Genomic DNA, 112,410 nt, shown 5'->3' with positions numbered 1-112,410 from the left:
CCATTGGAAACCCTGCAATGCCAACAGCAGGAAAGCGGCGAGGCATTCCTGCAACGCCTGCGCCAGGCATTGACCCAACTTGGCAGCGCCGACCTGCCGACAGGCTGCGAGCTGCCTTTCGCAGGCGGCTTGATGGGCTACCTGGGCTATGACTTCGGCCGTCGTCTGGAAACCCTGCCGGGCCAGTCGGTGGACGACCTGCAACTGGCAGACGCCCAAATAGGGCTGTATGCCTGGGCACTGATCAGCGACCATCAGGCCGCTACCAGCCAGTTGATGTTTCATCCCGCCCTGGCCAGCACCGAGCGCCAGCGGCTGATCGAGCTATTCAGCCAACCGGGCGATAACCGTGTTGACACCTTCCGGCTGCACAGCCCGTTTGCCGCCAACCTCAGCGCCGACCAGTACCGCGCAGCGTTTACCCGCCTGCAGCACTACATTCAGGCAGGCGACTGCTATCAGGTCAACCTGACCCAACGCTTCCAGGCCACCTGCTCGGGTGATCCGTGGGCGGCCTATACCGCTCTACGCGAAGCCTGCCCGACGCCCTTCTCGGGCTATATACCGTTAGCCGAAGGTGCTGCGCTGCTGAGCGTATCGCCGGAGCGCTTCGTTCAGGTGCACCAAGGCCAGGTTGAAACCCGCCCCATCAAAGGCACCCGGCCACGCAGCCTGGACGCTGACGAAGACCAGCGGCTGGCCGATGAGTTGCTGGCCAGCCCGAAGGATCGTGCAGAAAACCTGATGATCGTCGACCTGCTGCGCAACGACATGGGCCGCAACTGCCGGACCGGCTCGGTGCGGGTGCCGGAGCTGTTCAGCATCGAAAGCTACCCCAACGTGCACCACCTGGTCAGCAGCATCACCGGCGAACTGGCCGCCGACCGTGACGCCCTGGATTTGCTCGGCGGCAGCTTTCCCGGCGGCTCCATCACCGGCGCCCCCAAGATCCGGGCCATGCAGATCATCGATGAACTGGAACCACAGCGCCGCGCCCTGTACTGCGGCTCGCTGCTGTATCTGGACGTGCGCGGCGAAATGGACAGCTCGATTGCCATCCGCAGCCTGCTGGTCAAGGATGGCAAGGTGTCCTGCTGGGCCGGCGGCGGCATCGTTGCCGACTCGCAATGCGAGGCGGAATATCAGGAATGCTTTACCAAAGTCGGTGTGCTACTGCGTACCCTGGAGAGCCTGTAGGAGCCGGTTCAGCGGCGAAAGCTTGCGCCGCTGAAGAAGCCCGGCGGTGCCCGCCCTACAGGCTCAACTCACGATTCGACGCCTTGATGAACTCTTTCTTCAAGTCCTCAAAGCTATGCACCGCCGGGAACTGCGGGAATTCGCGAATCACGTTGTCCGGCGCATGGAACAGAATTCCGGCGTCGGCTTCCCCTAACATGGTGGTGTCGTTGTACGAATCGCCGGCCGCGATCACTCGGTAGTACAGGCTCTTGAAGGCCAGTACCGACTGGCGCTTGGGGTCTTTCTGGCGCAATTGATAGCTGATCACCCGATCCGTCTCGTCAGTGATCAGGCGGTGGCACAGCAGGGTCGGGAAGCCCAGTTGACGCATCAGCGGCTGCGAGAACTCGTAGAAGGTATCCGAGAGGATGACCACCTGAAAGCGCTCGCGCAGCCAGTCGACGAACTCCACGGCGCCGTCGAGCGGCTTGAGGGTGCCGATCACTGCCTGAATATCGGACAGCTTCAGGCCATGCTCGTCAAGAATGCGCAGGCGCTGCTTCATCAGCACGTCGTAGTCGGGAATGTCCCGAGTGGTTGCCCGCAGGGCTTCGATACCGGTTTTTTCGGCAAAGGCGATCCAGATTTCCGGAACCAGCACACCTTCCAGGTCGAGACAGGCAATTTCCACAGAACACTCCTTGAATGGATCTTGAGAGAAGCGGCACTTTAGAGGCTAATGTCGCCACAGCGCAAGCTGACGTCGCATCTGGAAAAAACCTCGCCACTGTCAGGCTCCACGCGGGGGCAACGCGCTCACACTCAGACAGTTTTTGTTACCATGGCCGCCACCACGAGCGCTTAAGCGCCACCTCAGTACTAGGAACACACCTGATGAGCCAACCATTCGACGTTGCCGAACTGGCCGCGGCGTACGCCAACAAATCCCCCCAGGACATCCTTAAACTGGCCTTTACTCACTTCGGCGATGAACTGTGGATCTCGTTCAGCGGTGCCGAAGACGTGGTGCTGGTGGATATGGCCTGGAAGATCAACAAGAACGTCAAGGTCTTCAGCCTCGACACCGGCCGTCTGCATCCGGAAACCTACCGTTTCATCGACAAGGTGCGCGAGACCTACGCCATCGACATCGATATCATTTCGCCGGATCACAGCAAGCTTGAGCCTTTCGTACGCGAAAAGGGCCTGTTCAGCTTTTACAAGGATGGCCACGGTGAATGCTGCGGTGTGCGCAAGATCGAACCGCTGCGCCGCAAGCTGAGCACAGTGAAAGCCTGGGCCACCGGCCAGCGCCGCGATCAGAGCCCGGGCACCCGCAGCCAGGTTGCCGCCCTGGAAATCGACGGTGCGTTCTCGACCCCAGAGCGCCCACTGTACAAGTTCAACCCGCTGGCACAGATGAGCAGTGAAGAAGTGTGGGGCTATATCCGCATGCTGGAACTGCCCTACAACAGCCTGCACGAACGCGGCTTCATCAGCATCGGCTGCGAACCCTGCACCCGCCCGGTGCTGCCGAACCAGCACGAGCGCGAAGGCCGCTGGTGGTGGGAAGAGTCGACCCAGAAAGAATGCGGGCTGCACGCTGGCAATTTGATCAGCAAGGCTTGAGCAAGCTGCCGTAGGAGCGACCTTGGTCGCGAAGATTGGCCAGACGCCGCAAATGCGGAGGCTGTATCGGCTCTTTCGCGACCGAGGTCGCTCCTACAGTTGTTCACTTTGATATTTGTCAGTGAACAGGCAATTCCACGCCGGCGAACAGCTCTTCAAGCTCTTGCTTGTTATGGCAATGAATGGCCTTGGCCATCATTTCACGGGTCAGGTGCGGGGCGAATTTTTCGATAAAGTCGCACATGAAGCCGCGCAGGAAGGTACCGCGACGGAAGGCGATCTTGGTCACGCTCGATTCGAACAGATGGCTGGCATCCAGCGCCACCAGATCCTTGTCCAGCTCCTCATCGACCGCCATGTGCGCGACGATCCCCACCCCCAGGTTCAGCCGCACATAGGTTTTGATGACGTCGGCGTCAGCCGCAGTGAACACAACCTTGGGCACCAGGCCACGATTGCTGAATGCTTCGTCGAGCTTTGAACGGCCAGTGAAGCCGAACACGTAGGTTACGATCGGGTACTCGGCAAGCAATTCCAGGGTCAGTTTCGGCGCCTTGGTCAGCGGATGCCCCTGCGGCACTACCACACAACGGTTCCAGCGATAGCACGGCATCATGATCAGATCACCGAACTGCTCCAGCGCTTCGGTGGCAATCGCAAAGTCCACCGTACCATCAGAAGCCATCTCGGCGATCTGTGTCGGTGAACCCTGGTGCATGTGCAAGGCCACATCCGGATACTGCTTGATGAAACTGCCAATGATCGGCGGCAGGGCATAGCGCGCCTGGGTATGGGTCGTGGCAATCGACAGGGTGCCTTTCTTCTCGTTGGAGAATTCCTGGGCAATCTGTTTGATGCTCTCGACCTTGCGCAGAATTTCGCCTGCGGTCGTGATGATCCGCTCGCCAGCCGGGGTGACCCGGGTCAGGTGCTTGCCGCTGCGGGCAAAGACTTCCACGCCCAGTTCGTCTTCGAGCAGGCGAATCTGTTTACTGATCCCCGGCTGGGAGGTGTACAGGCTCTGGGCCGTCGCCGAAACGTTGAGGTCGTGGTGCGCCACTTCCCAGATATAGCGCAGTTGTTGAAGCTTCATAGGTATCCCTCAAGCAGATGGGCATCAGCGACGGTATATAACTGTATTAATGGTCTGAGTTAGAAAGCTAGAACTTTTTATCACCTTTACGCGGTAATGGCACGCGCGATTTCACTTCAGACCATCAATTTTTTCATCACTGCCCGCTCTGCATCATGGGCACCATGTAAACCGGTACAACCGAATACTGCAAAACCCGGGCAACGGTACGCCCGATCGGCGCGCCCTCCCCGACCATTCGGCTATGACTGCCGATGACCAGCAGGTCTACAGCCAGTTCACGTGCCTGTTCGAGAATCACATTGGAAGGATCGCCCTGCACGACTCGCACCGTGCGGATGAAGGACAGGTCCTGATGCCCTTCGCCCAGCTCTTCACGAAACCCGTCGAGCATCCGTTGCTCTATGCCTTCCATGAATGTACTCACGCCTTTGCCGTGCAACTGCCGGAGTGCTTCATCACCCAGATAGCTCTGTAGCACCGACTCGGCGAACAGCCCCAGCGGCTCGACAACATGGATGACGTGCAGCCGCGCATTGAAGGTTCGAGCCAGTGCCAACGCATGTTGCGTCACGTAAGGCGCGTACAGACCGAGATCTGTGGCATACAGCATCGAACGAATCATACGGCCTCCCGGACTGCCAGAAATGGCGGAGATTGATTGAGCTTAGCAGCGCCCTACCAATGCGGCGGCGAACCTGGCACCGGTCCGCCATGCCCGTATCAGCTTATGCCAGGGCGGCTGGCACATCCGCCCGTTGACGACGATCGATGAATGTCAGCGCCTGATACAGCATGCGCACCTGTGGCATGTCACATCCGGCGGCACGGGCTGCGTTCAGCGGTGCTTTGTAAATGGCCTGTAGCTCCAGCGGGCGCCGCTCACGGTAATCGAGGTACATGCTCGGCCAGTAGTCGGGCATTTTTTCGGTAAAGCTGAACAGGGTCTGGGCATACTGCTCCGGCAGCACATGGCCACAGGCAGCAGCGCCCTGAATCACTTCATTCATCAGGCTCACAATCAGCTCGCGAACAGCCGGGTCATTCATCAGTGCCCCGGTACCCGCCTGCAGCACCACCGACAACCCGTTATAAGGCACATTCCAGACCAGCTTCTGCCAGCGCGCCTGCTGCAGATCTGCCATGGCCTGGCTGTCCACCCCGGCAGCGCGCAGTAATGCTGCGCCCTCCTCGACCACCGCCTGACGCTGCGCCGACTCGCTTGCCGGACCACTGTGATAGCCCAGGTTGACCGCACCACCGGACTGATGCACGACGACACCGGGCGCCTGGCGGTACACCGCGATGAAACACAGCCCGCCAAGAATATGCAGGGTCTCGGGCAGCAAGGCACGTAATTGGTCTTCGACACCGAGACCGTTCTGCAACAGCACAATCCGCGCGCCAGGCGCGGCGGCCTGGGCGATCAACGGAGCCAGGTCAGCGTTAGAGGTCGATTTGGCGCCGACCAGCAACCAGTCGCAGGGCGGCATGTCGGCAACGCTGCGGTGGGCATTGACCGGTGCAAGCAGCAAGGGGCCGTGTACCTGGCTGTCGACCCGCAACCCCTGCCGGCACACGGCAGCGAATTCGCTACGCAGTAAAAAATGCACGTCGAAGCCGGCGCGCGCCAGCATCAAGCCATAAAAACCGCCGATCGCACCGGTACCGATGATGCCGATGCGCGGGCGTTGAGTCGTTAAGGTCATTGGCACAGATCCTTGTTGTCAGGCTCAGGGCAGCTCGTCAGGCTGCTGGGCGAAGGCCTTCTCAAGCGCCTGAGTGAGCATTACCCGGTTCAGGGAGGAGCGTATCGCACCATAAAACTGGCCGTCACACACCACAAACAAGGCCGGCAAATGAAACACTTCATAACGCGCCACCGCACCGCCGTTACGTTCAGCGTCGATCCAGCACAACCGTTCAAGCGGCAAGCTCATGTGTGGCAGTTGCTCGTAAGCCCACCGGCAACTGGCACAGCCTTGTCCGGTGAACAGCAACAGTGAGCGGCCTGGCAAATCCAATAGCTGACGGTCAATATCAAGGTCAGTGAGCTGCAATTGCTCCACGCGGTACGCTCCAGAACGACAAGGCATGAGTTTATCGAGATTTGCGTCACTGTTCATATGCCGCTCATGGGCGGCGCAGATTGGCCAGCGCACGGTAACGCCAGCTTGTAGAAACACGCGCTAACGCGATAAGGTTCGGCACCCGCAACGCTCAATATGCTGGGACCGCCCGCCGGCGGCCAGCCACCGTGACCAGATGAGTAAACCGATGGCCGATTTACCGATTGACGACCTTAACGTCGCTTCCAACGAGACACTGATCACCCCGGATCAGCTCAAGCGCGAGATCCCCCTGACTGCTGCGGCGCTCAAGACCGTAAGCGAAGGCCGTGAGGTGATCCGCAACATTCTCGATGGCAAGGATCACCGCCTGTTCATCGTGATCGGCCCCTGCTCGATCCACGATCTGAAGGCAGCCAAAGAATACGCCGAGCGCCTCAAGGCGCTGTCCGCTGAAGTGTCGGACACGCTCTATCTGGTCATGCGCGTGTATTTCGAAAAGCCGCGCACCACCGTGGGCTGGAAAGGCCTGATCAACGACCCGTACCTGGACGACTCGTTCAAGATCCAGGACGGCCTGCACATTGGTCGGCAACTGCTGCTGGATCTGGCCGAGATGGGCCTGCCTACCGCCACCGAGGCGCTGGATCCGATCTCGCCGCAGTACCTGCAGGACCTGATCAGCTGGTCGGCTATCGGCGCCCGCACCACCGAATCGCAGACCCACCGGGAAATGGCCTCGGGCCTGTCTTCGGCGGTAGGTTTCAAGAACGGCACCGATGGCGGCCTGACCGTAGCAATCAATGCCCTGCAGTCGGTTTCCAAGCCGCACCGTTTCCTGGGCATCAACCAGGAAGGCGGCGTGTCAATCGTCACAACCAAAGGCAATGCCTATGGCCACGTGGTGTTGCGTGGCGGCAACGGCAAGCCCAACTACGATTCGGTCAGCGTCGCCTTGTGCGAGCAAGACCTCAACAAGGCCAAGATCCGCCCGAACATCATGGTCGATTGCAGCCACGCCAACTCCAACAAGGACCCGGGCCTGCAGCCACTGGTCATGGAGAACGTGGCCAACCAGATTCTCGAAGGCAACCAGTCGATTATCGGTTTGATGGTTGAAAGCCACCTTAACTGGGGTTGCCAGTCGATTCCGAAAGACCTGGCAGAGCTGCAATACGGCGTATCAATCACCGACGCCTGCATTGACTGGTCGGCGACTGAAAAGACCCTGCGCAGCATGCACGCCAAGCTCAAGGACGTATTGCGGGCGCGTAACCGGGGCTGAGGCCCAGCCCCAGGCCACAAGCACAATGCAACAGGCGGGGCAAGCCCCGCCGTTTTCAATTCTGGGTGACCGATCAGCCAATCACATCCTGGGCGCCGCTACGGCGCTGATGGCGCTCCATGTAACGCTCGACATACGAGCACGATGGAATCACGGTATAGCCGCCCTGGTCAGCAAAGGCCAGCGCATGCTCAGTCAGCGCTGCCGCAACACCGCGACCGCGCAGGGCATCAGGCACGAAGGTGCGATAGAAATCCAGGGTCTGCTTGCCCAGGTCCATGTAGGTCAAATAGGCGCGATGGCCGTCGATCTCGACTGCAAACTGATGTTTGGCCTGATCATGTTCAATGGACAACGCCTCGCTCATCATTACTCCTAGCGGGTCTTGGAATTGGACCCCTACCTTACCGATGTTTTTCCGGCGAAGGAACCTCTATGCCGCCCTGTGTTGTACAGGTAACGACCGACACATCGCCTATCAACCTGAACAGCACTACCAAATAGTAGGCGTGATTGTCCAATCTACTCAAGCAAACCGTCCGTTAAAAATCAGGCCCCGCAATCTGCTGTTTGATAATGGAACCTGACACTCTCGCAAGTTGTCCATTGAGACGCCTTGATGACCGCTAAAGTCACTGTGACATCACGCCACAGGCTGCCCAGGCTTTTGCAAAGACCCTGAACAGCAATCAACAACAGCTCGTCCGTCAGGCCGAAGTGGATAGTTTTCATACAATCCACTTGAGAAGTATGACGAAAGACTTTCAGCGACAAGAATTTTGTGGGTATCTTGCGCTTCGTCCGTTTACTTACTACAAACAATGAGTACTATGTACGCCAGTCATTTTCTCACTTTCGAGAGATGACGAATTTGAAATAAGTCCTTGAAGGGGAACACGATGAACAACGTTCTGAAATTCTCTGCTCTGGCTCTGGCCGCCGTTCTGGCCACCGGTTGCAGCAGCGTCTCCAAAGAAACCGAAGCTCGTCTGACTGCTACTGAAGATGCAGCCGCACGTGCACAAGCTCGTGCTGACGAAGCCTACCGTAAGGCTGACGAAGCTCTGGCTGCTGCTCAGAAAGCTCAGCAAACTGCCGACGAAGCCAACGAGCGTGCTCTGCGCATGCTTGACAAGGCTAGCCGCAAGTAATAGTCCCTTCGGGATTGTGAAAAGGCCGACCCGCTCGCGGGTCGGCCTTTTTTATTGCCTGGGGAACCGGCGGCGCAGGAGCGGCTTCAGCCGCGAACGGTTCAATTTAGCGCAATAGGCTTCCCTGCCCAGCGCTTTCATCAATTACTGAAACACCGCCTGCACATTGTCCTGCACAGGCACCGCCGGGGTATTGGCGGCCGGCACGGCGATTTCGGTCGGGATGCCGTCTTCCGCCGCTACGACGTCACGCACCAGATCCCAGTTGGTGCGCATGTTATTGGCCAGGTCCTCGTGCTTGAGCAAGCTATTGATCACCGCAGTGTGCTTGTCGACGACCGAAGGGTTGCCTTGCTCATCGAGCGGGGTGTGGGCTTCAAGGTAGACCTTGCCGCCGCTGACACCGAATTTGTAAGGTTCGTTGATGATGCGCACCGAGGTGCCAACCGGGGCCATGTCAGCCAGGGTCAGGACGTCGTTGTTGTACATCCGAAAGCAGCCGTGGCTGGTGCGCATGCCGATGCCGAACTTTTTGTTCGAGCCGTGGATCAGGTAGCCAGACATACCCAGGCCGAACTTGAACGGTCCTAGCGGGTTGTCAGGGCCGGCAGGCACTACGGCGGGCAGGATATCGCCATCGGCCGCATGTTCGGCGCGGATCGACGCTGGCGGTGTCCAGGTCGGGTTCGGCGTTTTGGCAACGATGCGGGTATTGCCGATTGGCGACCCCCAGCCCTCGCGACCGATGCCCAAGGCGTAGGTGTAGACCACGTTCTTGCCCTTGGGGTAGTAATACAGGCGGTATTCGGCCAGGTTGATCACGATGCCTTCACGCGGGCCGGGTGGCAGGATGAAGCGGGTTGGCAGCGTGACCCTGGTACCGGCGCCAGGCAGCCAGGCATCGACGCCGGGGTTGGCGGCGATCATTTCCAGGTAGCCCAGGCCATAGCGGGTGCCCAGATCGGCGAAGGTGTCTTCGTACCTCGCATCGATGACCTGCACCTGGCCGACGATATCCTCGCCTGGCGGCGGCAAGGGCAGTTCGGTGGCCTGGGCAGAACAGGCGACCCACAGGGCGGCAAGCGACAGACAGCGGGCAACGACAGGAATGCGCGACAACATCCGGTGAAATCCTTCGGCTAAACACGGTAGAAATCGCAGTGTACACCCGGCTTGACGCGACCGGGAGCCTGCTGGCTCGCGCCGCTTACAGTTCCGGCCAGATCGGGTGCATGCCACGCCGCTGCGCGTCAAGGATGGCCTTGCACAGCGGGCACAGGCGCTCTTGCTGAAGTATTTGTGTCTCAACCTGTAACAGGCGCGGCTGAGCCGGCAGCAACGTACCGCACAGCGTTCGGTCGGCGGTGCCTCCCAGCACCAGTTGCCGGGCGATCAAATGGACCCTGGCTTCCTGGCAGGCGAACAGATCGAGCTGTTCGTCAGGTTCGATCATCTGATAAGCAAAAAGGGACCAGGCAGGGCGCGGCATGGAGGGCTCCAGTGAGGGGGGCGCAACATTAGCCGAAAGCGCCCCGCTGGAAAAGCCTCAAAGCAAGGGTTTCAGGGTCGGCCAGACGTTTTCCAGCAACGTGTTCTGGGCCGCGGCGGCAGGGTGGATGCCATCAGCCTGCATCAGCGCAGGCACCCCGCCTACCCCTTCAAGGAAAAACGGCACGAACGGCAACTGTTTCTCCCTGGCCAGATCAACATAGGCGGCTTCGAATGCCTGGGTATAGCGCGGCCCGTAGTTAGGCGGGATCCGCATGCCCAGCAACAGCACCTTGGCACCGGCCTGTTGTGACTGATCTACCATGCTGGTCAAGTTTTGTTGCAATTGCGCGGGCAGTTGTCCACGCAGGCCATCGTTACCGCCCAACTCAAGCACCACCAGTTGCGGTTTATGCTCTGCAAGCAGCGCAGGCAGCCGCGCGAGCCCGCCGGCGCTGGTGTCGCCACTGATCGACGCATTGACCACCTTGCTGTCGAAACCCTGCTCCTGCATGCGTTTTTGCAACAGACTCACCCAGCCCACACGGGTATCCAGGCCGAAAGCCGCGCTGATACTATCCCCAACGATCAACACTGTGCCCGCCGCTGCGCCCTGTGACAGCAGCAACAACGACCCCAGAGCAGCATTCAATAACCACGCACGCATCGGATTCTCCATGAGTGAAAGTATTCTCAGTGCCCAAAACCTCAGCAAAGTGGTCCCCAGCACCGAAGGTGACCTGACTATCCTGCACGAACTCTCCCTTGAACTGAACAAGGGTGACACCCTGGCCATTGTCGGCGCTTCGGGTTCAGGCAAATCCACCCTGCTCGGCCTGCTGGCCGGCCTTGACCTGCCAAGCGCCGGCAGCGTGGTTCTTTCGGGCCGCAATCTGAGCCAGCTGGACGAAGACGAACGCGCCAGGGTTCGCGCCGAGCACGTCGGTTTTGTCTTCCAGTCGTTTCAATTGCTCGACAGCCTCAATGCCCTGGAAAACGTCATGCTGCCGATGGAGCTCGAAGGCCGCAAGGACGCCCGCGAACAGGCCCGGACCCTGCTGGAGCGGGTCGGCCTTGGCAAGCGCCTGACCCATACCCCACGCCAACTGTCCGGCGGTGAGCAGCAACGGGTCGCCATTGCCCGGGCCTTTGCTGCCGACCCGGACGTGCTGTTTGCCGACGAGCCGACCGGCAACCTCGACAGCCACACCGGTGAACGGATCAGCGACCTGTTGTTCGAACTGAACAAGGAACGCAACACCACCCTGGTGCTGGTCACCCACGACGAGCGCCTGGCACACCGTTGCCGCCGCCTGATCCGTCTTGAAGCCGGGCGCCAGGTCGCCCCTCTGGAGCCTTGATGGCACGTATGCCCCTGACGCGTCTGTTCAGCCTTGCACTGCGCCAGTTACAGCGCGATGCCCGCGCCGGTGAACTGCGCGTACTGTTCTTTGCCCTGATGGTGGCGGTGGCCGCCAGTACCGCCATCGGTTACTTCGGCGCCCGGCTCAATGCTGCCATGCTGCTGCGCGCCACCGAGTTTCTTGGCGCCGACCTGATTCTGGAAGGCTCCAGCCCTGCCACTGACGAGCAGCGCGCTGCCGGCTTGCAGGCGGGACTCAAGCACGGCCAGATCGTGATTTTCTCCAGCGTGATCGCCACCGACGACGGCATTCAGCTGTCGAGCATCAAGGCCGTCGACGACGCCTACCCGTTGCGCGGCGAGCTGAAAAGCGCACCTGACCTCTACCAGGCCGACCAAGCCAGTAAAGGCCCAGCTCCCGGCGAGGCCTGGGCCGAAGCGCGGTTGCTGCCGGCAGTCAACATGAAAGTCGGCGATACCATTGATGTCGGGGCCAAGCCATTGAAGCTGACCCGCATCCTGACCTATGAACCGGACCGCGCCGGCAACTTCTACAGCCTCACCCCCCGCGTGATGATCAACCTGCAAGACCTGCAGGCCACCGGCGTGGTCCAGCCCGGCAGCCGGGTGACATACCGCGAGATGTGGACCGGCTCGCCCCAGTCGCTGGCCGCCTACCGCCAGGCCATCGAGCCGGGCCTGCAACCGCACCAGGAAATCAAGGACGCCCGCGACGGCAGCCAACAGATCGGCGGAGCCTTGGGCAAGGCTGAGCGCTATCTGAATATGGCCAGCCTGGTGGCGGTGTTGCTTGCCGGGGTCGCCGTGGCGATGTCGGCAGCGCGCTTTGCGGCCCGGCGTTTCGATGCCAGCGCCCTGTTGCGCTGCCTGGGCCTGTCACGCCGCGAAGCACTGCTGCTGTTTGGTATGCAACTGGCGGTCATCGGCCTGGCGGCCAGTGCCAGCGGCGCATTGATCGGCTGGCTGGCACAGCTGGGCCTGTTCAGCCTGCTGCATAACCTGCTGCCGGCCACCGTGCCACCCGGCGGAGTGATTCCGGCCCTGGCAGGGATCGGCACAGGCCTGGTGGCCCTTGCCGGCTTCGCCCTGCCGCCGCTGGCGGCACTGGGCCGGGTCCCGCCGCTGCGGGTCCTGCGCCGCGACATGCTGCCGGTACCGGCCAGTTCCTGGCTGGTCTATGGCGCGGCCATCGTCGCGCTGGGGCTGATCATGTGGCGCCTGAGCCTCGACCTGGTGCTGACCTTCGCATTGCTGGGTGGCGGTATTCTCGCTGCCGTGGTGTTCGGTGCTCTGCTGCTGATCGGCCTCAACAGCCTGCGCCGGCTGTTGGCCGGGGCGCCACTGCCCTGGCGCCTGGGCCTAGGCCAGCTGTTGCGCCACCCGCTGGCGGCCGCCGGACAGTCGCTGGCCTTCGGGTTGATTCTGTTGGCGATGGGTTTGATCGCCTTGTTGCGCGGTGAACTGCTCGACACCTGGCAGAATCAGTTGCCTGAAGATGCTCCGAACTACTTCGTCCTCAATGTCCTGCCTGCCGACAAGGATCGCTTCAGTCAGACCCTCACCGGCCTGTCGAGCCACGCAGCGCCCCTGTACCCAGTGGTGCCGGGACGCTTGATGACGATCAACAGCGAGCCGGTCGGCCAGTTCGTCACCAAAGACTCGCGGGGCGAAAACGCCACCCGCCGCGACCTGAACCTGACCTGGGCCGCTGCCATGCCCGAGGGCAACAGCATCACGGCCGGCCGCTGGTGGGACAGCAACGCCCCGGCACCGGCCACCGATGCCGTGCCCGGTGTCTCGGTGGAAGCCAAGCTGGCAGACAGCCTGAACATCAAGCTTGGCGACCGTCTGGGTTTCAACGTCGGCGGCCTGACCCGCGAAACCGTGGTCACCAGTCTGCGCGATGTCAACTGGGACACCTTCCAGCCGAACTTCTTCATCATCTTCCAGCCCGGCACCCTCACCGACCTGCCGACCACCTACATGACCAGTTTCTATGTGCCGGCGGGTCATGACCGGCAGATCGTCGAGCTGTCGCGCGCCTTCCCGTCAATCAGCATCCTCGGCGTCGAGGCACTGCTGGCACAGGTGCGCAGCATTCTCGATCAGGTGACCCTGGCCGTGCAGTTCGTCTTGCTGTTCGTGTTGGCGGCGGGCGTGGCGGTGCTGTTCTCCGGCTTGCAGGCGACCCTGGACGAACGCATTCGCCAAGGTGCATTGCTGCGCGCACTGGGCGCCGGCCGGGCCCTGCTGATCAAGTCACGACGCATCGAGTTCGGTCTGCTGGGCGCCGCCAGCGGCCTGCTGGCCGCGCTGGGCTGTGAACTGGTGAGCTTTGCCTTGTACCGCTTTGCCTTCGACCTGCAATGGGCACCGCACCCGTGGCTGCTGGTACTGCCGTTGATCGGTGCCGTGCTGGTCGGGGGCGCCGGGGTCTACGGCACGCGCCGGGCACTCAACGCCAGCCCGCTGAGCGTGTTGCGCGAGGGTTGAGTCACCGCGCCGGCCGGTCTGTAACGACCGGCCGGCACCACGCGGGTGTCAGATATTCGCCTTGGCGATCCACTCGGACGGCTTGTCTCTGCTCCCAATCGCATCGTGCACCACCCCATCGACCATGAAAGTCGGCGATACGTGAATGCTGTTCTGGCGGGAGTATTTGCAGTGCCATTTGATGGCATGTTCCAGTTGCGGCTGAGCGAACGCCTCGGCCAGCTTCACACCGCTATAGCCTTCGAGCCGGGCAATGATCTGATTAGGCGTGGCGTCCATGTTCGGGCCGCTGGCATGGTGATCGAACTCGAACTCCTCACGGTGCGCAGCAATTGCCGCCATCACCCTTCTGGCCGTGTCCTTGCCGCCAGGCAAGGTCGAGGCGGCCAGGATGCAACGCACCAGCACCCCGGAAAACATATGCCAGGGCTGCGAATGCAGGCGGATTTTAAGGGTTACCCGGTCCTCACCCGCTTCGGCGAGAAAGTCATCGAGCTTGTTCAGGGCCCTTATCGAAAACGGGCACGTCGGCTCCAGAAACACTTCGAACGTACGCGGACCGTGGCCCCAGATCAGGGGATCGGCATTCCAGACAGCAGTTTCCATGATTTCTCCATGATGGATCGGCTTGATCAGTATCGACCGCAGGCGGCCGACGGGTGTTCAGAACTGCACGCCACGGCTCAGGCCACCATCGACCAGCAAGGTGGTGCCGGTAATGAAACTGGCGGCAGGACTGGCGAGAAACACGGCAGCCCGTGCCACCTCCTCCGGCCGGCCCATGCGCCCAAACGGGTTGGCCGCCAGGCATTGGGCGAAGGTCTCTGGCTGCTCGCGCTCAATGGTGCCCCAGACACCGTCCGAAAAATACACATTGCCCGGCGAAACGGTGTTGACCCGGATGCCCTCCCCGGCATGCCGCGCCGACAAGGTCTTGCCGTAATGCGTCAACGCCGCCTTGAGCACCCCGTAAGGCTCAGCGAACTGATCGACTTCGCGTCCTGAAACGCTGGAAATCAGCACCACCGCGCCCGCCCGAGACGTCCTCAACCAGGGCAGCGCGGCGCTGACCAGGCTGACCGTACCCAGCAGGTCGGTGTCGAATGCCTTGCGCCACACCTCAGCCTCGCTGCCAGCCGCCAATGCGCTGACGTTGGGCACCACGATATCGATACCCCCCAGCCGTTGGGCGCTGCTGGCGACCCAGTCGGCCACCTGCGCGGGCCTGGTGATATCCAGCGCGAAGCCACAACAATCCCGCCCAAGCGCAGCTTCGGCGGCCCGCACCTCGTCTTTGTTCCTGGCACAGAACGAAACCTGTGCGCCTTCAGCCAGAAAGCTTTCCACGATCGCCCGGCCGATACCACGGGTGCCGCCGCTGACCAATACCCGCTTGCCTGTGAGTTGAAGATCCATAATCTGCTCCAGCAAAATGAAAACGCAGGTACTCTATCGAGCCTCACGCACTGCTCGTGAGGTTGCTCAAGCAAAACAGGGAAATTCCGGCAATGCCGAAAAATACGCCAGAGGACAGCAGGCCGAACCCGCGAAATCGCGCTATCCAGTCGCTGGAGCGCGGCATGAGCCTGCTCGAACAGCTCAAGATCAAGCCTCAGGGTGCGCGTCTGCAGGAGCTGTGCGCCGCCACCGGGCTGTCCTGCAGCACCGGCCACGGGCTACTCGACACACTGGTCGAGCTGGGCTACGTGAACCGCTGCGGCACGCACTACAGTCTGGGCCTGCGTATGGGGGCACTGGCCGAGTCCGGCACCGCGCCTGCCAGCCGCCTGCGCGAACTGTTCAATCCTGCGCTGCGTGCCTTTAACGAACTGTGCGAAGAAAATTGTGTTTTGGCCGTACCTGGCGGCACCCGCAACTACCTGGCGCTGGCGGCCCTGGACCGTCACGGCAGGCCACTGGAGTGGAGCGCCGATGCACGCCGCGACAGGCTGACCACCTCCGCAGTGGGCAAGGTATTTCTCGCCAACGACCCGGCGTTGCTGCGCAGAATAAGACGCAAGCAGGCACTGGGCCCGGTACTGGAGCAGGAACTGGCGCAGATTGGCAAAAGCGGGTTTGCGCTGGACCTGCAAAACTCCGAACAGGGCCTGCATTGCATGGCAATCCCGCTGCGCCTGAACGGCAGACTGGTCGGCGCGCTGGGCACCGGCGCACCGGCCGGACGCTTGCAATCGGCGGTGATGAGCCGCCTGGCCCGGCGGGCGATGCGCGATCTGCTGCATTTGGCCAGCGCCTGAACGGCCAGTTCAGGCGCGAACTCAGACTCAGACGTTGAAGCGCCCCAGCAAGCGACCCTGCTCGCCCACCTGCTCAACCATCAGCGCACATTGACGCACCTGCTCCTCGGCACCGGCAGCCACTTCGTGGCTGATGTCGCGGATATTGGTGGTGTTGCGATTGATCTCCTCAGTGGTCGCGCTCTGCTCTTCGGCTGCGGTGGCGATCTGGGTGTTCATGTCGTTGATGTGCACGATGGCCTGGCGAATACGCGCCAGCATCTCGTTGGCTGCGCCTGCTTCCTCGGCGGTCTTGCTGGCGCTGTCGCGGCTTTTTTGCATACGCGACTCGGCCTGACGCACGCCGGCCTGCAACTGATCGATCATCTGGCGGATTTCCTGGGTCGACTGCTGAGTGCGCGAAGCCAGGGTGCGCACCTCATCGGCCACCACGGCAAACCCGCGCCCTGACTCACCGGCCCGCGCCGCCTCGATGGCAGCGTTCAACGCCAGCAGGTTGGTCTGCTCGGCAATGCTGGTGATCACCCCCAGAATCGACTCAATGTTATCGCTGAACTGCGCCAGCTCCAGAACCGCCTGCCCTGCGTCTTCCATTTCACCTGCCAGCCGCTTGATCGCCTCTGTCGAGCGCAACACCACCCGCTCGCCGCTTTCGGCCTCCTGGTTGGCCGCCAGCGCCGCCTGGGCCGCCACCTGGGCATTGCGCGCGACGTCCTCGGCAGTCGACGACATTTCCTGCATGGCAGTGGCCAGTTGATCGAGTTCCTGCAACTGACGCTGCAGCCGCTCATCGGCCTGGGTGGCCTCGTGGGAGGTGGCCGCAGTGCTGGTCCGTACCTGGCTGGAGGTGCCGAGAATCTGGCTGATCAGGCTCTGCAGGCTTTGCAGGAAATCGTTGAACTCTCTGGACACGGTCGCCACTTCATCTGTGCCGTTGGCCGGCAGTCGGCGGGTCAGGTCACCCTCGCCGCTATTGACCTCCTTGATCGAACGTTGCAGCAGATCCAGCGGTTTGAGCAGATGGCTCATGAACGTGCCGAGCACCAGCAGGCTGAGGACCACGCCCAGCACGGTGGCGATGATGGCGCGCCACGTCAGGCTGTCGGCCTCGGCCATGACGATCTTCTCGTCAAGCACCACACCAATGTACCAGTCGGCGCCGCGCAGATTGCTCAACGGCGTGAAAGACACCAGCAGATCCTTGTCGCCGGCATGAATATCCTGCAAGCCGCCGGTCAGCGTTGGCTGCTGGCCGGCAAACAGTTCGCTGTAGTTCTTGCCGTTCATCTCGGCCTTGGGGTGAGAAATGATCGTACCGTTTTTGCTCAACAGGAAGGCGTAGCCGGCCTTGTTGAAGTCCAGGGTATTGACCGCATCGACTACCACTTTCAGGCGCAGGTCACCGCCCAGCACGCCCATGAACTGCCCGCCATTGCGGATCGGGGTGACCGCAGAAATCAGGTTCTCGCCGGTGATGCCATCGACATAGGGCTCTGTGAGCACCGTCTTGTCAGCGGCCTTGCCCTGGGCATACCAGGGCCGCACACGACCGTCCCAGTCCGGCTTGGGCTGCCAGGAATCGAGGTTCTTGAGGGTTTTGCCGTCGGCGTCCAGCGAGCCGAAGATCATGATGAACTCATCTTTGAGCACTTGGCTGTTAATGCTCAGGTTGATCTGCTCAAGGCTGTAACTGGCGGCGATATTCTGCGCCATCAGGTCCATCAGCCTGAGTTTGGCATTGAGCCAGTTCTCGATCTGCCGGGCCAGCGCACTGCTGGACTCGCCGATGCTTGCAGAGGTTTGCTTATACAGGGTGTCGCGCACCTGAGTGATCTGCGACAACGATAACAGGCTGGTCGTAAGAAACAGCACGGCAGCCGCGGCCAGGCTGGCCTTTCGCACGATTTTCACAGGCACGCTCCAGAATAATTTGTAAGAATATTTTTACAGGTACTGCAATAGCTAAATGACGGCACATCAAGCCAATACGCCATTTGTATCGTTGTTTCTCATGGTTTCTGAAGCCTTTTCGGCCAAAAGAGTAGTAAATAATTTACACCTTCTTTCCATGTACCTTCCCGTCCCCCGACACGGCCCGTTATATTCAGCGCCTGTCCCTGGCTGGGCGCCGTCCAGCCCTTGATCAACCTGCCAACGGAGGCGGCTTGGCGACCAACATCATCACCCGCGAAGGCCACGACAAGCTCAAGGCCGAACTCGATCACCTGTGGCGGGTTTATCGCCCGGAAATCACCCAGAAAGTCTCCTGGGCGGCGTCACTGGGCGACCGCAGCGAAAACGCCGACTACCAGTACAACAAGAAATTGTTGCGCGAAATCGATCGCCGCGTGCGCTATCTGCGCAAACGTCTGGAAGATGTAAAAGTCGTGGATTACTCGCCGCAGCAGGAGGGCAAAGTGTTCTTCGGCGCCTGGGTCGAAGTCGAAAACGATGACGGGCAGACCATGAAGTTTCGCATTGTCGGCCACGACGAGATCTACGGCCGCAGCGACTACATCTCCATCGACTCGCCCATGGCACGGGCGCTGCTCAAGAAAGAGCAAGACGACGAGGTGGTGGTGCAGATCCCCGATGGCCAGGCGACCTGGTACATCAACAGCATTGCTTATCGGCTGGCGGATCAAGGCAACTGATCCGCCCGCGCAACCTTCAGCCCAGGGTAATAAGCCCCTGGCGGGCAATCCGGGTCAGGTCGCGGATCACCGCCGGCGCACTATCGGCATCCGGGGCATGGATCACCGCCAGATCGAACTGGTCATTGGCGTAGCCGGACAACGGCTGGCGGGTATCGACGAACTGCAACAGAAAGGCACTGGCCTTGCCGCCTTTACGCGGCCAGCCGTCCAGGTAACGCAGCAGGGTCGGTTGATGCACACCACCGAGCAGGATCCGCGGGTTCTTGCGGCCGATATAGGCGGTGACGGGGGAAATACGCAGGGGGCGGCGCTGGGTCTGGCTCATGCTCTGGGTCTCTGCCTCACTGATTCCGCTGGGCAGCGGTGGGAGGCAACACCGAACCAACGTTTTAGCGGTATTTCGGCTTGAGCCGGGCGCCCCGCAAGTAGTTGTTAAATCGGCGCAGGTGGCCATCTTAGGGCCAGTAGTGAGGGCAACGCAAGCACAGTAACGCCCAAGACCGTGCAATGCACGGTCCTGGCAGCGTCGATCAATTCAGTGGCTTCAGACTCGCGCGGCAATCGCCCGGTCAACCGACAGCTTGCCTGCCCCTTCGATCAGCACAGCCACCGCGCCGCCCAGCAGCGCCAGGGCAAATTCGTAGCCGTTGTTGGCCATGAACAGGCCGTTGGCCAAATGCACACTGATGATCGCCACACCCAGCAGGAAGATCAGCACCGCGGCGGCCGGACGGGCCAGCAGACCGATGACGAAGGCCACACCGCCGAAGAATTCGGCACTGCCAGACAACAGCGCCATCAGGTAGCCAGGTGTCAGGCCAATGCTTTCCATCCACTGGCCGGTGCCTTCCAGACCGTAGCCACCGAAGGCGCCAAACAGCTTCTGGCTGCCGTGGGCGATGAAGATAATACCGACGATGACGCGGATGACCGTGATGCCCAAGCCAGCACGGGTAGACAGAACAGTGTTGATCAGGTTTTTCATTTCGGTGATTCCAATTGAGTGATAAGCGGGAATGGCGCCATCATAATCGAATCAATAAATATGAAAATCGCAAAAAACTTGGCATTAAAATCGAATTATTCGATCAATTGCGCGTGACGTACTTTCTTGCCCCCGGCCCACGCTCCAGTGCGTCGCGTTGCCGGTCAAATGCCAGGTAGTACTTGTTGACGCTATTGACGAACGTCACCACGCCTGCACCCTTCTGTTCCATGGCGATGCGTTCGGTCTGGAAGAACCACTGGTTAGGGTTCAGGCCGCGTTTGCGCGCTTCCTGGCGCATGCTCTGGACCCGCTCCGGCCCCAGGTTGTAGGCGGCAAGCACAAACGCCATGCGCTCGCGCTCGTTGATTTGCGGGCTGGCAAAGAATTTGCGCTGAATCAGCGCCATATAGCGCGCCGCCGCCTGCACGTTGCCATCGGCAGTGTGGATGTTATTGACCCCGACCCGCCGTGCAGCCGACGGGGTGATCTGCAACAGCCCGGTAGCGCCGCCGCTGCCTTTGGCCGTGGTATCGAGCTTGGACTCCTTGAACGCCAGCGCGGCCAGGTCCAGCCAGTCAATGCCGTGAGCATCGCCATGGCGTTGCAGGATCGGCCGCAGTTCGTGCAGGCGTTGCAGGTTGCTGCGCGCCAATGGGTTATTGACCCGGTACATTTTTTTGAAGGCTTTTTCGAACACCAGATCCTGGTTGGCCGGCGCTTTGTAGGTGGCCAGAAAACCATTGATGCTGGCCTGCAACAGCGGCGCGTCTTCACGGACGAACCAGCCGATATTGCCGTGGCTTTCAAGCTTGAGGTTGCGCTCGACGCGCAGCTTGGGCATGACCCGCGCCCAGCGCTCGGCAATCGGCTGTTCGACCAGGGTCAGCGGATAAATCCCGGCCTGGACCATCTCCAGCACATCCTCTACCGACAGGCTGGGGTCGACCCACTCGATGTGCACCGGGGCCAGCTTGCGCTGCGCCAGGCGCAGGTTGAGGTCATGCACCGCCGCATCGGCCACACTGCCGGCCGGCAGGCTCAGGGTACGCCCGGATAACTGCTCGATGTGCTTGAAACTGCGCTGGCCACGGCCAGTGACCACCACCAGCGCTACGTCGGCAACGATCGGCCGGCTGGCGCTCACGCCTTTGCCAGCAGTTTCAAGCAGCTCACCCGGCGCAATAAGGTCACCTTCGCCGCGCAGCAACGCGGCCAGCAACTGACTCTTGGCCTTGGGAATGATTTTGAACGTGACCTTGCCGCCACGCTGACCATTGAGGTGCTTTTCAAAGGCTTGCAAACGTTCGTACTCGACGCCGACTTCCTGCCCCTTGATATCTCCAGAGCTGTTGCGGCTCTGGTTGACCAGTACGCGCAACACCTTGCTGCTGCGAATGGCCGGCAGGTCGCGAACCTGGGCCCGTTTTTGCACCGCCTGGGGACCGTTGTGGGCGACCTTGCGCGGCTCAGCCGATAACGGCGCAGTAAGCGCCAGGCAAACGATGGACAATAGCGCGGCTCGGATCATTCGCTCTCCGTGGGGCATTCTGGATCAGCCAAAAAGCCAGGTAAGACAGACAGAAAAAGGTCCCTTATGACCCGTACGGTGACGGTAAGGTCCCTTCAGGTGTTGCCAAAAGCGTTGAACCGCGAGGTCCAAGGTATTGAATGCACAGCATTTTCGGGCACTGCGACAGGCTCTGTTATGCTCAGCGGCATCAGGCCAGAGGTGGAACCATGCAATTGATCGACATCGGCGTCAACTTGACTAACGCCAGCTTCACGTCCGACCGACAGGCGGTATTGCAACGCGCGTTCGACGCCGGCGTCACCCAACTGGTGCTCACCGGCACCGATCTGGCGTGCAGCGAACAGAGCCTTCAGCTCTGCCACGAACTGGATGAAAGCGGCCAGCAACTGTTCTGCACCGCCGGTTTTCACCCCCATCATGCCAGCGACTGGGGCCATGAAAGCGAGCGGCAACTGAGCGCCCTGCTGGGCGAGCCACGGGTGCGCGCCGTCGGTGAATGCGGCTTGGACTTCAACCGCGACTTTTCACCCAGGCCGCAGCAAGAGCGCGTGCTGCATGCACAACTGGCTCTGGCTGCGCAGTTGCAACGCCCGGTTTTTCTCCACGAGCGCGACGCCAGTGAACGGTTGCTGGCTATTTTGCGCGACTACCGCGATCACCTGCCGGCCGCCGTGGTGCATTGCTTCACCGGTGACAAGCAGGCGTTGTATCGCTACCTGGACATGGACCTGCACATCGGCATCACCGGCTGGATCTGCGACGAGCGTCGTGGCACCCACCTGCACCCGTTGATGCGTGACATTGCTCGCGGCCGCTTGATGCTCGAAAGCGACGCACCATGGTTGCTGCCGCGTACATTGCGGCCCAAGCCGAAAAATGGCCGCAACGAGCCGGCCTTTCTGCCCGAAGTGCTGCGCGAAGTGGCACTGCACCGTGGCGAAAGCACCGACGACCTGGCCAGGCATACCAGCGAGTGCGCACGCAGCTTCTTTGGTCTGCCAGTGCTAGCGGGAGATGAAACCTCGGATTTTGTTGACACAAATCAACGGCCCTGGGGATGAATAAGGCAAGGTGATATCACCTTGCTGAATACCTTCCACTACGACCATAAAGAAGACCACTCATGGGCTCATGGCTTAGCAACCTCTCTTTGAAGTACAAGTTCTGGGCCGTCAACACGGTGGCCTTCTTCACCACCTTGATGCTGGTGCTGTACGCCTTGCAACTGGAGCAACAGAGCCGCCAGCTCAGCGCCCAGCAGGCCGCGCAAAGTCAGGCCCGGTTGCTGACAGCGTGGCCGGCCGGGCAGCCGCTGCCGACCGGCATCGATGTGGTGGCGTACCCGGCCGGCCAGACGCCTTCGGTGAATGGTCAGGCGCTGCCAGCCCTGGCGTCAGGGCGTGGCTGGGTCGAGCTTGATCTGCCGCTCAACGAACGCACCTTGTATGGTGCCCAATTGGTCGAGCGCAATGACAGCCAGCGCCTGGCCGTGCTCGCTTATGCACCGCACTTCAAGGCCGTGCTGCTTGAGCGCTTTGGCCAGTACGCCATCGCGGTATTTCTGTTGATGACCCTGATGCTCTGCGCTTCGCAATTGCTGATCCGTTTCCTGCTCAGCCAGCTCAACGCCCTCAAGGATGTGATGCTGCATGTCGAGCGCAGCGGAGACCTCTCGGTACGCGCCCCCAGTGGCGGTGAAGATGAGGTCGGGCAGATGGCCAAGGCCTTCAATGCCATGCAGGCAGGCTATCAGCGCGTCGTCAATACCGTGTCGCAGACCGCCGCACGGCTGGACGCCGGTGCCGCCAATCTGGCCAGCGGGATGAGCGAAGTGCGCCACGGCATGCTCGGCCAGCAGAGTGAAACCGATCAGGTCGCCACCGCGATCAACGAGATGTCAGCCACTGTCCACCATATCGCCCAGCACGCCAGCACCACCCGCGACCAGTCGCAGACTGCTGACACCTTGGCCGGCAGCGGCAAGCAGGTGGTGGATCGGGTCCAGGTGTCGATTGCCGGCCTGTCCAGCGGCGTGCAGCAGACCGCCGAGATGATTCAACGCCTGGCCGAAGACAGCCAGAAGATCAGCGGCGTGGTCAATGTGATCCACAGCATTGCCGAACAGACCAACCTGCTGGCCCTCAACGCGGCCATCGAAGCGGCACGGGCCGGCGAGATGGGTCGTGGTTTTGCGGTAGTCGCCGACGAAGTGCGCAACCTGGCAAAGCGCGTGCAGACCTCCACCGACGAGATCACCAATATGATCGAAGCCCTGCAATCTGGCACCCGCGACGCGGTGGACTTCATGCAGGACAGTTCGTTCAAGGCCGACGAATGCGTGCAGCAGGCCCAGGAAGCCGGTCAGGCGCTGGCCGCCATCGCCGATGCCGTAGCGCAGATGCGCGAGAGCAACACCCAGATTGCCGTGGCGGCGCAGCAGCAAAGCCAGGTGGCCGAGGAGATGAACCGTGCGGTGGTGAGCATTCGCGACGTGACCGAACGCACCGTGACCCAGACCGTCGATTCGGCCTCCACCAGCAGCGATCTGGCGACCCTGGCCGGTGAACTGAACAGGTCGATTGGGCAGTTGAAGTTGTAAGCGCAGCGGGTCGCCCCTGGCAGCCCGCTATGAGGCCGATAGTCAGCCTCGATTCGCCGCCTGCCGTTGGTCAGCCTAGACTTCAGACACTGGACCGCAGTTGCCGCTGCGGTGATGTTTCTGAACAGGAGCGCCACATGGCCAAGCGACTTCCCAACCTGCACAGCTGGCAATGGCGTGGCTATGCGGCCACGCACCGCCATCCGACCAACCTGACTCTGCACCTGCTTGCCGTACCACTGTTCATACTCGCGGCGCTGTTGCTGCTGGACGGGGTGTTGTCCTGGAGCCTGACCTCCATCGCCATCGGCGTGATTGGCCTGGTGGCGGCGCTGGGCCTGCAACGGCATGGGCACCGGCTGGAAAAACAGGCGCCAGAACCTTTCGCCAATCGCAGTGATGCGGTCAGTCGGCTGGTGATGGAGCAATTCGTGACCTTTCCGCGCTTTGTGTTCAGTGGCGCCTGGTGGCGCGCCTGGAAGGACCGGCATCGGCATTGATCGGCCCCTTGCAAAGTCCCCTTCCCGACCAGGACGGATTGCCGCCCTGTCACCCCCACCCGACCCTGACCTGAAATACAGTGGGAACGAGCTCGCTCGTGAAGAGGCCAGACCAGACACACCCGGCACCATCGCCTTCGCAGCTAAAGCTGCTCCTACGGGGGTTAGCCAAACACGGTCACGGTCTGGCGGCTGATGGCGATCAGCTCGCCGTCCGGCGCGCGTAGCGTGGCGGCCACATGGCCGTAGCCGGCCGCCGCCTGTTCAACCTGTGCATGGTAACGGCACCAGTCCAGTGTGGTGATTTGCGGTTGCGGGTGGATGAACTCGATGGTCCAGGTCAGTGAGCTGTGCGGCGCCGGTTTGCTCAGCCAGCCGAGCAGGCCGGGCGGCCATGCATCGACCAGTGCCAGAATATGGGCTTCGGTCAGCGGCTGTGGCTGAGCATCGCGCAGCCGTACGTAACCACCAATGGCCGGTGCCGGGGTGCCGCTGTACGGCAACCCGCCCAACCCCCACTGGATGTCCAGGTGCTGGAAGAAATCCGGCATGACGCCTTTGATAAATGGCAGCGCGGTGCAACGTTCGAGCGGCGGCACGTCGGTGCTCATCGGGGCCGGCGCGAAGCTTACTATCGAGTCGCGTGCAGCGCCGAAGCTGCCCTGAATCAGGGTCGTGACTGCGCCGTTTTGCACGGTGCGGCCCAGCACCTGGGTGACTGCTGAGCCTTGACGCAGGATGTCTGTTTCAAATGCGACCGGCACGTCAGGGGCCACCGGGGCGACAAAGGTGATTGCCAGCGAGCGCAGTTGTCGGCTGGCCTCGACCTGGGTGCGCATGGCCTGGTACTGCAGCGCTGCCACCAGGCCGCCAAAGCTGGCCCGGCCTTGCGCCCAGTGCCCGGGGATGGTCAGCGAACGAGGGTTATCGGCTACGGCGGCGAGCAATTGGGCAAAGGTCATGGAGGCTCCGTTCAGGTTCAGGATTTACAGATCGCCGCAGGCCCCGTGCCGACAGGTCTGGGCTGGCACCGAGATGTGTGTACTTAACAGAACAGGGTTGGATCTGGCGCAAGGCAGCCCGGTCAGCTTACTCAGTTCTGCAGGCCCGGGAAAAAGGCATTTGCGCCATAGAGCCGGTCGATATGCCTTATTCCGGGAAGCATGCCTGGGTCAGTCGCTGCAGCGCCGATTCGCCTTTGCTTTCGGCGCGGCTTATGCCGGTCTGCCATAGCGCTACACAGGGCGTCAGGTCCGCGTGCTGGTCGGCCAGCGCCAGCCATTGCAGGTGATCGTGCCAGTCGCCCAGCGCGCCTTGGGCGTCTTTGAGGCGTTTGCTCATGCCCTTGGGCTGGTGACTGAGGTCGGGATAGACCTCGGCGGCGTAGCGCACCCGTTTGATCAACAGGCGCAGGTGGTGGCGATCGTGTTCAGGGTCGGCAATGGCGTCGCGCAGTTTGCGCCACTGTTTATCCATGACTTTCTCGATGCTGCGGCGCAGACCGCGCACCAGCCCGGCGCGCTGCTGCTCTCGCAGTTGCTCCGGGAATTTGCCCAGCCGCTCGAACAACCGCTTGAGTTGCGGACTGCCCGCCACCCGTGGGCAGGCATCGTCCAGAAACGCTTCGCGGGGTCGGGCCAGGGCATGCCAACCGTTGTCGTGCAGTTGCGCGCACAGCACTTGCTGATCACGCAGTGGCGTGGTCAGGCGGCCGACTTCCCGGGCCGCATCTTCCAGCTCGTCGACCCCGCGAATCCCGCGCAATGGCCGCAGCAGGCTGCGTAGGCGCCTCACTGTGGTACGCAGGTCGTGCAGCGCCTCGCTGTCGGTGGATACCGCCAGGCGCGCCTGACAGGCATACAGCCGCACTTCCAGCGCCAGTACTTCGGCAATCAGATGGCTTACCATCGATGTCATGGTTGCTCCCCAGAGTCACGGATGTCGGTTCTTCGCGCTCGCCAGACGCCAGGGCAACTGACGACGCAGATTCTTCAAGGCGCGGCGCAAGCCATGCAACGAGGTCGAAGGTGCAGCATAGCGCTGGGCGATAAACTGCACGATGAAATCCTCGATGGCCAACGCCTGCTGCGGAAACCGCAGCGCGGCACGCTCACCGAATGCCTGAGCCCCCTCGTCCGGCAAGCGTCGCAGCCCATGGCGCGCCAATAACCGTTCGAACGCATTGAACAGACGAAGTTGCGCATCGCTTTCGCGCTGCCAGGGCTTGAGTACCCACAACACCCCCAGCGCCAATGCCAGCAGCAAGGCAACCACGAACGCCGGCACCTGCCAACCCGAGAACCAGCGATCGAGCACTTGCAACTGCTGCTGGCCCTGATAGCCCAACACCCAGCGCTGCCAGCCGTAGTTGAGGTTGTCCCAGCCCAGACGCAAATCGTTGAGCCACGGTACATGACGGTAGCGCAGCGCCGACATCGGTGCGTCAGCCAGAAACGCTTCATCGGCGGCCAGGGCCTGCTCCAGCCCTTGCTCGATACGCTGTGGCGCCACCGCAGCAGTCGGGTCGACAGAGCGCCAGCCGATTTCTGGCTGCCAATATTCGACCCAGGCGTGGGCATCGTACTGGCGCACGGTCAGGTACTCCCCAGCGGGGTTGAATTCGCCGCCCTGATAGCCGGCCACTACCCGGGCCGGAATGCCCGCCGCGCGCAGCACGAAAACCATCGCGCCCGCGTAGTGCGCGCAAAAGCCTTGACGGCTGGCAAACAGAAAGTCGTCGACACTGTCGGGCCCCAGCACCGGTGGCTTGAGCGTGTAATGAAAGGCCTGCTCACTGAACTCCCGCAGCACCGCCTCGGCCAGCCTGTCCGGCTGCCGGTAGCGACGCTGCAAGTCAGCCGCCCATTGCCGGGCCTGCGGGTTGCCCTTGGCAGGCAACTGCAGGGCCTGTAGCTGCAGGTAGGCATTGGGCCGCACGTCACGCAATGCCTGCGGCCAGGCCTGGGCGGCGTACATCAACGACTGGCTGACCGGGCGGCGCCGCTGCAGGCGAAAGTCGCTCATCAGGCGCACATCGCCCTGATCGCTCTGGCTGACGTCCAGGCTCGGTAACCAGGGCTTGCCGCTCGGCTCCATCACGATGCTGTAACCCAGCGGCTCGCCCTGCTTTTGCCACTGCGCCAGTTGCACGCCTTGGGTCGGTGCCGACTGCGACCAGCGCCGGCCATCGAACTGATCGAGGGTCAGGCTGCGCCAGTACAGGCGGTTACGCGCCGGCAGCTCGCCGTCGAAGCTGGCGCGAAACACCAGTGCTGGCGAGCGACTCAGCTCAGCCATGTCCCCCGGCGCCATATTGTCTGAAAGCCCTGTCATGCCTTTGTTGCCCGGCTGTGGCAGCGACCAGATCGGCTCCAGCCGTGGAAAGAACAGGAACAGCACCAGCATCAGCGGTACGGCCTGGAGCATCAGCTTGCCGGCCAGACGCAACGTCGCGCCCGGATTGCTCTGCGGGTCACTCTGGTTCAGGCCAATCAGCGCCGCCAGCAAGGCGCCGACCGGCAACAGGGTGAACAGCCCCCAGAACAGGTTGCTCTCAAACAGGTAGCCCACCACCACACAGAAGAACCCAAGCAGAATCAGTACCAGCGCATCGCGCCGGGTGTGCATTTCCAGCATTTTCAACACAAAGGCGGCAATCAGCAGCGCCGCACCGGCTTCCAGCCCTATCAGGGTGCCTCGGGCCAGATAAACGCCGCCCGCCGTGCCAATCAACAGCGCAACCTTGACCCAGGCACTGGGTATCCGCGCACGCATGCGAAATACCTGGATGCGCCACAACGTGCACACCAGCCATAGGCCAATCAATGGCGGCGGCACATGCATGACAAAAGGCACGATGATCAGCGCCTGGGCCAATAACAGCCAGGTCAGGGCGATGCGGCTGATGGGCAGGGAAAGCTCGGCTTTGCTCATCCGCGCACTCCGTACAGTGCCAGGGCGCGCAAGCAGGTCTCACGATGACGATCGCCGCTGTCGATGGCCACTTCAAAACCGGGCAGGCGCATGGCGAACGGCTGCTGCCGCTGTGACAATTCCAGCACCCAATAACACAGCCGCGACAGCCGCTGCTCGATATCACCATCAAGCACGGTGAAATCCAGGCACAGGTCATGGCCGCTGAGGTCATTGAAATCCTTGACCAACAACCCCTGCCCCCGCGACCAGGCTTTCCAGTGCAGACGCCGCAGGTTATCGCCGGGCTGGTAGCTGCGCAGACCTTGATAATCGTCCACCCCCTGGCCGCGGGTAAGTTGACCATCGTCTTCGGCATGCGGCTGCACCCCGGCCTGTAATGGCATGCGCCCGGCGACCGGCTGCGGGTAGATCAGCACCGTCTGCTCCAGGTCGAGCCAGGTCCAGGCACGCAACAAACCCAATGGAAACACGCTCTCGACCCGCAACCGCGGCGCGCGCAGCCAACCACGGGCCTGGGCCGGCAGGCTTAACTCCAGCTCGCTGTTGCCGGCGGCGGGCACATTGCTTCTCAATAGGCTCAGCGCATCCCACCCCACGCCAACGCACTGGTGGGCCGGACCGGAGCTGTCCAGGCGCAGGCGCAGTAACACGGTCTCACCGACAAATACCGCGCGGGCGGCGCCAGCGCTGATGATCAGGCCACTGAGGTTGCGATAGGTATGGACGATGCCCAGCAGCCCCACCGACAACAGCAGGAACGTCAGGCCATAGGCCAGGCTGTTCTGATAATTGATGCCCACCAGCAGCATCAACAGCAATAGCCCGGCAAACGCCGCGCCATTACGGGTCGGCAGGATAAAAATGCGCCGGTGATCGAGCACGATGCGCGTCGCCGCCGGAATGCGCCGCACCAACCAGCGTTGCCAGACAGGCTTGAAGCGTTCGATCACAGCGCTGGCACCTCACGCAGCAACCACTGCACCAACGCATTACCGCCATGCCCGGTCGGGTCACTGCGCTCACGCAGCCGATGGCCGACCACCGCAGGCAATACTGCCTGGACATCTTCCGGAATCACATAATCGCGGCCCGCGATCAGCGCCCAGGCCCGCGCTGCCGCCAGCAAGGCCAGGCTGGCACGGGGCGACAGGCCAAAAGCGAACTGTGGCTGGCTGCGCGTGGCATCGACCAGCCGCAGGACGTAATCGACCAACGCATCACTGACCCGTATCTGGCGCGCCTGAGCCTGCAACAAACCCAGCTCGGCATGATCAAGCAGTGGCTGGATCTGCGGCAACAACAGACGCCGCGACTGCCCCAGCAGCAAGGCTTTTTCGGCTGTACGGGCCGGATAGCCCATCGAAATACGCATCAGGAACCGGTCCAGTTGCGACTCCGGCAAGGCGAAGGTGCCGCCGGAACTGAACGGGTTCTGGGTCGCGATGACAAAAAACGGGTCAGGCAGCAGCCGCGTGGCGCCTTCGATAGACACCTGCCCCTCTTCCATGGCTTCAAGCAGCGCGCTCTGGCTTTTCGGGGTGGCGCGGTTGATTTCATCGGCCAGCACCAATTCGGTGAAGATCGGCCCCGGATGAAAGGTGAACTGCCCGGTTTCACGGTCGAACACCGAGGTGCCAAGGATGTCGCCCGGCAGCAGGTCGGAGGTGAACTGAATACGTTGATAGCTCAGACCAAGCACCCTGGCCAGGGTATGGCTCAGGGTGGTCTTGCCCATTCCGGGAAGGTCTTCGATCAGCAGATGGCCGCCTGCCAACAAACAGGTAACAGCCATTCGAACCTGGGCTTCCTTGCCCAGCACGACCTCATTGATCGCGCTCAGACAGGCATCGAGTTTTCTCCCCATCACACAACCTCTCTTGACAGCTGATGGCCATTGCTGTGCCACAAGTAAGACACACTACGAGTAGCGTAGGTCTTTTCAGCATAGAGATGGTTTGATTCAAATGCTTTCTGTTAATTGGTGACTCAGCGACCTGCACGCGACTCACGAATATAGAACCGGGCTTTCTCGGCCTTTTCAGTGCAGCCTTCGAAGGCTTCGAACTGTTGCTGGGTCTTGGCACCGGTCAACAATGACAGCGCCTTGGAGTAACTGACAGTGCCGGCAAAACCTTCGGCCTTGGCCAGATCCAGCTCTTTCCAGGCGGCGTCGAGCTGGTTGCCACAACTGGCCCGATAGCTGGTCTTGCCTGCACAGCCAGCCAGCGCCACGATAATCAAGGGCAGACAGATCCAGGCTTTCATGGGATGTTTCCTCAAACGTATTAGGGGGTAGCTGTTGGACGATGCCGTGCAGTGAAAGTGCCATGACCATCTCTCGAAAGCGTAACCGTTTTTGTAGTCATTTGAGACCACAGAGGGTGTTGTCATGAGCAAAAGAATCGCGCTGGTACTGGGCTCCGGTGGCGCACGGGGTTATGCCCACATTGGGGTCATCGAAGAACTGGAACGCCGCGGCTATGAGATCGCCTGCATTGCCGGCTGCTCCATGGGCGCGGTGGTCGGCGGCATCTACGCGGCCGGCAAGCTGGGTCATTATCGCGACTGGATCGAAAGCCTCGATTACCTCGACGTGCTGCGGCTGGTGGATGTGAGCTTTCGGCTGGGCGCAATTCGCGGCGAGAAAGTCTTCGGACAGATTCGCGAGATCGTCGGTGACATCAACATCGAAGACCTGGCGATCCCCTATACCGCCGTCGCCACCGACCTGACCAACCAGCAGGAAATCTGGTTTCAGGAAGGCTGCCTGCATCAGGCGATGCGCGCCTCGGCGGCGATCCCCAGCCTGTTTACCCCGGTCATGCAGGGCTCGCGCATGCTGGTCGACGGCGGCCTGCTCAACCCGCTGCCCATCGTGCCGGTGGTATCGAGCCATTGTGACCTGATTGTGGCGGTCAACCTCAACGCCACCCACCAGCAGCCTTACAGCCTGCCGGTCATCGAGCGCCCGCCAGCGGTGAAAAAACGCTTCGACCTGCTGCTCGGTTCAATCGGTTCGCGCCTGCCGTTTCGGCGTCGCCTCGAAGGCAACGAGCAGCCGCTGGCTGGCGAGGATCAACCCCAGCCATTCAACCCATGGCTGAATGAACCCAGTGCCGACCCGCAGGGCCAGCAGGCCGCAGCGGCCCCGGAAAAACCCGGCGCGCCGAAGTCCGCGACCGGCGCAATTGTCATCGACAACGTCGGCCCGGCGTCGCTGCTCGACCTGATCAACCAGAGCTTCGAGGTGATGCAGACCTCACTGGCGCAGTACAAGATCGCCGGTTACCCGCCGGATATCCTGATCAACGTGCCCAAGCGGGTGTGCCGCTTTTTCGAGTTCTACAAGGCCCCGGAACTGATCGCGCTGGGCCGGCAAATCGCCCGCGACACGCTGGATCGCTATGAGGGTGAGGGGCGCTGAAATAGTGATTTCAGGCCTTGCCTGCACCTTCGAGAAAGAACTTCAGCAATACCCCCGGCATCGCCGCACGGGCCACCCGGCCACGCCGCTCGGATTCGACCAGGCCGAAGATCATTGAACAGAACAGCTCGGCCAGCACCGGCGCACTGATGTCGATACGAAACACCCCGGCATGCTGGCCACGCAAAAAGAACGCATCCAGCGCATCGGAGTACGGCATCCAGCGGCGCATCTCGGCATCTTCCTGCATGCAGTCGGGGCGCCATTCGGCCATCATGAAGATCAGCATTTCCCGGTGGGTCAGATGCCCCTCGATCAGACGTTGCAAGGCCGTCAGGGGCGGTGCGTTTTGCAGGTCGGCATCGACAGTGGTCTGCAACATCAGCCTGGAACTGTGCTCGTGTAGCATTTCGACAAGATTTGCCCGAGTGCCGCAGAAGCGATTGAGGGTCGCCTTGCTGACCCCGGCGGCCTGAGCAATGTCTTTGAACGTGCCACTCTGATGATCGACCACGGCAACCGCCAGGGCCTTTAAAAACTTGGTGTCTGAAGCAGGTAGATCCATGAGACGGGACTTCACTCGGCAAGAACAGCGTGGGCGCCATTGTGCAGAAATGGCTCACAATCACAATGAATATTGCAAAATTGCTCACACAAGCATCACATGAGTCAATATTGACTCATATAGCACAAAGCTAGATCATTGCCAGCTTATTGATATTGACTCATATAGCACAAAGCTAGATCATTGCCAGCTTATTGAAAAGGACTATGGGCACTGCCCCGGGTGAGTAATGAGCAAAATGCACAGAGGGCGGATCGCTACGGCGGTGGCGCTGGTGGCCGTCTTGGGCCTGAGCGGATGTGATCAACAGCCAGCGGAACAGGCGCCGGGTGCAGGCGGGCCGCGCGAGGTCGAGGCCCTGACAGTCAAGGCAGAACCGTTCACGGTCATCAGTGAACTGCCCGGCCGGGTCGAACCAGTGCGGGTCGCTCAGGTGCGGGCCCGGGTCGCCGGTATTGTGCTGAGCCGCAACTTCACCGAAGGCAGTGACGTCAAGGCCGGTCAGGTGCTGTTCCAGATCGACCCGGCGCCATTCAAGGCCGCGCTGTCCAAAGCCCAGGGCGACCTGGCGCGTAGCGAAGCGACCCTGTATGACGCCCAGGCCACCCTTAAGCGTTACGAGCCGCTGGTGAAGATCGAAGCGGTCAGCCAGCAAGCCTTTGATACCGCCAAAGCCGCCATGCAGAATGCCCAGGCGGCGCGCCGGGCAGCCCAGGCCGATGTCGAGACCGCGCAGTTGAACCTTGGCTATGCGACGGTCAAGGCACCGATTTCCGGACGGGTCGGGCGTGCCGCCGTGACCGAAGGCGCGCTGGTCGGCCAGAACGAAGTCACACTGCTGGCCACTATCCAGCAACTGGACCCGGTGCATGTCGACTTTACCCAACCGGTCGCCGATGCCCTGCGCATGCGTGCAGCCATGCAGGACGGCCGGCTGCCCAAAGGCGGTGAAGAGGCCTTGACCCTGAGGGTCGAGGGCACTGACTACCAGAGCCGCGGCACCTTGCTGTTCACCGATGTGGATGTCGAGCGCAATACCGGCCAGGTGGCCTTGCGAGCGCGCTTCAACAACCCGGACGGCCTGCTGCTGCCAGGCATGTTCGTGCGGGTTCAGGCCCCGCAAAGCGTCGAGCCGCAGGCCATTCTGGTGCCGCAGCGAGCCGTGCAACGCAGCGCCGACGGCAATGCTCGGGTGATGGTGATTGGTACTGACGGCACTGCCCAGGCGCGCCCGGTACAGACCGGCGCGATGCAGGATTCACGCTGGCAGATCACCGCCGGCCTGCAGGCCGGTGAGCAGGTCATTGTCGGCGCCATGAACGGCCTCAACCCCGGTGACAAAGTGAGCGTCAAGGCACCCGATCACGTGCAAGCACAGGCCCAGCCTGCCGCCCGCTAAGCCTGACTACGAGGAACCGTCATGTCAGAGTTTTTCATCAAGCGGCCCAACTTCGCCTGGGTCGTCGCCATATTCATCCTGCTGGCGGGGTTGATCGCCCTGCCCTCGCTGCCCGTGGCCCAATACCCCAACGTGGCACCGCCGCAGATCACCATTACCGCGACCTACCCTGGCGCCTCTGCCAAGGTGCTGGTCGACTCGGTGACCAGCGTGGTCGAGGAAGAGCTCAACGGCGCCAAGGGCCTGCTGTACTACAACTCGACCAGCAACGCCAACGGCATTGCCGAGATCAACGTGAGCTTCCAGCCCGGTGTCGACCCGGACCTGGCTCAGGTCGAAGTTCAGAACCGCATCAAAAAGGCCGAAGCGCGTCTGCCCCAGGCGGTATTGACCCAGGGCCTGCAGGTCGAACAGGCCAGCGCCGGCTTTTTGCTGATCTACGCCTTGAACTACAAGGGTGATACCGCAGGCCGCAGCACCGTGGCGCTGGCCGACTACGCCGCGCGCAACGTCAATAACGAGCTGCGCCGGGTTCCCGGTGTCGGCAAGCTGCAGTTTTTTGCCTCTGAAGCGGCCATGCGGGTATGGATCGACCCGCAGAAGCTGGTCGGCTATGGGCTGTCGATCAGTGACGTGACCGCCGCGATCAGTGCCCAGAACGTCCAGGTGCCGGCTGGCAGCTTCGGCTCCAGCCCCGGTGCGCAAGGCCAGGAACTGACCGGCGTACTGGCCGTGAAAGGCACCCTGGACAACCCGGACGAGTTTGCCCGGATCGTGCTGCGCGCCAACCCGGACGGCTCCAACGTCACCCTTGGCGAGGTCGCGCGCCTGGCCGTTGGCAGCCAGGATTACAACTTCGACGCGCGCATGAACGGCAAGCTTGCAGTGGCCGGCGCGGTGCAACTGTCGCCGGGCGCCAACGCTATCGCCACCGCCGAAGCGGTCAAGCAGCGCCTGCAAGAACTGTCGGCCAGCTTCCCGGAAGACGTGGAATTCTCGATTCCCTACGACACCTCCAAGTTCGTCGATGTAGCCATCCAGAAAGTGATCTACACCCTGGTCGAGGCCATGGTCCTGGTGTTTCTGGTGATGTTCCTGTTTCTGCAGAATATCCGCTACACCCTGATCCCCAGCATCGTGGTGCCGGTGTGTCTGGCCGGCACCCTGGCAATCATGTACCTGCTGGGCTTCTCGGTGAACATGATGACCATGTTCGGCATGGTCCTGGCCATCGGCATTCTGGTCGATGACGCCATCGTGGTGGTCGAGAACGTCGAGCGGATCATGGCCGAAGAAGGCCTGTCGCCGGCCGCAGCTACGGTCAAGGCCATGGGCCAGGTGTCTGGCGCGATTGTCGGCATCACCCTGGTGCTGTCGGCGGTGTTCCTGCCGCTGGCGTTCATGGGCGGTTCGGTGGGCGTGATTTACCAGCAGTTCTCGCTGTCGCTGGCGGTGTCGATCCTGTTCTCGGGCTTCCTGGCCCTGACCTTCACCCCGGCGCTGTGCGCTACCCTGCTCAAGCCCATTGCCAAGGGCCATCATGAAAAAACCGGTTTCTTCGGTGGCTTCAACCGCCGCTTCGGGCGCCTGACCGAGCGCTATACGGCGCTCAATTCGAGCCTGCTGCAACGCGCCGGGCGCTACATGCTGATCTATGTCGGCATCGTCGCCCTGCTGGGTTTCTTCTACCTGCGCCTGCCGGAGTCCTTCGTTCCTATCGAAGACCAGGGCTACACCATCGTCGATGTCCAGTTACCGCCCGGCGCAACACGGGCACGTACCGACGCGACCGCCCAGCAACTGGAACAGTGGCTGATGAATCGCGAAGCCACCGATGCGGTGACCATGATTCTTGGTTTCAGCTTCTCTGGTATGGGCGAGAACGCCGCGCTGGCCTTCCCGACCCTCAAGGACTGGTCAGTGCGGGGCGACGGCCAGTCAGCCGCCGATGAAGCCGCTGCCTTCAACCAGGCGTTTGCCAGCATCAACGACGGCGCGGTCATGGCGGTCACGCCGCCGCCCATCGAAGGCCTGGGCACCTCCGGCGGTTTCTCGTTGCGCCTGCAGGACCGTGGCGGTCTTGGCCGTGAAGCACTGATCCAGGCACGCAACCAGTTGCTTGGTCAGGCCAACGGTAACCCGCTGATTCTCTACGCGATGATGGAAGGTCTGGCAGAGGCGCCACAGTTGCGTCTGGATATCGACCGGGAAAAAGCCCGCACGCTGGGGGTGAGCTTCGAGTCGATCAGCAATGCACTGTCCACCGCCTTCGGCTCGGCCACGGTTGGCGATTTCGCCAATGCCGGACGCCAGCAACGGGTGGTGGTGCAGGCCGAATCCGCCTCGCGGATGACCCCGGAGAGCGTACTCAAACTGTTCGTGCCCAACAGCAGCGGTACACCGGTGCCGATGGGCGCGTTCATCACCACACGCTGGGAAGAAGGCCCGGTGCAGATCGCCCGCTACAACGGTTACCCGTCGTTCTCGATTGCCGGTGACGCTGCGCCCGGCGTCAGCACCGGTGCCGCGATGGCGGAGCTGGAGCGGATCATGGCGCAGTTGCCCGAGGGCATCGGCTATGAATGGACGGGCCTTTCGTACCAGGAGAAGATCGCCAGCGGCCAGGCGACGACGCTGTTCGTACTGGCGCTGCTGGTGGTCTTTCTGCTGATGGTGGCGCTGTATGAAAGCTGGGCGATTCCGCTGGTGGTCATGCTTATCGTACCGGTCGGTGCCTTGGGTGCGGTGCTGGCGGTGACTGCGGTCGGGCTGCCTAACGACGTGTACTTCAAGGTTGGCCTGATCACCATCATCGGTCTGGCGGCGAAGAACGCCATCCTGATCGTGGAATTTGCCAAGGAAGAGTGGGAAAAAGGCAAGCCGCTGCGTGAAGCAGCGCTGGAAGCGGCACGCCTGCGCTTCCGACCGATCGTGATGACCTCGCTGGCGTTCATTCTCGGCGTGGTGCCGCTGACGCTGGCGACCGGTGCCGGGGCCGCCAGCCAGCGGGCGCTGGGTACCGGAGTGATCGGCGGGATGCTCAGCGCGACCTTGCTGGGAGTGATTCTGGTGCCGATCTTCTTTGTCTGGGTGCTGTCAGTGCTGCGGCGCAAACCGCATGCGCATGAAGAGCGTCAGGAAGCGTAGCAGCAGCTTTAACCGCAATACTTCCCCGGTGGGAGCGACCTTGGTCTGGGCGGTATTCCGACGAAGAGGCCAGCACATTCACTGCATCTGCTGTGAATGTGCCGCCGTCTTCGTTGTGGTTCGGCCCCACGACAACCGGAGCGCCGGCCTGCCACTCTCATCAAACAAAATGCAAATCATTGATTTTTAATAGATATCCCGTAGGAGCGGCTTCAGCCGCGAAGCCTTCGCGGGTGAAGCCGCTCCTACAAGGGCCGCGATATCAGCGAGGCTGACTGCCCATGGCATTGACCGGCGGCACCCGGCCGCGCCATGGGCGGGCGCGTTCGAGTTGGGCGGCCAGGGACAACAGCAATGACTCTTCGCCAAACCGGCCCATGAAATGCGCCCCCAGCGGTAACCCGCTCGGGCTCCAGTACAACGGCACCGACATCGCTGGCTGGCCGCTGGCGTTGCACAGGGCGGTGTACGGCGAGTAGCTGTGGAAATGCTCGATCAGTTGCTGCAGCGACCAGCGGTCGCTCTCGACCTGTAGCTCACCGAGACGTGGCGGCAGGCGGGCCAGGGTCGGGGTAAGGATCACATCGTAGTTCTGCATGAACCCCGCCATACGCCGGCCAAACGCATGAATCCACTCTACCGCGCCGGCATATTGGGCACCGGTTACTTCGCCTTTATCACGCAGGATGATCCGGGTACGGGCTTCGACTTCGTCGAGGCTGACCGGCGCGCCGCGCATTTGCCCCAATACATCGAGGTAGTTGCGGGTGCTGGCGCCGATGATGGTGAATACCTGATCGAGAAACGCCTCAAGGTCCACCGGCAGGCTTTCCTGCACCACCCGATGCCCCAGCGACTCGCAGAGCGTTGCTGCATCGCGCAGCGCTGCCTGACTGTCAGCAGACACCGGCCACGGACCGACCTGTTCGACCAGTGCGATGCGCAGCGGCGCCGGCTCGTCGAGCACCGCCAGCCGATAGGGCCGCGCCGCCAGCGGTGCGGCATAGGGTGCGCCCAGGTCAGTGCCAGCGGTAGCATCAAGCAAGGCGGCGCTGTCGCGCACGCTCAGGGTGATCGCGTGACCGGTGCCCATGCCCGCCCAGCCCTCGCCCACGATCGGCCCGGACGGCAGCAAGCCACGACTGGGCTTGAAGCCGAACACCCCGCAGCACGACGCCGGCACCCGCAGTGAGCCGCCGCCATCATTGCCGTGGGCAAAAGGCACCACCCGCGCCGCGACCAAGGCCGCCGCCCCGCCGCTTGAGCCGCCGCTGCTGTGCTCCAGGCTCCATGGGTTACCGGTGGCGCCGAAGCGCTGAGATTCGGTGGTGTACGAGGTGCCGAACTCCGGTGAGGTGCTGGTGCCCATCAACAGGCACCCGCTGCGCCGCAGGCGGCTGACCAGTTCGCCGTCGAAATCCGGCCGCGCCAGGCCCAGGGCATGGGAGCCATTGCTCATCAATGCACCGGCCAGCGGCGAAAACAGGTCCTTGACCAGCGTCGGCACGCCCGCGAATGGCCCCAGCCGACTGGCCGGTTGTCGGGCGGCTGCGCGGGCATCGTCGTACAGCCGCTCGACCACCGCGTTAAGCTGCGGCTCGACCCGCTCCAGGCGCACGATGGCCGCCTCCAGCAGTTCAGCGGGGTGTAGCTCGGCATTGCGCACCCGGGTGGCCAGGCCGGTGCCGTCTTCCTGGTCGAACAGATTGTGGATGTCTTGCATGTCGGTCATTCCTGATGATTCAAAGAAGAAGCCGCTGGCGCAATGCCCTGGCGACGCTGTACAGCAATCAGGGCGCAGAGCAGTGCCACGCCGAACCCGGCCAGCGCCAGGCAGAAGATCGCCTGAGGGATGCCGCCGGCCTGAGCGGCCACCGCCAGCACCACGATGGGGCTGATGAACTGGCCCAGATACAGGCACGCGGTAAAGCCACCCAGGCCACGCCCCCGAGTGCGCGCGGTCAGCGCATTCATCACCGGGGCCATGACGTTAGGCACCAGCAGCCCGGCCCCAAGGCCGTGAATGAACACCGCCAACAGCACAGCGTTGTAGCTTTGTGCGCGCATCAGCAGCCACAGCCCCAGGCCCATCAGGCACAGCAAGGCCGCATTGCAACCCGGCACCCCGAGGCGACGGCGCAGCAACGGCCAGCCCAGCGAGCCGAACAGGGTCGAGAGCAGCCCCAGACCTGCCGACAGCCCGATCAGGGTGCTCGACGTCACGCCCATGGCCACCAGCAAGCCGGGCGTCTGGATCGGCACCACGAAGGTCAGGATCATGCCGCCGAGCACCAGCGCATAGCCGATCAACACGCCCGCCAGAGACACCCGGGCGCCCTCTTCGCCCGCCACCTGAGCGACTTGCCGGTTCGGCTCCCAGAGCCAGCGGGCCATCAATGGCAGCAGCAGTAACGGCAACAGATACAGCGCGAACGGCCAGCGCCACGAGTGTTCGCCCAGCGCCCCACCGGCGACGAAAAACAGCGCGCCAACCAGGCCGATGGTCACTACCTGGCGGTTGACGTAGCGCAGCCGTTCTTCGCCATGCCAATAGTCGGCGATCAAGGCGGCGCAGCAGGTCATCACCGCCGCCTCGGCGCAGCCGAACAACATGCGCACCGCAACAATCGCCCGCAAGTCATCGAGCAGCAGCGGCAAGGCGCCCAGCAGCGCATAGAGCAAGGTACCGAGCACGAGCAGGTTCTTGCGCCCCAGTCGGTCGGCCAGCCAGCCGGCCAGGGGCGCAAACAGCGCGATGGCCAGCGCCGGACCGGTCACCGCCAGCGGCACCAGCACCTCGGCATGGGCGGTGGTCGGGCCGAATTCGGCGCCGATACGCGGCAGCACCGGCGCGATCATCACCGAACCCATAATGGTCAGGCTCGAACCCAACATCAGTAACACGCCCTCACGGCGCCCACGGGCAACCCGGAGGCTGCCCTCATGTGCAGTAGTCATGCTGAAGTCCTCAGAAACTGTGGGCGATGCGCAAGGCGACGGTGTAGCCCTCGGCCCGGTTGCGGGCGTCGAACTCTTTGTAGGCATGCAGCCAGACTGGCGGCAGGCCCGGCTTGAAGTAACTCAGCGCCGGCCCTACCGCCATGACCCGGGCACGGTTGCCGGTGGTCAGGTTCGGTGCGTCGTCGTCACTGAACTGGCGGTAGTAGTAGCCGCCGATGCCCGCTGTCCATGGCCCGAAGTGCTGGCCCACGGCAAACTCGTGGCGGTACTCGACGCCGTTTTTGTAGTCAGTGGCGTTGTTGCGGGTGTTGACGTCGACCTCGAAGCTGGACGACACCTCAAAGCCGCTGTCACTGATCCAGGTGCCATTAACGATCGGCGAGAAGGTCCAGTGATTGAGGCCGGGAGAAATCAGGCGGTTTTTATCGTAGTCGCCGGTCGGTGCCTGAATCTGGAATTGCGCGTTGACGAACAGGTTCGGCGACAGGTTCCACTGCAGGATCAGCGGGGTTATTTGCACGTCAGCCAAGCGAAACGGATCGGCCTCGAACTCCAGCCGCCCGACCGGTGTGTCGATGCCGAGTTCGGCGTCCATTTTGAAGAACGGCACCACCGTACTGAAGCCGTAATTGGCACCGAACAGTTGGTAGTCGGTCATGCGAATGTAGGCCAGCCCCAACGACAGCACACTCAGGGAAAAGTCATTGTTGACGTCGTTGCCGCGGCCGTCTTTCTGCACCCTGGCCGAATAAAAGGAAGTGCGCAGGCCCAGCGTACCGTTGGGGGTGACCGGCGGTGTCATCCCGGCACCGAAGTCATAAACCCCGACAGCGGTGGTGGGTGCACCGTTCTCGGTCGCCAGGGCGGTCCCGCACAGCCCTGCCAGCGTGGCCAGTAACAAAACCCGCGCGTTGTTGTTTTTATGGTTCATGGGATGCCCCTTGTTTAGTGTCAGGGACATCCTCGACGGTAGCGGCCAAAGGCCGTTATCCGTTTTCAGCACAACCGCTGCGGCGCAGGGTTTGTGACGGCAACTCGCCGAACATCTGCCGGTATTCACCCGAAAAACGGCTCAGATGCCAGAAGCCCCAGCGCGCCGCCACGTCCTGCACCGAGGTCGCGGCACTGCCACGCAACAGCTCACGACGCACCGCATTGAGGCGCACCGCACGCAAGTAAGCCAGCGGGTTGAGGCCCAGAGCCTCCTGGAAGCAGTACTGCAATTTGCGCCGGCTGGCACCGATGTTGTTGCACAGGTCCAGCAGGGTGAAGGGTTGGTCGAGGTGGGTCAGTGCGTACTCCCTGGCACGGTCGACCATGCGCTTGCGGGCCGTGGCGTTCAGGTGCTCGCCATCCGGGGCCACCTGATCGAGCAATTGCAGCATGATCGCGTCGCGCAGCGCATGGCGAATCGACTCATAGTTGAGGGTCTGCGCGTCAGTGCTGAACAAGTCATCGAGCACCCCGCGCAGTTCAAGGTGTAACCCGGTCTCCTCCAGCCGGTAACAGGTGGGAAAAGAGGTAATCTGCAATTCACGGTTCTGGCGCTGCAGTATGTCTTGCAATGCGTCGCGCTCCACGGCGATGCACAGCAGGTCCAGCGGGCCTGGGGTGCGCACTTGCGGCAGGTCATCGGCTTGCGCCACCAACAGGCTGGGGCGACTGATGGTGTGCCCGGCGCAATACACATCGTCATGTTCGGCCAGCGGCAGGCTGAACGTCAGCGCCCCCTGCCAGGCCTGGCCGCTCTTGATCATGGCCTGATTAGAGCGGTCGCGCACCAACTGCATCCAGCCGCAGCGCAGCTCGGTGAGCTCGCCCGCGAAGCGTCCCGGGGTCAATTGGTCGTAGCTGAGCTGCCAACTGGACAGGTTATGCGCATGCTCGTCGATATCGGTGGCCTGGCAACGGCGCAGGCCGGAAAAATCCAGTGCGGGCGTATCGCCCGCTACAGTGAAATGGTTCATCGCCTGTCACTCCCGACGCAGTCGTCGGCACTGAGGCAAGTTCCGTTCCGGGCGCCTGGGTGCGGGCAATATTGTGCCGAAACTGGATAGTGCTGACGTCGCCGGTCACGGTCCGGGCAGGCCCGAGCGGCTTTTTTTCACCGGCTTTATAGAAAGGACTTGCGCGGACAATCTTATGGTATACCATCATACCAAATACAACGACCCACCTATGGGAGTCCTCCATGAGCTTCGAAATTCGCAAGATCGTCACCTACACCGAAGAAACCCTGATTGAAGGTGGCAAAGCCACTGACAAGCCGGTGACCATGGTCGGCCTGGCCGCCGTGATCAAGAACCCGTGGGCGGGTCGTGGTTTCGTGGAAGACCTCAAGCCTGAAATCCGTGCCTGGTGTTCCGACCTGGGTGCGCTGATGGTTGAGCGCCTGACCGCCGCCATCGGTGGTGCCGACAAGATCGAAGCTTACGGCAAGGCCGCTGTGGTCGGCGCTGATGGCGAAATCGAGCACGCTTCTGCGGTAATCCACACCCTGCGCTTTGGCAACCACTACCGCGAAGCGGTCAAGGCCAAGAGCTACCTGAGCTTCACCAACAAGCGTGGCGGCCCGGGCACTTCGATCCAGGTGCCAATGATGCACAAGGATGACGAAGGTCTGCGTTCGCACTACATCACTCTGGAATTCCAGATCGAAGATGCGCCACGTGCCGACGAAATCGTCGTGGTACTGGGCGCAGCCAACGGCGGCCGCCTGCACCCGCGCATCGGCAACCGCTACATCGACCTGGAAGAACTGGCTGCCGAGAAAGCGGCTCAGTAATTTCATTCCGGATCTGTGCGAAAGGATGGCGCGTGCAGGCCAGGATGGCCGCGCAGTGCCCCTTTCGCTACAGAGTCTGATACGCCTGTGTAGGAGCAATCCATGATTCGGCTCACCGCTGAACGCACCCCGGCCGGCACCAGTTATCTGGCGACCGGCCAAGGCCACCCCGTGGTGTTGATTCACGGGGTGGGACTCAACAAAGAAATGTGGGGCGGGCAGATCGTCGGTCTGTCGACCGGCTACCAGGTCATTGCCTATGACATGCTCGGCCATGGTGCCAGCCCGCGTCCGGACCCGGACACCGGCCTGCCAGGCTATGCCGAACAACTGCTGGAACTGCTCGACCATCTGGGCCTGGAACACGCCACGGTGATCGGATTCTCAATGGGCGGTCTGGTGGCACGTGCCTTCGCACTGCATCATCCGCAGCGTCTGGCCGGCCTGGTGGTGCTCAACAGCGTGTTCAACCGCTCTCCCGAACAGAGTGCCAGCGTTATTGCCCGTACCACTCAGGTCGCCGAACACGGCCCGGATGCCAATGCCAGCGAAGCACTGGCGCGCTGGTTCAGCCGTGAATACCAGGCGGCCAACCCGGCGCAGATCGCCGCGATTCGCCAAGACCTGGCCAATAACGACCTGCAGGGTTACCTGACCACTTATAAACTGTTCGCCACCCAGGACATGTACCGCGCCGAAGACCTGGGCAGCATCAATGTGCCGACCCTGATCGCCACCGGCGAGCTGGACCCAGGCTCGACCCCGGACATGGCTCGCCAACTGGCGATGCGCATCAAGGGCGCCGAAGTGGCCATCCTGCCTGAACAGCGCCACATGATGCCGGTCGAGTCGCCACGCCTGGTCAACCAGGTGCTGCTCGACTTCCTCGACAAATCCGCGGCCTTACACAACCCGATCAAAGGGGATGTTGCATGACCCTCACTCGTTTTCAGATGTGCATCGACGGCCAATGGGTCGATGCCCTCTCCGGCAAGACCTTCGACAGCCTCAACCCGGCGCTGGCCGAGCCTTGGGCGCAGTTGCCCGATGCCGATGAAGCCGACGTCGAACGTGCCGTCCAGTCGGCGCAGACCGCCTTCGAAAGCCCGGCCTGGCGCGGTTTGACTGCCACCGCACGGGGCAAGCTGCTGCGTCGGCTGGGCGATCTGATTGCCGAGAACAAAGAACACCTGGCCCAGCTGGAAAGCCGTGACAACGGCAAGCTGATCCGCGAAACCCGCGGCCAGGTCGGCTACCTGCCCGAGTTTTTTCACTACACCGCAGGGCTTGCCGACAAGCTCGAAGGCGGCACCCTGCCGCTGGACAAGCCTGACCTGTTTGCCTACACCGTGCACGAGCCGATGGGTGTTGTGGCCGGGATCATCCCGTGGAACAGCCCGCTGTACCTGACCGCGATCAAACTGGCCCCTGCCCTGGCGGCCGGCAACACCATCGTGCTCAAACCTTCCGAGCACGCCTCGGCGACCATTCTGGAGCTGGCGCGCCTGGCCTTGGAAGCCGGTTTCCCGCCGGGCGTGGTCAACGTGGTCACCGGCTACGGCCCAAGCACCGGCGCCGCGCTGACCCGCCACCCGCTGATTCGCAAGATCGCCTTCACCGGCGGCGCCGCCACCGCGCGCCATGTGGTGCGCAGCAGCGCCGAGAACTTCGCCAAGCTGTCGCTGGAACTGGGCGGCAAGTCGCCGAACATCATCTTCGCCGACGCCGATCTGGACAGCGCCATCAATGGCGTGGTCGCCGGCATCTACGCCGCCTCGGGGCAAAGCTGTGTGGCCGGCTCGCGGCTGCTGGTGCAGGACGAGATCTTTGATGAATTCGTCGAGCGTCTGGTCGAACGCGCCAAGCGCATCCGGATCGGCAACCCGCAAGACGAAACCACCGAGATGGGCCCGATGGCCACCGCCCAGCAACTGGCAGTCGTTGAAGGCCTGGTGGCCGACGCCGTCGCTGAGGGCGCACGCCTGCGCCTGGGTGGCAAACGCCCGGCAAACGCCGAGGCCGGCTGGTTCTATGAGCCGACCCTGTTCGAGTGCGACAGCAACTCGATGAAGATCATGCAGGAAGAAGTGTTTGGCCCGGTGGCCTCGGTGATTCGCTTCAAGGACGAGGCCGAGGCGCTGGCGATCGCCAACGACTCGCAGTTCGGCCTGGCGGCTGGCATCTGGACCCGTGATCTTGGCCGCGCACACCGGCTGGCTCGCGACGTGCGTTCCGGTATCATCTGGGTCAATACCTACCGTGCAGTATCGGCCATGGCGCCGATCGGCGGTTTCAAGAACAGCGGCTACGGTCGCGAGAGCGGCATCGACTCGGTGCTGGCCTATACCGAACTGAAAACGGTATGGATCAATCTCTCGCAAGCACCGATGCCCGATCCTTTCGTGATGCGTTAACCGAGGCTGCAGCAAATGATCGAACCCGGTATCTACAAAGAAGTCATGGGCTCCTTTCCGTCAGGGGTGACCATCGTCACCACCCTGGACGCCGAAGGCAACCTGGTAGGCATCACGGCCAGTGCGTTCAGCGCGCTGTCCATCGATCCGGCGCTGGTGCTGTTCTGCCCCAACTACGCCTCGGACACCTACCCGGTGCTGCGTGACAGCAAGCGCTTCGCCATTCACCTGCTCGGTGCCGACCAGCAAGCCGAAGCCTACGCCTTTGCCGGCAAAGGCAAGGACAAGGCCAAAGGCATCGAGTACACCCTGAGCGAGCTGGGCAACCCGTTGCTGGCCAAGGCTACAGCGATCATCGAGTGTGAACTGTGGCGAGAGTACGACGGCGGCGACCACGCCATCATCGTCGGCGCGGTGAAGAACCTGATCCTGCCGCCAGAGCCGGTGACCCCGATGATCTATCATCGCGGCAAGCTCGGCGCCCTGCCCGCGTTCGGCTAAGACTGATCGTCATGGGTGGCCTTGTTGGTTCGGGGCAACTGCGTGATAAACTCGGCAAAAGCCCGGGCCCCCTTGGGGTGCGCGGGCTTTTGCGTTAGTCCAGTCATTTACTGGCTTCGGCAGACTATCAGCGTTCGTGTAAGAGGGTGTTTACAAAATCGACGAGCGAAGGCAAGACAAGGCGAATTGGCCGAACAAGCGCAATGTACATTGAGTACATGAGCATTTTGAGGTCGATTTCAACGCCGTATTGCCGAGCGCAGCCATTTTGGAGCTACCCTCTGATGAACCGATCCTTGCCAGCAGCCAGCCATACTCCGAGCCGAACCGATGAAACGCCTGCCACTCGATGACACCTTCAAGGTCAACCGCAATCCCGTCACCCTGCGGGAAATCGTGTTGGACAAACTGCGCAGCGCGATCATGAATTTCCAGCTGTTGCCGGGCGACCGCCTGGTCGAGCGCGACCTGTGCGACCGCCTCGGGGTCAGCCGTACCTCGGTGCGCGAAGCCCTGCGTCACCTGGAGTCCGAAGGCCTGGTGGAATTCGCCGACGCCAAAGGCCCACGGGTGGCGATCATCACCCTCGAAGACGCCTGCGACATCTACGAGCTGCGCTGCGTACTCGAAGGCCTGATCGTGCAGCTGTTCACCCTGCGCGCCAAACCCCGTGACATCCGCGCCCTTGAGGCGGCCCTGGAAGAAAACCGCCAGGCCCTCAAGGACGGCGAGCTACAACAGGTGATTGATTCGGTCCAAGGCTTCTACGACGTGCTGCTCGAAGGCTCGGGCAACCACGTGGCCGCCACCCAGTTGCGCCAGTTGCAGGCCCGTATCAGCTACCTGCGCGCCACCTCCGTGTCGCAAGAAAACCGCCGCGGCGCCAGCAACCAGGAAATGGAACGGATGGTCGAGGCAATCAAAAGCGGCGACCCACAGGCCGCCCACCAGGCCTCGGTCGACCACGTACGCAACGCCGCACGCGTAGCCTTGGACTACCTGCAATCGAAACAGAACGACGGCACCGAAGCACGCGACATCGTGCAGCCCGTCGCACTCAAAGACCCTCGCATAGGCCGCTGACCATGCCGCTGCCGCGTTACTGCCCGCAATGCGGCAGCACAGACCTCACCCACCGCACGCCAGCCGGCGACACCCACCAACGGCTGATGTGCGGCGCCTGCCAGTACATCCACTACATCAACCCGAAGATCATTGCCGGCTGCATCATCGAGCAGGACGGCAAATACCTGCTGTGCCAACGCGCCATCCCCCCGCGCCCCGGCACCTGGACCCTGCCGGCCGGCTTCATGGAAGGTGGCGAAACCACCGAACAGGCCGCCCTGCGTGAAGTCTGGGAAGAATCAGGCGTACGCGCCGAAATCATCTCGCCCTACTCAATCTTCAGCGTGCCGAAGATCAGCGAGGTGTACATCATCTTCCGCGCCATCGCCCTGGAAGTGACCGACCAATATGGGCCGGAGACCATGGACTACCGGTTTTTTGCCCCCGAAGAGATTCCTTGGGAGAGTATTTACTACCCGGCGATACGGCAGATTCTGGAGCGGTATATCGAGGAGCGGCAGGCGGGGGTGTATGGGATTTATATTGGCAATGATGACAGTGGGAAGGTGCATTTTATTCGGTGAGTTGAGCCGGCGTGGTGGTGGCGAGTAAAGACTGGTAGGGATGGGCTTGCCAGACCACAACGAAGGCGGCGACATATTCGCAGCAGATGCTGAGACTTTACTCTTCCTTGTAGACACAAGCTCTGCTGGCGAATGCAGCGCATCCATAAAAAATGTACCGCAGCAGTCGCCAGCAAAGCTGAACTGGCGCCGGGACCCGTTGCCGATCGCCCCGAGCTTCGCCGCGTTCGGCAAGCTGCTGGCAGCATTGGCACAGGCAAATCACGACAACGTGCACTCTCAGCAACAGCAATAAAGGCCAAGAGGTCGCGACTTAGCGCCTCTGCTCCACTGCCATACGTACGGCCAAGCCCATCAGTACCGTGCCCATTATCCAGCGCTGCGCGGTTTGCCAGACGGGCCTGTTCACGAAGAAGTGCGCGATGGAGCCGGCCGTGATAGCAATCAGCGCATTGACGCTGACGCTGATTACGATCTGGGTAAAGCCAAGCACCAATGATTGCGTCAGCACGCTGCCATGGTCTGCAGGGCTAATAAACTGGGGCAGCAATGATAAATACATCACTGCAATTTTCGGGTTCAGGAGGTTGGTGACAAAGCCCATCATGAACAGTCTGCGAGGGCTGTCTTTGGGCAGATCCTGCACCTGGAACGCAGAGCGACCGCCAGGCTTGATGGCCTGCCAGGCAAGATAAAGCAGATACAGCGCGCCGCCGATTCTCAGGGCGTCATAGGCATAGGGAACCGCCATTAACAAGGCGGTGATACCCAGTGCGGCGCAGAGCATATAGAAGACGAAACCCAACGCCACGCCGCCCAGCGAGATTAACCCGGCCTTGCGCCCTTGGCAAATCGACCGCGAGATGAGGTAGATCATGTTTGGTCCGGGCGTCAAAACCATGCCCAGCGAGATCAAGCCATAGGCCAATAAATTGGATAACTCGGGCATGGTATTACTCCTGAAAACTCGACTCGATTGACTTAGCAGACATGCCACAAGAGTTTGAGATGTGCATGGCTGGCGGCACGATAATAGGGCGCTGGATCTGAGGCCGTTAGATACAGATCGACCGAAAAAACGTCATACACAAAAAACCTGCTGGGGAATGTCTGAGTGGGTCTCCAGCAGAGCTTGCCTCCCACAAGAATTGTGCTGATTCTTGATTAATCGGCATTACTGTTTAAGGACGCCATTGATCCATGCTTTCGCTTCCCGAAACCCTCCAGGCGTTCCTGACCGACCCCGTCATCGTCGGTGACGCATACTTACCCACGCACTACCCTGCCCCAGATCGCCTCGATGATTTCCAGATAGGCTTTCGCACCCACGGCCTTACCGGCGAAAGCCTGGCCAGCGAAGCCAACGGCGCCTGGCATCCCGCCTGGTATGTCATCGCTTTGACCGGGCTGGACGACCCCATTTTCATTTCCACAGCCGAGGCGCAAAGCGGTTATCCGGTGTATTACGCACCTCACGGTGCCGGGCGCTGGGACGCGACGCAGATTGCCCCGAGCCTCGCCGCTTTCGCTCGGCTGCTGGCCGCATTGGCGCAGGTGAATGAAGACAACGCTGAGTTTGAGCGTTTGATCGTCGAGGCGACGGGCTCGTCGAATAGATTCTGGCGGGAGATTCTCGATGCGCGCCGGGATGGTGGGGATCTGGAAGAGTCATCGCTTGATGGCGCTGACTTCGATCCGGCTGACTATCAAAGCGGCGAGTTGATCGTGAGTGATCTGGGTCCGCACAAGCTCAAGGTTGTTCAGGTGATCAGCAAGAGCCGAAAAATGTCGTTGAAAGAAACATTAGCATTGGCTGAGGCGCCGCCATTTACAGCGGCAAGCGGTGCAAAGCTGCAACTTCGCCGCTTGAGTGAGCAGCTTGAAGTGCTGGGGGCGACGGTCAAATTCCGATCTGAGTGAACGGGACAGGCTGACCGGGAAAAGCGTGAAGGGCCGGTACATTCACAGCATCTGCCGCGAATGCACTGACCTCTTCGCGACCAAGGTCGCTCCTACAATGATGTGAGGCGTCTGGCCGAGCAGCGTTTCAGCTAGCCACAACGCCCCGCCTTTCAAACCCCCTCAACAATCACAATCTCAGCCTTCGCCACACCCTCACGATGCCCCGCCGCTTCCTGATACTCGGGCGAGTTGTAGCAGGCAATGGCCTGTTCGTAAGAATCGAATTCGATTACTACACTGCGTTGCGGGGTGTCACGGCCTTCGATGGCTTCAGAGCGGCCGCCGCGTGCCAGGAATTTGCCACCAAATAATTTGAACGCAGCAGGCGCGCGCTGGGTATATTCGGTGTACTGCTGTGGGTCGGTCACATCGACGTGGGCAATCCAGTAGGCTTTCATCTTGATCTCGCTGTTTTCAATGGATGGTTTGCAATGGAAAGCAATCTGCGAAACTCTTCGTATTATGGTATACCACTATGGAGCACCGTAACCATAACACCGAGATCCTGATAATGCCGTTCGATCGTATAGAAGACATCATTGACGACTACCGCCAGGGCAAGATGGTCTTGCTGGTCGATGACGAAGACCGGGAAAACGAAGGCGATCTGCTGCTCGCCGCCGACCGTTGCACGCCGCAAGCCATCAGCTTCATGGCTTGCGAAGCACGCGGCCTGATCTGCCTGACCCTGACCGATGAACACTGCGAGCGCCTGGGACTGGAACAAATGGTGCCCAGCAATGGCAGCGTGTTCGCCACCGCCTTTACCGTATCGATTGAAGCCGCGACCGGAGTCACTACCGGCATCAGCGCCGCCGACCGCGCACGCACGGTGCAGGCCGCGGTGGCCGCCGACGCCAAGGCCGAAGACCTGGTGCAACCGGGCCATATTTTCCCGTTGCGCGCCCGTGAAGGCGGCGTACTGACCCGCGCCGGGCACACTGAAGCCGGTTGCGACCTGGCGCGCCTGGCCGGTTTCAGCCCGGCCTCGGTGATTGTTGAAGTCATGAACGACGACGGCACCATGGCCCGCCGCCCGGACCTGGAAAAATTTGCCGCCAAACACGGTATCCGCATCGGCACCATCGCTGATCTGATCCACTACCGGCTGAGCAACGAGCACACGGTCGAACGCATCGGTGAACGCGAGCTGCCCACTGTGCATGGCACCTTTCGCCTGTTTACCTATGAAGACCGCATCGAAGGTGGGGTGCACATGGCCATGGTCATGGGCGATATCAAACGTGAGCAGCCGACTCTGGTACGGGTGCATGTCGTCGACCCGCTGCGCGACCTGGTCGGCGCCGAGTACACCGGCCCGGCCAACTGGACGCTGTGGGCCGCGCTGCAACGGGTTGCGCAAGAAGGCCATGGCGTGGTGGTGGTGCTGGCCAACCACGAGTCCTCGCAAGCGCTGCTCGAACGCGTACCGCAGTTGACCAAGCCGCCCCGCCAGTACACCCGCTCGCAATCGCGCATCTATTCCGAAGTCGGCACCGGGGCCCAGATCCTGCAGGACCTGGGTGTCGGCAAGCTGCGTCACCTCGGCCCGCCGCTCAAATATGCAGGTCTGACCGGTTACGACCTCGAGGTGGTCGAAAGCATCCCGTTCACTGGACCCATCGAGTGAAACACTCGGCCACTACCCTTACAGAATAAAAGCGACGAGGAGGTGAATCAGGGCAGGCAAAACGCTTGCAGAAAGTTTGGAATACCATAATATGATATCCCGTAGACCGAAGATTTTCGTCAGGTGCGCCCGCAAGGGATAGCCAAAAAAACAGCCTCCTGGCCCGGTCGCCAGTTTCAAAGGGTCCGCTTGGATCCACTGCTCCGATATAAGCGGGCACAAAACACAGGCCCGCTCAAAACACAACAAATGAGGGCGTGAAAATGGTGTTGAACAAACGTGCAACTGCAGTCCTGGCTGCTGGCGTGTTGGCATTCTCGAGTGCTGCAGCCATGGCCGCTGAAAGCGTGAACTTTGTCAGTTGGGGGGGCTCGACTCAGGATGCGCAGAAGCAGTCCTGGGCCGTACCTTTCACCAAGTCGAGCGGGATCACCGTCGTGCAGGACGGCCCCACCGACTACGGCAAGCTCAAGGCCATGGTGGAAAGCGGCAACGTCCAGTGGGACGTGGTCGACGTAGAGGCTGACTTTGCCCTGCGTGCCGCCAGTGAAGGCCTGCTGGAGCCGCTGGATTTCAACACGATCAAGCGCGACCGGATTGATCCGCGATTCGTTTCCGACCATGGTGCTGGCTCATTCTTCTTCTCCTTCGTGCTGGGTTACAACGAAGGCAAGGTCGGCGGCAAGAATCCGGAAAACTGGTCGGCGATGTTCGACACCAAAACCTACCCTGGCAAACGCGCCCTGTACAAATGGCCGAGCCCCGGCGTGCTGGAACTGGCCTTGCTCGCTGATGGCGTAGAAAAGGACAAGCTCTATCCGCTGGACCTGGACCGCGCCTTCAAAAAACTCGACACCATCAAGAAAGACATCGTCTGGTGGGGCGGCGGTGCCCAGTCCCAGCAACTGCTGGCCTCGGGTGAAGCGTCCATGGGCCAGATGTGGAACGGCCGGGTTTATGCGCTGCAGCAAGACGGCGCACCGGTGGGCGTGAGCTGGAAACAGAACCTGGTCATGGCTGACTTCCTGGTTGTGCCAAAAGGCGCGAAAAACAAGGAAGCGGCGATGAAGTTCATTGCCGAAGCCACCAGCGCCAAAGGCCAGGCCGACTTCTCCAACCTCAGCGCCTACGCGCCGGTCAACCTCGACAGCCAGGCCCGCCTGGACTCGACCCTGGCCAAGAACCTGCCGACTGCCTACCCGGATGAGCAGATCACCCTGGACTTCGCCTACTGGGCCAAGAACGGTGGTGATATCGCCAAGCGGTGGAACGAATGGCTGGTCAAGTAAAGATGCCGGCCGGGACTCTCGGCCAACCCTCTGTGTCCGGTGGTGCGTCCAGCACCGCCGGCGCGGTTCACGCCCCGCTAGCGAACACGAGAGCGAGCATGACAATCAAGCCTTCACTGTCACAACGCTGGCGTGGCAGCCGCAACCTGCTGCCCGCCCTGCTCTTTCTGGGGCTGTTCTTCTTCGCACCGCTGATCGGCCTGTTGCTGCGCGGTGTTTTGGAACCCACCCCGGGGCTGGGCAATTATCAGGAACTGTTTGCCAACTCGGCCTATGCCAGGGTGTTGTTCAACACCTTCTCGGTCGCCGGGCTGGTCACCCTGTTCAGCCTGCTGCTGGGCTTCCCGCTGGCCTGGGCGATTACCCTGGTGCCACGCGGCTGGGGCCGCTGGATGCTGAACATCGTGCTGCTGTCGATGTGGACCAGCCTGCTGGCCCGCACCTACTCCTGGCTGGTGCTGCTGCAAGCCTCCGGGGTGGTCAACAAATTCCTGATGGCCATGGGCATCATCGATCAGCCGCTGGAAATGGTGCATAACCTGACCGGCGTGGTGATCGGCATGACCTACATCATGATCCCGTTCATCGTCCTGCCCTTGCAGGCGACCATGCAGGCGATCGACCCGATGGTGTTGCAGGCCGGCTCCATCTGCGGTGCCAGCCCGTGGACCAACTTCTTCCGGGTGTTCCTGCCGCTGTGCCGTCCGGGGCTGTTCTCCGGTGGCCTGATGGTGTTCGTGATGTCTTTGGGGTACTACGTCACCCCGGCGCTGCTCGGCGGTGCCCAGAACATGATGCTGCCCGAATTCATCGTTCAGCAGGTGCAATCGTTCCTCAACTGGGGCCTGGCCAGTGCGGCCGCCGCATTGCTGATCGTGATCACCCTGACGCTGTTCTACTTCTACCTGAAGCTCCAGCCGGAATCCCCGGTCGGCGCCAGTAACGCGAGGTAAGCGACCATGCTTCTGTCACCCAATGCCATGGGCCCGCGGCTGAAGACCGGTCTGTACATCGTCACTGCACTGATCGCCCTGTTCCTGCTGCTGCCGATCCTGTTCATCGTGCTGCTGTCGTTCGGTTCCTCGCAGTGGCTGGTGTTCCCGCCACCGGGCTGGACGCTGAAGTGGTATCAGCAGTTTTTCTCTAACCCTGACTGGATGGACGCGGCCCTGGCCAGTTTCAAGGTCGCCATCCTGACCACCATCTGCGCGGTCGCGCTGGGCTTGCCAACAGCCTTCGCGCTGGTCCGGGGCCGGTTTCCGGGCCGCGACTTTCTGTATGGACTGTTCACCCTGCCGATGATCGTGCCGCTGGTGATCATCGCCGTGGCGGTCTATGCGCTGTTTCTGAAACTGGGCTACACCGGCACGCTGTTCGCCTTCGTGGTCAGCCACGTGATCGTCGCCCTGCCGTTCACCATCATCTCGATCATCAACTCGTTGAAGCTGTTCGACCAGTCGATTGAAGATGCGGCGGTGATCTGTGGCGCCTCGCGCCTGCAGGCGATCTACAAGGTGACCTTTCCCGGCATTCGCCCCGGGATGATTGCCGGTGCACTGTTTGCCTTCCTGGTCTCGTGGGACGAGGTGGTGCTCAGTGTGATGATGGCCAGCCCCACCCTGCAAACCTTGCCCGTGAAAATGTGGACCACCCTGCGTCAGGACCTGACCCCCGTGATCGCCGTCGCCTCGACGCTGCTGATCGGCCTGTCGGTGCTGGTCATGTTCATCGCCGCGACCCTGCGTCGCCGTAACGAAGCCCGGAGTACCTCATGAGCGCCGTGATCAAAGATTCCGCCCACAGCGGCCAGCCGCTGGTCCGCCTGAGCAACCTGAACAAACACTACGGCGACTTCGCTGCGGTGGACAACATCAATCTGGACATCCAGGACGGCGAGTTCCTGACCTTCCTGGGTTCCAGCGGCTCGGGCAAGAGCACCACCCTGTCGATGCTGGCCGGTTTCGAGACCGTCAGCAGCGGCGAGATCCTGGTCAATGGCAAGTCGCTGGTCAACGTACCGCCGCATAAACGCGGGATCGGCATGGTGTTCCAGCGCTACTCGCTGTTCCCGCACCTGAACGTGCGCGACAACATCGCCTTCCCGCTCAACATCCGCAAGATGGATGCCGCCGAGCGTGACAAGAAAGTCGATGCCATGCTCAAACTGGTGCAGCTGGAAAAGTTCGCCCACCGCCGCCCCGCGCAACTCTCTGGCGGCCAGCAACAACGGGTAGCGATTGCCAGGGCACTGGTGTACGAGCCACGCATCCTGCTGATGGACGAACCGCTTGGGGCACTGGACAAAAAACTGCGTGAGGACTTGCAGGACGAGCTGCGTCAGCTGCATCGCCGGCTGGGCATCACCATCGTCTACGTGACCCACGACCAGGAAGAGGCCATGCGCCTGAGCCAGCGCATTGCAATCTTCAGCCACGGCAAGATCGTCGGTCTGGGCAGCGGTTACGACCTGTACCAGAACCCGCCCAATGCCTTTGTCGCCTCGTTCCTGGGCAACTCCAACTTCCTGCGCGCCAAGGCACAAGGCAACGCGGTGGCAACCTTCGAAGGCCAGCCACTGTCGATCCGCCTGACCGCGGGCCTGAAGACCGATCAGGACATCCTGCTGATGGTCCGCCCGGAAAAAGCCCAGGCACTGAGCGTCGACCAGGCCCAGACCCAGCCGCTGGCCGAAGGCTGGAACGAAGTCACTGCCAAGGTGACCGAAGTGCTGTTCCTGGGCGAGAGCCAGACCTGCGCAGTCGTCACCCAAGGCGGCACAGCGATGACCGTCAAAGCGCTCTCGGCCACCGGCATGCCGCTCAAAGCCGGTGACCCGGTAAAAGTCCGCTGGGCCACTGCCGATGCCTGCATCTACACCGAATGGGCCGAAGAGGACCTGAACAAGGCCGCTGGCGCGCATTGACTCAACGCTCAACGCAAGAACGACAATGCCCTCGCAAGAGGGCATTGTCGTTTGTGCTGCGCCGCTCAGGCGTGAATCAGCGCTGCGGTTGTTGACGCCCTTCGGCGACCCAAGTGTTGAGCAGGCTGTAGGCCACTGCCAGCAGGGTCGGGCCGATGAACAGGCCGATAAAGCCGAATGCCAGCAGGCCGCCGAACACACCCAGCAGCACGATCACTAGCGGCAGGTTGCCGCCGCGGCTGATCAGGTACGGCTTGAGCACGTTATCCACCCCGCTGATGACGAAGGTGCCCCACAGGCCAAGAAACACCGCCATGCCATAGCTCTCTTGAAAAATCAGCCAGGCGGTGGCCGGGATCCATACCAGTGGCGGCCCCATGGGAATCAGACTGAACACGAAGGTCAGAATGCCCAACACCAGCGCCCCCGGAATACCGGCGATCAGAAATCCGATCAGGGCCAGAATGCCCTGCGCAGCGGCCGTACCGATCACCCCGTTGACCACTCGTTGCACCGTACCGGCAACCAGATCCAGGTAAAACTGTGCACGCTCGCCGATCAAGCGCTCCAGCAGGCGCAGCACAAAGGCGGCCAGCCGCGGGCCATCGCGATAGAAAAACCAGGCAAAGACAATGCTCAGGGTCAGTTCCAGAATGCCGCCGCCGATTTGCGCGCTGCGGGCCAGCAGCCAGTTACCGACCTGACCGAAATAAGGCTTGATGTTGGCCAGCAACGCCGCGCCCTGTTCATCGATGGTGTTCCAGAAGCCCACCAGCCGCTCGCCCACCAGCGGAATGCCGGCCAGCCACTCGGGCGGGTCTGGCAAGCCATCAACCTGCACGTCACGGATGAAGTTGGTGGCATCGCGCACATGATCGGCCAGGTTGAAGCCAAGCCACACCAGCGGCGCGGCGACCAGTACCAGCCAGCACAGACACATCAGGCTCGCCGCCAGGGTTTCATTGCCGCGACAGGCCCGGGTCAACAGGCGCATCAACGGCCAGCTGGCGAACGCCAGCACCGCGCCCCAGACCAGCGCCGACCAGAACGGCGCCATCACCCAGAAACAGGCACCCAACAGTGCCAGGAGCAGAATCTGCACCAGCAGACGATCGTTATTGAGCATGACGTTGTCCAGCAGAGAGAAGAATTACCGGTCGAGCATAGTGGCCGGGCATGACAATCGGCAGCCAATCATCACGCCCGCTACACCTTAACGAATCACGTTGACCAGCAGGCCGGGCTGCTCGGCAGCGCTGATTTCCAGACGCGCAGCACGCACGCCCTTGGCAATCAGCGCATCACGCCAGGCCTGGGCCTGACTGCCTGCAACTGTGACACGCAAGCTGCTGTCGAGGTTCAGGCCACGGGCCAGAACCGTGACCCAGTTGTCTTGCGGCTCGCCCTTGAGCCGCGCCAGCTCCAGGCTGCCGCTGGTCTTGAGTTGGCGCAATAACGTGGAAGGACTCGGCAGCAGGTCGCCCAGCGGCGCCTGGGCAGCCAGTTGCTCGACATGCAGGTAGGCGCGGCGGTTGCCACGGGTAATGGCGTACAACGCCACCAGAGTGTCTTGCTCAGGTTCGGCCAGGCGCAACAGCAGATAGGCCTGACGGTCGTCGGCCCCGTACAGCCGGGCGTTGCCGAACACCTGATTGGCCCACAGGCTGCTCTCGCCGCAATCACGGGCCTGACACCAGAACAGCAATTCGGCGTGGCGCGCCTGCAACGCTTCGCGGGCAGCGGTAAAGGCGGCATCGGAGCTATGGCCTGCGGGCAGCTCATAAGTGACCGCCTGCAACGGGCCACGGGCCGTGACCGGATTATCGTAGCGCAACTGGCCGCTGATCTTGCGAACGGCGCCGAGCGGATAAGTACGCTCCTGTTCGGCAGGCGCCCGATAATCGACAATTTCGGTGTCGACCGGACGCGGCACGATATCCAGATCGCGGCTGCCGGCGATGTCTGCGGCCATTGCCGTCGCCGGCAAGGCCAGCCACAGGCACAGCCAGGGCGCGCCGAATGAACGTAAGCGGCGGTTCATAGGCACAGCGCCAGACGGGAAAGACAAAGACTGGAATTAAAGACTGCGGGGTGATCCATCATGATTGACTCCTGTTTCAACCTGCCCAGCCTCGGTAGTTGACCGGCGCAAGTCAAGAAATGGAGAACAGCCGATTGAAACAGTCTGCGACAGCATGTGTCCCGGTGACATCATCAAGGTGCAGATGATGACCGCCTGGCAGGCTGTGAATGCTAATCGGCAAGTCCTCCAGCAAGGCCCGATGAGCACTGAGCAAGCCGTCCTCAGCCAGCACCAGCAGGCTCGGACAACGGATGCGCCGGGCAAAAGCCAGCGCCTGTTCAGGTGTGAAACGCACTGCGGTGGGCAGCGTCAGACGGCTGTCACTGCGCCAGGTGTAACCGCCCGGTACCGCCATCAAGCCACGTTGGGCGAGCAATTGGGCCGCTTCGCGGCTGACCGGCAAACGGCCACTCATGCGTGCCTGAATGGCCCGCTCCGGATCGCTGTACACCGGTTTTTTCTTGTCGCCCAAAGCCAGTCGCGCAAGCAGCGCTTCGCCCAGCCGCTCAGGGGCCTGCCCGTCTTCGTCGGTCAATGGCAACAGGCCGTCGATCAACGCCAGGCGCTCGACACGCTCGGGCAAGGCGCCGGCCAGCAATACCGAAATGATCGCCCCCAACGAATGCCCCAACAGCGAGAAGCGCTGCCAGCCCAGTTGCCCGGCGACCAGTAAGACGTCTTGCACGTAGTCTGCCAGGTGATACCCGACCCCGGCCGGCCGGTGATCAGAGTGGCCATGCCCGGCCAGGTCCAGGGCGACGATGCGCAGCCCCGGCAAGGCCGGCGCCAGCCGCGCAAAGCTGTTGGCGTTGTCCAGCCAGCCATGCACGGCAATCACCGGCTGGCCATCTTCTGGACCGAACAGGTGCGCGGCCAGCTCGATATGGCCGAGGTTGATGCGTATTTCTTCGACGAGCGGGTTCATGGCTGGCCTGCGTGGTTATTCCAGCGGGTAAACAGGGTTTTTAGCATGTGCGCCGTCTGATCAGGGTGTTCAAGGGGAAACATGTGCCCACCGGGCATCGACAGGTATTCACCGTGGCGCAGCCGGCGGACCTGCAGGCCATGGCGCGGCATGACCACCCTGCTCTGTTGGCCGCGGACCATCGCCAGCGGCACTTCAAGCTGGCGCGTAGGCCGCGGGCTGGTGTGCGGGATGCTGCGGTAGATACTGATCTCGGTGGCCGGATCAAAACGCAGGGTCAACTTTTCGCCGTCGGCGCGCAAACCATGGCGCAGGTAAGCTTCGAAACATTCGGGGTCGAAACGGCGGAACAGACTTTTGCTGGCAAAGTAGGCGCGTGCGGCCTCCAGACTGTCAAAGTCCTCGCGTCGCCCCAGGGTGCGACCAGCAGGCGTGATCCGGTCGATGAACCCCAGCCGCTTGGCGGCGCGGATCATCCATCGATCGGCCAGGCCCAGCACTGGCGAATCGAGCATCACCACGCCACGGTACAGCTCGGGGCTGCGTAACGCGGCATGAAAGTGCAACAGGCCGCCCAGTGAATGGCCAACACCCCAGACCGGTCCCGGCTGCTCGCGCAGATGATGCAGCAGCTCATCAACCAGGTTCAGCCAGTTTTCATTGACCGGAAAACGCGGATCATGGGCATGCTGTTCAAGATGGGCTACGGCGAACTCTGGCGCCAGGGCGGCGAACAGCTTGCCATAGGTGGCCGAGGGAAAGCCGTTGGCGTGGGCGAAGAACACCTGTTGCGACATGTCAGCACACTCGTGGCCGGGTCAATGGCGATGATTTTGCGCAGCGCTGCAGTGGCCGGGCAATGATCGTAAGTGACATCACCAAGGGTACTTTGGCCACTGTTCAAACAAGCTGAATCATTGCCCTGTACGGCAGACACACACATTTCAGCGTGCCGGCGGCTCCTGGCCATGAGGCACCACGGCAACGGTCAGGCGCGAAATACAGCACAGCTTGCCTTCATCGTTACTCAGACGAATGTCCCAGACGTGGGTGGTGCGGCCAATGTGTACCGGACGCACCACGCCGGTCACCCGGCCGCTGCGCACACCCCGCACGTGGTTGGCATTGACCTCAAGGCCGACGCAGAAGAACTTCGCCGTGTCGATCACCAGATAACTGGCCATCGACCCAAGGGTTTCTGCCAGCACCACTGAAGCACCGCCGTGCAACAGGCCGAACGGCTGATGAGTGCGCTGATCCACCACCATGCTGGCGGTCAGCGTGTCATCAGTGAAGGCTTCAAAGCGGATATCCAGCGACGTGGCGATGGTGTTGGCACCGGCGGCATTGATCCGGTCGATCTGGGGCGTTTCACGCCATAGGCTCATGGTTGCTCCTTGCTTGGTAAGGGATCTGACGCACTCAGACGTGGTGGACGTTGCGCAACTGCAGAGCACCGGCCAGGACGAACTCACCATCCAGTTGCGCCAGGCTGGCCGTGTTCATCGGCTCGGCGTCCTGCACGCTGCCGTGCACCAGCAAACCGATCAGGCTACCCACCAGCGGCTGATGACTAACCAGCAGCACCTCGTCCAGCTCCAGCGCGGCGATCTGACGCAAGGCTTCATCAGGACGAACATCGGGGGTCAGCCAATCGACGGTAACACGCGGGATGTCCGCCGTGAGGACACCTTGCAGCACATCGGCGGTCTGTTGGGCACGCACATACGGGCTGACCAGAATACGCTGCAGCCCCCGCCCCTCAAGATGGCGGGCACTGCTGCGCACCTGCTGGCGGCCTTCGGCAGTCAGCTCGCGCTCGGCATCGCTACGGGCCTGATGCTGAGCCTGGCCGTGGCGCAAGACCCACAGCTTCATAGTTTCGGTTCCTCATCGCGAACCGGATGAGCAGCGGCCGGAACCTTGTGCGGGGCCTCGCCTTCAGGCGCACGCGGGGTTGGCCAGTCAGCGAACGGCCAGGGCTTCTGGTCGCTGTGGAAGGTGCCAAACCGGCCGATCTGGGCAAGGAACTGACTCAGGCTGTCGCCGAAATCCATCAGGCTGGCGCTCGGTGCACCGTAGAACAGCCGGTAGCCCAATTGCAGCAACACCACACCGGCCAGCACGATCTCGGCCAGTTGCCAGACCACCAGATACACCAGCATCCACAGCACACGCAGTGCGATGGATTCACGTTTGAAATTGGATTCGCTCAAGACCTTCTCCCTGATCAGTATGGATTTCAATTGAAACCGGTTGTGGAAATGAAGTCGACATCGGTCTTTGGCTCGCCGCGCATCAACACTTCGATCACCTGCGCCAGGGTCCGCCCCTCGAACAGGATGGCATGCAGGCCGGCCACCAGCGGCATGTAGACCTTTACTTCCTGAGACTTGGCCTTGAGCACCTTGAGGGTATTGACCCCTTCGGCCACTTCGCCCAGGCGGCTGACCGCCTCGTCAAGGCTCAGGCCTTGACCCAAGGCAAAACCGACCTGGTAGTTACGGCTCTTGGGCGAGGAACAGGTGACGATCAGGTCGCCCACCCCGGCCAGGCCCAGAAAGGTCATCGGGTTGGCACCCTGGCTGACCGCAAAGCGGGTCATCTCGGCCAGCGCGCGGGTGATCAGCATACTCTTGGTGTTTTCACCCATGCCCAGCGCCACGGCCATGCCGGAAACAATGGCATAAACGTTTTTCAGCGCCCCGCCCAACTCTACGCCAAACCGGTCGTTGCTGGCATAGACGCGGAACGTCGGCCCGTGCAGGGCAGCCTGGACCTCCTGACACAAGGCTTCGTCTTCGCTGGCCACCACCGTGGCGGTCAGCGCGTGCTCAGCGATTTCCCGGGCCAGGTTAGGGCCAGACAACACGCCAATGCGGGCTTTGGGCACGATTTCTTCGAGAATCTGGCTCATCAGCTTGAATGTCTGAGCTTCGATGCCCTTGGTCAGGCTGACCAGCATCTTGCCAGTCAGGCGCTCGACATGTTCGGCCAGTACCGAACGCAGGGCGCTGGAAGGCAAGGCGACAAAGATCAGCTCGCTGCCTTCCAGGGTTGCGGTCAGGTCGGTGACCGGCTCGACACCCGGCAACACCTTGATGCCTTTGAGGTAGCGCGGGTTCTCACGGTGCAGGCGGATCGCCTCGGCCTGCTCGGGATCACGCATCCACTGACGGACCTGATGACCGTTCTGCGCCAACAGATTTGCGATGGCGGTGCCGAAGCTGCCGCCACCAAGAACCGCTACAGGTTGCAGTGTGCTCATAAACCAATCCATCCAGGGCCATTGATCTGGCGATGGGGCATTATACGGAGCGTTACCGTGGCGGCCAGCGCCAAACAAGGCAAAGCATCGGCCGCTACTGCCCCGGTTGAGACATCAGCACAGCACAAGTTCCATGAAAAGCCTGTGAATCTTGGTTACCATGCGCGCAACGCACGGAGATCGCGGCAACAGGCCAGTATGTTGTCGGCAAGGCATGGGGTAAATGGACGCGTCACAAGAGTTTGCAACGCCTCAAGGGCGTCGGTCATGAAATTGCATCAGTGGGATATCAACACCCGTACCCAGGTCATCAGCCTGGGGCCGGCCCTGTTGTTGACGGTGCTGCTGACTGCGTTCTTCACCTTCGTGCGCTTGCAGGACTTGCGCGAAGAGCTCAATCACACCGGCCAGTTGATCGCCAATCAGCTGGCGCCCGCCGCCGAACGTGGCGTATTGAATGACGACGAAGAATCGCTCAAGGCACTGACCCGTGCCACCTTGTCGATGCCCAGCGTGCAGTACGTCGAGATTCAGGACAGCAGCAACAATCCGCTGACCCACGTCCAGCAAGCCGAAGACCCGACGGGCAACAAGCGTCAGCTGGAGATTTTTCAGGCCCCGATTCATTTCACCGCGCCCAGTGCCGCCATTGACGCCAAGCCGGTGTTTACCGCTGGCAACGAGGGGTATCTGGGCCGGGTGCTGGTAGGGATGTCCCGCGACACCTTCAACCAACGCCAGCAGGAGATTTTGTTCAAGGCCGGTTTGCTGGCGTTCGCCGCGCTGCTGTTCACGTTCTTGCTGGCCCGCGGCCTGGCGCTGAGCCTGTCGCGCCCGATCAGCGAAATGGGCGAAGTCGTCAAGGCCATCCAGAAGGGCGACTATCACACGCCACTGCCGGTCACCGACGACGCTGAACTCGGGGCCTTGGCCCGGCACATCAACAACCTGGCCGCCAACCTGGAACAAGCCAGCCTGGAGCAACAACACTCCATGGCGCAGCTGATTCATACTCGCGAGCAGGCCGAGCAAGCCAACAAGGCCAAGTCGGACTTCCTGGCGATGATGAGCCACGAGTTGCGCACCCCCATGAACGGTGTCCTGGGCATGCTGCAATTGATGGAGACCACGACGATGACCGCCGAGCAGGCCGAATATACGACACTGGCCGCCGAGTCCACCGAGCACCTGCTCAAGGTCATCAACGACATTCTCGACTTCTCGCGTATCGAGCGCGACGCCCTGCAAATCGAAGGTATCGCCTTCAACATCGCCGAGCTGATCCAATCCTCGACCCAAGCCTTCAACCCCACCGCACAGCAACAGGGGCTGGTCCTTGATCTGCAACTGCAAGCGGGCATCGAACAGCTGGAGGTGCTCGGTGATCCGACCCGCATCCGCCAGATTCTGGTCAACCTGATTGGCAATGCGCTGAAATTCACCGAGATCGGCGGGGTGCGCGTAGAAGCTGGCTGGCGGGCTCTGGACGGTGACCAAGTGCGGATAATCTGTACGGTGCACGACAGCGGTATAGGTATTCGCGCCGACCGGCTTGAGTCGATGTTCAATGCCTTTCAGCAGGCCGACAGTTCCATCTCCCGTCGTTATGGCGGTACCGGCCTGGGGTTGTCGATCGCCCGGACCCTGGCCGAGCGCATGGGTGGCAGCCTGCATGCCCATAGCGAAGAAGGCGCAGGTTCCGTGTTTACCCTGGAATTGAACCTGCCGCGCACCACCGGCAGTCAGGCGCAGCACTCCCCCACCGTGGTCAACACCGCAGAACTGAACGGCGAACGCTGCGTATTGCTGGTTGAAGACAACCCGGTCAATCGCACGGTAGTCGAGGCGATGCTGCACAGCCTGGGCTTCAGTGTCGACGTCGCGGTGGATGGCGCCGAGGCGGTGTACAAAGCCCAGGCCGCTCATCACGCCGTGATTCTCATGGACTGCCGGCTGCCGATCATGGACGGTTACGAAGCCACCCGTCGGATTCGTCAGATCGAGGGTCTTGAACAGGTGCCAATCATCGCCCTGACCGCTAACGCATTGCACGGTGATCGCGATGCGTGCCTGCAGGCCGGGATGAATGACTACTTGTCGAAACCGTTCAAACAGGCTGATTTGCACCAGGTTTTACTGCGTTGGCAAGCCTTTCAACCACTTGCGACTGGCGATAAATGATAAATTGCGGCAGTCTTGGCAGCTTGTTCGGCAATGGATATCGGTCGGACGAAGATTTTCAGTGTACAGGTGTACATTCATCGCACCGGCACTGTGACTTTCATTACAACGCAACAGTCTATGACTAGGCTGCCGGACAATGTCCTGGCGAAAACGTCCGTCAGGACTGGCGCGTGGGCCCGATCGGCCAGCGTCGCAAGTGAACATTTTGAGGAGCTCGCATGACCAAACAACACGCCTTTACCCGGGAAGACCTGCTGCGCTGCAGTCGTGGCGAGCTGTTTGGCCCAGGTAACGCGCAACTGCCCGCCCCCAACATGCTGATGGTCGATCGTATTACCCACATCAGTGAAGAAGGCGGCAAGTACGGCAAGGGTGAGTTGGTCGCCGAGCTGGATATCACCCCCGACCTGTGGTTCTTTGCCTGCCATTTCGAAGGTGACCCGGTGATGCCTGGCTGCCTGGGTCTTGACGCCATGTGGCAGTTGGTTGGCTTCTATCTGGGCTGGCAGGGCAATCCTGGCCGTGGTCGTGCCCTGGGTTCTGGCGAAGTGAAGTTCTTCGGCCAGGTTCTGCCGACTGCCAAGAAGGTCACCTACAACATCCACATCAAGCGCACCATGCGCGGCAAGCTGGTTCTGGCAATCGCCGACGGCACCGTGAGCGTTGATGGTCGCGAAATCTACAGCGCCGAAGGTTTGCGTGTCGGCCTGTTCACCTCTACTGACAACTTCTAAGGGTACCCGCATGCGCCGCGTCGTTATCACTGGTCTGGGCATCGTTTCGTGCTTGGGCAATGACAAAGACACCGTCTCCGCCAACCTGCGTGCTAACCGCCCTGGCATCCGATTCAACCCGGAATATGCCGAAATGGGTCTGCGTAGCCAGGTTTCCGGCTCCATCGACCTCAACCTCGAAGAACTGATCGACCGCAAGGTGTTCCGCTTCGTGGGCCACGCTGCTGCCTACGCCTACCTGGCCATGGCCGACGCCATCAAGGACTCGGGCCTGACCGAAGAGCAGGTTTCCAACCCGCGCACCGGTCTGATCGCAGGTTCCGGCGGTGCTTCGACCCTGAACCAGATGGAAGCACTGGATATCCTGCGCGAGAAAGGCGTCAAGCGTGTAGGTCCGTACCGCGTGACCCGCACCATGAGCAGCACCGTTTCGGCGTGCCTGGCCACACCGTTCAAGATCAAGGGCCTGAACTACTCGATCGCCTCGGCCTGCGCCACCAGCGCCCACTGCATCGGGACTGCCATGGAGCAGATCCAGATGGGCAAGCAGGACATCGTGTTCGCCGGCGGCGGTGAAGAAGAGCACTGGAGCCAGTCGTTCCTGTTCGACGCCATGGGCGCATTGTCCAGCAAGCGTAACGACACCCCGGAAAAAGCCTCGCGCGCCTACGACAACGACCGTGATGGCTTCGTCATCGCTGGCGGTGGCGGCATGGTCGTGGTCGAAGAGCTGGAGCACGCTCTGGCCCGTGGCGCCAAAATTTACGCCGAAATCGTTGGCTACGGCGCCACTTCCGATGGTTACGACATGGTTGCCCCGAGCGGCGAAGGCGCGATCCGCTGCATGCAGCAGGCGCTGTCGACCGTCGACACCCCGATCGACTATCTCAACACCCACGGCACCTCGACTCCGGTCGGCGACGTTGCCGAGATCAAGGGTGTGCGTGAAGTGTTCGGCGACAAGGCTCCGGCCATCAGTTCGACCAAGAGCCTGTCGGGCCACTCGCTGGGCGCCGCTGGCGTTCACGAAGCGATCTACTGCATGCTGATGATGGAAGGCAACTTCATTGCCGGCTCCGCCAACATCGACGAGCTGGACCCGGCGGTCGCTGACCTGCCGATTCTGCGCGAGACTCGCGAAAACGCGAAGATCGACACCGTGATGAGCAACAGCTTCGGCTTTGGCGGCACCAACGCCACGCTGGTACTGAAACGCTGGCAGGGCAAGTGATCGTCTAAGTTGCACGCAACATGAACAAGGCCAGTCACTGACTGGCCTTTTTCTTTGCCGAAAATGTTAAGCGCCGCACACCCGGCTGCTCCCACAAAGGCATGCGGCGCTTATCTGAACAGTATTGGCTTTAGCCGCCAAGCTTGCGCGCCAGGTATTCGCGCAGAAACTCAACCGTGACCCTGACCTTGGCCGAGTTGATCAGTGGCGAGGTATACACCGCCCAGATATCGGCATCCTGCCGGTAGCCCGGCAATACCTGCAGCAACCGGCCGGCTTCCAGATCGGCCTGCACATCCCACATTGAGCGCAGCAGGATACCGCGGCCATCCAGGCACCATTGGCGGGCGATTTCGCCGTGGTTGGTGGACAGGCTGCCAGTGACCTTGACGGTTTGCGCGCCTTGCGGGCCTTGCAGATGCCAGATCCCGAACGGTCGGTCGCGCTCTTTGATCAGCAGGCAGTCATGGTTGGTCAATTCTGCCAGGCTGCCCGGCGTGCCTTGACGCTCCAGGTAGGTCGGGCTGGCGCACAGCACCCGCCAGTTACGAGCCAGATGCCGGGCACGCAGGTGCGGGGCAATCTGGTCGCCAACGCGAATGTCCAGGTCCACCCCCTCATCGATCAGGTCCACCAAACGATCCTGGATGTCCAGGCGAATATCCAGTTGCCGATAGCGCGCCGCCAGTTCCGACAACGCCGGGGCCACCAGCCGCCGGCCAAAGCCTTGGCTACTGATCACCCGCAGCACGCCACTGGGCTCTGCGTGCCGGACAGCGACCTCTTCACTCATCTGCTGCACCGACTCAAGAATAGTCCTGGCCCAGTCATAGACCCGTTCGCCATCCTCGGTGATCGACACCTGACGTGTCGAGCGATGCAGCAATTGCACGCCCATGCCCTGCTCCAGCAGCTTGATGCGCTTGCTTACATAGGCTGGCGACATGCCCAGTTCACTGGCTGCCGCTATAAAGCTGGCGCGCCGGGCAACATGGACAAACACGTTCAGGTCATCAAGTGCGGGCAGATTATTCACAGCTCGTGTTCCTTCAATTCATATCTACGCGGATTATCACCTATTCGTAAGCCGATAGGATGAGCCCATTCCCTCAAACCTGGAGAGCGACATGAATAACAAGACTCTGCGCATTGCTGCGATCGCTGGCGACGGCATCGGCCTGGAAGTGCTACCCGAAGGCGTACGCGCGGTACAGGCAGCGGCTGACCGGTATGGTATCGCCCTGCAGTTCGAGTATTGTGAGTGGGCCAGCTGCGATTACTACCTGGCCCACGGCCAGATGATGCCGGACGACTGGCGTGAACAACTGTCCGGCTTCGATGCGATCTTCTTCGGCGCGGTGGGCTGGCCTGACAAAGTCCCGGACCACATTTCGCTGTGGGGCTCGTTGCTCAAGTTCCGCCGCGAGTTCGATCAGTACGTCAACTTGCGCCCGGTGCGCTTGTTCCCCGGTGTCCCCTGCCCGCTGGCTGGCCGCCAGGCCGGTGAGATCGACTTCATGGTGGTGCGCGAGAACACCGAGGGCGAGTATTCATCGCTGGGCGGCATCATGTTCGAAAACACCGCTAACGAGTTCGTTATCCAGGAATCGGTGTTCACCCGCCGCGGCAGCGATCGCATTCTCAAGTACGCCTTCGAACTGGCCAGCCAGCGACCGCGCAAACACGTCACCTCAGCGACCAAGTCAAACGGCATGGCGATCAGCATGCCGTACTGGGACAAACGCACTGAAGCCATGGCCAGCCATTATCCCCACGTCAGCTGGGACAAACAGCATATCGACATCCTCTGCGCACGCTTTGTGCTGCAACCGGAGCGCTTCGATGTGGTGGTAGCCACCAACCTGTTCGGTGACATCCTCAGCGACCTGGGCCCCGCGTGCACCGGCACCATCGGCATCGCACCATCGGCCAACCTCAACCCGGAGCGCCATTTCCCGTCGCTGTTCGAACCGGTACATGGCTCGGCCCCGGACATTGCCGGGCGCAACATTGCCAACCCGGTGGCGATGATCTGGTCCGGCGCATTGATGCTCGATTTCCTGGGCCACCGTCAGGCTCATGACGATATCCTGCGGGCCATCGAACAGGTGATCGCCAGCGGCGAAGTGACCCCGGACCTGGGCGGCACAGCCTCGACCCAGCAGATGGGCAATGCCGTGGTGCGGGCACTGGGCTGAGCTTCAGCTCGACATACAGCGGGCTTGTAAATGGCGGCAATCGTTGCTGCGCGATTGATGACGCGATCGACGTCAGTCCCGAGCCCCCAGCAGGGCACTGACACTTGAGGTCAGTGCCTGCAAGGCAAAGGGTTTGGTCAGCACTGCCGTGGCCGTCGTCAGCGGGCTGTCACCCAGCACATGAGGCAGCGTATAGCCGGTCATGAACAGCACGGGCAAAGCCGGTCGAACCTTACGCCCGGCTTCGGCCATCTGCCGGCCATCCAGCCCACCGGGCAGGCCGATGTCGGTGACCAGCAAATCGATGCGCGTGTCAGAGCGCAGCAGCTGCAAGCCGGCGAGGCTGTCGGCCGCTTCGATCACCACATACCCATGACTGCCGAGGATCTCGCTGACGAACAGCCGTACCGAGGACTCATCATCAACCACCAGCACGGTCTGGCCGGCACCGGCCAGCGGCACTTCATCGCTCACCGGTGGATGACCTGGCGCCTCGGCCTGGGCGGCGCAGCCGGGCAATTGCAGATAGACCCGGGTGCCCTTGCCCTGCTCTGACTGGATGCGCACCTGCCCACCGGACTGCTTGGCGAACCCATAGACCATCGACAGGCCGAGGCCCGTTCCGGCACCGACCGGTTTAGTGGTGAAAAACGGCTCGAACGCCTTGGACAGGGTTTGCTCACTCATCCCGACCCCGTTGTCTGCCACACAGATGGTCAGGTAGGTACCCGGCACCAATTCTGCGTCCAGCTCGGCACCGGACTCCAGCACTTGATTGAAGGTCTTGATCGAGATGACGCCGCTACCGCTCGGCATGGCATCGCGGGCGTTGATGCACAGGTTCAGCAGGGCATTCTCCACCTGCGCAGGGTCAACCATGCAGGTCTTCAAGGCGGCTGCCAGCTCGACCTTGAGCTTGATCGAAGGCCCGGCAGTGCGCCGAATCAACTCTTCCATGCCACTGATCAAACCGTTCACATCGGTGTGCACCGGCACCAGCGTCTGGCGCCGGGAAAAAGCCAGCAACCGATGGGTCAAGGCCGCGGCACGCTGGGCCGCGCCCTGGGCGACAGACAGATAGCGCTCCAGATCGGCGCTGCGCCCCTGACTCAGGCGCAGTTTCATCAAGTCCAGGCTGCCGCTGATGCCGGCCAGCAGGTTATTGAAATCGTGGGCGATGCCACCGGTCAATTGCCCGACCGCTTCCATTTTCTGGGCCTGACGCAATGCCTCTTCAGCCGCCTCACGCTCGGCAATCGCTTGACCGATGCGCGCCTCAAGCGTGCGGTTGAGTTCCAGCAATGCCGACTCGGCGTTCTTTCTTGCGGTGACATCCATCGACGAGCCGATCAGGCCGATCACCTCGCCGTCGTCATTGAGCAACGGCGCCTTGATCGACAGCCAGAACGTCGCCGAGCCATCGGGCATGTCGACCTGCTCTTCGATCTGTTCGACCCGCCGGCCATGCATGATGCGCTGATCGGTGGCCATCACCTGTCGCGCCTGGTCTTGGTCTTCGAGCACCTCCAGGTCCGTCTTGCCCAGATAGAACTCTGGCGGCTTGCCGATCAATTGGGTGGCACCGTGGTTGGCGACCAGCAACCGCCCCTCAAGGTCCTTGGCATACACCACCCCAGGTACGGCAGCGGCGAAGGTACGCAACAAGGCCGACATCCGGTCACGCTCGGCCTCGGCGGCGCGGCGCGACTCAATATCCATCAACACCCCCGGAAAGCGCACTGCCTGCCCTTGAGGGTCAAGCTCGGCGCGGCCGTTGGCCTCGACCCAGCGATAGCAGCCATCGTCCTGGCGGACCCGATACTCACAACGGAACGCGCCGCCACAAGCCATCGCGGCCTCGATGTCAGCCGATACCCGCTCCCGATCCTGCGGATGAATCGAGGAAAACGCCTCGGTAATCGCGATGCCTGCGGCGCAGCGCTCGGCAGCCAGCCCGAATGTGCGGGCAAAACGCTCATCGGCGGTTACACAGTCGTTGGGAATGTCCCAGACCCAGGTGCCAATAATCGCCCCGGCATCCAGCGCCAATTGCAGGCGTTCAGCCGCATCGGCAGGAAATCCGCGCCTTACCGGCGGTGCGGCCGGGAGTGCTTCAGGGGGGGGCGTTCGGCGGGTCTGATCCATAAGGGTCTCGATGATCACGTGCACATCGGGTTTGGGGCGTCATTCAAGCAACATTGACAGCAATATCAACGAAATGTCCGCTCAGTCGGCGCGCAGATTACACGCAGTAGCGCATTGGGTCGCCCTTGTAGCTGCTTGCGCCCAGAAATGCTCCAATAGCAGGCTTGTCAATCGCACTGCCAAGGACACCTTCTTTAATGTCACAAGCCACTGACAACGACTTCTATGACCGCGCCGACGCGCATATCAACCTTTCCAACGAACAACTCGGCGCCTGTGACAATCCCGGCGCGGTGAGCGCATCGATGATGTTCGCCGCTACGCGCTTCAACACCTGGGTCAGCGCGCGCGGGTTCAAATCCGGCGAAGAAATGGCCCAGGCCCGCGAGCAAATGCTCAAGTACTTCTGCGAGCAGTACCAGATGATGCTCGAAGACAACCTCGATGATTACATCAATAACTTTGATCACTACATGGCCGGGCAAAAAACCTGACAGGCTTTATGTTTCGTGCCTCGCTATCGGCATCGATACCGGACCTCAATAGCCCCTTTAACGGCCGATAACGGCGGCAACAGCCTCAGATCGGCAACGGCCGCCCGGCAATCACCTGCTTCATCACCAGAGTCGACATCACCCGCTGCACATTGGGCAGCGAGGTGAGTTGCTCGTCATAGAGTCTCTGGAACGCGGGCAAGTCGCGGGTGATGACGTGCAGCAGGTAATCCGGATCACCGAACAGCCGCTGCGCCTCGACCACCTGAACAATATCCAGCAGCGCCGTTTCAAACGCCGCAACCGCTTCACGCGTGCCTTCCTTGATGTTGACATCCTCCCCGGCCTGAAGGCCAGAGATTCCTACGGTGCTCAGGCGCGGCATCGAGCCGCCCCCGAGTCGCTTCGGTGGGTTCCTGCTGCTGGCGCCATGACCTCTGCGCTCACTTCACAGGCTAACCGGGCGTGTCCCGCCCTTAGTACATTGATCGCGCCGACCACATCGGCGTTGCCTTCAAAACCACATCCCACGCACCTGAACAGCGCTTGCGTCTGGCGGTTGGCCGCCGACACATGGCCGCAACAAGGGCACGTGCGGCTGGTATTCTGCGGCGGCACGGCAATCAGCCAGCCGCCGCGCCACGCCAGCTTGTAGTCCAGTTGCCGGCGGAGCTCGAACCAGCCCTGATCGAGGATGGCCCTGTTCAGGCCAGACTTGGCCCGAACGTTTCTTCCCGGCGCCTCGGCCGTGCCTGCCGCCGACCTGGACATATTTCGTACCTGCAAGTCCTCGATACACACCATCGCGTGGTTTTGGCTGATCGTGATCGAGCACTTGTGCAGGTAGTCGCGGCGGGCATTGCCGATGCGGGAGTGAATGCGCTGGAAGTCGTTACATGCTGCTCTTGAGCCATGAGCCAGGAAGACGACATTAGGCGCCGACGGCACGGTGTTTTCAAGATGCATGCCCATGGGGTCTTTGTAACGAAATACCGCCGTAGAAGGGCATCTGTGTCGCCGTGTTACTGCGCTTCATCCTGTGGCGGTGCGTACATCGAACAGTTGCAGTAGGCACCCCACTGCAACCAGGGACGGCTACGCCGTCCGCGCTATCCTTCCCCGCCCTGAACGGCGGGGCTTATCGCGCCTTGATGGTCACAGGTCTCTCTCAAACTGCCGTGGCCAGTCTTTGCGGGTAAACACCTGTCCATGGTCGCGCAAGCGCCGCACCTCATCCAGATCCAGCTCACAGATCAGCCACTGGCTCGCCGACGGACACAACGCCTCGCTCTCGGCAATCACGCCATTGGCCGGCATGCCGTAATCGGATGGCACGTACAACGCTGCACGGCCGATGTTTTCGTCAAGCGCCGGCGACCAGGGCGCCAGGCCGACGGTGGGTGCTTGCAGTACCGCGATCTGGCTCTCCAGCGCCCGCGCCTGGGCGCCGATACGCACCCGGAAAAAGCCCGCTTCGGTGTCGGTGCAGCTCGGCGCCAGGATCAGGTCGGCACCGGCTTCGGCCAGGCTACGCGCCAGCAGCGGGAATTCGTTGTCATAGCAGATCAGGATGCCGAGCTTGCCCAGTGCGGTATCGAACACCTTAAGGCCCGAGCCGGCGCTGATGTTCCATTGTTCGCGCTCGAAGCGGGTCATCATCAGTTTGTCCTGGCTGCCCAGGCAACCGTGCGGGCCGAACAGCCAGGCACGATTGCGGTACTGGCCGTCCTCGTCCAGCACCGCCACGCTGCCCGGTTGCAGGTAGACATTCAGGCGCCGGGCGAGGCTTTCGCACAGTTCCAGCCAGCGTGGTAACAGCGGCTGGATGTCAGCGATCGAGGCATGCAGGTCACTGCGTTGCGCAGCGGGTAATTGCCCGGACAACACCAGCCCGGCGTACTCGGGCAACAGCAGCAACTGCGCGCCCTGCCCGGCTGCAGCTTCGCAGAGTTCGGTGAGGTGGGCGGCATAGGCATCCCAGCTTTGCAGCAGGTCAATATGGTACTGGCAGGCAGCAACCTTGATCATCAGACAAGCTCCTTCAACCAGAACGACATGGGTTTGCCCGATTCCTCGGTTTCATCCAGGTCGCGCCAGTGATATTCAGTGTGCAGCTCAGGGTGATGGCGGTAGCCACGCCGGGTCCAGAAAGCGTCCAGCGGCTGATAGCCGGCCGGGCGCCGGGGGTGATCCTGCGGACGCTGCACAGCGCAGAACGCGCACCATTCAAACCGCCCCAGCCGCCGGGCATGGGCTTCGCGCTCCTGGAAGAACCGCACCCCCAGGCCGCGACCGCGCCAGCCCGGCAACACCACCGACTCGGCGCAGTAGAAAATCTGCCCGGTGTTCCAGCCCGCCGCCACGAACGGCCGCTGAAACTGCTCGGTCTCATCCGCCAGCGGCAAGCCCGTCGACGCGCCGACGACCCGGCCCTGGTCACGCACCAGTACACAGACACTGTCGGGGCTGCGCAGGTAGGTCGACAGGTACTCGGCCTCGTAAGCCAGGTCGCCGTCATACAGGTACGGAAACTCGCGAAATACACTGATGCGCAGTTGCGCCAGCTCGTCGATGCAGGGCTCTAGCTGTGGCCCTTTGAGCAATTGAATGTCCATGCTGAGCGTTGCCCACCAAGAAAGTGACGCTGACGGATATGCCAGCGCAGGGCGCAGAACTTATCATGAGCCCCGCTGCCCCCGTCAACGCACCCTATAAGGAACAGCCCGATGAACACCACCGAACTGATTCAGGCCTACTACGCCGCTTTTAACGCCGGCGACATGCCTGCTTTTCTGGACCTGCTGGCCGAAGACGTGGTGCATGACATCAATCAGGGCGAGCGGCAGATGGGCAAAGCCACCTTTGCCACGTTCATGAACAAGATGAACCGTTGCTACCGCGAGCGCCTGAGCGACATCGTGGTCATGGTCAACCACGACGGCAGCCGCGCTGCTGCCGAGTTCGTGGTGCACGGTGAGTACCTGGCCGACGACGAAGGCCTGCCACCGGCCAACGGTCAGAAATACGTGTTGCCGGCCGGTGCATTTTTCTACATCAAGGCCGGCAAAGTGGCGCGGATCAGTAACTACTACAACCTCAATGACTGGATCGAACAGGTTGGCTGAAGCCAGCACTGCGGTGCGTTGATCGTAGGGATTGGCGTACCGCGCAACTAACCAGAAGCGCCTGTTAATCAGGTCACCAGTGGCACACCGACATAACTTTGGCGTCAGAATTGAAGATCGGTTAGTTGACTAACGATTAAACGATCCAGCATTGAAGAGTATCGGCCTGGTACTTCTCTTGGAGAAAATAAAGTTGCGCTGACAGGCACGCCAAGGATAAATTCAAAAGCCTGTCCCCCCCACAAAACACCTGCAATCAGGAGCCGCCATGCATCAACCTGTACCTCCTGTGCAGTACACCCCACCGGGCCTCGACTGGCTTGAACTGCAGGCGATCAACGAAGTGGAGGGCCTGAGCAATGTATTGCAACTGGTGCTCTTGCTCACCGGCCTGAAGTTTGCCGCGATTGGCAAGTTCAATGAGGAAAACTGGGTCGCCTATATCGTTAACGATGAAATGCACCTGGGCCTGGAGCCCGGTTCCACCATCCCAAACGAAGTTGCCATCTGCACTAAGGTGATGCAGGAGCATACCCCGCTGATCATGCCACGCATCAGCGACGACCCGGCTTACCGCTCGCACCCCAATGTCATCAAATTCGGCCTGCAAGCGTATATATCGATGCCGATCTTCCTTATCAACGGCGAGTTCTTCGGCACTTTGTGCGCGACCGCGCCCTATCCCGCCGATGTCTTGGGCAACGAAAAAACCCTGGACTCGATGAAACTGTTTTCGCGCCTCAGTGGCCAGCTGCTGTCGCTCAATCCCGCCCACCTTGCCTAGCTGTCGGGCTGCCTCGACAGGCTAGGCGGATCCGCCAGCCAGAACGCCGGGCAGCGACAGACCGATCAACAGCCAGCCTGACAAGGTCAGCAAGCCCAGCACCAGACGGCGAAAAAGCTGGTCGCTCATCCCCCGGTACAAACGCACGCCCAGCAGCGTCGGCACCAGCACCGCCAGCACCACCACCGCAAACAGCCCCAGCGCCTGGGCGGTCACTGTACCGCTCAGCAGATAAGTGAGCATCGTGCTGGCCTGCATCGCCAGATTAAAGCCCTGAATCACTGAGCGCTGGGTAGCCCGATCCCAGTTGTTGAGCACGGCCCACAATGCCGGGGCCGGACCACTCAAGCCCCCCAGCCCGCCCATGATGCCGCCGACCAGCCCAACACCGGCATCAGCGCGGCGGCTATTGCCAGCCAGGCGTGGCAAGTGCGCCGGGAACAGCATCAACGGGCACCACAGCACCAGCACAATCCCGACCAACAGGCGAAACCACACGGGATCGACCTGATGCAGCAACAGCACGCCCAACGGCACGCCAAGCACGCCGCCGGCAACCATAGGCCAGAGCCGGGGCAGATCGAGCTGCTTGCGCAGCGCCCCGGCGGCCAGCAGTTGCCCGGTCAGCGAGCCACAGACCACCAGCGGTCCGGTCAGGGTCGGGTCGAGCGCCCAGGCCCAGACAGCCATGGCCACCAAACCGAAGTTGGAGCCTGACAGCCCTTGGACAAAGCCGGCCAGAGCAGCGCCAAGGATGACGATCAGGATCAGCGAGTCCACCGAGTTAAAGCACCATGATCATTTCATGCCAGGCCATGCCGCCATGATCGGACGGCGAAGGCTGCACATAGCGATACCCCATATGCTCATAAAGGCCGACATGACGGTCCTTGCACATCAGGTGGATGGTCTGTTTATGCATGGCGCGCATGCGGCCGATGAACTCGTTCATCAATTGCAGGGCGTAGCCTTTGCCTTGATGCAACGGATCAACGACCACTGACATGATGACCACGTTAGGCGCATCACTGCTGTGGCCGACCAGCTCTTTGAAGGCTTCGTCGGACATCTGCACCACCTGAGCACAACCACAGTTGATGAAGCCAATGATCTGGCCCTCAGTTTCCGCAATCAGAAAACCCTCGGGGTATTGGGCGATACGCGTGGCGATCTTTTCCAGAGTGGCAGCTTCATCGCCTTCGTAGGCACTGATCTCGATCTCGTAGCAGCGGCGGGCGTCGGCGGGCGTGGCGTTACGCAAATACAGGCTGGACATTGGGTGTTCCTGAACACATCGGGCAAAGGCCAGCATGGTAGAGAAAAACCGGATGCAGGTTAATGCCAATACTGTTCAGATAAGAACTGCGGACCAGGTGGGAGCCAGCTTGCTGGCGAAGGCGGCGGCAGATCCACAGCAGATAGAGTGTTTTTACTGGCCTCTTCGCGAGCAAGCTCGCTCCCACCGGGGGCATACAGTGCTTAAAGTCGACAGTATTGGCTTTAGCCGCGAAAGCTTCGCGGCTAAAGCGGATCGCCGCCCGACCGATCCTACAAGGCTTACAGCCAGGCCTTGATCTGCTGGCTGACCGCTTCGGTGGAAATCCCGTAGCGGTCATGCAGGGTCGGCAAGGCGCCGGCGTCGAGGAAGGCATCCGGCAAGGCGATCTGGCGGAAGGTCGGCGTCACGCCGTTGCGCAGCAGCACGCCGGCCACCGCTTCACCGAGGCCGCCGATGATCGAATGGTTCTCCGCCGTGACCACCAGCCGCCCCGGTTTGCGACATTCGGCCAGGATGGTCTGCTCATCCAGTGGCTTGATGGTCGGTACGTGCAGGACCGCCACGCTGACGCCATCGGCCTGGAGTTTTTCGGCCGCTTCCAGAGCGCGCATGGTCATCAACCCCGAGGCGATCACCAGCACTTCGTTACCGGGGCGGATTACCTGGGCTTTGCCAAGCTGGAACTTGTAATCATAGCGGTCCAGCACCAGCGGCACATTGCCGCGCAGCAAGCGCATGTACACCGGCCCCTGATGCTCAGCGATGGCCACGGTGGCCTGTTCGATTTCCAGCGCATCGCAGGGGTCAACAATGGTCAGGTTGGGCATCGCACGAAAGATCGCCAGGTCGTCGGTGGCCTGGTGGCTGGGGCCGTAGCCGGTGGTCAGGCCCGGCAGGCCGCAGACGATCTTGACGTTGAGGTTCTCTTCGGCAATCGCCATGCAGATGAAGTCATAGGCGCGCCGCGAAGCGAACACCGCATAAGTGGTAGCGAACGGCACGCAGCCTTCGCGAGCCATACCGGCAGCGGCGCTCATCAGCAGTTGCTCGGCCATGCCCATCTGATAGAAGCGCTCCGGGAACGCCTTGGCGAAGATGTGCAGGTCGGTGTACTTGGACAAATCGGCGCTCAGGCCGACGATCTCCGGACGCTGGGCCGCCAGTGCTGCCAGCGCGTGACCAAAGGGTGCCGGGCGGGTCGGCTGACCTTCGGCGGCAATCGAGGCGATCATCGCGGAGGTGGTCAGGCGTTTCTTGCCGGTCTCGGTGGTGTTCTTGACGGTACTCATACGTTGCTCCCGGCGTCCAGATTCTGCAGTGCAATATCCCATTCGTGTTCATCGACCCGGATGAAATGGGTCTTCTCGCGGCTTTCCAGAAACGGCACGCCCTTGCCCATCCGGGTGTCACAAATGATCACCCGTGGCTGCGCACCAGGGTGCTGGCGGGCGGCATCGAACGCCTGGACCAGCGCGTCGAGGTCGTTGCCATCGACGCGCTGGGTGAACCAGCCGAATGCCTGCCAACGGTCGACAATAGGCTCAAAGGCCAGCACTTCACTGGAGTGGCCGTCGGCCTGCTGGTTATTGACGTCGACGATGGCGATCAGGTTGTCGAGTTTCCAGTGCGAGGCGGACATCACCGCTTCCCAGGTCGAACCCTCGTTGAGTTCGCCGTCCGACAGCAGGTTGTAGACGAACGACGCACTGTTCTTGCGTTTCAGCCCCAGGCAGGCACCCACCGCGATGCCCAGGCCATGGCCCAGCGAGCCGCCGGTGATCTCCATGCCCGGCGTGTAGGCGGCCATGCCCGACATCGGCAGCCGGCTGTCGTCGGCGCCGTAGGTTTCCAGCTCGTCCAGCGGGATGATTTGCGCTTCGATCAATGCCGCATACAGGGCAATCGCGTAATGACCGATGGACAGGTAGAAGCGGTCGCGGCCTTCCCACTCCGGCTCAGCCGGGCGCAGGTTCATGGCGTGGAAGTAGGCCACGGCCAGCAGGTCGGCGGCGCCAAGGGCCTGGCCGACATAGCCCTGACCCTGGACCTGACCCATGCGCAGGGCATGGCGGCGAATATTGTGGGCACGTTCGCCCAGGCTTGTAGCAGGTGCGGATGACAGGTTAGCGCTCATTGCGTAACTCCTTGAATCAACGATTGACCAGTGCGGCAGGCACTCGCAGCACCAGGGTGGCGCCGAACAGCAGCACCCCGGTGATCAGGTACATGCCCAGCGCACTGGAGCCGGTATTGGTGGTGATCCAGCCGATCAGGTAAGGCGAGCAGAAACCGGCCAGGTTGGCGAAGCTGTTCACCGCGGCGATACCGGCCGCAGCCGAGACCCCGCCGAGTAAGGTGGTGGGCAGCATCCAGAACAGTGACGAGGCCGAGAGAATGCCGGCGGCGGCCAGGCACAGGCTCATGACCGAGAGCAGCAGGTTGCCGCCCAGCACCGCTGCCAGGCTCAGGCCCATGGCGCCAAGGATCATCGGAATCACCAGGTGCCAGCGGCGTTCCTGATGCTTGTCGCCGCTGCGCCCGGCCAGCAGCATGGCGACGATGGCGCACAGGTATGGCAGGCTGGTCATCATGCCGATGTGCAGCGGGTCGGAGAGCCCGGCGTTGCGGATCAGGGTTGGCAGCCAGAAAGTGATCGCGTACTGGCCCATGACCACGCAGAAGTAGATCCCGGCCAGCAGCCACAGGCGCCGGTCACGGATGAACTCGCCCACGGAGGCATGAGTAACCTTCTGCCGGTTGTCTTCTTCGAGTTCCTTTTGCACCAGCTCCTTTTCCTCGGCAGTCAACCAGGTGGCCTGATGGACACCGTCCTTGAGGTAACCGAGCACCATCAGGCCAACCACCACGGTGGGAATCGCCTCGATGACAAACATCCACTGCCAGCCGGCCCAGCCATGCACACCAGCGAAGGCGTTCATGATCCAGCCCGACAGCGGCCCGCCGATCATCCCAGACAACGGAATGGCAACAAACCACAGCACGGTCATCTTGGCCCGGCGGTAGGACGGGAACCAATAGGTGAGGTACAGCAGCAGACCCGGTGCCAGCCCCGCTTCGGCAACCCCGAGCAGAAAGCGCAGCACGTAGAACTGCCAGGCGGTTTCAACGAAGGCGAACAGGCCGGAGATGATGCCCCAGGTAATCATGATCCGGGCGATCCACACCCGCGCACCGACCCGGTGCAGAATCATGTTGCTAGGCACTTCACAGAGGAAATAGCCGATGAAAAACATGCCCGCGCCCAGGCCGTAAACGGCCTCGCTAAGGGCCAGGTCGTTCATCATCTGCAGTTTGGCAAAACCGACATTGACCCGGTCCAGGTAGGCACACAGGTAGCAGAGCATCAGAAACGGCATCAACCGCCACGCGGTCTTGCGATAAGCATTGGCGCGTACGTTGGACGCCGCTTCCAGTGACAGGGTAGTCATGATGGTCTTCTCTTTATTGTTATGACCGCCCTACTGTGTACAGATCAGGTGACAAGGATTGCTCGTCGCCAAAATCTGTACGGCAGGGCTGAATATTCATGGCGGGCCGCCAGGCCCGCTGCGCTCATCAATGAATCAGCATGCCACCGTTAACGTCCAGAGTGATGCCGGTCAGGTAAGCCGACAGGTCACTGGCCAGAAACAGCGCGGCATTACCGACATCTTGCGCCTGGCCCAGACGGCCCAGCGGAATGCCGTCGATGATCGCGTGGCGGCGTTCATCCTGCATCAGGCCGCCGGTGATGTCGGTCTGGATCAGGCCGGGGGCGATGGAGTTGACTCGCACATTGTCCGGTCCCAGTTCGCGGGCCATGGCGCGGGCCAGGCCCAGTACGCCGGCCTTGGCAGCACTGTAGTGCGGGCCGCCAAAGATGCCACCACCGCGCTGGGCAGATACCGACGACATACACACGATGCTGCCGGACTTCTGCTCACGCATGGCCGGAATCACCGCTTGCGACATTAACAGTGTGCCGCGCAGGCTGACATCCAGCACTTTGTCGTAATCGCTGTGACCAATGTCGAGGGTTTTCAGGGGTTGGGTGATGCCGGCGTTGTTGACCAGCACATCGATGCGCCCGAAGCGTTCGAGCACAGTGGCTACGGCAGCGTTGACCTGGGCTTTATCGGCAACGTTGGCGGCCAGACCCAGATGGCCTTCGCCTAGGGCGGCAGCGGCGTCGCGAGCGGCAGACTCGTCAAGGTCAAGGATGACCACCCGGGCACCTTGACGCGCAAAAATTTCAGCAGTGGCCCGGCCAATACCGCGTGCCGAAGCGGCGCCAGTGATGATTGCAATCTTGTCTTGCAGCAGCATGGGGCGTTCTCCCGTTTGTTTTTATGAACTCGATTTGCAATAAATCGTGGACACAGCTTGTGCCCCACCCTGCGCCTGAGCAATAACGTGCCATTCAGCAAGCGCTGAAAAAAATTCAGCACTCAGAACCAAAATCACCGATATTTTGCCGTACCCCTGTGGGAGTGGCTTCAGCCGCGAAGGCTTCCCGGCTAAAACCAGTCACAGGGTCCCATGTTTGCCGCGCGACAGCGCGGCGCCGAGGCGTCGGGCGATCTCCTACCTCACTCGCCATCACGCCCCATTGCAATGTTGATCACTGAGAAATCCATTTATGCCCACCCCCACCGATGCCTCTCTCAATCTGCCACCCCTCAAAGCCATTCAGGCCTTCGAGCAGACCGCCCGCTTCGGTAACGTGGCACGCGCGGCCGAGCAGTTGAACCTCACGCCTTCGGCGGTCAGCCATCAACTGGCCAAGCTCGAAGCCATGATCGGCCGGCAGTTGTTTCTGCGTAACGCCCGCGGCGTGACCCTGACCCCGGTGGGCGAGCAATACCTGGCTGAGGTCTCAGGCATTCTGCACAGTTTTGCCGTGGCCACCGAACGCGCCAGCAGCGATGTCAGCCTCGATTGCCTGCGCCTGCACGCATCGCCGAGTTTCGGATTTCTGTGGTTGATGCCGCGCATCGAGCAGTTTCGCCAGAGCCACCCGGATATCCAGATCAACCTGTCGTGCTCGTACGAGTCGCTGCATTTCAGCCGCGACAAGATCGACGTGGATATCCGCCATGGCCAGCCCAACTGGCCGACGCTGGAAGTGCGCAGCGTACCCAACGAGCATCTGGCAGTGATGGCCTCACCGGCACTGCTGGCGAAGAGCCCGGTGTCTAGCCCAGAGGACTTACTGCACCGCCCGCTGGTGTTGTCTGAAGCCACTCTGGTTAACTGGCCACAGTGGTTTGCCCAGCACGGCCTGTCACGGCCCGACAGCCCCTACCCGCTGAGTTTCGACCGCTCGTATATGGCCCTCGAAGCGGCGCGCCTGGGGCTGGGTTTTGCGCTGGAAAGCACCCTGCTGGCCAGAGAATTCCTGAGCCGCGGCGAGCTGCTGGTGATCGCGCCCGAACGCCTGAGCGTGCCGGTCAGCGCCCACCACCTAGTGTTTCCCAAGGCGCATGCCGGTTTTCCAAGGGTGCGGCGCTTCTTGCAGTGGATGCAGCAGGAGCTGGGGCGGGATTTCAGCTACTGAGGGCGGTGCCTGCACGGGCAACGGTGCGCTGTGGGCGATACAGCAACCAGCGATAACAACCCAGACAAATCAGCCAGTCGATCAGCAGGGTCCACAGGTTGTGCGATAGAAAATGCGCGCCCTGCATCATCCGCCCCAAAGAGAACAGCGCCCCCAGTGCGATGGCGAACACCAGCGCGACCCGGGCGGCACCAGGTTTGCGGTCGCGCAACGCGAAAAACAGCGCCAGCAGCGAGAAGCCGGTGGCCGCGTGCCCGCCCGGCCAGCACAGTCCCGGTTTGAAACTCGGCGCGCGGTGGCTGAGCAGTGGCGTATGGGTCTCGACGCCGCCAAAATCACTCAGGCTCCAAGGGCATTGCACCTGGGTCAGGTTCTTCAAGGGCGTGATCACTGCGGTAGACAAGCCCATGGCCAGGACGATGTAACCCAGGGTCCGGCGCCAGGGCCGCAGCGCAGCCACCTTCCAGCTCAGCGCGAAGGCCACGGCAAAACCGAGTGCCAGTGCAATCACCAACTGCTTGGCGCGATCATGCAGAATCGTTTCCAGCCAATAACTGTGTGCACCGATGAAGCCCTCGCCGGGGATATAAAACAATCGGGCCAGAAAGTAATCCAGCGCAGTGGGATCGAAAATCAATAACAACAACATTAACCCGATTGGCAACCCCATTGCCAAGCGAAAGTTGAAAGGACGTGATGCCGGGACCGTTAATACATCGGCCATGAAAGATGCTCCGCAATGAGGCCAGCCATGAAAGTCCACAGCTTATAACCGGCTTCTTGCCTTTCAGGTAAAGAACCCATCAGAAAGTTGTTCGTCAGACAGCCTGCCGACAGCAAGCAAGCGGACCAGCCGCAGTTTTGACATTTTTCTCACAAACCGTTGACGCCGTGCAGACTGATTGCCGTCTAGTCTTCTCCCTGCCAACTTCCGAACGATAGCCGTAGCCACGGCGGACTGCGCATAACACAACCGACAATGAAAATATTAGTAATCGAAGATAACCGTGATATTCACGACAACCTGGTGGAGTTTCTGCAACTCAAGGGGCATCAGGTCGAAAGCGCGCTCGACGGCCTGAGCGGGCTGCATCTGGCAGCGACCAAGGCGTTCGATGCGATCATTCTCGACATCATGCTGCCCGGCATCGACGGCAACCGCATCTGCCATAGCCTGCGCCAGCACTCGCGCTCGGATGTCACCATCCTGATGCTCAGTGCCCGCGACACGCTGGAAGACCGCCTGGTGGGGTTCTCGGCCGGCGCCGATGATTACGTGACCAAGCCCTTTGCCATGGCCGAAGTGCTGGCGCGCCTGGAAGCCATCACCGCCCGCCGCCAAGGCACTGGCAACCGGGTTTTGAGCGTGGCCGACCTGACCTACGACCTCGACACCCTGGAGGTGTCACGCGCCAACGCCGTGCTGAAACTCAACCCGACCCACTTGAAACTGCTGGAGCTACTGATGCGCCGCAGCCCGCATCTGGTCCCGCGCAAAGAGCTGGAACTGGCCCTGTGGGGCAACGACACGCCCAAGGGTGGCAGCCTGCGCAGCAACATTCATATTCTGCGCCGCACACTCGATGGCGGGTTCGACACCGAACTGCTACAGACCGTGCACGGCCTGGGTTACAAGCTGTGCGCCGCGCCCGCGCGGGCAAGCTGAACGAATGCTTTCTGAACCGTCGCAAATCGGCCCGGCCCGCTGAGTTTCATTGGCGGGCGGGCAACAAAGATTCGATACTTTTCTGACCGACAGCCACACGACGGAGCGCCACGCTTAACGCGTGACGTGCTCTCTGCCCACCCTATTAGTGAAGTAACCCGCATGCCGAACATCAAAGCCGTTCGCCCTGAAGTTGTGACCGTGCTCGCCACTTTTTACTTGTTACTGGCGTTTAACAAGAGCCTTTGGCAGCATGTTTTCAGTTTGACTGCCGCTGACCATACCGGGTTTATGCTAAGTGTCGCCTTTGCGGCGCTGATCGCGATCATCTTCAATCTTTTTCTCACCCTGATCGCGTTCAAACGGGTCCTTAAACCGGTACTGATCACCCTGTTCATGCTCGGTTCGGGCATTGTTTATTTCATGAACGAGTATGGCATCATCTTTGACGCGGCGATGTTGCGCAATGTTGCCGAAACCAACCCGACCGAGGCGTTGGGTCTGCTCTCCGGCAAGCTGTTTCTGTATATCGCTGCGCTGGGCGTGCTGCCGTCATGGTTACTGTGGAAGACGCCGATCAACTACCGCCGCTGGCCAGCCGAAGTGCTCAGTAAAGCGCTGATCAGTGTCGGCTGCGTGGCGCTGCTGGGCGGGGTCGCACTGGTCAACTACCAAGGGTTGGCCTCATTGTTTCGCAACCATCACGAACTGCGCCTGATGGTGGTGCCGAGCAACCTGATCGGCGCTGGCTGGAGCTATCTGCATGAGCAGGTCCTCGCCGCTAAAACCACCTTTCGCCCGACCGCCAGCGATGCCCTGCGCGAACCGCCTTCCAGCTCCCATCCGCGCCAGTCACTGACGGTACTGGTGGTCGGCGAAAGTGCCCGGGCCGAGAACTTCGGGCTGCTCGGCTACACCCGCGACACCACGCCCCGGCTCAAGGCTGAAGGCGATGTGATTGCGTTCAGTGATGTCTGGTCATGCGGCACCGAGACGGCCGTGTCAGTGCCGTGCATGTTTTCCGACCTGGGCCGCAAGCGCTACAACGCGGCCACGGCGAAGACCCAGGAAGGCTTGCTGGATGTACTCAAGCGGGTCGGTTACAACGTGATCTGGCGTGACAACCAGGCCGGTTGCAAAGGCACCTGTGACCGGGTGACCTTCATCGACCTGAGCAATGACAAGGACCCTGGCCTGTGCGCCGACCATGAATGCCGCGACGCCATCCTGCTGCGCGACCTGCAGGCCGATATCGACAACCTCAAGACTGACACGGTTGTGGTGCTGCACCAGATGGGCAGCCATGGTCCCGAATACTTCAAACGCTACCCGGCCGAGTTCGAGAAATTCACCCCGGTGTGCAAAAGCAATGCACTGAACAACTGCTCACGCGAGAGCATCGTCAACGGTTATGACAACACCTTGCTGTACACCGACCATGTGCTGGCCAGCCTGATCGACATTTTGCGCAGCAACCAGGACAAGGTCGACACCGCCATGCTTTACCTGTCGGACCACGGTGAATCACTGGGCGAGTACAACCTGTTCCTGCACGGCACGCCCTACATGGTGGCGCCCGAACAGCAGCGGCATATTCCGATGGTGGCATGGTTCTCTGAGGGTTATCGACAGTCGTTCGGCGTCGATACTGACTGCCTGCAAGCCACGCGCAACCAGCCGCTCAGCCAGGACAACCTGTTTCACTCGATGCTGGGCCTGCTCAACGTAAAAACCAGCGACTACAGTCAGCCGCTGGATATGTTTGCCAAGTGCAGGCATCGCTGAATCCTGCCGGACCGGCCGGGCGGCGATCCGCTTTAGCCGCAATACTGTTCGTTTAGGCGCTGCATGCCTTTGTGGGAGCTACCTTGGTAGCTCCCACCGGACCGCGTTGGCCTTGACCGGTCGGCATGACGCCTACGGGATATCCATTAAAAATCAATAGATTGTCAGGCCTCCAACGCCCGCACCCGCTCGCGGCGTGCCTGCTCGGCGGCCTGTTCGGTGGATTGCAATGCGAAATCGAACTCGATTTCGGCAAAGCGGCCTGATACGCCACGCTGCGCGGCGCGCTCGGCGTCGTCGATGAAATGGATCTGGGCGATCAGTTCATCCCGGGTGGCGTAGGCAAAGTCGTCATGCAGGTACGGATCGCCTGCCAGGTTGATCTGGGTGGTCAGGTGCCGATGGCCGGGGGCAGAGATGAAGAAGTGCACATGTGCCGGACGCTGGCCGTGGCGGCCCAACTGGTCGAGCAGGCCCTGGGTCGGACCATCGGGTGGGCAGCCGTAGCCGGACGGCACGATGCTCTGGAAGCGGTAACGGCCCTGGGCGTCGGTCTGAATGCGGCGGCGCAGGTTGAATTCCGATTGAGTCGGGTCGAAGTACGAGTAGGTGCCGCCCGTGTTGGCGTGCCAGACATCAACGGTGGCGTTGGCCAGCGGCTGGCCGTCGACATCGCGGACCTGGCCGTGCATGAACAGCGGCGTGCCAGCGTCAGTGCCGTCATCCAGGCGTGCTTCGTACTGACTCAGCGGTGCGCCAGCCACGTACAGCGGGCCTTCGATGGTCCGTGGGGTGCCGCCGACCTGACCGTTCTGCTCGTCTTCAGCGTCCAGCAACAGGTCCAGGTAGTGCTCCAGCCCCAGGCCGGCCACCAGCAGACCGGCTTCCTGACGGGCACCGAGTTCGTTGAAGTAGTTCACCGCTTTCCAGAACTCTTCCGGAGAGATCTGCAGGTCTTCGATGATCTTGATTGCGTCGGTGAGGATCCGGTGGACCACGGTTTTCATCCGTGGGTTGCCGGCGTCCTCGTCGAAGCCCGAGGCATTCTCGAAGAATTTCTGGACGTCAGCGGTGTGGGAAATACGTACGGTCATGGTGGCGTGTCCTCGTCATTATTCTTGTTCAGGCTTGCTGCGTATTGATTGTCGGGTTCAGGGCTCAGCGATCATCGGCATGGATCGACGAAGGGTGCCTGCACAGCGGCGTCACTTCGATATCCATATACGGGTACAACGGCAATTGCATCAAGGTGTCGTGCAATGCCTGATTATCCGCCACATCGAAAATGCTGAAGTTGGCGTACAACCCGGCGATGCGCCACAGGTGGCGCCACACACCCTCGCGTTGCAGGCGCTGGGCCAGTTCCTTTTCGTCGGCCTTGAGCCGGGCAGCCTGCTCGGCGGGCATGTCGGCCGGCAGTCTGACAGTCATGCGTACGTGAAAAAGCATCGTGCAGTTCCTTGTCGATCAGGGGTCAGCGGCGGGCAAAGCGCGCCAGGCGTTGTTCGTCCAGCTCCAGGCCCAGGCCTGGCGCGGTCGGAATCAGCAGCTGGAAATCACGGTACAGCGGCGGCTCGACCAGGATGTCTTCGGTCAGCAGCAACGGGCCGAACAGTTCGGTGTGCCATTCCAGTTTGTCGAGGGTCGCGAAGGCATGAGCGGAGGCCAGGGTGCCAACGCTGCCTTCGAGCATGGTGCCACCGTACAGGCCGATACCGGCCGCCTCGGCAATCGCCGCCGTGCGCAATACCGCACGCGGGCCGCCGGTCTTGGCGATCTTTAACGCGAAAATCGGCGCCACGCCGGACTGCGCCAAGGCAAAGCTGTCCTGTACCGACTCGATGGCTTCGTCAGCCATCAGCGGGATCGGGCTGTGGGCATTGAGGCGCACCATGCCGGCGCGGTCAAACCGCGACAGCGGCTGCTCGATCAGCTCTACCCCGGCCTCGGCCAAGCGCCGGCTGGCATTGATCGCCACCGCTTCGCTCCAGGCCTGGTTGATATCAACCCGCACACTGGCGCGCTCACCCAGCGCTTTCTTGATCGCCCCCACGTGGGCGATATCGCGAGCGACATCGCCCGCGCCAATCTTCAATTTGAAATGCCGATGGCGACGCCGATCGAGCATCTGCTCGGCTTCGTCGATGTCGCGGCCGGTGTCGCCACTGGCCAGGGTCCAGGCCACCTCGACACCGTCACGAACCCGCCCGCCGAGCACCTCGGCCACCGGCAGCCCGAGGCGCTTGCCCTGGGCATCGAGCAGAGCCGTTTCCACAGCACTGCGCGCGAAGGTATTGCCCCGGATGCCGCGATCAACCCGCTGCATGGCGGCATTGAGGTTGCGTGCATCCTGACCGATCAACAGCGGCGCGAACCAGGTGTCGAGGTTGACCTTGATGCTCTCGGGGCTTTCGCCGGCGTAGGCCAGGCCGCCAATGGTGGTGGCCTCACCGACCCCGACGATACCGTCGCTGCAACGAATGCGCAGAATCACCAGGGTCTGGCCATACATGGTATGCATCGCCAGCTTGTGCGGGCGGATGGTCGGCAGGTCGACGATCAGGGTTTCAAAGCTTTGGATGGTTATTGCATCGCTCATGAAGCTATCCGGCAGGTCAGGTGTGCTTGAGGCCAAGATTGACGCTCGACAGCCGGGCGGTCCAATATTGATTAAGTCTCGCTTCATACCCAGGAGGTATCGTGGAGCTGCGTCATTTGCGTTATTTCCGGGTCGTGGCCCAGACCCTCAACTTCACTCGTGCCGCCGAGCAGTTGAACATCGCCCAGCCGCCCTTGAGCCGGCAGATCCAGCAGCTGGAAGATGAACTGGGCGTAGAGCTGCTGGAGCGCAGTAGGCCGCTGCGGCTGACCGAGGCCGGGCGGTTTTTCTATGAGCACTCTTCACAACTGCTGGAGCAACTCAAGCGCATCAGCGACGATACCCGCCGGGTTGCCAGCGGCAGCAAACGCTGGCTGGGCATCGGCTTTGCGCCCTCGACCCTGTACGGGCAACTACCGGAACTGATCCGCCGGTTGCGCGGCTTTGGCGACGTGGAATTGGGCTTGTCCGAGTTGATCACGCTGCAGCAGGTCGAGGCGCTGAAAAGCGGGCGTATCGATATCGGTTTTGGCCGCATGCTGTTCGATGACCCGGCCATCACCCAGGAGGTGCTGCGCGAAGACCCGTTGGTGGCCGCCCTGCCCGCCGGCCACCCGCTGCTGGCCGGGCCGGTGAGCCTCGAACGCCTGGCCGCCGAGCCATTTGTGCTTTACCCCGGCAACCCGCGGCCCAGCTACGCCGACCATGTGCTGGGGATCTTCAACCGCCAGGGCCTGAAGATTCATGTGGCACAAATGGCCAACGAACTGCAGACCGCCATCGGCCTGGTGGCGGCCGGTATCGGCATCACTCTGGTGCCCGCCTCGGTACAACGCCTGCACCGCGATGACATCGGCTACAGCGAACTGCTCGACCGCCACGCCACCTCACCGATCGTGATCAGCTATCGCAGCGGCGACGGGTCAGAGTTGCTTAGGCAGTGCCTGCGGGAGGTGAAGGCGATGTAAGGCGTGCCAGAGGGGCCTTCATCCACGATTGGAACCACTGCCACGAATATGCGCCATCGCATCTTCACGGGCGATGTAGTACCAGGTTTTGCCTTCACGGCTCTTGCCCAGCAACTTCAGTTGATAGAGCTTTTCCAGATCGGTCCTGGCCGTATTTTCTGAAATGTCGAAGTCATTTTTGACCTCTTTGGCAGTAAACAACCGACCCGGATTGCGCAGCAGCTTTTTGAGCAAGTGAATCTGTCTGAAATTCAGGGTCTTGTTGAAACCGGACTCGGTCAGCAGCTCAATGATGGCTACAAAGTCATTGCGCTTGCGTTCGATGTACTTCAGAAAATCATTGATGGCCCGCTGGATGATGCTCAGTTGGTGGCAAATGAAATAGGTCAGATCCAGGTCGTCCGTTTCAGTGAACAGATATGACTCGCCGTATTTCATCGGCGCATCTTTGAGCAATGCACTGATCGACACGTACTCGAAGCTCCAGTACCCGCACTTGAGCATGTACCAGTAGAACAGGCAGCGCGCCGTACGGCCGTTGCCATCGTTGAACGGGTGCTCAAAGCCGATCATGAAATGCAAAATGATCGCCTTGACCGCAGGATGAATGAACAGCCGCCCTTCCAGCCCGTCATGATTCTGATTGGCAAACCCGCACAGCGCCTCAAGGCGTTGCGGCAGGCTGGCAGCTGCAGGCGGCTGGTGCGCGATTTCGCTGTCGCGACCGACCACAAAAATATCGTCGTTCTGGCGAATTTCACCGGGGCAACTGTGATCCACATCGATGCCTTGGGTAACCTCTGCATGGAACTGCCGGATCAGTTCCAACGACAGTGGCTCATCCTTGCTGCGCCTGGCCAGCTTCATCTGCAGAAAGTTATTGACGATCATTCGCTCGTCGTCGTTAACCGGTGGCCGTTCTTTCTCCAGCATCTGCTTGGCGACTTTCCGGGTAGTGACTGCGCCTTCAAGCTGCGCACTGGAGATGGCCTCTTCCATCATCAGCGACTCAACCAGGTATGAATTGCTCTCACCGGCCGTAGACGCGCTGCTTACACTGCTGCCAAGCCGGGCATTGAGCTGGTCGATCTGGTGAATGACGGTTTGGGCGCTGTCCGGCAGGCAGTAATTGAACGGTTTGCCGGATTCGGAGCAAAGCCCCACTGATTTCAGGATGGCTGCCCGCGACAACTTGACCGCCGCCCACGCGGCGTCAGCGTCGATGCCGGCGGGCACTCGATGCTTGAAGTCATGCCAGTGCAGGTAACGACCCTTCTGATCGACCGCCCGAAACTGCGGCATCAGCTTGACCACCGCCTCGGCACTCTGTGCCAGTGTCTCAAGATGAGACTTCGGTTTTTTGATGGATGCCATCTTCAACTAAATTTCTTGAAAATTGAGTTGAAGTTATAGAGCAGCCCTGTAATCGGCGTCAACCGGACAATAGTGCCGCGCAGAACACCTGCGGCTGTCAGTTGAACATCAATTTTCGCTTTTGCTCCGCAGCTGATGCCCTGAACGCGGTTTGGGACCTTCAAAAAAATACCCCGAACCAGTCGGGGTATTTTTATCGTGCAAGGTTCAAGCTGAAATCACAGCGTCCATTTCAGCGAGAACATCAGGTTGCGCGGGTCGCCATAGGTGCCGCTGCCCGAACCGGTAGGGATACCCTGCCAGTATTTCTCGTCGGTGACGTTGTTCAGGTTGACCCGGCCATCCCAGTGCTCGTTGAAGCGGTAGCCGGCCATCAGGCCCAGTACCGCGTAGGCGTCCTGAGTGGCGTAGCCGCTGCCGACCACGTTGAAGGTCTCGCTCTGGGCGAACACATCAGCACCCACGCGCCACTTGCTCAGGTTGCCCGGCAGGTTGTACGAGGTAGCCACCTTGAACAGGTGCTTGGGCTGGTTCGGCGCGAACAGCCGGCCTTCGTTACGCTGGTTGGCGTCCTTGATGTACTGGCTCAGGACATAGGTGTACGACGCCGAGAACTGCCAGTCAGCGGTCAGCGCACCGGTCAGTTCAGCGTCGATACCACGGCTGCGCACTTCGCCTGCGGCTTCGTAGCAGGTGCGGTTCTGTGCACGACAGGCATCAGGCTGCGAGGTCAGCGCGTAGGCACGGTTTTCCTGGGTCATGTCGAACAGCGCCAGGGACGCGTTCAGGCCGCCGTTGAAATACTCGCCCTTGAGGCCGATTTCATAGCTTTCGCCAGTCATCGGATCCAGCACGGTACCCGATACATTCTGCTCGCTCTGCGGCTTGAAGATCTGCGTGTAGCTGGCGTACACCGAGTAGGTGTCGTTGAGGTCGTAGATCACCCCGGCGTACGGAGTGACTTCCTGGGTGACCTTGTAGCTGTCGCCACTGACCCGGTCCTCGTAGTCGTACCAGCTCAGGCGGCTGCCGATGATCACGTGCAGCGGGTCGATCGGGTTCAGCCGCGCGGCGGCGTAAACGCTCTTCTCGATGCTGGTGTTGCGCCCGGCATAGGGGTTGCGGTCGCTGGACGACGGCTTGGCGATCACGCTGTGGTTGAAGTTGTAAGGATCGATGGGCGTGGCCTGCCCCCACCAGCCGCCAGCCTGGTCGAACTTTTCTTCACGACGGCTGGCACCGAACACCAGCTCGTGCTCACGACCGGCCAACTGGAACGGCCCGGACAGCGTGGCGTCAAGGTTGGTCTGGTCATCGGTGTTGAAATACTGCCCCGAGTATTGCTCCAGGGTCGGGCCGTTGTAGCTCAGGTAGCTGGAGAACGTATCGGCCTCGGCCCAGATCTTCTGCGCCGCCAGCTTGCCGGTCCAGCCGTTGTTGAAGCGGTGGGTAATGTCGGAGAACAGCGTGTAGTTGTCCTTGTCCCAGTACGACCAGTCGTTGCTCAGGAAGGTCGAACGTGACAGGTGCAGGTCTTCACCGTTCGGGCCGCTGGGCAGGCTGCCCCAGTCGGAGGTGTTGTCATCGCGCTGCTTGGAAGCGCCAATGGTCCAGGTGGTGGCGTCGCTCAGATCGGCTTCGATGATGCCGTAGAAGGTCTGGCGCTGGCTTTCACGCACATCCTGGAAGCTTTTCTTGTCCTCGTAAGCGGTCACTACCCGCCCACGCAGGGTGCCGGATTCGTTGAGCTTATTAGAGGCATCGACCTCAAGACGGTAACGGTCCCAGCTACCGGCGCTGGTGGTCACGCTGACCTGCGGGGTATCGGTCGGGCGCTTGCGCACCAGGTTCAGGGTCGCCGCCGGGCTGCCGGCACCGGTCATCAGGCCGGTGGCGCCACGTACCACTTCAATGCGGTCGTACATCGCCAGGTCAGCCGCCGAGATGGTGTCCTGAGTGAAGCTGCCCACGGTGGTCGGCAGGCCGTCGTACATCAGGTTGTCGATCTTGAAGCCGCGCGACAGGTATTCCAGACGGTCCGAGCCGTACTTGCGAAAGGTAATGCCAGGGGCGTACTTGACCAGATCATTGAGGTCGTTCATGCCCTGGTCTTCCATGCGCTGACGGGTAATGACGCTGACCGACTGCGGGGTTTCACGGATCGACAGCGGCAGCTTGGTCGCCGTGCTCATGGAACCTGTGGTGTAAGAGCGGGTGCCTTCCGTGGTGGCCGCATCAGTGGTGCCTTGTTCGGCATTGATATTCACGTTGTCCAGAGTCACCGTGCCGTCGGCTGCAGGAGCCGCCAGTAGCGAAGCGGACAGGCTCAGCGTCATGACACCGGCCAGTGTGGGGAAGGCAAGACGAAACATCGAAGGATTCCTGGGCTGGAGAGGAAAATCATTGCGCGCACTTCTGAGGTCGGGCAGCCGAAGCTGCCGACACAGTCAGAAACAGCAGGTCGCGAAAATTAACACAAATTAACAAAGCTAATAATAATGATTTGTAATTCCAGGCGTACATTTTTGATGCAAATGGATGAACCTTGGCGAGCTAGAGCGCTCAAAGCGTAGTTATGCTCAAGCAAACGCAACGTTTATGCTCGCCTCTCTGCCAACCATTGAAATATCTTGTTTCAAAAAACCTTTCGTCAGCGCGGTGCCGAGTCAGTCAAGTGATTGATGTGCCGATCGGCGCTCAGGTTGCCGGGGCGCCGGACCACAGCGGTAAAACCGGCCCATCTGCTGCGGCTATAGCGCAGCATTCGTCGGCTGAGCCGACTCCCACCGGACCGCGGTGCCCTTGACCAATCATCAATACCAAGAGCAAAGGGCGTATTGCCTTGGAACAAGCAGAGGCACCACACTGCCAATGTCTTTGTGGCGATACACGCCTTAACCTAACAGCCATAGCGCCATCACGAAGTGAGTACCCATGGCCACAGAAGTCAGCCCAGCCCGTTACCCCTACTCCACCGCCGTTTTCATCAAGGCCACGTTTGCCAGTGGCGACGTCTACATTGGCAGCGGTTCGGTGGTTGGACGCAACGACATACTCACCGCCACGCACGTGGTCTACGACCCGGACCTGGGTGGCTATGCCACGCGCCTGGAGTTCTACGTGGGGGCTGACTACAACTTCCGGACCGGCCGGTTCGACAGTACGCCGCTGGTCTCGCTCACTGACGCAGACTGGCAGGTCCTGGCTTACCCCAATCAGGTGTTCCAGAACAGCAACAACAACACCCTGACCCAGGCCGAGTCGCAATACGATGTGGCGTTGATCGGCCTTGATGTAGCAGTGGGTGACCAGGTGGGCTACATGGGCCTGGCATCGGGCTACAACCAGTCGATCTGGGCCAATTCGTTCGGCTATCCTGGCGGCAGCACCGGGCTGATGTACGGCTCTGCCTATATTCACCACGACGCACGTTATTCGACCTACACCGCCTACGCCTATGAGGGCAGCGATATCCTCGACAGGGGCAGCTCTGGCGGCCCGCTGTATGTCACTGACAGCACTGGCTCATATGTAATCGGAGTCAAGAGCTCAGGCAGCTCGACCGTGGATGTGTGGGCAGATATCGGCCTGGTGTACGACGATCTGATCGGTTTCATTGCCAGCAATGACGCCATGCTCGCAACCACCACTGCCGCCGTGCAGACCGGCACTACCGGCAACGACGTCTTTTTCGCCAGCCCGGCGGCCGATCATTTTCAAGGTTTGGATGGGCTGGACAGCGTTAGCTATAACGGGCTGCGCAGCAGCTACGAAGTGTCGCGCAACGACACCCTGACCAACGTGACCCGTCTCGCCGCCACCGAAGACCGGGACACGCTGACCGGTATCGAACGGTTGAAGTTTCAGGATGGGACTCTGGCACTGGACACCGGAGCCGGGCAAACCGCAGGCAGTGCTTACCGCCTGTATCAGGCTGCACTCGACCGCACACCAGACACAGGCGGCCTGCGCTACTGGGTTACGTCGATCGACAACGGAGAAAGCCTGTTGTCGGTGGCCAACGGTTTCATGGCCAGCGAAGAGTTCCGCACCCTCTACGGCGCCAGCCAGACTCAAAGCGAACTGCTCACAGCCTTCTATCGCAACGTACTCAACCGCGAGCCGGACGCCGGTGGGTTCAACTACTGGATCAACGAACTGAACAGCGGGCTGAGCATTCAAGGGATGCTGGTGTCGTTCTCGGAAAGCAGTGAAAACATCGCCAATCTGGCCGGCAACATGAGCCAGGGCATCTGGCTCGGGTGACCTCGATACTGTTCGTTTAGGCATTAAAAACCTCTGTAGGAGGCCGCTCTGCTGGCGAATACAGGGGTACATCCACATCGGACACGTTGCAAAACCATTTCCAGCACCTCGAAAAGCACAGCCTTTTAACCCGGCCGGCAGATCGGTGCGCGGTGCTTTTTTCAGAGCATCGCGCAGGCTCCTGTGCGCGTCTTGCAAGCCAGGTTTAAGCGGGCCCAGCCGCATCTGACGCTCTGCGCTTCGCTTTATTCAGCAAGCCCGCTGGACGGCGGCCGTCCGCACGCCCCAATAAATCAAATATTTGCATAATGTTAACCGGTAACATTCTATTTATTTAACATTAGCTTATTCCTAAAAAGAATTTTCCACGCTTTTTTTATAAATATACGATTCAACCCATAGCCACTTAATGACCTAACCGGGCGGCCCCCGGACAGTTGCACGACCCGAGCGACCTCACCACCACCGCATCGCTCCAGACCATCGACACGCATCGCGCCGCTAAATGGCAATGCGCAATAGCCAACAGGGTACGCCGTCGCCAACCGGCCAAGCCCCCGCTGTCATCTGGAACTGCATACATGACTCCATCGTTTTCACGCCACGCCCGCCACGTCTTGCGTACCGCCCCGGCCCGCGCCGGCCTGGCTCTCTCGAGCCTGACCCTGGCCTGCCTGCTGGCCCCACAGACCCAGGCCGCAAACAGCGAAGACGCACGCCTCGATACCGTGACCGTGATTTCCACCGGCGTACGCGGCGCGCAGCGCACCGTGGCCGACAGCCCGACACCGATCGACATCATCAACAGTGAGCAACTGCTCAAGACCGGCCGTGCCGAGCTGTCGGAGGCGATTTCCAAACTGCTGCCGTCGTTCAACTTCGGCGCCAACACCTCGGGCTTTCAGTCCACCACCCGGCCGCTGACCAATCGCGGCCTCGGCCCGGCCTACACCCTGGTGCTGGTCAACGGCAAACGCCGACATAACGGCGCCATGCCCTCGGGCGGCAATATCGACACCAGCGGCGCCAATGCGGTGGATATCGACCTGATCCCGATCAGCGCCGTCGAGCGCATCGAGGTCCTTAAAGACAGCGCCGCTGCGCAATACGGCTCTGACGCGGTGGCCGGGGTGATCAACGTGATCCTCAAGTCGGGCGCCAGCGGCGGGCATCTGGAAGCCAGCTACGGCCAGTTGGGCAGCGGTCAGGGCGAAAACATCAAGTTCGCTGGCAATAAAGGCTTCGCCTTGGGTGATGGCGGCTTTGTGCAAATCTCCGCCGATGCACGCAAACGCGATCAGGCATTTCTGTATGACAAGGCCGATGCCAACTACCGTGGCTATGCACCGGGTGACGCACGGCAAGACAGCTGGGACCACCGTGCGCTGAAAAACGGCGACCCGGACCTGGAAGCCTTCAACCTCGGTTACAACGCCGAACTGCCACTGAGCGATAGCACCAAGCTGTATTCCTACGCCACTTACGGCGAGCGCGACGCGATCATCTACAACAACAAGCGCCTGGCCTACAGCACCGCCTCGATCCCTGAGCTGTTCCCGGACGGTTACGACCCTCTTAACAACATCAAAGACACCGACTATCAATTGCTGATCGGCGGCAAGGGCGAGCTGGGCGCCTGGAACTGGGACCTGTCGAGCACCTATGGGCGCAACAAGAACGAGCACTCCAGCGACCTGACTATCAACCCGACCTATGGCCCGGCCTCGCGGACGTCGTTCGGTAACCTGGCAACCTTGCAGTTCGACCAGTGGGTCAACAACCTGGACGTCACCCGCCATTTTGAAAGCCTGCCGCTACTGCCCTTCCCGGTACAGGTCTCGGCCGGTCTTGAGCATCGCTGGGAACGCTTCCAGACCTTCGCCGGCAGCGCCGATGCCTACTCGGTGGGCAACTACCGCTACCCGCAAACCCTGGCCAACGGCGCGCGCAACCCGCTGTATGACCTGAGCGTGGCGAGCGGCCTGAACGGCGGGCCGAGTCGGGGTGCGCAGGCGGCGCTGGTGATCCGCCCGGAAGACGAAGCCGACCTGGACCGCAACAACTTTGCCGGCTATCTGGACTTCGGCCTCAACTCCAGCGAGCGCTGGTACATCGGCGTGGCCGGGCGGGTCGAGCACTACGACGATATCAAGAAGAACACCTTCGCCCTCAAGCTCAACTCGCGCTATGAACTGACCGACACCCTGGCGGTGCGCGGCACCGTGGGCACCGGTTTCCGCGCCCCGTCACTGACCCAGTTGGGCTACTCGGTGGCCGACAACCGCACCGGGGTAAACGCCGATGGCGTGGTGGTGCCGGCGCTGCGTTACACCGCCACACCGGGCAGCGCCCTGGCCAAGGCATTCGGCGCCAGCGAGCTGGACCCGGAAAAGTCACGCAACATCGGCCTGGGCCTGACCTGGCAACCGGCGCGGCGCACCAGCGTGACCCTGGACGCCTATGTGGTGGACATCGACGACCGTATCGTGCTGTCGCAGGACATCTATGACCGCGGCAACGGCCTGATCAACAACACTCTGCGCTCGCTGGGTGTGGCCGAAGGGTCGTGGGTGACCTACTACACCAATGCCTTCGACACCCGCACCCGCGGCCTGGACCTGGTGCTCGACCACCTGACCCCGCTGGGCGGCTTTGGCGATGTGCGCTGGAGCGCGGCGTTCAACTGGAACAAGACCACCGTAGAAGGCCGCCGCGATTCGCCGGCAGACCTGACCGCCTCGGGCATTTCGGTGGTTGGCCATGCCGCCGAGGGCAATCTGGTGGCCGCCTCACCGAAAACCAAATGGGTGTTGGGCGCCAACTGGAGCATCGACAAATGGGTGGTCAGCCTACAGACGACCCGCTACGGCAAGGTCGAGACCTGGGCCCAGAACGCCAGCGCCGACCGCAGCTTCGAAGCCAAGTGGATCACCGATCTGGATATCGCCTACTCGGTCACCGACAACCTCACCGCGAGCATCGGCGGCACCAACATCTTCAACGAATACCCCGACCGCAACGGCGTGGTCGCCCTGCCCTCCAACGGTGGCCAAGGCATCTATGGCAACCCGCCGTTCAGCCCCAATGGCGGGTTCTGGTACACCAAATTGGCTTATGACTTCTGATCTATCCATGTGATTCGCGGCTGAAGCCGCTCCTACGGCGGTAAACCGTAGGAGCGGCTTCAGCCGCGAAGCAGACCGCCTTAGCAGACAGTATTGATACAAGGACACCACCATGACCCAAGCTGTTTTCCCCGGCCGCCTGCTGGCCTCTGTCGCGCTGACTCTGGCGCTGACCGGTTGCTCGCCATCCGGCGACCAAGCCGCCAGCAAGACCCTGAACATCGCCTTCTGGGGTGACAACACCACCCTGGTCAGCGTCGACCCCTTCCAGGTCTATTGGCTGGAGCACCGGGTACTGCTGCGCAACGTCGCTGAATCGCTCACTGACCAGGACCCGGACACCGGCAAGATCATCCCCTGGCTGGCGAAAAGCTGGGTGGTCAGCGACGACGCTCTGACCTACACCTTCAAGCTGCGTGACGACGTGACCTTCAGTAACGGCGAGCGCTTCGATGCCCATGCCGTGAAGACTGCTTTCGACAGCAACAAGGCGTTCGCCACCGAGTTGCCGGCGACCTTCGGCGCCACCTACCTGGCCGGTTATGACCATGCTGAAGTGGTCGATGACTTTACCCTCAAGCTGGTGCTGTCCAAGCCCAACGCCGGCTTCCTGCAAGCCACCTCCACCACCAACCTGGCGATCCTCGCCCCGGCCTCGTACAAGCTGACCGCCAAGGAGCGCTCGCTGGGCAAGATCATCGGCACCGGCCCGTTCACCCTGGAACACTACACCCCGGAAAGCGGCGCAAAGCTGGTCAAGCGCAAGGGCTACCACTGGGCCTCGGCCAACGTGAAAAATCAGGGTGAAGCACACCTCGACACCGTCGAGATCAGCTACATCCCGGAAGAAAGCGTACGCAACGGGCTGTTTTTACAAGGCAAGGCCGACATCCTCTGGCCGCGCAACCCGTTCTCGGAAGTCGACCTGAAGCTGTTCCAGTCCAAGGGCGCGACCATCCAGAGCCGTTCACTGCCCGGCCCGGCACTCAACCTGTTCCCCAACACCCGTGGCGAGCGCCTGCTCAGCGACAAGCAAGTGCGCCTGGCCCTGCAAAAAGCCATCGACCGCAAGACCTACGCCAGCGCCGTATACAACGCCGAGTTCCCGGTGGTGACCGGGATCTTCGACGTCACCACCCCGTACTTCAAGAGCCAGGCCGCCAAGCTGGCCTACGACCCGGCCGGCGCCGAGCAGTTGCTCGACAGCGCCGGCTGGGCCAAAGGCACCGACGGTTATCGCTACAAGGACGGCAAACGCCTGAGCCTGAGCTACAACATCAGCCCGGCAGAAACCGCCGGCGACGTGCTGATTCAAGACCAACTGCGCAAAGTCGGCGTGGACCTGAAACTCAGTGTCGTGACCCGCGCCGAGTGGGTTGCCAACAACGCCTCGGGCAACTACGACCTGAGCATCAACTACATGACCCGCGCCGACCCGATCATCCTGCAGACGATTCTTGACCCCCGCGCCGCCAACAGTGCGGCACTGGCCACCAACATCTACGAGCCGCAAACCCTGGAAAAAGCCAAGGCCCTGTTCGACGCCGGCATCACTGCCACCCAGAGCGAGCAACGCGCCGCCGCCTATGGCGAACTGCAAGACCTGCTGGTCGACGAAGGCTCGGCGTTCCCGGTGTACGAGCGGGTCTGGCAGGCCGCCACCGCCGCCAAAGTGAAGAATTTCCGCTGGACCGCTGAGGGCTTCGCCCTGCTCAGCGACATCGAACTGGCAGGCAACCAAGAGGCGAACAAATGAACCGCTACCTGATCGGCCGCGTGGGCCAGGCCCTGCTGGTGTTGTGGGGGGCTTACACCATCACCTACTTCATCCTCTACATGCTGCCCGGCGACACCTTGTCGATCATGCTCAGCGCCTCGGGCCTGGAGGCCGATGCGCTGAGCCCCGAAGACCTTGCCAAAGCCCGGGCCTATTACGGCCTGGACAAAGGCATCTTCGAGCAATATTTCGACCTGCTGTGGCGGGCCATTCAAGGTGACTTCGGCCAGTCACTGTCGCTGAACCGCCCGGTCAACGAACTGCTCGCCGAGCGCCTGCCGCAAACCCTCGCCCTCGCGGGCCTGGCCATCGTGCTGTCGCTGATCGGCGGCATCGGCCTGGCTTACCTGGCGTCCTATATTCGCTGGCAACCGCTGAAAGTCGCCCTGGCACGCCTGCCGTCGCTGGGCTTTTCGGTGCCAGTGTTCTGGATGGGCCTGCTGCTAATCCAGGTCTTTGCGTTCAGCCTGGGCTGGTTTCCGGCCACTGGCAGCAAGGGCTTTGAAAGCCTGATCCTGCCGGCCGTCACCCTGGCGATTCCCAGTGCAGCGGTATACGCCCAAGTGCTGCAACGCGGCTTTCAAGGCGTGTGGCAGGAACCCTACATCGCCACCGCCTACGCCAAAGGCTTGAGCCGTGGCCAGGTGCAACTGCGCCACGGCTTCAAGAACGCCGCGCTGCCGATCCTCACCCTGATCGGCCTGCAGGTCGGCAACACCGTGTCTGGCGCGGTACTGGTCGAAACCATCTTTACCCGCAACGGCGTTGGCCGTCTGGCACAGGAAGCGGTGCTACGTCAGGACATCCCGGTGGTACTGGGGATCGTCGCCGCCTCGGCAGCGGCTTTTGTGCTGATCAACCTGCTGGTCGACCTGCTCTACCCCTACCTTGACCCACGCATCACTCACCAACCGAAGGTGTCCTGACCATGAGCACCGATAGCCGCCTATTACGCGATAACTCGATCAGCACTGCCGCGCCGCTCTGGCGCCGCCGCAGCCGCCTGCAACGCCTGGGCACGGCGCTGTTGCCGTTGCTGCGCAAACCCGGCTTCAGCCTGGCGCTGCTGATCGTCGGCTTCGCCCTGCTCGCCGCGCTGGCGCCGCACCTGCTGACCAGCTTCGACCCCTACGCCACCGCCCCCAGCGTCAAGCTCACCGCGCCAAACCTGACCCACTGGTTCGGCACCGACGAGCTGGGCCGCGACCTGTATACCCGGCTGGTGTATGGCTCCAGCCTGTCGATCCAGGCTGCGCTGCTGGCGGTGGGCATTGCCCTGGTCGGCGGCCTGGGGCTGGGCGTGCTGGCGGGTTTTGCCGGCGGCCGGATCGACGCGCTGATCATGCGCTTTGTCGATGTGCTGCTGGCCCTGCCCGGCCTGCTGCTGGCGCTGGCCATCGTCACCGCGATCGGCTTTGGCACCGTACCGGTGGCGATTGCCGTGGGGGTCGGGATCATCCCAGGCTTTGCCCGTACCACACGGGCCGAAGTCCTAAGGGTCAAGACCCTGCCTTACGTTGAAGCCGCACGCCTGGGCGGCGCCAGTTGGGGACGGACCCTGGTGCGGCACATCCTGCCCAACGCCTGGGGCCCGGTGGCGGTGCTCGCCACGCTGGACTTCGGTGCGGCCATTCTCGCCACTGCCGGCTTGAGTTTTCTCGGCTTTGGCGCCGCGCCACCGGCTGCCGAGTGGGGCACGCTGATCGCCAACGGCCGACACTTTCTGATCACCGCCCCGTGGGTCTCGCTGCTGCCCGGCCTGTTCGTGGTGGCCGTGGTGTTCAGCCTCAACCATATCGCCCGCACCTTCGAGGAGAACCCGCGATGAGCACGCCAACGCCTTTGATCGACGTCCAGCAACTGGCTGTGACCTACGCCTCTGCCGGGCAACTCACCCATGCGGTGCGCAACGTTTCGTTCAGCGTCAGCCAGGGCGAAACCGTGGCCATCGTCGGCGAGTCGGGCTCTGGCAAATCAACAATGGCCAACGCGATTCTCGGCCTGCTGCCAGACAACGCGAAAATCACCGGCGGCCAACTGCGGGTCGATGGCACCGACCTGGCCCACGCCAGCGAACGCCAGAAACGTCAGTTGCGTGGCCGGGTGATCGGCCTGGTGCCGCAAGACCCGATGGTCAGCCTCAACCCGACCCTGCGCATCGGCCAGCAGATCGGCGAAGCGCTGATCCTCGCCCATGGTCGCCGCTACCCGAGCGTCGATGCCGACATCATCGAACTGCTGCAACAGGTCGGCCTCGACAACCCGCAACTGCGCGCCCGCCAGTACCCCCATGAGCTGTCCGGCGGCATGCGTCAGCGCGTGTTGATCGCCATCGCCCTGGCCGGCAACCCGCGGCTGATCATTGCCGATGAGCCGACCAGCGCGCTGGACGTGACCGTGCAGCGCAAGATCCTCGACCACCTGCAACAACTGGTCAGCGAACGCGGCATCTCGTTGCTGATCATCACCCACGATCTGGGCGTGGCCAGCGACCGCGCCGACCGCCTGCTGGTGATGAAACAGGGCGAACTGGTCGAACAGGGCGCGCCGCAAACCATCCTCGCCCAGCCACAACACGACTACACCCGCGCCCTGCTCGCAGCAGCCCCGGCGTTCAACCAGCGCCGCCCGCTGTCGCAGCGGCCTGTTGCGCCTGACGACAAAGCGCCAATCCTTAGCCTGCGCAATGTAGGCAAAGTCTTCGACCTGCCGAAAATCAAAGGCCAGGACGCGCAGTTCACTGCCCTGCAAGGCTTGACCCTTAATGTCTACCCCGGCCAGACCCTGGCCATCGTTGGCGAATCCGGCTCGGGCAAAAGCACCGCGCTGCGGATCGCTCTGGGCCTTGAAAAGCCCAGCAGCGGCCGGGTGCTGTTTGAGCAACAGGACGTCACCGACCTGAACTGGCGCGACTTCCGCCCGCTGCGCAAGCGCATGCAACTGGTCCAGCAAAACCCCTTCGCCGCCCTCGACCCCCGCTTCACCATCTTCGACAGCATCGTCGAACCGCTGGTGTCGTTCGGCCTGCTAAAAGGCGCGGCACTGGAGCAGGCAGCACGCGAGTTGATCAGCCGCGTGCACTTGCCGGTCAGCTACCTCGACCGGTTGCCTCGTGAGTTGTCAGGCGGGCAACGCCAACGGGTGGCCATCGCCCGCGCGCTGGCCTTGCAGCCGGACCTGTTGCTGCTGGACGAGCCGGTCAGTGCGCTGGATGTATCAGTGCAGGCGCAGATCCTCGACCTGCTCGAAGAGCTGCAACGCGAACTGGGCATCGCCTACGTGCTGGTGTCCCACGACCTGGCGGTGGTCGCCAATGTCGCGCACCAGGTGCTGGTGCTCAAGCAAGGGCAAGTGGTCGAATATGGCAGCGTGGACACGGTGTTTGGCGAGCCGCAGGCGCAGTACACACGGGAATTGATTGGCGCGATACCGGGGCGCAAGGCCGAGCGGGCGGCGGCTTGAATGGCCGGCTGACCGGGGCGCCGGCCGGCCACTCCTACTGAACATCGGTCAACCACATAATTGGCGCGCGGCGCGGAACCGGTGGGTTGGCTTGCCGACGAATAGACCAGTACATTCTCAGCAGATCCTGTGATCTATATTGGCCTCTTCACTAGCAGATCCCTCCCACCGGGTGCGCGGTAATTATCCGAGCATTGCTGTTCCTAGCCTGGCTGCGCCGCCAGGCTGTTACTGACGCCCCGGCCCAACACCAGCACCGTCACAAACCCGCAGCCCACCAGCGCCGTGGCCAGGCTCAATAGCACCGAGGTGCCCAGCTGGTCGACGATCTGCCCGCCGAAGAACGAACCCAAGGCAATGATCACCTGGAACATCGCCACGAACAGTGGCATGCCGCGCTCGACATCCTTGGGTGCGACGATAAACATCCAGATGCTGGAACAGGCCGGGAAGGCACCGAACGCGAAGCCCCAGAGGGCGATGAGCATCACTGCGCCGGTCATGCCGGTGGCAAAGTACGGGAACAACGCGGTGCTGATGCCGATCATCAACGCGACCAGCATCAGGGTATGGCGCACACTGCGGTTGGCGGCAAAGCCTGCAAAGATGTTGCCCGCGACCCCGGCGATGCCATAGAGCAGCAGCAATGAGCCAATGGTCGGCCCGTCGAAGCCGGAGCTTTGTTTGAAGAAAGGCGCGACATAGGTGTACGCCGCAAAGTGCGCCAGGCCAATCAGCAATACCGCAATCAAGCCCACCCGCGCCTGCGGGTTGATGAACAGCGCCGGCAGGTCACTGACCCGGATCGCCTTGTCTGGCGCCAGCCGTGGCAGCAGGAAGATCTGCGCCAATAGCACCGGCACGCCCACCAGCGCGGTCACCAGAAAAGTCATGCGCCAGCCCATCAGGCCGCTCAGCCAGGTGCCAACGGGTACGCCCAACACCGTGGCGAGGGTCACACCGACCATGATGATCGAGGTCGCTTGCGCCACCCCGACCCCTTTAGGTGCCAGGCGGCCACTGAGGGCAATGGCGGTCGCCCAGAAGCCGCCGATACTGATACCCAGCAGCACGCGGCCGAACAGCAGCAGGTTGAAGTCGGCGGCGTAGGCCACCACCGCGTTGGCGATGATCATCAGCAGCGTCAGGCTGATCAGCAAATAGCGCCGATCCAGCGCACCAATGCCCACCGACAGCAACGGCGCGGCCAGCGCGGCCATGATGCCGGGCAAGGTCACCATCAGCCCGGCGTGGCCGGCGCTGATACCGAGGTCGCTGGCGACATCGTTGAGCACGCCGACCGGGAGAAACTCGCTGGTCACCAGCGCGAAGGCGCCAACGGCGACCGAGAGAATCGCCAGCCACTGCTGGACGACGCTCTGTTGATTGTGTTCGGGAATGTTATGAGGGGCCTGACTGGCACTTGGCATGGGGCTGGGTTCCATGGGTAAGGTCGCCTGAAGCAGGCGTAGAAAGCGGAGGGAAATGGCAGGCGATTATAGGAGCCGACTGTGAAAGGCAGACAGGCGAGCGTTTCGATAGTAATCATCAGCGGGATCGATGAACGTTCGCCCACTGCCTTGAAGCCGAGCGGCAGATATACAACCGACCACAGTACATTCAGCCCAGAGCGACGCCACAAGCTGATTGCGCAGTTGCGCCAACAGATCCCGGTGCTTTGGCTTGGCGAGCCGGTTTTTAACACTGCGTGGGCAATCGCAGCTCATAAGTCTGGTGACATGAAAAAACTCACATTTATCTCTCAATTCCGGTTTGACAACAATCAATCCGTGTACCACCCTGTCTTTGCCGAGTAATGGCACATGCACACCATTCGACTGATTGGATAAAACCGTGCAGTGCAGACACTTTCTCGGCAGCTGTCGAAAGTGGCAGACTTTATAAAGCCTGATTACCACGCTATCAACTCATTGAAAATTTCAGGGATACGAAATGGCATATGCACAATGGGGTACATTTGTAATTCAAGCCTTAAACTACAACGTCACGATTAAAAATGTCGCCCATTCATGGGGTAAGTTCTACGACTCGAAACAGATCGGTGTCGCAGGCGGCAACAAGGATAACGAATACGAGCCGAGCGCCATCGAAGGGAAAGTCATCGAAAAAGGCCAGGCATTCGCCATCAACGCCTGCGGACGATCAGATGCTTCCTCCGGAACAGAAGGTTCCTTCGAACTCTACGATGGTGACACCTACGTCGGCACCTACACCTGGGATTGCCCGTGGGGCAGCAAAACAAACACATCGACCTGGACTCCGGCAGGCTCCCAGCCGCCGGCCAACAGTTACATTACCCAACAAAGCGGAGCGAATCTGGATAGCGGCGCACTTGGCACCGTGACAATTCAGACAGCAAAAATTTCCGCGTTTTAAATAACGTCTCTTTCGTTAAATTGTAGACGTTGAGATAACCGTGTCGCCATCGATGTGTTCGGTGGCGACACTGAATGATCAAACGGCATTTAATTTGCGTGATTGCTCGATTGGTTATCTGTGCGGGCAAGGATGGTTGCAGCCTTATGGGATGCCGGTCTTTCAACGGACTTATCCTGCTTAGTGTAAAAATTCCTTGTAGGGCAATACTCATTGCCCACCCTCTTGTACTCCAAGCCACCCGCATTCGACCCAATATCAAGTTTATATTGCTGTTGTTCTACCATGCGCACGAACTGCTCGTGGCGAATGCGGCCTCGCGAGTTTCAGCATTTAAACAACACCTCAAAACACTTCGACGGTGGTTGTGCGGAAAAGCCGAACACCTGACAGAGAGTCGGTGCTCGCCCCCGTGAAGGTCAACGTGAATCAGCGGCGCCGCTCCCGGTGATGACAGCTCGCTGATTCCCGGCCGCAACGTGTGGCTGGCGGGAAAGCTTTGAGCGATTTTGATCACTGCTGGCGCCGATTGCTGATCTGGAAAACGCCGAGCGGTTCGTTGCCGGTCAGCGTTGAAAAGAGTTCGCCAGCGACCGCGGCCCCTGCTGTGAATGGCAGGGGCCGCTGTCGAGAATCAAGACACCCATGCGACTAAGGCTGAGCCAGCGTCGGTGCATGCGCTTCCAGAAACTCATCCGCCGCAATCGGCCGCCCGAACAGATACCCCTGAAACACCTCGCAGCCCAGTGTTCTCAAGCATTCACTTTGCGGCCGGGTTTCGACCCCTTCAGCAATGGTTGATGCGCCAAGAATCCCCGCAATTTCGATAATTTTTCTCACCAATTCTCGCTTGCTTGGGTCCTTCTCAATGTCATGGACAAATAACTGATCAATTTTCAACTCATCCAGTGGCAGCGCTTGCAGCAATGACAGTGAAGAAAAGCCCGTGCCGAAATCGTCCAGCGACCAGCTAATGCCATCGTCGCGCAGCGCGTTCATTTTTGCAGCGATCAACCCAAGGTCGCCGGTAAACACCGACTCGGTAATTTCCAGGCACAGCCGGTTGGCTGGGACACCGACCTTGTGCAACACAGCCCTCACATCTGCAACGAACGATTTGGACGTCAGTTGCAAGGGGCTGACATTGACCGACAGCGTCCACTGATCGACACCCGGCAGCCTGGACCAGGCTTTCAAGTGCCAACAGGCCTGCTCCAGAACCATCAACCCCATTTCATGAATAAGGCCGGTTTCTTCTGCCAGGCGGATAAAGGTGGCGGGCGACTGGATGCCGTGGCCGGGCCGGTCCCAGCGCAACAGCACTTCCGCGCCGATCACGCGCCCATCGGATGACACCTGGGGTTGCAAGTAAGCACACAGCTCGCGCTGCGCAACCGCTCGGGCCAGCGCCGTGTATTGGTCGACCTTCGCGCCAAGGTCCTCACGAAAGATCGCCAGGACACCCACCGTCAGCACCATGGCAGTCAGGGTATTCAGGTCATGGCCCAGTTGACGGATAGTGGCGGGTAACAGCTCAAGGTCCTGACCAAAGCTCACCTCACTGAGTTCCAGAACAGCGAGCGCGCTAAAGCAGGCGCCTGGAAACAGCCAGCGCAGGTAAAAGCGCTCACTGCGAAACAGGAAGAACGTTGCAATGCCGATCGGCATGAAGAACAGGTGCGTAGACCTGCCGACCGCAGTTGTTGGCGCATCGGCAACGCTTGCGAACAGGGTCAGGACCAGCAGCACATGAACAACGATGCCTAACGAGACGTTTTCGGGCTTTTTCGCCAGATACAGGCACGCCAACCCTAGCGCCATAAGAGCGAACAAAACCACGGCCAACACGCCCATGCCCTGGGTTGAGTAATAGCTCCCCCACGCCAGGCCATGCAGCACACACGCACCACCACCAAAGCGCAAAAGCCGCTGGATACGCGGCCATTGAGCGGTATCTGGAAACTTTGGCTTCGCCAGCTCGCTATTTGACTTCAAGCGAATATCTTTCAAACCGGTTCCTTTTCAACTGTAATGCAATCGACGCAACACATCTTCAGCCAGGAATGGTAGTGGTAATTAGTGTCCGGAAGTAGAGCGATGCAGCGAATCGATCGGCACGGCTACTTCTTCGTGTTAGCGACATTTGCAGGGTCACTTGCGATTGCTACGTCCGCTCAGCGGCTCTTCTGAGTGGACAGCAAGTAGCGTAGCAGCAGGTATGAACATGGCGTTGGTGAGCAGCTATTCAAAAGCAGACCGGGGTCGCGCCAGAGTCAGGTAGAGGGATTGTAACGGGCGGATGTGTCCGGAAAACCTGACCCGCACAAATCCTCGCCCGATGAGTGAGGATGGCGTGTCTCGTCGCGCTCCCAGTGGGAGATTCTATGGTCCTGTGCAAGCCCGTTATTTCAGTTGTGAACGCAACATCGAATTCGTCGGCTGACCGGGGCGCCGGCCGGCCACTCCCACCGAGGTGGCGTGATGCCTGATACTTGAGCACGACGCAAACCCGGTGGGAGTCGGCTCGCCGACGAATGCGGTTGTGTTTTTCGTGACTAAGGTCAGGCACTACCTTGCGGCTGGCACACTGACCCCGTCGCGCACCTGCATCAGCGCAAAACCCAGCAGATTCAAGCCTTTCCATAGGTTTGGATTATTCGCATCCGCGTTGTCCTGTGCGAGCCCTATACCCCAGATGCTATCAACCGGGCTGGCTTCGACAATAACGCGCGAACCCGTTTGCAGAAGATATTCCATTAACTGCGAATTCTGAGAAAACTTGGCCTGGTTTGCTCGAACGACGATGTCGTATCGGTGTTGCAGCCAAACCTCATTATCAAACCCGCGCACCTTACGGCCAAGTGCTTTGGCGGCATTGGGCGTAGGCGCATTCAGCACCTGCTCGCGAATGTCCTGATCGTCGAACAGGGCCGCTTTCTCGGCCATCATGAAGTGCTCGGCCGTTGGATAATATTGGCCTTCGACCGTAAACCCGGCCTCGAACCATTGGCTGAAGCACGAAGCCGTGACGGCAGCTTTGCTGCGCTGGTGCCCCCAGAAAAACAAAAAGCTCAGGGGCTCTCCCGAGTTGAAACGGGCGCACAGTTCTTTCAGATGTTCAGAGTCGTTCAATGAGATAACCTCGCTAACTGAAGATCGAAGCTACCGCTACAGTGCTGACCAAGGCAACCACGAATCCTGGCAGGTGTTCGACTGACAAATCAGCCCAGAGCTCTCGAATTTAATCAAACAGCCACCCGGCAGACCTCTTCTGGCAGTGAACAGCTCACGGAGGACTGCCCGTCCATATTTGCGAACTTGCATCGCCCCCCCCAAACACTCGCTGGACGCCGCCCCGCTATCGCTCCAGCTTTGACGGCATGAGGCCACAATCAAGGACGACTGGTGCCCCTCGCGGTATGCCTGCTTACGCTCATTGCTCTAACCACCCTCCTGAATACCGGTAGCAGCAATGGCAGCTGCACCGACAGCACACGGTCCGATGCTGCCAAACTGCGCTATATCTCGGACAGCGGCAGTGCTGCACTCCACCTGTATGGCAGTGTGTCTTGCGAAGGCAAAACCATCGGCATGCTCAATAACCTGTTCATGGCCCACACCAAGCGGCACGCGAATATGATCGTCACGCCGCCAGCGGGCGCCAACAGCTACTACTAAGTGGCCTTCAATGACTGCTTTCGGCCGATTCTGTTGAAAAAGTCGGATTTTCAGATCACCTGAACTCAGGCACGGCCACCACCGGAGAACCTACTCACCACATTGAGTGATTTCTCGGCCCTTCGTTGACCTTTGCAGCTCTGTTATTGGGTTAGTTTGAGGTTTTTTGCTTGGTGCAGGCGCACCTATCCCGTGACTGGTGGCCCTTGAGATGAAAATTTGGCCAGCCGTCGCAGGTTCTGCACCGCAGCGGCCAGCGTGAATTCATCCGTCGTGCCACTCATGCCACGTAGCCGCAGGCGATCCAGTTTCAGGATGCGCTTGAGGTGGGCAAACAACATTTCGACCTTTTTACGTTCGTGGCGAGAGCGCTGATATTCCGGCGTCGCTGCGATGCGTCGAGCCACATCACGAGCGGCTTCATGGACGCTGCGGACGATCTTGCGAATCGAAGTGTTCGGGCAGCACTTGGCTTTCATCGGACATGTCGCGCAGTCGGTCTGTCTGGATCGGAAGATGATGGTGTTGGCTTTGGTGACGTGCGAACGCTCGTTCTTGAAGGCTCGCCATTCGCTGCGTAATACGTTGCCGGCTGGGCAGCGGTATTCCTCGGCCTCTTCATTCCAGTGGAAATCGTTACTCGAAAAGCTGTCGTTCTTGCGCTCAGTTTTGTCCCATACCGGCACATGCGGCTCGATGTCTTTTTCCTCCACCATCCAGGCCAGCATCGACGCGGTACCGTAAGCGGTGTCGCCAATAAGGCGTTCCGGCTTGATGTCGAACTGCGCTTCGACCCGATCGATCATCGTCTTGGTGCTCTCGACTTCTGCGGTTCGATGAGCCGGTGTGGGTTCCACATCCATGATCACGCCGTGCTCGGTATCGATCAGATAATTCGTGGAGTAAGCGTAGAAAGCAGGGCCGCCTGGAGCAGCCGTCCAGCGGGCCTGAGGATCCGTCAGCGACAGGCGTTTTGGTAGTGTTTCGGCCAAAGCCTCCTCATCGAGGCCTTCAAGGTACTCACGCACGGCGCGGGTGCTCAGGGCCGGATCGCTCCAGTTGACCTGTTCATCACCCGGTACGCCGCGCTGCCGGCTGGCATCCGCTTTTATGATGCTGGCGTCCACGGCAAAGCCTTCACCTTTAACCAAGCCTGCGTCCATGCAACGACGCAGCACTTCATTGAACAACCAGCGAAATAGATCGCTGTCCCGAAAACGGCCGTGTCTATTTTTGGAAAAGGTCGAGTGATTGGGGACTTCATCTTCAAGGCTTAACCGGCAGAACCAGCGATACGCGAGGTTCAAATGGGTCTCTTCGCACAGCCGCCGCTCGGATCGAATACCGTAGCAATAGCCCACGATCAGCATGCGGATCATCAACTCAGGGTCAATCGAAGGACGGCCAATTGGACTGTAAAAATCGGCGAGGTAATGGCGCAAGTCGCTCAGATCGAGACACCGATCAATGTTGCGCAGAAGGTGATTGGCTGGGATGTGATCTTCAAGGTTGAACGAGTAAAACAGCCGTTCCTGCCCACTCGATAACTGTCCCATCATGCTGCATGCTTCCCTGCTGGCCAATGCAGAGATTTTGCCGCAGGCCAGACAGGGGAGCTACTTTTTCAACAGAATCGGCCGATTGCAGCCATTTCTCATCAAGCGTTTCAAAAAATTCCTATTGGCAAACACTCCCCGCGAAACGCTCCTGCACGCCAGGATGTTGCCTAGATATCTTCATCAACCAGCAGGAGCCCGAACCACTTCGAGCCCCTGCCGCACAATCGCAACCTCTAAACCTCAGCCACCCTCACCCACTCCAACCCCCTTCGGCAAATGCTCGATCATCTGCTCAAGCATCGCCTGGGCCTGCGCCACCAGATGCACCGCAGCCATCGCCAGGTTGCGCTGTTGCCCATGCAGGCTGTCGCCACATTCATAGGCCGTTGCATAGGCGCAGGACAGCACGTCCCAGGCACTGTTGAGCTGGTCTTCGAAAGAGATCAGGGTCGGGCCAGAGTCAGGCCGGGTGGTTGATGCAGGTGGGTCGGGTACAAGCTTCATAGTCATGGCAAACCTCTTCATTGATAGAGTCCACCACCACTTCCGCGGCCAAGCAGATTGGGTGGCAACAGTACAAGGGTTGGCCGACCGGACGAGAGGGCAATCCGGCACACCCGAAGGTGTCCCTTGCACAGTTGCCATAAAACGCGAGCACGGACGACCAGCATCCGCACGACATCTCAAGCGACTGCACCCTCAATTCCATCACTGGGCGGCCAAGCCCTGCCGCATATCTGTGCGACGGGAAGCAGCCTAGTGAGCGAATCGAGCTGGCGCAAGCGGTCGGGATTCTCTCGGAAATTTCACTCAAACAAAAGGGAGGCGTCTTGCAATCAGCTTGCAGATCCGACCGAAATCGCCCTACAGATCACGACTTTTCGCACAAGTGCAGTCAACCGCCCCAACCTGCCCCTTATAGCCATCAGTCATCTACCCATTCGAAATCGGCGGTTGACCCATCCGGGCTCAATGCCTACCGTGAAGTGCCTTTTTCCTGTCTGAGCCGTCAATGATTCACCGTCCAAAACTCCCCTCTACCGTCTACCTGCTGGCCTTGACGATCTTTTCGCTGGTCACCGCCGAATTCATGATCGCCGGGATGATGCCCGCGCTGGCGCAGGCCTTCTCGGTCAGCCTTGCCCAGGTTGGCAACCTGATCGCCTTCTATGCCCTGGGCATGGCGCTGGGTGGGCCGCCGGTCACGGTGTTGCTGCTCAGCCGCGGCTTCAGCAACAAACGCGCCCTCACCGGCTTGCTCGGTGTGTATGTGGCCGCCGGTGTTCTCGCGGCCACCGCGCAAAGTTACGAAGTGCTGGTGCTGGCGCGGGTGATCATGGGCGTGTCCAGTGCGGTGTGTATTGGTTTGTGCATGACGGTCTGCGCCGAGCTGGTCGAGGTGTCGGAGCGTGGCCGGGCCGTGGCAGTGGTGCTGGCCGGGTTGATGCTTTCACCGGTCGCCGGCGTGCCAATGACCGCCTGGGTCGAGCAGCATCATGGCTGGCGCGCCAGTTCGTGGGCGGTGGTGGTGCTGGCGTTGTTGTGCACGGCGCTGGCGGCGGTGCGATTGCCGCACAGCCAACCGGGCAGCGAATCTGGCCTGGCGCAGCAGTGGGCGGCGCTGCATAACCGCAGTTTATGGGGCGCGTACATCACCAGTGGCTTGATCATCGGCGCGACCTTCGCGGCGTTCAGTTACTGCACGCCGATCCTGATCGAGGAAGTGGGTATTGCCCCTGGGCATGTGGCGCCGTTGCTGGCGCTGTACGGGGTGGCCAATTTAGTGGGCAATATGATTGTCGGGCGTCTGGCGGATCGTTACACGCTGCCAACCCTGGGCTGGGGCCTGGCCTTAATGGTGTTGGCACTGGCCGGTTTTGCGCTGGCGGGCGATCAGTTGTGGCTGAACCTGGGCTGTTTCATCCTGCTGGGGCTGACCGGTGTGGCGCTTAACCCGGCGATGGTGGCGCGGGTGATGCGCGCCGCCGAGCCGGGAGCGCTGGTCAATACGCTGCATACCTCGGTGATTACCGCCGGGTTGGCGTTTGGCAGTTGGGCGGGCGGCGTGGCGATTGATGGCGGTTACGGGCTGCGCGCACCGCTGTGGGTCGGTGCGCTGATGGCTTGCCTTGGCTTGCTGAGCCTGGTGCGACCGTTTGTGGGGTATCGGCAGGCGAAGCTGTGTTCGTGAATCACCGCGATGGTCTTTCGCGGATGAGTCGGCTCTCATCAAACAAGACCACAACCCATTGATTTGCAAGGAATACACCGTAGGAGCGGCTTCAGCCGCGAAGGCTTCCCGGCTGAAGCGGATCGCCGCCCGGCCGGTCCTACGGGGTTGCGTGTTTGTTGCGCGACAGCGCGGCGCCGAGGCGGCGGGCGATCTCCTACAAGGCTCCGTGTTTGCTGCGCGACAGCGCTGTGTCAGCGACAAAGCGGCCCATCCCACCGGTTTTGTGTCGTGCACACCTCAAACAGGCCTGTCGGTCACCCTCGCATTCCACTGTTCCCGGTAGCGTTCGCGCCAGCCAGGGCTGCCTTTGTCGAGCCACTCCAGGGTGGCTTCGATGCTGATTTCGCTGATCAGGAAGTTGTCGATATGGTCGGCGATGCGCTCTTCGCTCAGGTGCATTGACATCCTCCCCGTCCTAAAGGGCGGGGATTCCCACAACTGGACGCTCATGCCCGAGCGCGAGAATGTTCTTGGCGGCGTTGACGTCGCGGTCGTGGGTGGCACCGCACCCACAACAAGTCCATTCCCTTATTCCAAGCCCTGCGATACCTCTGGGCCTCGAGTCCGGCAATTGCTTGCAGCTCGAACAGGTTTGGGTGGTGTTTCTCTCGCTAACAACCTTGAA

109 protein-coding genes and 2 pseudogenes (1 of these 111 only partly in view) are annotated in these 112,410 nt (G+C 61.3%); 48 read left to right on the top strand and 63 right to left on the bottom strand.

Annotation, left to right across the window (positions count from 1 at the left end):
* Positions 1-1,197: the 3' portion of an aminodeoxychorismate synthase component I gene (pabB, locus tag NRB16_RS18670; RefSeq protein ID WP_045491952.1), read on the top strand. The gene continues 147 nt to the left of window position 1, outside the view; 1,197 of the gene's 1,344 nt are visible here — the last part of the coding sequence; the start codon falls outside the window, past its left edge; the stop codon is at positions 1,195-1,197.
* Between the two features lie 55 nt (positions 1,198-1,252).
* On the opposite strand, the gene thrH is transcribed toward pabB, so the two are convergent.
* Entirely contained in the window at positions 1,253-1,870 is a 618-nt protein-coding gene (gene thrH / locus NRB16_RS18665) for a bifunctional phosphoserine phosphatase/homoserine phosphotransferase ThrH (RefSeq protein WP_045491954.1), read from the bottom strand.
* 203 nt (positions 1,871-2,073) lie between these two features.
* Between thrH and NRB16_RS18660 the strand changes: the two genes are divergently transcribed.
* Positions 2,074-2,808 carry a phosphoadenylyl-sulfate reductase gene (locus tag NRB16_RS18660; protein WP_253142329.1) on the top strand — a complete coding sequence of 245 codons (735 nt, stop codon included), beginning with the start codon at positions 2,074-2,076 and terminating at the stop codon, positions 2,806-2,808.
* A gap of 118 nt (positions 2,809-2,926) precedes the next feature.
* Here the strand turns inward: NRB16_RS18660 and cysB are convergent, their stop codons facing one another.
* From cysB to NRB16_RS18640, 4 genes are all read right to left on the bottom strand, one after another.
* Positions 2,927-3,901, bottom strand: a complete 975-nt coding sequence (gene cysB, locus NRB16_RS18655) for an HTH-type transcriptional regulator CysB (protein WP_045491959.1) — start codon at positions 3,899-3,901, stop codon at positions 2,927-2,929.
* A gap of 136 nt (positions 3,902-4,037) precedes the next feature.
* Positions 4,038-4,526: a universal stress protein gene (locus NRB16_RS18650; RefSeq protein WP_257106653.1), complete on the bottom strand. Its 489-nt coding sequence runs from the start codon at positions 4,524-4,526 to the stop codon at positions 4,038-4,040.
* A 103-nt stretch (positions 4,527-4,629) separates the two neighbouring features.
* Positions 4,630-5,610, bottom strand: coding sequence for a putative 2-dehydropantoate 2-reductase (locus tag NRB16_RS18645; protein WP_257106652.1), 981 nt, complete (start codon positions 5,608-5,610; stop codon positions 4,630-4,632).
* A gap of 24 nt (positions 5,611-5,634) precedes the next feature.
* The gene (locus NRB16_RS18640) at positions 5,635-5,997 is read right to left on the bottom strand and encodes a thioredoxin (protein WP_144403405.1); all 363 of its coding nucleotides are present in this window, start codon (positions 5,995-5,997) and stop codon (positions 5,635-5,637) included.
* Between the two features lie 181 nt (positions 5,998-6,178).
* On the opposite strand from NRB16_RS18640, the gene NRB16_RS18635 reads away from it, so the two are divergent.
* Entirely contained in the window at positions 6,179-7,255 is a 1,077-nt protein-coding gene (locus NRB16_RS18635; RefSeq protein WP_257106651.1) for a 3-deoxy-7-phosphoheptulonate synthase, read from the top strand.
* Positions 7,256-7,328: 73 nt separating this feature from the next.
* On the opposite strand, the gene NRB16_RS18630 is transcribed toward NRB16_RS18635, so the two are convergent.
* Both NRB16_RS18630 and NRB16_RS18625 read right to left on the bottom strand, forming a co-directional pair.
* Positions 7,329-7,622, bottom strand: coding sequence for a GNAT family N-acetyltransferase (locus NRB16_RS18630; protein WP_045491969.1), 294 nt, complete (start codon positions 7,620-7,622; stop codon positions 7,329-7,331).
* Positions 7,623-7,804: 182 nt separating this feature from the next.
* Positions 7,805-7,987: a hypothetical protein gene (locus tag NRB16_RS18625; RefSeq protein ID WP_144403327.1), complete on the bottom strand. Its 183-nt coding sequence runs from the start codon at positions 7,985-7,987 to the stop codon at positions 7,805-7,807.
* 167 nt (positions 7,988-8,154) lie between these two features.
* Between NRB16_RS18625 and oprI the strand changes: the two genes are divergently transcribed.
* Positions 8,155-8,406 carry an outer membrane lipoprotei OprI gene (gene oprI, locus NRB16_RS18620; RefSeq protein ID WP_045491971.1) on the top strand — a complete coding sequence of 84 codons (252 nt, stop codon included), beginning with the start codon at positions 8,155-8,157 and terminating at the stop codon, positions 8,404-8,406.
* Positions 8,407-8,550: 144 nt separating this feature from the next.
* Here oprI and NRB16_RS18615 read toward each other — a convergent pair whose 3' ends face one another.
* The 3 genes from NRB16_RS18615 to NRB16_RS18605 all read right to left on the bottom strand — a co-directional run bounded on the left by NRB16_RS18615 (position 8,551) and on the right by NRB16_RS18605 (position 10,561).
* Entirely contained in the window at positions 8,551-9,528 is a 978-nt protein-coding gene (locus NRB16_RS18615) for a L,D-transpeptidase family protein (protein WP_045491974.1), read from the bottom strand.
* 85 nt (positions 9,529-9,613) lie between these two features.
* Entirely contained in the window at positions 9,614-9,895 is a 282-nt protein-coding gene (locus tag NRB16_RS18610; RefSeq protein ID WP_045491976.1) for a hypothetical protein, read from the bottom strand.
* Between the two features lie 57 nt (positions 9,896-9,952).
* Complete coding sequence (locus tag NRB16_RS18605; RefSeq protein ID WP_257106650.1) at positions 9,953-10,561, bottom strand: arylesterase; 609 nt, start codon at positions 10,559-10,561, stop codon at positions 9,953-9,955.
* Between the two features lie 10 nt (positions 10,562-10,571).
* On the opposite strand from NRB16_RS18605, the gene NRB16_RS18600 reads away from it, so the two are divergent.
* Together NRB16_RS18600 and NRB16_RS18595 are read left to right on the top strand one after the other, a co-directional pair.
* A complete protein-coding gene (locus NRB16_RS18600; protein WP_045491981.1) occupies positions 10,572-11,255 on the top strand; it encodes an ABC transporter ATP-binding protein in 684 nt (227 codons plus the stop codon).
* Entirely contained in the window at positions 11,255-13,771 is a 2,517-nt protein-coding gene (locus tag NRB16_RS18595) for an ABC transporter permease (RefSeq protein WP_257106649.1), read from the top strand. The genes NRB16_RS18600 and NRB16_RS18595 overlap by 1 nt, the downstream gene beginning before the upstream one ends.
* 48 nt (positions 13,772-13,819) lie before the next feature.
* Here the strand turns inward: NRB16_RS18595 and NRB16_RS18590 are convergent, their stop codons facing one another.
* The gene (locus NRB16_RS18590) at positions 13,820-14,377 is read right to left on the bottom strand and encodes a thioredoxin (protein WP_253142324.1); all 558 of its coding nucleotides are present in this window, start codon (positions 14,375-14,377) and stop codon (positions 13,820-13,822) included.
* Positions 14,378-14,434: 57 nt separating this feature from the next.
* A complete protein-coding gene (locus NRB16_RS18585) occupies positions 14,435-15,187 on the bottom strand; it encodes an SDR family NAD(P)-dependent oxidoreductase (RefSeq protein ID WP_045491985.1) in 753 nt (250 codons plus the stop codon).
* Positions 15,188-15,279: 92 nt separating this feature from the next.
* Here NRB16_RS18585 and NRB16_RS18580 point away from each other — a divergent pair, with 92 nt between their 5' ends.
* Positions 15,280-16,029 (top strand): IclR family transcriptional regulator, encoded by a 750-nt coding sequence (locus NRB16_RS18580; protein WP_257106648.1) that lies wholly within the window; start codon positions 15,280-15,282, stop codon positions 16,027-16,029.
* 27 nt (positions 16,030-16,056) lie between these two features.
* On the opposite strand, the gene NRB16_RS29735 is transcribed toward NRB16_RS18580, so the two are convergent.
* Positions 16,057-16,941, bottom strand: a complete 885-nt coding sequence (locus NRB16_RS29735; protein WP_373568479.1) for a methyl-accepting chemotaxis protein — start codon at positions 16,939-16,941, stop codon at positions 16,057-16,059.
* Positions 16,915-17,853 (bottom strand): annotated as a pseudogene (locus tag NRB16_RS29730) (cache domain-containing protein); the annotation flags it as partial. The gene NRB16_RS29735 and the pseudogene NRB16_RS29730, both read right to left, overlap by 27 nt.
* A 341-nt stretch (positions 17,854-18,194) precedes the next feature.
* Here NRB16_RS29730 and greB point away from each other — a divergent pair.
* Complete coding sequence (greB, locus tag NRB16_RS18570; protein WP_045491992.1) at positions 18,195-18,683, top strand: transcription elongation factor GreB; 489 nt, start codon at positions 18,195-18,197, stop codon at positions 18,681-18,683.
* Between the two features lie 16 nt (positions 18,684-18,699).
* Here the strand turns inward: greB and NRB16_RS18565 are convergent, their stop codons facing one another.
* The 3 genes from NRB16_RS18565 to NRB16_RS18555 all read right to left on the bottom strand — a co-directional run bounded on the left by NRB16_RS18565 (position 18,700) and on the right by NRB16_RS18555 (position 21,202).
* Entirely contained in the window at positions 18,700-19,011 is a 312-nt protein-coding gene (locus NRB16_RS18565) for a hypothetical protein (RefSeq protein ID WP_045491994.1), read from the bottom strand.
* A 219-nt stretch (positions 19,012-19,230) separates the two neighbouring features.
* On the bottom strand, positions 19,231-19,671 hold the full coding sequence (locus tag NRB16_RS18560; protein ID WP_253117728.1) for a DoxX family protein: 441 nt from the start codon (positions 19,669-19,671) through the stop codon (positions 19,231-19,233).
* Positions 19,672-19,774: 103 nt separating this feature from the next.
* Complete coding sequence (locus NRB16_RS18555) at positions 19,775-21,202, bottom strand: transglycosylase SLT domain-containing protein (protein WP_045491998.1); 1,428 nt, start codon at positions 21,200-21,202, stop codon at positions 19,775-19,777.
* 209 nt (positions 21,203-21,411) lie between these two features.
* On the opposite strand from NRB16_RS18555, the gene NRB16_RS18550 reads away from it, so the two are divergent.
* The 3 genes from NRB16_RS18550 (at position 21,412) to NRB16_RS18540 (ending at position 24,304) form a co-directional block, all read left to right on the top strand.
* On the top strand, positions 21,412-22,266 hold the full coding sequence (locus tag NRB16_RS18550) for a TatD family hydrolase (protein ID WP_257106646.1): 855 nt from the start codon (positions 21,412-21,414) through the stop codon (positions 22,264-22,266).
* 62 nt (positions 22,267-22,328) lie between these two features.
* Positions 22,329-23,804, top strand: coding sequence for a methyl-accepting chemotaxis protein (locus tag NRB16_RS18545; RefSeq protein ID WP_257106645.1), 1,476 nt, complete (start codon positions 22,329-22,331; stop codon positions 23,802-23,804).
* Positions 23,805-23,941: 137 nt separating this feature from the next.
* The gene (locus NRB16_RS18540; protein WP_253117723.1) at positions 23,942-24,304 is read left to right on the top strand and encodes an Mpo1-like protein; all 363 of its coding nucleotides are present in this window, start codon (positions 23,942-23,944) and stop codon (positions 24,302-24,304) included.
* 164 nt (positions 24,305-24,468) lie between these two features.
* Here the strand turns inward: NRB16_RS18540 and NRB16_RS18535 are convergent, their stop codons facing one another.
* From NRB16_RS18535 to NRB16_RS18510, 6 genes are all read right to left on the bottom strand, one after another.
* Positions 24,469-25,266 carry an acyl-CoA thioesterase II gene (locus NRB16_RS18535; protein WP_257106644.1) on the bottom strand — a complete coding sequence of 266 codons (798 nt, stop codon included), beginning with the start codon at positions 25,264-25,266 and terminating at the stop codon, positions 24,469-24,471.
* Between the two features lie 187 nt (positions 25,267-25,453).
* Positions 25,454-26,221 (bottom strand): CHAD domain-containing protein, encoded by a 768-nt coding sequence (locus NRB16_RS18530; protein ID WP_144403328.1) that lies wholly within the window; start codon positions 26,219-26,221, stop codon positions 25,454-25,456.
* A 15-nt stretch (positions 26,222-26,236) separates the two neighbouring features.
* The gene (locus NRB16_RS18525; RefSeq protein WP_257106643.1) at positions 26,237-28,237 is read right to left on the bottom strand and encodes a DUF3488 and transglutaminase-like domain-containing protein; all 2,001 of its coding nucleotides are present in this window, start codon (positions 28,235-28,237) and stop codon (positions 26,237-26,239) included.
* Complete coding sequence (locus NRB16_RS18520; protein WP_045492013.1) at positions 28,234-29,190, bottom strand: DUF58 domain-containing protein; 957 nt, start codon at positions 29,188-29,190, stop codon at positions 28,234-28,236. The genes NRB16_RS18525 and NRB16_RS18520 overlap by 4 nt, the downstream gene beginning before the upstream one ends.
* Complete coding sequence (locus NRB16_RS18515) at positions 29,187-30,104, bottom strand: MoxR family ATPase (RefSeq protein WP_045492016.1); 918 nt, start codon at positions 30,102-30,104, stop codon at positions 29,187-29,189. The genes NRB16_RS18520 and NRB16_RS18515 overlap by 4 nt, the downstream gene beginning before the upstream one ends.
* A 122-nt stretch (positions 30,105-30,226) precedes the next feature.
* Positions 30,227-30,505, bottom strand: coding sequence for a hypothetical protein (locus tag NRB16_RS18510; RefSeq protein WP_045492018.1), 279 nt, complete (start codon positions 30,503-30,505; stop codon positions 30,227-30,229).
* A gap of 124 nt (positions 30,506-30,629) precedes the next feature.
* On the opposite strand from NRB16_RS18510, the gene NRB16_RS18505 reads away from it, so the two are divergent.
* The gene (locus tag NRB16_RS18505) at positions 30,630-31,664 is read left to right on the top strand and encodes a patatin-like phospholipase family protein (RefSeq protein WP_045492020.1); all 1,035 of its coding nucleotides are present in this window, start codon (positions 30,630-30,632) and stop codon (positions 31,662-31,664) included.
* A 10-nt stretch (positions 31,665-31,674) separates the two neighbouring features.
* On the opposite strand, the gene NRB16_RS18500 is transcribed toward NRB16_RS18505, so the two are convergent.
* On the bottom strand, positions 31,675-32,229 hold the full coding sequence (locus NRB16_RS18500; RefSeq protein ID WP_045492022.1) for a TetR/AcrR family transcriptional regulator: 555 nt from the start codon (positions 32,227-32,229) through the stop codon (positions 31,675-31,677).
* Positions 32,230-32,458: 229 nt separating this feature from the next.
* Between NRB16_RS18500 and NRB16_RS18495 the strand changes: the two genes are divergently transcribed.
* Positions 32,459-33,628: an efflux RND transporter periplasmic adaptor subunit gene (locus NRB16_RS18495; protein ID WP_373568477.1), complete on the top strand. Its 1,170-nt coding sequence runs from the start codon at positions 32,459-32,461 to the stop codon at positions 33,626-33,628.
* A gap of 21 nt (positions 33,629-33,649) precedes the next feature.
* Positions 33,650-36,775, top strand: coding sequence for an efflux RND transporter permease subunit (locus NRB16_RS18490; RefSeq protein WP_045492024.1), 3,126 nt, complete (start codon positions 33,650-33,652; stop codon positions 36,773-36,775).
* A gap of 262 nt (positions 36,776-37,037) precedes the next feature.
* Here the strand turns inward: NRB16_RS18490 and NRB16_RS18485 are convergent, their stop codons facing one another.
* The 4 genes from NRB16_RS18485 to NRB16_RS18470 are packed head-to-tail and all read right to left on the bottom strand — an operon-like array spanning position 37,038 to position 41,703.
* On the bottom strand, positions 37,038-38,498 hold the full coding sequence (locus tag NRB16_RS18485; RefSeq protein WP_045492026.1) for an amidase: 1,461 nt from the start codon (positions 38,496-38,498) through the stop codon (positions 37,038-37,040).
* 5 nt (positions 38,499-38,503) lie between these two features.
* A complete protein-coding gene (locus tag NRB16_RS18480; RefSeq protein ID WP_253142312.1) occupies positions 38,504-39,733 on the bottom strand; it encodes an MFS transporter in 1,230 nt (409 codons plus the stop codon).
* Between the two features lie 10 nt (positions 39,734-39,743).
* Entirely contained in the window at positions 39,744-40,667 is a 924-nt protein-coding gene (locus tag NRB16_RS18475; RefSeq protein WP_257106642.1) for a transporter, read from the bottom strand.
* 55 nt (positions 40,668-40,722) lie between these two features.
* Positions 40,723-41,703: a helix-turn-helix domain-containing protein gene (locus tag NRB16_RS18470; RefSeq protein ID WP_253142310.1), complete on the bottom strand. Its 981-nt coding sequence runs from the start codon at positions 41,701-41,703 to the stop codon at positions 40,723-40,725.
* 224 nt (positions 41,704-41,927) lie between these two features.
* Here NRB16_RS18470 and NRB16_RS18465 point away from each other — a divergent pair, with 224 nt between their 5' ends.
* The 7 genes from NRB16_RS18465 to NRB16_RS18435 all read left to right on the top strand — a co-directional run bounded on the left by NRB16_RS18465 (position 41,928) and on the right by NRB16_RS18435 (position 47,380).
* Positions 41,928-42,521 (top strand): amino acid synthesis family protein, encoded by a 594-nt coding sequence (locus tag NRB16_RS18465; RefSeq protein ID WP_045492034.1) that lies wholly within the window; start codon positions 41,928-41,930, stop codon positions 42,519-42,521.
* 102 nt (positions 42,522-42,623) lie between these two features.
* Positions 42,624-43,457 (top strand): alpha/beta fold hydrolase, encoded by an 834-nt coding sequence (locus NRB16_RS18460; RefSeq protein ID WP_045492036.1) that lies wholly within the window; start codon positions 42,624-42,626, stop codon positions 43,455-43,457.
* Entirely contained in the window at positions 43,454-44,935 is a 1,482-nt protein-coding gene (locus NRB16_RS18455) for an aldehyde dehydrogenase (protein WP_045492038.1), read from the top strand. The genes NRB16_RS18460 and NRB16_RS18455 overlap by 4 nt, the downstream gene beginning before the upstream one ends.
* 15 nt (positions 44,936-44,950) lie before the next feature.
* Positions 44,951-45,436: a flavin reductase family protein gene (locus NRB16_RS18450; RefSeq protein WP_045492040.1), complete on the top strand. Its 486-nt coding sequence runs from the start codon at positions 44,951-44,953 to the stop codon at positions 45,434-45,436.
* A gap of 330 nt (positions 45,437-45,766) precedes the next feature.
* Positions 45,767-46,519 carry a GntR family transcriptional regulator gene (locus NRB16_RS18445; RefSeq protein WP_257106641.1) on the top strand — a complete coding sequence of 251 codons (753 nt, stop codon included), beginning with the start codon at positions 45,767-45,769 and terminating at the stop codon, positions 46,517-46,519.
* 2 nt (positions 46,520-46,521) lie between these two features.
* Positions 46,522-47,085: an NUDIX hydrolase gene (locus NRB16_RS18440; protein ID WP_045492044.1), complete on the top strand. Its 564-nt coding sequence runs from the start codon at positions 46,522-46,524 to the stop codon at positions 47,083-47,085.
* A 40-nt stretch (positions 47,086-47,125) separates the two neighbouring features.
* Complete coding sequence (locus NRB16_RS18435) at positions 47,126-47,380, top strand: hypothetical protein (protein ID WP_253142306.1); 255 nt, start codon at positions 47,126-47,128, stop codon at positions 47,378-47,380.
* A gap of 18 nt (positions 47,381-47,398) precedes the next feature.
* Here the strand turns inward: NRB16_RS18435 and NRB16_RS18430 are convergent, their stop codons facing one another.
* Positions 47,399-48,034, bottom strand: coding sequence for a LysE family translocator (locus tag NRB16_RS18430; RefSeq protein WP_257106640.1), 636 nt, complete (start codon positions 48,032-48,034; stop codon positions 47,399-47,401).
* 251 nt (positions 48,035-48,285) lie between these two features.
* On the opposite strand from NRB16_RS18430, the gene NRB16_RS18425 reads away from it, so the two are divergent.
* On the top strand, positions 48,286-49,005 hold the full coding sequence (locus tag NRB16_RS18425) for a hypothetical protein (protein ID WP_257106639.1): 720 nt from the start codon (positions 48,286-48,288) through the stop codon (positions 49,003-49,005).
* Positions 49,006-49,157: 152 nt separating this feature from the next.
* Here the strand turns inward: NRB16_RS18425 and NRB16_RS18420 are convergent, their stop codons facing one another.
* Positions 49,158-49,445 carry a DUF1330 domain-containing protein gene (locus tag NRB16_RS18420; protein WP_257106638.1) on the bottom strand — a complete coding sequence of 96 codons (288 nt, stop codon included), beginning with the start codon at positions 49,443-49,445 and terminating at the stop codon, positions 49,158-49,160.
* 113 nt (positions 49,446-49,558) lie between these two features.
* Here NRB16_RS18420 and ribBA point away from each other — a divergent pair, with 113 nt between their 5' ends.
* The 5 genes from ribBA (at position 49,559) to NRB16_RS18395 (ending at position 54,889) form a co-directional block, all read left to right on the top strand.
* On the top strand, positions 49,559-50,677 hold the full coding sequence (gene ribBA / locus NRB16_RS18415) for a bifunctional 3,4-dihydroxy-2-butanone-4-phosphate synthase/GTP cyclohydrolase II (RefSeq protein WP_253116710.1): 1,119 nt from the start codon (positions 49,559-49,561) through the stop codon (positions 50,675-50,677).
* Between the two features lie 263 nt (positions 50,678-50,940).
* Positions 50,941-51,966: an ABC transporter substrate-binding protein gene (locus NRB16_RS18410; RefSeq protein WP_045492054.1), complete on the top strand. Its 1,026-nt coding sequence runs from the start codon at positions 50,941-50,943 to the stop codon at positions 51,964-51,966.
* The gene (locus NRB16_RS18405) at positions 51,951-52,919 is read left to right on the top strand and encodes an ABC transporter permease (protein WP_084710113.1); all 969 of its coding nucleotides are present in this window, start codon (positions 51,951-51,953) and stop codon (positions 52,917-52,919) included. Before NRB16_RS18410 ends, NRB16_RS18405 begins: the two co-directional genes overlap by 16 nt.
* A gap of 6 nt (positions 52,920-52,925) precedes the next feature.
* The gene (locus NRB16_RS18400; protein WP_257106637.1) at positions 52,926-53,741 is read left to right on the top strand and encodes an ABC transporter permease; all 816 of its coding nucleotides are present in this window, start codon (positions 52,926-52,928) and stop codon (positions 53,739-53,741) included.
* Complete coding sequence (locus NRB16_RS18395) at positions 53,738-54,889, top strand: ABC transporter ATP-binding protein (protein WP_045492060.1); 1,152 nt, start codon at positions 53,738-53,740, stop codon at positions 54,887-54,889. The genes NRB16_RS18400 and NRB16_RS18395 overlap by 4 nt, the downstream gene beginning before the upstream one ends.
* A 76-nt stretch (positions 54,890-54,965) precedes the next feature.
* Here the strand turns inward: NRB16_RS18395 and NRB16_RS18390 are convergent, their stop codons facing one another.
* From NRB16_RS18390 to NRB16_RS18355, 8 genes are all read right to left on the bottom strand, one after another.
* A complete protein-coding gene (locus tag NRB16_RS18390; protein ID WP_253116580.1) occupies positions 54,966-56,015 on the bottom strand; it encodes an AI-2E family transporter in 1,050 nt (349 codons plus the stop codon).
* An 87-nt stretch (positions 56,016-56,102) separates the two neighbouring features.
* Positions 56,103-56,861 (bottom strand): DUF4892 domain-containing protein, encoded by a 759-nt coding sequence (locus NRB16_RS18385; RefSeq protein ID WP_231906622.1) that lies wholly within the window; start codon positions 56,859-56,861, stop codon positions 56,103-56,105.
* A 181-nt stretch (positions 56,862-57,042) separates the two neighbouring features.
* Entirely contained in the window at positions 57,043-57,897 is an 855-nt protein-coding gene (locus NRB16_RS18380) for an alpha/beta hydrolase (protein ID WP_257106636.1), read from the bottom strand.
* Positions 57,894-58,694 (bottom strand): alpha/beta fold hydrolase, encoded by an 801-nt coding sequence (locus NRB16_RS18375; protein WP_257106635.1) that lies wholly within the window; start codon positions 58,692-58,694, stop codon positions 57,894-57,896. Before NRB16_RS18375 ends, NRB16_RS18380 begins: the two co-directional genes overlap by 4 nt.
* Before the next feature lie 147 nt (positions 58,695-58,841).
* On the bottom strand, positions 58,842-59,285 hold the full coding sequence (locus NRB16_RS18370; protein ID WP_045492069.1) for a hotdog fold thioesterase: 444 nt from the start codon (positions 59,283-59,285) through the stop codon (positions 58,842-58,844).
* A 34-nt stretch (positions 59,286-59,319) separates the two neighbouring features.
* Positions 59,320-59,775 (bottom strand): phosphohistidine phosphatase SixA, encoded by a 456-nt coding sequence (gene sixA, locus NRB16_RS18365; protein ID WP_045492071.1) that lies wholly within the window; start codon positions 59,773-59,775, stop codon positions 59,320-59,322.
* Entirely contained in the window at positions 59,772-60,062 is a 291-nt protein-coding gene (locus NRB16_RS18360; RefSeq protein WP_231906624.1) for a DUF4389 domain-containing protein, read from the bottom strand. Before NRB16_RS18360 ends, sixA begins: the two co-directional genes overlap by 4 nt.
* A gap of 77 nt (positions 60,063-60,139) precedes the next feature.
* On the bottom strand, positions 60,140-61,165 hold the full coding sequence (locus NRB16_RS18355) for an NAD(P)H-dependent glycerol-3-phosphate dehydrogenase (protein ID WP_045492075.1): 1,026 nt from the start codon (positions 61,163-61,165) through the stop codon (positions 60,140-60,142).
* A gap of 267 nt (positions 61,166-61,432) precedes the next feature.
* Between NRB16_RS18355 and NRB16_RS18350 the strand changes: the two genes are divergently transcribed.
* From NRB16_RS18350 to fabB, 3 genes are all read left to right on the top strand, one after another.
* Positions 61,433-63,346, top strand: a complete 1,914-nt coding sequence (locus tag NRB16_RS18350) for a response regulator (RefSeq protein ID WP_045492077.1) — start codon at positions 61,433-61,435, stop codon at positions 63,344-63,346.
* Between the two features lie 221 nt (positions 63,347-63,567).
* Positions 63,568-64,083, top strand: coding sequence for a 3-hydroxyacyl-[acyl-carrier-protein] dehydratase FabA (gene fabA / locus NRB16_RS18345; protein WP_045492081.1), 516 nt, complete (start codon positions 63,568-63,570; stop codon positions 64,081-64,083).
* Positions 64,084-64,093: 10 nt separating this feature from the next.
* Positions 64,094-65,314 carry a beta-ketoacyl-ACP synthase I gene (gene fabB, locus NRB16_RS18340; protein ID WP_253116588.1) on the top strand — a complete coding sequence of 407 codons (1,221 nt, stop codon included), beginning with the start codon at positions 64,094-64,096 and terminating at the stop codon, positions 65,312-65,314.
* Positions 65,315-65,444: 130 nt separating this feature from the next.
* On the opposite strand, the gene NRB16_RS18335 is transcribed toward fabB, so the two are convergent.
* The gene (locus tag NRB16_RS18335; protein ID WP_045492084.1) at positions 65,445-66,350 is read right to left on the bottom strand and encodes a LysR substrate-binding domain-containing protein; all 906 of its coding nucleotides are present in this window, start codon (positions 66,348-66,350) and stop codon (positions 65,445-65,447) included.
* A 91-nt stretch (positions 66,351-66,441) separates the two neighbouring features.
* Between NRB16_RS18335 and NRB16_RS18330 the strand changes: the two genes are divergently transcribed.
* Positions 66,442-67,512, top strand: a complete 1,071-nt coding sequence (locus NRB16_RS18330) for a tartrate dehydrogenase (RefSeq protein WP_257106633.1) — start codon at positions 66,442-66,444, stop codon at positions 67,510-67,512.
* 72 nt (positions 67,513-67,584) lie between these two features.
* On the opposite strand, the gene NRB16_RS18325 is transcribed toward NRB16_RS18330, so the two are convergent.
* Complete coding sequence (locus NRB16_RS18325; RefSeq protein WP_257106632.1) at positions 67,585-69,657, bottom strand: PAS domain-containing sensor histidine kinase; 2,073 nt, start codon at positions 69,655-69,657, stop codon at positions 67,585-67,587.
* A 197-nt stretch (positions 69,658-69,854) separates the two neighbouring features.
* On the opposite strand from NRB16_RS18325, the gene NRB16_RS18320 reads away from it, so the two are divergent.
* Positions 69,855-70,151: a DUF3144 domain-containing protein gene (locus tag NRB16_RS18320; protein ID WP_253142299.1), complete on the top strand. Its 297-nt coding sequence runs from the start codon at positions 69,855-69,857 to the stop codon at positions 70,149-70,151.
* Between the two features lie 85 nt (positions 70,152-70,236).
* Here the strand turns inward: NRB16_RS18320 and NRB16_RS18315 are convergent.
* From NRB16_RS18315 to NRB16_RS18295, 4 genes and pseudogenes are all read right to left on the bottom strand, one after another.
* A pseudogene (locus NRB16_RS18315) lies at positions 70,237-70,479 on the bottom strand (Lrp/AsnC ligand binding domain-containing protein); the annotation flags it as partial.
* A 44-nt stretch (positions 70,480-70,523) separates the two neighbouring features.
* On the bottom strand, positions 70,524-71,117 hold the full coding sequence (locus tag NRB16_RS18310) for an RNA-guided endonuclease InsQ/TnpB family protein (protein ID WP_373568476.1): 594 nt from the start codon (positions 71,115-71,117) through the stop codon (positions 70,524-70,526).
* 189 nt (positions 71,118-71,306) lie between these two features.
* The gene (locus tag NRB16_RS18300; RefSeq protein ID WP_253116596.1) at positions 71,307-72,179 is read right to left on the bottom strand and encodes a carbon-nitrogen hydrolase family protein; all 873 of its coding nucleotides are present in this window, start codon (positions 72,177-72,179) and stop codon (positions 71,307-71,309) included.
* Positions 72,179-72,766: a GNAT family N-acetyltransferase gene (locus NRB16_RS18295; protein WP_257106631.1), complete on the bottom strand. Its 588-nt coding sequence runs from the start codon at positions 72,764-72,766 to the stop codon at positions 72,179-72,181. The genes NRB16_RS18300 and NRB16_RS18295 overlap by 1 nt, the downstream gene beginning before the upstream one ends.
* A 111-nt stretch (positions 72,767-72,877) precedes the next feature.
* Between NRB16_RS18295 and NRB16_RS18290 the strand changes: the two genes are divergently transcribed.
* Together NRB16_RS18290 and NRB16_RS18285 are read left to right on the top strand one after the other, a co-directional pair.
* The gene (locus NRB16_RS18290; RefSeq protein ID WP_045492094.1) at positions 72,878-73,276 is read left to right on the top strand and encodes a nuclear transport factor 2 family protein; all 399 of its coding nucleotides are present in this window, start codon (positions 72,878-72,880) and stop codon (positions 73,274-73,276) included.
* A gap of 268 nt (positions 73,277-73,544) precedes the next feature.
* Positions 73,545-74,060, top strand: coding sequence for a GAF domain-containing protein (locus NRB16_RS18285; protein WP_045492096.1), 516 nt, complete (start codon positions 73,545-73,547; stop codon positions 74,058-74,060).
* A gap of 21 nt (positions 74,061-74,081) precedes the next feature.
* On the opposite strand, the gene NRB16_RS18280 is transcribed toward NRB16_RS18285, so the two are convergent.
* The 6 genes from NRB16_RS18280 to NRB16_RS18255 form a co-directional block, all read right to left on the bottom strand.
* On the bottom strand, positions 74,082-74,840 hold the full coding sequence (locus NRB16_RS18280; protein ID WP_257106630.1) for a sulfite exporter TauE/SafE family protein: 759 nt from the start codon (positions 74,838-74,840) through the stop codon (positions 74,082-74,084).
* Positions 74,841-74,844: 4 nt separating this feature from the next.
* Entirely contained in the window at positions 74,845-75,336 is a 492-nt protein-coding gene (locus NRB16_RS18275; protein WP_257106629.1) for a GNAT family N-acetyltransferase, read from the bottom strand.
* Positions 75,337-75,617: 281 nt separating this feature from the next.
* Positions 75,618-76,628: a transketolase family protein gene (locus NRB16_RS18270; protein WP_257106628.1), complete on the bottom strand. Its 1,011-nt coding sequence runs from the start codon at positions 76,626-76,628 to the stop codon at positions 75,618-75,620.
* Positions 76,625-77,473 carry a transketolase gene (locus NRB16_RS18265; RefSeq protein ID WP_045492102.1) on the bottom strand — a complete coding sequence of 283 codons (849 nt, stop codon included), beginning with the start codon at positions 77,471-77,473 and terminating at the stop codon, positions 76,625-76,627. The genes NRB16_RS18270 and NRB16_RS18265 overlap by 4 nt, the downstream gene beginning before the upstream one ends.
* A 16-nt stretch (positions 77,474-77,489) precedes the next feature.
* Positions 77,490-78,788 (bottom strand): MFS transporter, encoded by a 1,299-nt coding sequence (locus tag NRB16_RS18260; RefSeq protein WP_045492104.1) that lies wholly within the window; start codon positions 78,786-78,788, stop codon positions 77,490-77,492.
* A 127-nt stretch (positions 78,789-78,915) separates the two neighbouring features.
* A complete protein-coding gene (locus NRB16_RS18255) occupies positions 78,916-79,665 on the bottom strand; it encodes an SDR family NAD(P)-dependent oxidoreductase (RefSeq protein ID WP_045492106.1) in 750 nt (249 codons plus the stop codon).
* Between the two features lie 313 nt (positions 79,666-79,978).
* Here NRB16_RS18255 and NRB16_RS18250 point away from each other — a divergent pair, with 313 nt between their 5' ends.
* Complete coding sequence (locus NRB16_RS18250) at positions 79,979-80,896, top strand: LysR substrate-binding domain-containing protein (RefSeq protein ID WP_257106627.1); 918 nt, start codon at positions 79,979-79,981, stop codon at positions 80,894-80,896.
* Here the strand turns inward: NRB16_RS18250 and NRB16_RS18245 are convergent.
* Positions 80,886-81,620 carry a phosphatase PAP2 family protein gene (locus NRB16_RS18245; RefSeq protein ID WP_257106626.1) on the bottom strand — a complete coding sequence of 245 codons (735 nt, stop codon included), beginning with the start codon at positions 81,618-81,620 and terminating at the stop codon, positions 80,886-80,888. The two genes, NRB16_RS18250 and NRB16_RS18245, sit on opposite strands and share 11 nt — an antisense overlap.
* 255 nt (positions 81,621-81,875) lie before the next feature.
* Between NRB16_RS18245 and NRB16_RS18240 the strand changes: the two genes are divergently transcribed.
* The gene (locus NRB16_RS18240; RefSeq protein ID WP_257106625.1) at positions 81,876-82,562 is read left to right on the top strand and encodes a response regulator transcription factor; all 687 of its coding nucleotides are present in this window, start codon (positions 81,876-81,878) and stop codon (positions 82,560-82,562) included.
* 162 nt (positions 82,563-82,724) lie between these two features.
* Complete coding sequence (locus NRB16_RS18235) at positions 82,725-84,347, top strand: phosphoethanolamine transferase (protein WP_257106624.1); 1,623 nt, start codon at positions 82,725-82,727, stop codon at positions 84,345-84,347.
* A gap of 164 nt (positions 84,348-84,511) precedes the next feature.
* Here NRB16_RS18235 and catA read toward each other — a convergent pair whose 3' ends face one another.
* The 3 genes from catA to NRB16_RS18220 all read right to left on the bottom strand — a co-directional run bounded on the left by catA (position 84,512) and on the right by NRB16_RS18220 (position 86,946).
* The gene (gene catA, locus NRB16_RS18230; RefSeq protein ID WP_045492116.1) at positions 84,512-85,441 is read right to left on the bottom strand and encodes a catechol 1,2-dioxygenase; all 930 of its coding nucleotides are present in this window, start codon (positions 85,439-85,441) and stop codon (positions 84,512-84,514) included.
* 64 nt (positions 85,442-85,505) lie between these two features.
* Positions 85,506-85,796 (bottom strand): muconolactone Delta-isomerase, encoded by a 291-nt coding sequence (catC, locus tag NRB16_RS18225; protein WP_045492117.1) that lies wholly within the window; start codon positions 85,794-85,796, stop codon positions 85,506-85,508.
* A 25-nt stretch (positions 85,797-85,821) separates the two neighbouring features.
* The gene (locus tag NRB16_RS18220) at positions 85,822-86,946 is read right to left on the bottom strand and encodes a muconate cycloisomerase family protein (protein ID WP_045492119.1); all 1,125 of its coding nucleotides are present in this window, start codon (positions 86,944-86,946) and stop codon (positions 85,822-85,824) included.
* A 101-nt stretch (positions 86,947-87,047) separates the two neighbouring features.
* Between NRB16_RS18220 and NRB16_RS18215 the strand changes: the two genes are divergently transcribed.
* Positions 87,048-87,914, top strand: coding sequence for a LysR family transcriptional regulator (locus NRB16_RS18215; protein ID WP_253116622.1), 867 nt, complete (start codon positions 87,048-87,050; stop codon positions 87,912-87,914).
* An 18-nt stretch (positions 87,915-87,932) separates the two neighbouring features.
* Here NRB16_RS18215 and NRB16_RS18210 read toward each other — a convergent pair whose 3' ends face one another.
* Both NRB16_RS18210 and NRB16_RS18205 read right to left on the bottom strand, forming a co-directional pair.
* Entirely contained in the window at positions 87,933-89,288 is a 1,356-nt protein-coding gene (locus NRB16_RS18210) for a Fic family protein (protein ID WP_257106623.1), read from the bottom strand.
* Between the two features lie 218 nt (positions 89,289-89,506).
* Positions 89,507-91,624 carry a TonB-dependent siderophore receptor gene (locus NRB16_RS18205; protein ID WP_257106658.1) on the bottom strand — a complete coding sequence of 706 codons (2,118 nt, stop codon included), beginning with the start codon at positions 91,622-91,624 and terminating at the stop codon, positions 89,507-89,509.
* Between the two features lie 598 nt (positions 91,625-92,222).
* Here NRB16_RS18205 and NRB16_RS18200 point away from each other — a divergent pair.
* From NRB16_RS18200 to NRB16_RS18175, 6 genes are all read left to right on the top strand, one after another.
* Positions 92,223-93,554 carry a DUF4214 domain-containing protein gene (locus NRB16_RS18200; protein ID WP_052483510.1) on the top strand — a complete coding sequence of 444 codons (1,332 nt, stop codon included), beginning with the start codon at positions 92,223-92,225 and terminating at the stop codon, positions 93,552-93,554.
* 581 nt (positions 93,555-94,135) lie between these two features.
* Complete coding sequence (locus tag NRB16_RS18195) at positions 94,136-96,679, top strand: TonB-dependent siderophore receptor (protein WP_257106622.1); 2,544 nt, start codon at positions 94,136-94,138, stop codon at positions 96,677-96,679.
* A 112-nt stretch (positions 96,680-96,791) separates the two neighbouring features.
* Positions 96,792-98,435, top strand: coding sequence for an ABC transporter substrate-binding protein (locus tag NRB16_RS18190; protein ID WP_257106621.1), 1,644 nt, complete (start codon positions 96,792-96,794; stop codon positions 98,433-98,435).
* On the top strand, positions 98,432-99,382 hold the full coding sequence (locus NRB16_RS18185) for an ABC transporter permease (RefSeq protein ID WP_045492132.1): 951 nt from the start codon (positions 98,432-98,434) through the stop codon (positions 99,380-99,382). Before NRB16_RS18190 ends, NRB16_RS18185 begins: the two co-directional genes overlap by 4 nt.
* Positions 99,383-99,384: 2 nt before the next feature.
* A complete protein-coding gene (locus NRB16_RS18180; RefSeq protein WP_257106620.1) occupies positions 99,385-100,284 on the top strand; it encodes an ABC transporter permease in 900 nt (299 codons plus the stop codon).
* A complete protein-coding gene (locus NRB16_RS18175) occupies positions 100,281-101,918 on the top strand; it encodes an ABC transporter ATP-binding protein (protein ID WP_257106619.1) in 1,638 nt (545 codons plus the stop codon). The genes NRB16_RS18180 and NRB16_RS18175 overlap by 4 nt, the downstream gene beginning before the upstream one ends.
* Before the next feature lie 203 nt (positions 101,919-102,121).
* On the opposite strand, the gene NRB16_RS18170 is transcribed toward NRB16_RS18175, so the two are convergent.
* Positions 102,122-103,348 carry an MFS transporter gene (locus NRB16_RS18170; RefSeq protein ID WP_045492137.1) on the bottom strand — a complete coding sequence of 409 codons (1,227 nt, stop codon included), beginning with the start codon at positions 103,346-103,348 and terminating at the stop codon, positions 102,122-102,124.
* An 81-nt stretch (positions 103,349-103,429) separates the two neighbouring features.
* Here NRB16_RS18170 and NRB16_RS18165 point away from each other — a divergent pair, with 81 nt between their 5' ends.
* Together NRB16_RS18165 and NRB16_RS18160 are read left to right on the top strand one after the other, a co-directional pair.
* Complete coding sequence (locus NRB16_RS18165; protein WP_257106618.1) at positions 103,430-103,735, top strand: hypothetical protein; 306 nt, start codon at positions 103,430-103,432, stop codon at positions 103,733-103,735.
* A 136-nt stretch (positions 103,736-103,871) separates the two neighbouring features.
* Positions 103,872-104,315: an aegerolysin family protein gene (locus tag NRB16_RS18160; RefSeq protein WP_257106617.1), complete on the top strand. Its 444-nt coding sequence runs from the start codon at positions 103,872-103,874 to the stop codon at positions 104,313-104,315.
* Between the two features lie 651 nt (positions 104,316-104,966).
* Here the strand turns inward: NRB16_RS18160 and NRB16_RS18155 are convergent.
* Entirely contained in the window at positions 104,967-106,310 is a 1,344-nt protein-coding gene (locus NRB16_RS18155; protein WP_257106616.1) for a bifunctional diguanylate cyclase/phosphodiesterase, read from the bottom strand.
* A 573-nt stretch (positions 106,311-106,883) separates the two neighbouring features.
* Positions 106,884-107,447, bottom strand: coding sequence for an NADAR family protein (locus tag NRB16_RS18150; protein WP_257106615.1), 564 nt, complete (start codon positions 107,445-107,447; stop codon positions 106,884-106,886).
* A gap of 273 nt (positions 107,448-107,720) precedes the next feature.
* Here NRB16_RS18150 and NRB16_RS18145 point away from each other — a divergent pair, with 273 nt between their 5' ends.
* On the top strand, positions 107,721-107,993 hold the full coding sequence (locus NRB16_RS18145) for a hypothetical protein (protein ID WP_257106614.1): 273 nt from the start codon (positions 107,721-107,723) through the stop codon (positions 107,991-107,993).
* 185 nt (positions 107,994-108,178) lie between these two features.
* Here the strand turns inward: NRB16_RS18145 and NRB16_RS18140 are convergent, their stop codons facing one another.
* Positions 108,179-109,552, bottom strand: coding sequence for a transposase (locus NRB16_RS18140; RefSeq protein WP_257106613.1), 1,374 nt, complete (start codon positions 109,550-109,552; stop codon positions 108,179-108,181).
* Between the two features lie 240 nt (positions 109,553-109,792).
* Entirely contained in the window at positions 109,793-110,062 is a 270-nt protein-coding gene (locus tag NRB16_RS18135) for a DUF6124 family protein (RefSeq protein ID WP_231906505.1), read from the bottom strand.
* A 502-nt stretch (positions 110,063-110,564) separates the two neighbouring features.
* On the opposite strand from NRB16_RS18135, the gene NRB16_RS18130 reads away from it, so the two are divergent.
* On the top strand, positions 110,565-111,743 hold the full coding sequence (locus tag NRB16_RS18130) for an MFS transporter (protein ID WP_045492157.1): 1,179 nt from the start codon (positions 110,565-110,567) through the stop codon (positions 111,741-111,743).
* 279 nt (positions 111,744-112,022) lie between these two features.
* Here the strand turns inward: NRB16_RS18130 and NRB16_RS18125 are convergent, their stop codons facing one another.
* Positions 112,023-112,184, bottom strand: coding sequence for a hypothetical protein (locus NRB16_RS18125; protein ID WP_257106612.1), 162 nt, complete (start codon positions 112,182-112,184; stop codon positions 112,023-112,025).
* A gap of 16 nt (positions 112,185-112,200) precedes the next feature.
* Positions 112,201-112,410 (bottom strand): transposase (locus NRB16_RS18120; protein WP_257106611.1); only part of this gene is annotated, 210 nt, incomplete at its 5' end.

The sequence above is a fragment of the Pseudomonas sp. LJDD11 genome (genome assembly GCF_024584215.1).
Classification (GTDB): domain Bacteria; phylum Pseudomonadota; class Gammaproteobacteria; order Pseudomonadales; family Pseudomonadaceae; genus Aquipseudomonas.
This window is presented reverse-complemented; position numbering and strand designations above follow the sequence as displayed.

Excerpts from the sequence above, each read along its gene's own strand:
- NRB16_RS18660 (WP_253142329.1), top strand. The coding sequence starts at position 2,074 with ATGAGCCAACCATTCGACGTTGCCGAACTGGCCGCGGCGTACGCCAAC.
- cysB (WP_045491959.1), bottom strand. The coding sequence starts at position 3,901 with ATGAAGCTTCAACAACTGCGCTATATCTGGGAAGTGGCGCACCACGAC.
- NRB16_RS18650 (WP_257106653.1), bottom strand. The coding sequence starts at position 4,526 with ATGATTCGTTCGATGCTGTATGCCACAGATCTCGGTCTGTACGCGCCT.
- NRB16_RS18645 (WP_257106652.1), bottom strand. The coding sequence starts at position 5,610 with ATGACCTTAACGACTCAACGCCCGCGCATCGGCATCATCGGTACCGGT.
- NRB16_RS18640 (WP_144403405.1), bottom strand. The coding sequence starts at position 5,997 with ATGCCTTGTCGTTCTGGAGCGTACCGCGTGGAGCAATTGCAGCTCACT.
- NRB16_RS18635 (WP_257106651.1), top strand. The coding sequence starts at position 6,179 with ATGGCCGATTTACCGATTGACGACCTTAACGTCGCTTCCAACGAGACA.
- NRB16_RS18630 (WP_045491969.1), bottom strand. The coding sequence starts at position 7,622 with ATGAGCGAGGCGTTGTCCATTGAACATGATCAGGCCAAACATCAGTTT.
- NRB16_RS18625 (WP_144403327.1), bottom strand. The coding sequence starts at position 7,987 with ATGAAAACTATCCACTTCGGCCTGACGGACGAGCTGTTGTTGATTGCT.
- oprI (WP_045491971.1), top strand. The coding sequence starts at position 8,155 with ATGAACAACGTTCTGAAATTCTCTGCTCTGGCTCTGGCCGCCGTTCTG.
- NRB16_RS18615 (WP_045491974.1), bottom strand. The coding sequence starts at position 9,528 with ATGTTGTCGCGCATTCCTGTCGTTGCCCGCTGTCTGTCGCTTGCCGCC.
- NRB16_RS18610 (WP_045491976.1), bottom strand. The coding sequence starts at position 9,895 with ATGCCGCGCCCTGCCTGGTCCCTTTTTGCTTATCAGATGATCGAACCT.
- NRB16_RS18605 (WP_257106650.1), bottom strand. The coding sequence starts at position 10,561 with ATGCGTGCGTGGTTATTGAATGCTGCTCTGGGGTCGTTGTTGCTGCTG.
- NRB16_RS18600 (WP_045491981.1), top strand. The coding sequence starts at position 10,572 with ATGAGTGAAAGTATTCTCAGTGCCCAAAACCTCAGCAAAGTGGTCCCC.
- NRB16_RS18595 (WP_257106649.1), top strand. The coding sequence starts at position 11,255 with ATGGCACGTATGCCCCTGACGCGTCTGTTCAGCCTTGCACTGCGCCAG.
- NRB16_RS18590 (WP_253142324.1), bottom strand. The coding sequence starts at position 14,377 with ATGGAAACTGCTGTCTGGAATGCCGATCCCCTGATCTGGGGCCACGGT.
- NRB16_RS18585 (WP_045491985.1), bottom strand. The coding sequence starts at position 15,187 with ATGGATCTTCAACTCACAGGCAAGCGGGTATTGGTCAGCGGCGGCACC.
- NRB16_RS18580 (WP_257106648.1), top strand. The coding sequence starts at position 15,280 with ATGCCGAAAAATACGCCAGAGGACAGCAGGCCGAACCCGCGAAATCGC.
- NRB16_RS18565 (WP_045491994.1), bottom strand. The coding sequence starts at position 19,011 with ATGAGCCAGACCCAGCGCCGCCCCCTGCGTATTTCCCCCGTCACCGCC.
- NRB16_RS18560 (WP_253117728.1), bottom strand. The coding sequence starts at position 19,671 with ATGAAAAACCTGATCAACACTGTTCTGTCTACCCGTGCTGGCTTGGGC.
- NRB16_RS18555 (WP_045491998.1), bottom strand. The coding sequence starts at position 21,202 with ATGATCCGAGCCGCGCTATTGTCCATCGTTTGCCTGGCGCTTACTGCG.
- NRB16_RS18550 (WP_257106646.1), top strand. The coding sequence starts at position 21,412 with ATGCAATTGATCGACATCGGCGTCAACTTGACTAACGCCAGCTTCACG.
- NRB16_RS18545 (WP_257106645.1), top strand. The coding sequence starts at position 22,329 with ATGGGCTCATGGCTTAGCAACCTCTCTTTGAAGTACAAGTTCTGGGCC.
- NRB16_RS18540 (WP_253117723.1), top strand. The coding sequence starts at position 23,942 with ATGGCCAAGCGACTTCCCAACCTGCACAGCTGGCAATGGCGTGGCTAT.
- NRB16_RS18535 (WP_257106644.1), bottom strand. The coding sequence starts at position 25,266 with ATGACCTTTGCCCAATTGCTCGCCGCCGTAGCCGATAACCCTCGTTCG.
- NRB16_RS18530 (WP_144403328.1), bottom strand. The coding sequence starts at position 26,221 with ATGACATCGATGGTAAGCCATCTGATTGCCGAAGTACTGGCGCTGGAA.
- NRB16_RS18525 (WP_257106643.1), bottom strand. The coding sequence starts at position 28,237 with ATGAGCAAAGCCGAGCTTTCCCTGCCCATCAGCCGCATCGCCCTGACC.
- NRB16_RS18515 (WP_045492016.1), bottom strand. The coding sequence starts at position 30,104 with ATGGGGAGAAAACTCGATGCCTGTCTGAGCGCGATCAATGAGGTCGTG.
- NRB16_RS18510 (WP_045492018.1), bottom strand. The coding sequence starts at position 30,505 with ATGAAAGCCTGGATCTGTCTGCCCTTGATTATCGTGGCGCTGGCTGGC.
- NRB16_RS18505 (WP_045492020.1), top strand. The coding sequence starts at position 30,630 with ATGAGCAAAAGAATCGCGCTGGTACTGGGCTCCGGTGGCGCACGGGGT.
- NRB16_RS18500 (WP_045492022.1), bottom strand. The coding sequence starts at position 32,229 with ATGGATCTACCTGCTTCAGACACCAAGTTTTTAAAGGCCCTGGCGGTT.
- NRB16_RS18495 (WP_373568477.1), top strand. The coding sequence starts at position 32,459 with ATGAGCAAAATGCACAGAGGGCGGATCGCTACGGCGGTGGCGCTGGTG.
- NRB16_RS18490 (WP_045492024.1), top strand. The coding sequence starts at position 33,650 with ATGTCAGAGTTTTTCATCAAGCGGCCCAACTTCGCCTGGGTCGTCGCC.
- NRB16_RS18485 (WP_045492026.1), bottom strand. The coding sequence starts at position 38,498 with ATGCAAGACATCCACAATCTGTTCGACCAGGAAGACGGCACCGGCCTG.
- NRB16_RS18480 (WP_253142312.1), bottom strand. The coding sequence starts at position 39,733 with ATGACTACTGCACATGAGGGCAGCCTCCGGGTTGCCCGTGGGCGCCGT.
- NRB16_RS18475 (WP_257106642.1), bottom strand. The coding sequence starts at position 40,667 with ATGAACCATAAAAACAACAACGCGCGGGTTTTGTTACTGGCCACGCTG.
- NRB16_RS18470 (WP_253142310.1), bottom strand. The coding sequence starts at position 41,703 with ATGAACCATTTCACTGTAGCGGGCGATACGCCCGCACTGGATTTTTCC.
- NRB16_RS18465 (WP_045492034.1), top strand. The coding sequence starts at position 41,928 with ATGAGCTTCGAAATTCGCAAGATCGTCACCTACACCGAAGAAACCCTG.
- NRB16_RS18460 (WP_045492036.1), top strand. The coding sequence starts at position 42,624 with ATGATTCGGCTCACCGCTGAACGCACCCCGGCCGGCACCAGTTATCTG.
- NRB16_RS18455 (WP_045492038.1), top strand. The coding sequence starts at position 43,454 with ATGACCCTCACTCGTTTTCAGATGTGCATCGACGGCCAATGGGTCGAT.
- NRB16_RS18450 (WP_045492040.1), top strand. The coding sequence starts at position 44,951 with ATGATCGAACCCGGTATCTACAAAGAAGTCATGGGCTCCTTTCCGTCA.
- NRB16_RS18445 (WP_257106641.1), top strand. The coding sequence starts at position 45,767 with ATGAAACGCCTGCCACTCGATGACACCTTCAAGGTCAACCGCAATCCC.
- NRB16_RS18440 (WP_045492044.1), top strand. The coding sequence starts at position 46,522 with ATGCCGCTGCCGCGTTACTGCCCGCAATGCGGCAGCACAGACCTCACC.
- NRB16_RS18435 (WP_253142306.1), top strand. The coding sequence starts at position 47,126 with ATGGGCTTGCCAGACCACAACGAAGGCGGCGACATATTCGCAGCAGAT.
- NRB16_RS18430 (WP_257106640.1), bottom strand. The coding sequence starts at position 48,034 with ATGCCCGAGTTATCCAATTTATTGGCCTATGGCTTGATCTCGCTGGGC.
- NRB16_RS18425 (WP_257106639.1), top strand. The coding sequence starts at position 48,286 with ATGCTTTCGCTTCCCGAAACCCTCCAGGCGTTCCTGACCGACCCCGTC.
- NRB16_RS18420 (WP_257106638.1), bottom strand. The coding sequence starts at position 49,445 with ATGAAAGCCTACTGGATTGCCCACGTCGATGTGACCGACCCACAGCAG.
- ribBA (WP_253116710.1), top strand. The coding sequence starts at position 49,559 with ATGCCGTTCGATCGTATAGAAGACATCATTGACGACTACCGCCAGGGC.
- NRB16_RS18410 (WP_045492054.1), top strand. The coding sequence starts at position 50,941 with ATGGTGTTGAACAAACGTGCAACTGCAGTCCTGGCTGCTGGCGTGTTG.
- NRB16_RS18405 (WP_084710113.1), top strand. The coding sequence starts at position 51,951 with ATGGCTGGTCAAGTAAAGATGCCGGCCGGGACTCTCGGCCAACCCTCT.
- NRB16_RS18400 (WP_257106637.1), top strand. The coding sequence starts at position 52,926 with ATGCTTCTGTCACCCAATGCCATGGGCCCGCGGCTGAAGACCGGTCTG.
- NRB16_RS18395 (WP_045492060.1), top strand. The coding sequence starts at position 53,738 with ATGAGCGCCGTGATCAAAGATTCCGCCCACAGCGGCCAGCCGCTGGTC.
- NRB16_RS18390 (WP_253116580.1), bottom strand. The coding sequence starts at position 56,015 with ATGCTCAATAACGATCGTCTGCTGGTGCAGATTCTGCTCCTGGCACTG.
- NRB16_RS18385 (WP_231906622.1), bottom strand. The coding sequence starts at position 56,861 with ATGGCCGCAGACATCGCCGGCAGCCGCGATCTGGATATCGTGCCGCGT.
- NRB16_RS18380 (WP_257106636.1), bottom strand. The coding sequence starts at position 57,897 with ATGAACCCGCTCGTCGAAGAAATACGCATCAACCTCGGCCATATCGAG.
- NRB16_RS18375 (WP_257106635.1), bottom strand. The coding sequence starts at position 58,694 with ATGTCGCAACAGGTGTTCTTCGCCCACGCCAACGGCTTTCCCTCGGCC.
- NRB16_RS18370 (WP_045492069.1), bottom strand. The coding sequence starts at position 59,285 with ATGAGCCTATGGCGTGAAACGCCCCAGATCGACCGGATCAATGCCGCC.
- sixA (WP_045492071.1), bottom strand. The coding sequence starts at position 59,775 with ATGAAGCTGTGGGTCTTGCGCCACGGCCAGGCTCAGCATCAGGCCCGT.
- NRB16_RS18360 (WP_231906624.1), bottom strand. The coding sequence starts at position 60,062 with ATGCTGGTGTATCTGGTGGTCTGGCAACTGGCCGAGATCGTGCTGGCC.
- NRB16_RS18355 (WP_045492075.1), bottom strand. The coding sequence starts at position 61,165 with ATGAGCACACTGCAACCTGTAGCGGTTCTTGGTGGCGGCAGCTTCGGC.
- NRB16_RS18350 (WP_045492077.1), top strand. The coding sequence starts at position 61,433 with ATGAAATTGCATCAGTGGGATATCAACACCCGTACCCAGGTCATCAGC.
- fabA (WP_045492081.1), top strand. The coding sequence starts at position 63,568 with ATGACCAAACAACACGCCTTTACCCGGGAAGACCTGCTGCGCTGCAGT.
- fabB (WP_253116588.1), top strand. The coding sequence starts at position 64,094 with ATGCGCCGCGTCGTTATCACTGGTCTGGGCATCGTTTCGTGCTTGGGC.
- NRB16_RS18330 (WP_257106633.1), top strand. The coding sequence starts at position 66,442 with ATGAATAACAAGACTCTGCGCATTGCTGCGATCGCTGGCGACGGCATC.
- NRB16_RS18325 (WP_257106632.1), bottom strand. The coding sequence starts at position 69,657 with ATGGATCAGACCCGCCGAACGCCCCCCCCTGAAGCACTCCCGGCCGCA.
- NRB16_RS18320 (WP_253142299.1), top strand. The coding sequence starts at position 69,855 with ATGTCACAAGCCACTGACAACGACTTCTATGACCGCGCCGACGCGCAT.
- NRB16_RS18310 (WP_373568476.1), bottom strand. The coding sequence starts at position 71,117 with ATGCATCTTGAAAACACCGTGCCGTCGGCGCCTAATGTCGTCTTCCTG.
- NRB16_RS18300 (WP_253116596.1), bottom strand. The coding sequence starts at position 72,179 with ATGATCAAGGTTGCTGCCTGCCAGTACCATATTGACCTGCTGCAAAGC.
- NRB16_RS18295 (WP_257106631.1), bottom strand. The coding sequence starts at position 72,766 with ATGGACATTCAATTGCTCAAAGGGCCACAGCTAGAGCCCTGCATCGAC.
- NRB16_RS18290 (WP_045492094.1), top strand. The coding sequence starts at position 72,878 with ATGAACACCACCGAACTGATTCAGGCCTACTACGCCGCTTTTAACGCC.
- NRB16_RS18285 (WP_045492096.1), top strand. The coding sequence starts at position 73,545 with ATGCATCAACCTGTACCTCCTGTGCAGTACACCCCACCGGGCCTCGAC.
- NRB16_RS18275 (WP_257106629.1), bottom strand. The coding sequence starts at position 75,336 with ATGTCCAGCCTGTATTTGCGTAACGCCACGCCCGCCGACGCCCGCCGC.
- NRB16_RS18270 (WP_257106628.1), bottom strand. The coding sequence starts at position 76,628 with ATGAGTACCGTCAAGAACACCACCGAGACCGGCAAGAAACGCCTGACC.
- NRB16_RS18265 (WP_045492102.1), bottom strand. The coding sequence starts at position 77,473 with ATGAGCGCTAACCTGTCATCCGCACCTGCTACAAGCCTGGGCGAACGT.
- NRB16_RS18260 (WP_045492104.1), bottom strand. The coding sequence starts at position 78,788 with ATGACTACCCTGTCACTGGAAGCGGCGTCCAACGTACGCGCCAATGCT.
- NRB16_RS18255 (WP_045492106.1), bottom strand. The coding sequence starts at position 79,665 with ATGCTGCTGCAAGACAAGATTGCAATCATCACTGGCGCCGCTTCGGCA.
- NRB16_RS18250 (WP_257106627.1), top strand. The coding sequence starts at position 79,979 with ATGCCCACCCCCACCGATGCCTCTCTCAATCTGCCACCCCTCAAAGCC.
- NRB16_RS18245 (WP_257106626.1), bottom strand. The coding sequence starts at position 81,620 with ATGGCCGATGTATTAACGGTCCCGGCATCACGTCCTTTCAACTTTCGC.
- NRB16_RS18240 (WP_257106625.1), top strand. The coding sequence starts at position 81,876 with ATGAAAATATTAGTAATCGAAGATAACCGTGATATTCACGACAACCTG.
- NRB16_RS18235 (WP_257106624.1), top strand. The coding sequence starts at position 82,725 with ATGCCGAACATCAAAGCCGTTCGCCCTGAAGTTGTGACCGTGCTCGCC.
- catA (WP_045492116.1), bottom strand. The coding sequence starts at position 85,441 with ATGACCGTACGTATTTCCCACACCGCTGACGTCCAGAAATTCTTCGAG.
- catC (WP_045492117.1), bottom strand. The coding sequence starts at position 85,796 with ATGCTTTTTCACGTACGCATGACTGTCAGACTGCCGGCCGACATGCCC.
- NRB16_RS18220 (WP_045492119.1), bottom strand. The coding sequence starts at position 86,946 with ATGAGCGATGCAATAACCATCCAAAGCTTTGAAACCCTGATCGTCGAC.
- NRB16_RS18210 (WP_257106623.1), bottom strand. The coding sequence starts at position 89,288 with ATGGCATCCATCAAAAAACCGAAGTCTCATCTTGAGACACTGGCACAG.
- NRB16_RS18205 (WP_257106658.1), bottom strand. The coding sequence starts at position 91,624 with ATGACGCTGAGCCTGTCCGCTTCGCTACTGGCGGCTCCTGCAGCCGAC.
- NRB16_RS18200 (WP_052483510.1), top strand. The coding sequence starts at position 92,223 with ATGGCCACAGAAGTCAGCCCAGCCCGTTACCCCTACTCCACCGCCGTT.
- NRB16_RS18195 (WP_257106622.1), top strand. The coding sequence starts at position 94,136 with ATGACTCCATCGTTTTCACGCCACGCCCGCCACGTCTTGCGTACCGCC.
- NRB16_RS18190 (WP_257106621.1), top strand. The coding sequence starts at position 96,792 with ATGACCCAAGCTGTTTTCCCCGGCCGCCTGCTGGCCTCTGTCGCGCTG.
- NRB16_RS18185 (WP_045492132.1), top strand. The coding sequence starts at position 98,432 with ATGAACCGCTACCTGATCGGCCGCGTGGGCCAGGCCCTGCTGGTGTTG.
- NRB16_RS18180 (WP_257106620.1), top strand. The coding sequence starts at position 99,385 with ATGAGCACCGATAGCCGCCTATTACGCGATAACTCGATCAGCACTGCC.
- NRB16_RS18175 (WP_257106619.1), top strand. The coding sequence starts at position 100,281 with ATGAGCACGCCAACGCCTTTGATCGACGTCCAGCAACTGGCTGTGACC.
- NRB16_RS18170 (WP_045492137.1), bottom strand. The coding sequence starts at position 103,348 with ATGCCAAGTGCCAGTCAGGCCCCTCATAACATTCCCGAACACAATCAA.
- NRB16_RS18160 (WP_257106617.1), top strand. The coding sequence starts at position 103,872 with ATGGCATATGCACAATGGGGTACATTTGTAATTCAAGCCTTAAACTAC.
- NRB16_RS18140 (WP_257106613.1), bottom strand. The coding sequence starts at position 109,552 with ATGATGGGACAGTTATCGAGTGGGCAGGAACGGCTGTTTTACTCGTTC.
- NRB16_RS18135 (WP_231906505.1), bottom strand. The coding sequence starts at position 110,062 with ATGACTATGAAGCTTGTACCCGACCCACCTGCATCAACCACCCGGCCT.
- NRB16_RS18130 (WP_045492157.1), top strand. The coding sequence starts at position 110,565 with ATGATTCACCGTCCAAAACTCCCCTCTACCGTCTACCTGCTGGCCTTG.
- NRB16_RS18125 (WP_257106612.1), bottom strand. The coding sequence starts at position 112,184 with ATGCACCTGAGCGAAGAGCGCATCGCCGACCATATCGACAACTTCCTG.